The organism is Kitasatospora sp. NPDC057015, from assembly GCF_042673745.1.
Classification (GTDB): Bacteria; Actinomycetota; Actinomycetes; order Streptomycetales; family Streptomycetaceae; genus Kitasatospora.
Genome location: NZ_JBHUSG010000022.1, coordinates 49,458 through 134,516, shown reverse-complemented (window position 1 = coordinate 134,516; position 85,059 = coordinate 49,458). Strand labels below are relative to the sequence as shown.

Annotated in this window: 66 protein-coding genes and 2 riboswitches; of the genes, 32 read left to right on the top strand and 34 right to left on the bottom strand. The window is 74.4% G+C overall.

Translation table 11 applies throughout. The features are described from left to right. The 4 genes from ACFTWP_RS21750 to ACFTWP_RS21735 form a co-directional block, all read right to left on the bottom strand. Positions 1 to 1,016 (bottom strand): protease (locus ACFTWP_RS21750; protein ID WP_380266287.1); only part of this gene is annotated, 1,016 nt, incomplete at its 3' end. A gap of 321 nt (positions 1,017 to 1,337) precedes the next feature. Further along, positions 1,338 to 2,096 (bottom strand): 3-oxoacyl-ACP reductase FabG, encoded by a 759-nt coding sequence (gene fabG, locus ACFTWP_RS21745; RefSeq protein ID WP_380266286.1) that lies wholly within the window; start codon positions 2,094 to 2,096, stop codon positions 1,338 to 1,340. 14 nt (positions 2,097 to 2,110) lie between these two features. After that, complete coding sequence (locus ACFTWP_RS21740; RefSeq protein WP_380266285.1) at positions 2,111 to 3,298, bottom strand: thiolase family protein; 1,188 nt, start codon at positions 3,296 to 3,298, stop codon at positions 2,111 to 2,113. 88 nt (positions 3,299 to 3,386) lie between these two features. Then, complete coding sequence (locus tag ACFTWP_RS21735) at positions 3,387 to 4,550, bottom strand: acyl-CoA dehydrogenase family protein (RefSeq protein ID WP_380266293.1); 1,164 nt, start codon at positions 4,548 to 4,550, stop codon at positions 3,387 to 3,389. Positions 4,551 to 4,682: 132 nt separating this feature from the next. On the opposite strand from ACFTWP_RS21735, the gene ACFTWP_RS21730 reads away from it, so the two are divergent. After that, a complete protein-coding gene (locus ACFTWP_RS21730; protein WP_380266284.1) occupies positions 4,683 to 5,399 on the top strand; it encodes a TetR/AcrR family transcriptional regulator in 717 nt (238 codons plus the stop codon). Positions 5,400 to 5,451: 52 nt separating this feature from the next. Here the strand turns inward: ACFTWP_RS21730 and ACFTWP_RS21725 are convergent, their stop codons facing one another. The 8 genes from ACFTWP_RS21725 to ACFTWP_RS21690 all read right to left on the bottom strand — a co-directional run bounded on the left by ACFTWP_RS21725 (position 5,452) and on the right by ACFTWP_RS21690 (position 15,578). Next, positions 5,452 to 6,537: a nitric oxide synthase oxygenase gene (locus tag ACFTWP_RS21725; RefSeq protein WP_380266292.1), complete on the bottom strand. Its 1,086-nt coding sequence runs from the start codon at positions 6,535 to 6,537 to the stop codon at positions 5,452 to 5,454. 495 nt (positions 6,538 to 7,032) lie between these two features. Next, on the bottom strand, positions 7,033 to 8,472 hold the full coding sequence (locus ACFTWP_RS21720; RefSeq protein WP_380266283.1) for a sugar porter family MFS transporter: 1,440 nt from the start codon (positions 8,470 to 8,472) through the stop codon (positions 7,033 to 7,035). 165 nt (positions 8,473 to 8,637) lie between these two features. Next, positions 8,638 to 9,609: an L-histidine N(alpha)-methyltransferase gene (gene egtD, locus ACFTWP_RS21715; protein ID WP_380266281.1), complete on the bottom strand. Its 972-nt coding sequence runs from the start codon at positions 9,607 to 9,609 to the stop codon at positions 8,638 to 8,640. Between the two features lie 89 nt (positions 9,610 to 9,698). Beyond that, entirely contained in the window at positions 9,699 to 10,436 is a 738-nt protein-coding gene (egtC, locus tag ACFTWP_RS21710; RefSeq protein ID WP_380266280.1) for an ergothioneine biosynthesis protein EgtC, read from the bottom strand. Between the two features lie 130 nt (positions 10,437 to 10,566). Next, complete coding sequence (gene egtB / locus ACFTWP_RS21705) at positions 10,567 to 11,889, bottom strand: ergothioneine biosynthesis protein EgtB (protein ID WP_380266279.1); 1,323 nt, start codon at positions 11,887 to 11,889, stop codon at positions 10,567 to 10,569. A gap of 128 nt (positions 11,890 to 12,017) precedes the next feature. Then, complete coding sequence (gene egtA, locus ACFTWP_RS21700) at positions 12,018 to 13,439, bottom strand: ergothioneine biosynthesis glutamate--cysteine ligase EgtA (protein ID WP_380266278.1); 1,422 nt, start codon at positions 13,437 to 13,439, stop codon at positions 12,018 to 12,020. Positions 13,440 to 13,550: 111 nt separating this feature from the next. Continuing rightward, complete coding sequence (locus tag ACFTWP_RS21695) at positions 13,551 to 14,771, bottom strand: MalY/PatB family protein (RefSeq protein ID WP_380266276.1); 1,221 nt, start codon at positions 14,769 to 14,771, stop codon at positions 13,551 to 13,553. Between the two features lie 351 nt (positions 14,772 to 15,122). After that, positions 15,123 to 15,578, bottom strand: a complete 456-nt coding sequence (locus ACFTWP_RS21690; protein ID WP_380266275.1) for an SRPBCC family protein — start codon at positions 15,576 to 15,578, stop codon at positions 15,123 to 15,125. Positions 15,579 to 16,340: 762 nt separating this feature from the next. Here ACFTWP_RS21690 and ACFTWP_RS21685 point away from each other — a divergent pair. Next, positions 16,341 to 18,518, top strand: a complete 2,178-nt coding sequence (locus ACFTWP_RS21685) for a glycoside hydrolase family 6 protein (protein WP_380266291.1) — start codon at positions 16,341 to 16,343, stop codon at positions 18,516 to 18,518. A 180-nt stretch (positions 18,519 to 18,698) separates the two neighbouring features. On the opposite strand, the gene ACFTWP_RS21680 is transcribed toward ACFTWP_RS21685, so the two are convergent. After that, positions 18,699 to 20,573, bottom strand: a complete 1,875-nt coding sequence (locus ACFTWP_RS21680; RefSeq protein ID WP_380266274.1) for a glycoside hydrolase family 15 protein — start codon at positions 20,571 to 20,573, stop codon at positions 18,699 to 18,701. A gap of 141 nt (positions 20,574 to 20,714) precedes the next feature. On the opposite strand from ACFTWP_RS21680, the gene ACFTWP_RS21675 reads away from it, so the two are divergent. The 11 genes from ACFTWP_RS21675 (at position 20,715) to ACFTWP_RS21625 (ending at position 35,553) form a co-directional block, all read left to right on the top strand. Further along, positions 20,715 to 21,521, top strand: a complete 807-nt coding sequence (locus ACFTWP_RS21675) for an SAM-dependent methyltransferase (protein WP_380266273.1) — start codon at positions 20,715 to 20,717, stop codon at positions 21,519 to 21,521. Continuing rightward, positions 21,518 to 23,620 carry a putative bifunctional diguanylate cyclase/phosphodiesterase gene (locus ACFTWP_RS21670; protein ID WP_380266272.1) on the top strand — a complete coding sequence of 701 codons (2,103 nt, stop codon included), beginning with the start codon at positions 21,518 to 21,520 and terminating at the stop codon, positions 23,618 to 23,620. The genes ACFTWP_RS21675 and ACFTWP_RS21670 overlap by 4 nt, the downstream gene beginning before the upstream one ends. 545 nt (positions 23,621 to 24,165) lie before the next feature. Further along, on the top strand, positions 24,166 to 25,035 hold the full coding sequence (locus ACFTWP_RS21665) for a glycosyltransferase family 2 protein (RefSeq protein ID WP_380266271.1): 870 nt from the start codon (positions 24,166 to 24,168) through the stop codon (positions 25,033 to 25,035). After that, the gene (locus ACFTWP_RS21660; protein ID WP_380266270.1) at positions 25,032 to 26,420 is read left to right on the top strand and encodes a glycosyltransferase; all 1,389 of its coding nucleotides are present in this window, start codon (positions 25,032 to 25,034) and stop codon (positions 26,418 to 26,420) included. The genes ACFTWP_RS21665 and ACFTWP_RS21660 overlap by 4 nt, the downstream gene beginning before the upstream one ends. Further along, positions 26,420 to 27,685 carry a glycosyltransferase gene (locus ACFTWP_RS21655; protein ID WP_380266269.1) on the top strand — a complete coding sequence of 422 codons (1,266 nt, stop codon included), beginning with the start codon at positions 26,420 to 26,422 and terminating at the stop codon, positions 27,683 to 27,685. Before ACFTWP_RS21660 ends, ACFTWP_RS21655 begins: the two co-directional genes overlap by 1 nt. Beyond that, a complete protein-coding gene (locus ACFTWP_RS21650; protein WP_380266268.1) occupies positions 27,685 to 29,058 on the top strand; it encodes a lipopolysaccharide biosynthesis protein in 1,374 nt (457 codons plus the stop codon). The genes ACFTWP_RS21655 and ACFTWP_RS21650 overlap by 1 nt, the downstream gene beginning before the upstream one ends. Continuing rightward, positions 29,055 to 30,029 (top strand): glycosyltransferase family 2 protein, encoded by a 975-nt coding sequence (locus tag ACFTWP_RS21645; RefSeq protein ID WP_380266267.1) that lies wholly within the window; start codon positions 29,055 to 29,057, stop codon positions 30,027 to 30,029. The genes ACFTWP_RS21650 and ACFTWP_RS21645 overlap by 4 nt, the downstream gene beginning before the upstream one ends. 13 nt (positions 30,030 to 30,042) lie before the next feature. Further along, entirely contained in the window at positions 30,043 to 30,855 is an 813-nt protein-coding gene (locus tag ACFTWP_RS21640) for a polysaccharide deacetylase family protein (protein ID WP_380266266.1), read from the top strand. Positions 30,856 to 30,910: 55 nt separating this feature from the next. Further along, a complete protein-coding gene (locus ACFTWP_RS21635) occupies positions 30,911 to 32,818 on the top strand; it encodes a glycosyltransferase (protein ID WP_380266264.1) in 1,908 nt (635 codons plus the stop codon). Positions 32,819 to 32,828: 10 nt separating this feature from the next. Then, complete coding sequence (locus ACFTWP_RS21630) at positions 32,829 to 34,187, top strand: family 16 glycosylhydrolase (protein ID WP_380266263.1); 1,359 nt, start codon at positions 32,829 to 32,831, stop codon at positions 34,185 to 34,187. Positions 34,188 to 34,227: 40 nt separating this feature from the next. Beyond that, positions 34,228 to 35,553, top strand: a complete 1,326-nt coding sequence (locus ACFTWP_RS21625; protein ID WP_380266262.1) for an ATP-grasp domain-containing protein — start codon at positions 34,228 to 34,230, stop codon at positions 35,551 to 35,553. Positions 35,554 to 35,628: 75 nt separating this feature from the next. Here ACFTWP_RS21625 and ACFTWP_RS21620 read toward each other — a convergent pair whose 3' ends face one another. Together ACFTWP_RS21620 and ribA are read right to left on the bottom strand one after the other, a co-directional pair. Beyond that, entirely contained in the window at positions 35,629 to 36,840 is a 1,212-nt protein-coding gene (locus ACFTWP_RS21620) for an NAD(P)-binding domain-containing protein (protein WP_380266261.1), read from the bottom strand. Between the two features lie 181 nt (positions 36,841 to 37,021). Continuing rightward, positions 37,022 to 37,645, bottom strand: coding sequence for a GTP cyclohydrolase II (gene ribA / locus ACFTWP_RS21615; RefSeq protein WP_380266260.1), 624 nt, complete (start codon positions 37,643 to 37,645; stop codon positions 37,022 to 37,024). Positions 37,646 to 37,945: 300 nt separating this feature from the next. Here ribA and ACFTWP_RS21610 point away from each other — a divergent pair, with 300 nt between their 5' ends. After that, positions 37,946 to 38,710: a VOC family protein gene (locus ACFTWP_RS21610; protein WP_380266259.1), complete on the top strand. Its 765-nt coding sequence runs from the start codon at positions 37,946 to 37,948 to the stop codon at positions 38,708 to 38,710. Here the strand turns inward: ACFTWP_RS21610 and lnt are convergent. The 5 genes from lnt to cobN all read right to left on the bottom strand — a co-directional run bounded on the left by lnt (position 38,686) and on the right by cobN (position 45,970). After that, complete coding sequence (gene lnt, locus ACFTWP_RS21605; protein ID WP_380266258.1) at positions 38,686 to 40,251, bottom strand: apolipoprotein N-acyltransferase; 1,566 nt, start codon at positions 40,249 to 40,251, stop codon at positions 38,686 to 38,688. The two genes, ACFTWP_RS21610 and lnt, sit on opposite strands and share 25 nt — an antisense overlap. A 141-nt stretch (positions 40,252 to 40,392) precedes the next feature. Further along, on the bottom strand, positions 40,393 to 41,388 hold the full coding sequence (locus ACFTWP_RS21600) for an NAD(P)-dependent alcohol dehydrogenase (RefSeq protein WP_380266257.1): 996 nt from the start codon (positions 41,386 to 41,388) through the stop codon (positions 40,393 to 40,395). Continuing rightward, entirely contained in the window at positions 41,385 to 41,678 is a 294-nt protein-coding gene (locus ACFTWP_RS21595) for a helix-turn-helix transcriptional regulator (protein WP_380266256.1), read from the bottom strand. The genes ACFTWP_RS21600 and ACFTWP_RS21595 overlap by 4 nt, the downstream gene beginning before the upstream one ends. Next, positions 41,672 to 42,100, bottom strand: coding sequence for a hypothetical protein (locus ACFTWP_RS21590; protein ID WP_380266255.1), 429 nt, complete (start codon positions 42,098 to 42,100; stop codon positions 41,672 to 41,674). The genes ACFTWP_RS21595 and ACFTWP_RS21590 overlap by 7 nt, the downstream gene beginning before the upstream one ends. 204 nt (positions 42,101 to 42,304) lie before the next feature. Further along, a complete protein-coding gene (gene cobN / locus ACFTWP_RS21585) occupies positions 42,305 to 45,970 on the bottom strand; it encodes a cobaltochelatase subunit CobN (RefSeq protein ID WP_380266254.1) in 3,666 nt (1,221 codons plus the stop codon). A 190-nt stretch (positions 45,971 to 46,160) separates the two neighbouring features. Beyond that, positions 46,161 to 46,286, bottom strand: a riboswitch (cobalamin riboswitch). Positions 46,287 to 46,375: 89 nt separating this feature from the next. Between cobN and cobG the strand changes: the two genes are divergently transcribed. From cobG to ACFTWP_RS21570, 3 genes are read left to right on the top strand one after another with little or no spacing between them, the layout of a single operon-like run. Beyond that, entirely contained in the window at positions 46,376 to 47,656 is a 1,281-nt protein-coding gene (cobG, locus tag ACFTWP_RS21580) for a precorrin-3B synthase (RefSeq protein WP_380266253.1), read from the top strand. After that, a complete protein-coding gene (locus ACFTWP_RS21575; RefSeq protein ID WP_380266252.1) occupies positions 47,653 to 48,279 on the top strand; it encodes a precorrin-8X methylmutase in 627 nt (208 codons plus the stop codon). The genes cobG and ACFTWP_RS21575 overlap by 4 nt, the downstream gene beginning before the upstream one ends. Next, a complete protein-coding gene (locus tag ACFTWP_RS21570; RefSeq protein ID WP_380266251.1) occupies positions 48,276 to 49,796 on the top strand; it encodes a precorrin-2 C(20)-methyltransferase in 1,521 nt (506 codons plus the stop codon). The genes ACFTWP_RS21575 and ACFTWP_RS21570 overlap by 4 nt, the downstream gene beginning before the upstream one ends. Before the next feature lie 260 nt (positions 49,797 to 50,056). Here ACFTWP_RS21570 and ACFTWP_RS21565 read toward each other — a convergent pair whose 3' ends face one another. Then, positions 50,057 to 51,199: an LLM class flavin-dependent oxidoreductase gene (locus tag ACFTWP_RS21565; protein ID WP_380266250.1), complete on the bottom strand. Its 1,143-nt coding sequence runs from the start codon at positions 51,197 to 51,199 to the stop codon at positions 50,057 to 50,059. A gap of 417 nt (positions 51,200 to 51,616) precedes the next feature. Here ACFTWP_RS21565 and ACFTWP_RS21560 point away from each other — a divergent pair, with 417 nt between their 5' ends. Continuing rightward, positions 51,617 to 52,747 (top strand): cobalt-precorrin-5B (C(1))-methyltransferase, encoded by a 1,131-nt coding sequence (locus ACFTWP_RS21560; RefSeq protein WP_380266249.1) that lies wholly within the window; start codon positions 51,617 to 51,619, stop codon positions 52,745 to 52,747. On the opposite strand, the gene ACFTWP_RS21555 is transcribed toward ACFTWP_RS21560, so the two are convergent. After that, entirely contained in the window at positions 52,701 to 53,519 is an 819-nt protein-coding gene (locus ACFTWP_RS21555; protein ID WP_380266248.1) for an ATP-binding protein, read from the bottom strand. The two genes, ACFTWP_RS21560 and ACFTWP_RS21555, sit on opposite strands and share 47 nt — an antisense overlap. Before the next feature lie 271 nt (positions 53,520 to 53,790). Between ACFTWP_RS21555 and ACFTWP_RS21550 the strand changes: the two genes are divergently transcribed. Beyond that, on the top strand, positions 53,791 to 54,549 hold the full coding sequence (locus tag ACFTWP_RS21550; protein ID WP_380266247.1) for a GntR family transcriptional regulator: 759 nt from the start codon (positions 53,791 to 53,793) through the stop codon (positions 54,547 to 54,549). A 224-nt stretch (positions 54,550 to 54,773) separates the two neighbouring features. Here the strand turns inward: ACFTWP_RS21550 and ACFTWP_RS21545 are convergent, their stop codons facing one another. From ACFTWP_RS21545 to cbiE, 4 genes are all read right to left on the bottom strand, one after another. After that, the gene (locus tag ACFTWP_RS21545; RefSeq protein ID WP_380266246.1) at positions 54,774 to 56,993 is read right to left on the bottom strand and encodes an NADP-dependent isocitrate dehydrogenase; all 2,220 of its coding nucleotides are present in this window, start codon (positions 56,991 to 56,993) and stop codon (positions 54,774 to 54,776) included. A gap of 236 nt (positions 56,994 to 57,229) precedes the next feature. Continuing rightward, complete coding sequence (locus ACFTWP_RS21540) at positions 57,230 to 58,045, bottom strand: cobalt-precorrin-6A reductase (protein WP_380266245.1); 816 nt, start codon at positions 58,043 to 58,045, stop codon at positions 57,230 to 57,232. Continuing rightward, on the bottom strand, positions 58,045 to 58,806 hold the full coding sequence (gene cobM, locus ACFTWP_RS21535) for a precorrin-4 C(11)-methyltransferase (RefSeq protein WP_380266244.1): 762 nt from the start codon (positions 58,804 to 58,806) through the stop codon (positions 58,045 to 58,047). Before cobM ends, ACFTWP_RS21540 begins: the two co-directional genes overlap by 1 nt. 10 nt (positions 58,807 to 58,816) lie before the next feature. Further along, entirely contained in the window at positions 58,817 to 60,160 is a 1,344-nt protein-coding gene (cbiE, locus tag ACFTWP_RS21530) for a precorrin-6y C5,15-methyltransferase (decarboxylating) subunit CbiE (RefSeq protein ID WP_380266242.1), read from the bottom strand. Positions 60,161 to 60,378: 218 nt separating this feature from the next. On the opposite strand from cbiE, the gene ACFTWP_RS21525 reads away from it, so the two are divergent. Next, positions 60,379 to 61,839, top strand: coding sequence for a catalase (locus tag ACFTWP_RS21525; protein WP_380266241.1), 1,461 nt, complete (start codon positions 60,379 to 60,381; stop codon positions 61,837 to 61,839). A gap of 54 nt (positions 61,840 to 61,893) precedes the next feature. Here ACFTWP_RS21525 and ACFTWP_RS21520 read toward each other — a convergent pair whose 3' ends face one another. After that, complete coding sequence (locus ACFTWP_RS21520; RefSeq protein WP_380266240.1) at positions 61,894 to 62,310, bottom strand: gamma-glutamylcyclotransferase family protein; 417 nt, start codon at positions 62,308 to 62,310, stop codon at positions 61,894 to 61,896. Between the two features lie 151 nt (positions 62,311 to 62,461). Between ACFTWP_RS21520 and ACFTWP_RS21515 the strand changes: the two genes are divergently transcribed. After that, on the top strand, positions 62,462 to 63,520 hold the full coding sequence (locus ACFTWP_RS21515; RefSeq protein WP_380266239.1) for an EamA family transporter: 1,059 nt from the start codon (positions 62,462 to 62,464) through the stop codon (positions 63,518 to 63,520). A 127-nt stretch (positions 63,521 to 63,647) separates the two neighbouring features. On the opposite strand, the gene ACFTWP_RS21510 is transcribed toward ACFTWP_RS21515, so the two are convergent. Both ACFTWP_RS21510 and ACFTWP_RS21505 read right to left on the bottom strand, forming a co-directional pair. Further along, positions 63,648 to 64,607, bottom strand: coding sequence for a diiron oxygenase (locus ACFTWP_RS21510; RefSeq protein WP_380266238.1), 960 nt, complete (start codon positions 64,605 to 64,607; stop codon positions 63,648 to 63,650). Next, positions 64,600 to 65,316, bottom strand: a complete 717-nt coding sequence (locus ACFTWP_RS21505; protein WP_380266237.1) for a TetR/AcrR family transcriptional regulator — start codon at positions 65,314 to 65,316, stop codon at positions 64,600 to 64,602. Before ACFTWP_RS21505 ends, ACFTWP_RS21510 begins: the two co-directional genes overlap by 8 nt. 241 nt (positions 65,317 to 65,557) lie before the next feature. Then, positions 65,558 to 65,649, top strand: a riboswitch (ZMP/ZTP riboswitch). 19 nt (positions 65,650 to 65,668) lie between these two features. Between ACFTWP_RS21505 and ACFTWP_RS21500 the strand changes: the two genes are divergently transcribed. Next, positions 65,669 to 67,129 carry a glycine hydroxymethyltransferase gene (locus tag ACFTWP_RS21500; protein ID WP_380266236.1) on the top strand — a complete coding sequence of 487 codons (1,461 nt, stop codon included), beginning with the start codon at positions 65,669 to 65,671 and terminating at the stop codon, positions 67,127 to 67,129. 99 nt (positions 67,130 to 67,228) lie between these two features. Here the strand turns inward: ACFTWP_RS21500 and ACFTWP_RS21495 are convergent, their stop codons facing one another. The 4 genes from ACFTWP_RS21495 to ACFTWP_RS21480 form a co-directional block, all read right to left on the bottom strand. After that, the gene (locus ACFTWP_RS21495; RefSeq protein WP_380266235.1) at positions 67,229 to 67,474 is read right to left on the bottom strand and encodes a hypothetical protein; all 246 of its coding nucleotides are present in this window, start codon (positions 67,472 to 67,474) and stop codon (positions 67,229 to 67,231) included. Between the two features lie 197 nt (positions 67,475 to 67,671). Beyond that, positions 67,672 to 68,754, bottom strand: a complete 1,083-nt coding sequence (locus tag ACFTWP_RS21490) for a Zn-dependent alcohol dehydrogenase (protein WP_380266234.1) — start codon at positions 68,752 to 68,754, stop codon at positions 67,672 to 67,674. Between the two features lie 200 nt (positions 68,755 to 68,954). Continuing rightward, on the bottom strand, positions 68,955 to 70,373 hold the full coding sequence (locus ACFTWP_RS21485) for an aldehyde dehydrogenase family protein (protein WP_380266233.1): 1,419 nt from the start codon (positions 70,371 to 70,373) through the stop codon (positions 68,955 to 68,957). Between the two features lie 212 nt (positions 70,374 to 70,585). Continuing rightward, positions 70,586 to 71,443 (bottom strand): GntR family transcriptional regulator, encoded by an 858-nt coding sequence (locus ACFTWP_RS21480; protein ID WP_380266232.1) that lies wholly within the window; start codon positions 71,441 to 71,443, stop codon positions 70,586 to 70,588. A 311-nt stretch (positions 71,444 to 71,754) separates the two neighbouring features. Between ACFTWP_RS21480 and ACFTWP_RS21475 the strand changes: the two genes are divergently transcribed. The 5 genes from ACFTWP_RS21475 to ACFTWP_RS21455 all read left to right on the top strand — a co-directional run bounded on the left by ACFTWP_RS21475 (position 71,755) and on the right by ACFTWP_RS21455 (position 78,011). Further along, positions 71,755 to 73,056, top strand: a complete 1,302-nt coding sequence (locus ACFTWP_RS21475; RefSeq protein ID WP_380266231.1) for an extracellular solute-binding protein — start codon at positions 71,755 to 71,757, stop codon at positions 73,054 to 73,056. Between the two features lie 13 nt (positions 73,057 to 73,069). Then, positions 73,070 to 74,044 (top strand): carbohydrate ABC transporter permease, encoded by a 975-nt coding sequence (locus ACFTWP_RS21470; protein ID WP_380266230.1) that lies wholly within the window; start codon positions 73,070 to 73,072, stop codon positions 74,042 to 74,044. Further along, positions 74,041 to 74,907: a carbohydrate ABC transporter permease gene (locus ACFTWP_RS21465; protein ID WP_380266229.1), complete on the top strand. Its 867-nt coding sequence runs from the start codon at positions 74,041 to 74,043 to the stop codon at positions 74,905 to 74,907. Before ACFTWP_RS21470 ends, ACFTWP_RS21465 begins: the two co-directional genes overlap by 4 nt. Before the next feature lie 42 nt (positions 74,908 to 74,949). Next, the gene (locus ACFTWP_RS21460; protein ID WP_380266228.1) at positions 74,950 to 76,485 is read left to right on the top strand and encodes a beta-N-acetylhexosaminidase; all 1,536 of its coding nucleotides are present in this window, start codon (positions 74,950 to 74,952) and stop codon (positions 76,483 to 76,485) included. Between the two features lie 119 nt (positions 76,486 to 76,604). Continuing rightward, the gene (locus ACFTWP_RS21455; RefSeq protein ID WP_380266290.1) at positions 76,605 to 78,011 is read left to right on the top strand and encodes a cellulose binding domain-containing protein; all 1,407 of its coding nucleotides are present in this window, start codon (positions 76,605 to 76,607) and stop codon (positions 78,009 to 78,011) included. A gap of 76 nt (positions 78,012 to 78,087) precedes the next feature. Here ACFTWP_RS21455 and ACFTWP_RS21450 read toward each other — a convergent pair whose 3' ends face one another. Next, positions 78,088 to 79,509 carry a multicopper oxidase domain-containing protein gene (locus ACFTWP_RS21450; RefSeq protein WP_380266227.1) on the bottom strand — a complete coding sequence of 474 codons (1,422 nt, stop codon included), beginning with the start codon at positions 79,507 to 79,509 and terminating at the stop codon, positions 78,088 to 78,090. Between the two features lie 422 nt (positions 79,510 to 79,931). Here ACFTWP_RS21450 and ACFTWP_RS21445 point away from each other — a divergent pair, with 422 nt between their 5' ends. The 5 genes from ACFTWP_RS21445 to ACFTWP_RS21425 all read left to right on the top strand — a co-directional run bounded on the left by ACFTWP_RS21445 (position 79,932) and on the right by ACFTWP_RS21425 (position 84,940). After that, positions 79,932 to 81,059 (top strand): radical SAM protein, encoded by a 1,128-nt coding sequence (locus ACFTWP_RS21445; protein WP_380266226.1) that lies wholly within the window; start codon positions 79,932 to 79,934, stop codon positions 81,057 to 81,059. After that, positions 81,047 to 82,039, top strand: coding sequence for a radical SAM protein (locus ACFTWP_RS21440; RefSeq protein WP_380266225.1), 993 nt, complete (start codon positions 81,047 to 81,049; stop codon positions 82,037 to 82,039). Before ACFTWP_RS21445 ends, ACFTWP_RS21440 begins: the two co-directional genes overlap by 13 nt. Further along, positions 82,036 to 82,896, top strand: a complete 861-nt coding sequence (locus ACFTWP_RS21435) for an iron-containing redox enzyme family protein (protein WP_380266224.1) — start codon at positions 82,036 to 82,038, stop codon at positions 82,894 to 82,896. The genes ACFTWP_RS21440 and ACFTWP_RS21435 overlap by 4 nt, the downstream gene beginning before the upstream one ends. 16 nt (positions 82,897 to 82,912) lie before the next feature. After that, positions 82,913 to 84,592: an MFS transporter gene (locus ACFTWP_RS21430; protein ID WP_380266223.1), complete on the top strand. Its 1,680-nt coding sequence runs from the start codon at positions 82,913 to 82,915 to the stop codon at positions 84,590 to 84,592. A 153-nt stretch (positions 84,593 to 84,745) separates the two neighbouring features. Further along, the gene (locus ACFTWP_RS21425; RefSeq protein WP_380266222.1) at positions 84,746 to 84,940 is read left to right on the top strand and encodes an aroma-sacti cluster domain-containing protein; all 195 of its coding nucleotides are present in this window, start codon (positions 84,746 to 84,748) and stop codon (positions 84,938 to 84,940) included. The last annotated feature ends 119 nt before the right edge of the window (positions 84,941 to 85,059 follow it).

Sequence of the window (85,059 nt, the reverse complement as noted above, 5' to 3'; positions counted from 1 at the left end):
GCCCTGGCCACGCCGGTCTGGTACCAGGGGCGGGAGAAGACCCCGGAGACGCCGCCGCCGGCCGCGCCGTAGTCGTCGTGCCAGACCTTGTCGGGCGCGGTGCGCTTCCCGGTGTCGTCCAGGGTCAGCTCGGTGCCGCCGACCGAGGTGACCAGCGGGTCGGAGGAGGGCCAGGAGTTGACCTTGTACGGGTAGAGGTCCTCGCCGTTGGTCTGGTAGTCGGTGGCGCCGGCGTCGCCGGAGGCCGCCAGGACGGTGACGTCGTGCGCGGCGGCGTACTGGAAGGCGTACCGCAGGTCGGTGAGGGACTTGAAGTCGCCCTTGTCGTAGCCGGGGAAGGTGTTCTCGGTGGCCCCGAAGCTCTGCGAGATGACGTCGGCCTTGCCCGCCTTGATCAGCGCCTTCTCGGCGTCCATCATCTCGGGCAGGCCGGTGACGCCCTCGGTCTCGGCGACGCCGGTCTCGACCAGGACGATGTGGGCGTCCGGGGCGACGGCGTGGGCGTACTCGACGTCCAGGGTGCTCTCGCCGGCCCAGCCGGTGTGGTCGGCGTTGGTCGGGTCGAAGGGCGGGACGTCGCCCCACTTGACCACCTCGACCTGGGTGTCCGGGATGCCCCACTGCTTGTCGAAGACCTCCAGGTCGTGCTGGATGGTCGGCGAGCCGAAGGAGTCCACGATCACGATCGTCCGGCCCTTGCCGGTGATGCCCTGCCGGTACAGCGGGTCGAGGTTGTACGCGGTGCGGTACTGCAGCGGCGAGTAGCAGTGGATGCCGATCTCCGCGACGCACTGCGAGGTCGGCAGCGGCGTGCCCCGGCCGGCGGCGCTGATGTGCCCGTGGGAGGCGGGGCGTACGTGGACGGCCGGCTGCCGGTGCCCGTGGTCCGGGCCGGCGGCGAGGCCGGTGGCTCCGACGCTGCCGGTGCTGAGGGCGGTTGCCCCGACGGCGAGCAGCGCGAGGGTGCGTACGGCGGCGGAGCGGCGGGTGCCCGCGGTGGCGGGGGAGGTGCCCATGGAACTCCTTGGGACGGAGGGTCCGGCCTGCTGGGGTCGGTCCGGCCATCCCATCGATCAGAACATGATCATGCCATAGTCATTTGGTACTCCTGGTATGACCGCTCCAGGCCACCGGACAAGGTAAAGGCTGGCCCCGGGTTCGGTCATGGACCACCGGGACCAGCCATTTGTGTGACGGTCGGACAGACCGCGGACTACGACCGCGAGCCGGCGGTCCGACCCCGGCCGGGCCCCGGCCGGGCCCACGGGCGGCCCGAGCGGTCCGCCCGTCGACTCACCGGTCGGCCTTCGCGCCGTCGGAGCGGTCGGCGATCGCGGTCAGCGCGCCCCGCCGTTGACGTACAGGGTCTGCCCGCTGACGTACGAGGCGTCCTCGCTCGCCAGGAACGCGACCACCGCGGCGATCTCCTCCGGCTGCCCGACCCGGCGCAGCGGGGTGCGGGCCGACACCTCGGCCTGGTGGTCCTCGGGGGTGGAGCCGACCCGCTCGGCGGTGGCGGCCGTCATCGAGGTCGCGATGTAGCCGGGCGCCACCGCGTTGACGTTGACGTTGTACGGGCCCAGCTCGATCGCCAGGGTGGCGGTCAGGCCCTGGATGCCGGCCTTGGCCGCGGCGTAGTTCGCCTGGCCGCGGGCACCGAGGGCGGAGCGCGAGCTGAGCGAGACGATCTTGCCGTACTGCTGCCGGACCATGTACGCCTGCGCGGCCTGCGCGCAGTTGAACGCACTGGTCAGGTTGACCGACAACACGGCGTCCCAGTCCGCCTTCGGCATCCGGAAGAAGAGGTTGTCACGGGTGATCCCGGCGTTGTTCACCAGGATGTGCAGCCCGCCCAGCTCCTCCACCACCCGCGCGAAGACCGCCTCCACCGCCTCGTGGTCCGCCACGTCGCAGCCGTACGCCCGCGCGGTGCCGCCCTTGGCGGTGATCGCGTCCACCGTGGCCTGCGCCCGCTCGGCCGTCAGGTCGACCACGGCGACCGCCGCGCCCTCCTCGGCGAGCCGCAGGGCGGTGGCCGCGCCGATGCCCTGGGCCGCACCGGTGACGACGGCGACCCTGTCTGAGAACCTGCTCATGCTGTGATGCTCCTTCAGGCTGATTCGACGAGTACGGCGGTGCCCTGACCGACACCCACACACATGGTGGCCAGGCCGCGCCGGGCTCCGGTGCGACGCATGCGGTGCAACAGGGTGGTGAGGATGCGGGCGCCGGAGCCGCCCAGCGGGTGGCCGAGGGCGATCGCCCCGCCGGAGGGGTTGACCAGCTCGGGGTCGAAGCCCAGCTCGTCCACGCAGGCCAGTGCCTGGGCGGCGAAGGCCTCGTTGAACTCGGCCTCCTCGACGTCCTCGACGCTCCACCCGAGCCGCCCGAGCACCTTGCGGGTGGCCGGCACCGGACCGATGCCCATCACGTCCGGGTGGACCCCGGCCGAGGCCCCGGCGGCGTACCGGCCGAGCGGCTCCAGGCCCAGCTCGTTCAGCGCCTCCTCGCTGACCAGCAGCAGGGCGGCCGCGCCGTCGTTCATCGGGGAGGCGTTGCCGGCCGTGACCGTCCCGCCCTCCCGGAAGACCGGCTTCAGCTTGGCGAGCCGCTCCAGGGAGGAGTCCTCCCGGATGCTCTCGTCCTGGTCGACCGTCACACCGTCCGCGCGCAGGACGGGCAGCAGCTCCGCGTCGAAGTGGCCGTCCTTGCGCGCGGCGGCGGCCCGCCGGTGGCTGCGCAGGGCGAAGGCGTCCTGCCGTTCGCGGCTGATCCCGTACCGGGCGGCCACCTCCTCGGCGGTCTCGCCCATGCTGAGCACGCCGTGCAGCTCGTGCATCCGGGGGTTGGTGATGCGCCAGCCGAGCCGGGTGTCGAAGGTCTCCAGCTTGTGCGGCAGCGCCTCGTCCGGGCGGGGCAGCACGAAGGGCGCGCGGCTCATCGACTCGCAGCCGCCGGCGACCACGATGTCCGCCTCACCGGAGCCGATCGCCCGGGCCGCCGTGGTCACGGCCTCCAGGCCGGAGGCGCAGAGCCGGTTGACCGTCGCGCCCGGGACGGATTCGGGCAGCCCGGCCAGCAGTACGGCCATCCGGGCGGCGTTGCGGTTGTCCTCCCCGGCCTGGTTGGCGGCGCCCCAGTAGACGTCGTCGATCCGGGCCGGATCGAGACCGGGCGCGTCGGCGAGCAGCCCGCGCAGCACGGCGGCGGACAGGTCGTCGGGGCGGACGCCGGACAGCGCGCCGCGGAGCCGCCCGATGGGGGTGCGGCGGGCGGCGGCGAAGTAGACGGGACGCACTTCGTCGGGCTCCTCTACGTCGGAGGGAGGGAGGGAGGGAGGGAGGAAGGAAGGGGAACGGCGGGCAGCGGCGGCCGGTGACCTGGCGTCAGAACGCGTTGACGCCCGTCAGGGCGCGTCCGATCAGCAGCTTGTGGATCTGGCTGGTGCCCTCGTACAGGGTCATCACCCGGGCGTCCCGGAGGTACTTGCCGACCGGGTACTCGTCGATGAACCCGTAGCCGCCGAAGACCTGCAGCGCGTTGTTCGCGGCCCGGACGGCGGCCTCGCTCGCGAAAAGCTTCGCGACCGAGGACTCGGTGGCGAAGGGCAGTCCGCGCTCGATCCGGTCGGCCACCCGCCAGGTGAGCAGTCGAGCCGCCTCCAGGTCCACCGCGATGTCGGAGAGCAGTTCCTGCACCAGCTGGCGCGAGGCGATCGGGCGGCCGAACTGCTCGCGCTCGCCGGCGTGGCGCACGGCCGCGTCCAGGCACGCCTGGGCGATTCCCACGCAGCCGGCCGCGACCGACATCCTCCCCTTGGCCAGCGCCGCCATCGCCACCGTGAAGCCCTTGCCCTCGTCGCCGAGTCGGGCGCCGTCCGGCACCCGGACGTCGTCGAAGACGAGCTCCGCGGTGGCCTGGCCGCGCAGTCCGAGCTTGCCGTGGATCTCGGTACGGGTGAGGCCGGGCAGGTCGGTCGGCACCAGGAAGGCGGTGATGCCCCGGTGTCCGGCGCGCTCCGGGGCGTCGCCGCCGGTCCGGGCGAAGACCAGGGCCACGTCGGCCCAGGTCCCGTTGGTGATGAACATCTTGGAGCCGCTGATCAGCCAGTGGTCGCCGTCGCGGACGGCCCGGGTGGTGAGGTTCGCCGCGTCCGAGCCGGTGCCGGGCTCGGTGAGGGCGAAGCAGCCGAGCGAGCGGCCGGAGGTCAGCCCGGGCAGCCACTGCCGCTTCTGCTCCTCGGTGCCGTACGCGTTGACGGACTTGGCGACCAGCCCGAGCGAGACCGAGACGATCCCGCGCACGGCGGAGTCACCGCGGCCGAGCTCCTCCAGGACGAGGCAGTACGCCAGGTGGTCGCCGCCGCTGCCGCCGTACTCCTCGGGGATGGTCAGCCCCAGGAAGCCCACCGCCGCCAGCTTGCCGATGATCGCGCGGTCGACCGACTCGGCGCGGTCCCAGGCGGCGGCGTACGGCACGATCTCGCGGTCCGTGAAGCCGGCGGCGAGTTCGCGGACGGCGGTCTGCTCCTCGGAGAGCTCCAGGTTCATGGGGGCGTCCATCCGTTAAACTAGCGGTGCAAGTTTTTTCGGACTCTAACCCGCCCCGACCGATCTGGGAAGAGCCGCCTGCGAGAATGACCGCCCGGAGCGCCCGCGCCCACCCGACCGGAGGAACCGACGATGGCCCGCCCGCGCACGCCACTGCTCAGCCGCGACCGCATCGTCGCGGCAGCTCTCGCGCTCGCCGACGCGGAGGGCCTGGACGCGCTGTCGACCCGCCGGCTGGCCACCGAGCTCTCGGTCAGCGGCCCGTCGCTCTACAACCACTTCGCCACCAAGGACGAGCTGCTCGACGCGGTGGTGGACACCGTGATGGGGGAGGTGGACCTCTCCATGTTCGCCGCGGCCGGCGAACCGGGGGGACGGCGCAGCGGCGCCGGCGGCCCGGGCGGGCCGGAGCACCGCGACTGGCGCGTGCCGCTGCGTGACTGGGCCCGCTCCTACCGTGCGGCCCTGGCCGCGCACCCCAACATCGTCCCCGTCCTCGCCCAGGGCCCGGGCCGCCGGCCGAACGCCCTCCGGTTGGCCGACGCAGTCTTCGGCTGCCTGGTCGACGCGGGCTGGCCGCGCGGCCAGGCCACCCGGATCGGCGCCCTGATGCGCTACTTCGTCACCGGCTCGGCCCTCGCCTCCTTCGCCGCGGGATTCCCCGAGGACGCCGACCTGTACGCCGCCGAGTACCCGCACCTGGGCGAGGCCCACCTGCTCGCCGAACACCGCCGCTCGATCGACGAGGGCGCCTTCGAGACCGGCCTGGAGGCCCTGCTCGACGGCCTGGAACTGCGCTACCGGCGCACCGTCAGCCCCGGTTCCGCCCCGGGGCGGCGGGAGGGTTGATCACCACGGCTGATCACCACGGCTGATCACCATGGCTGATCACCATGGCTGATCACCACGGCTCGCGCGCGAGGAAGGCCGGGCGCAGGGACGGGTCGACCGGGTCGTAGTACCGGTGGTACACCGGTGTCAGCCCGCCCGAGACCGGCGGGACGATCCAGCTCCAGTCCGCCGGAGTGGGCCGCCCGAGCCGCTTCTCCTGCGCGATGTGCTTGAGGAACCGCTCCGACTCGGTGTGGTGGTCGGCCATCGTCACCCCGGCCTCCTGGAACGAGTGCAGCACCGCCACGTTCAGCTCCACCAGCGTCCGGTCGCGCCAGAGCGTCCGCTCGCTGGAGGTGTCCAGCCCGAGCCGTCCGGCGACCTCCGCCAGCAGGTTGTAGCGGTCCGCGTCCGCCAGGTTCCGGGCCCCGATCTCGGTGCCCATGTACCAGCCGTTGAACGGCGCCGTCGGGTAGCGCACGCCGCCGATCTCCAGCGTCATGTCGCTGATCGCCGGCACCGCGTACCAGCGCAGACCCAGCTCGGCGAACCACTCGTGGTCCGGATGCGTCAGCCGTACCTCCAGCGCGGCGTCGTCCGGCACCTCGTACCACTCGGGGCGGGCACCCGCACGCTCCTGCACCAGGAGCGGCAGCACCTCGAACGACCCCTCGCCGCACTTCCACCCGAGGTCGCGCGCCCTGGCCGCCAGCTGCGCCCCCGCCGGATCGCCCGTCCAGCCGCCGCCCGGCGCCGGGTGTCCCGCGTACCGGACCAACTGCTGGTTGAGGATCCGGGGCGCCGGGCGGCCCGGCCGGTCCGGCGCGAAGACCGAGACGACCGGCCGGATCCGGCCGCCGTTGGTGGCCAGCCGCAGATGCTCGAAGCACTCGTCGGCGATGTCGTCGGCGGAGGAGAGGTGGCGCAGGTCGCGCACCACCAGGCTGCGCCAGTACAACCGCCCGATGCAGCGTGCCGCGTTGCGCCAGGCCAGCCGCGCGCCGAAGGCCAGCTCCTCGGCGGTGTGCTCGTACGTCCCGGTGCGGTCGATCTCGTCCAGCACCTGGCGCAGCCTCGCCGCCGGGCCGCTGCCGTCCGGCCGCTCCCGGTGGAACTGCCGGACGAAGGCCGCGGCCTGCTGCGGGTCGGTGAACACGGAGGCCGGTGCGCCGTGGCCGGACGCGGGCGCGGCGGAGGCTGCCGGGGGGAACGGACCGTCGGTCGTCGGTGCCTGCGGTGCCTGCGGCGCGGACGGCGCGTGCGGTGACGACGCGGCGGGCGCGGGCGGTGCGGTGTGGCCGTACGGACAGGCGCCCGTCGCCACGGCGGGTCTGCGGGTGCGGAGCCGGTTGAAGATCAAGAATCATCCCTCCCAGACGTCCAGGAGTACCGGATGCGTACACCCGGCCGCAGAGAGTGAACGAATCGGCTCCTGCGCACCGGCGATTACCGCTATGGTGCTGTGCTTTCGCCTGCCCGCCTGCCCGCCTGCCTCCGGCGCGCCCCGGCCCGGGCCCGGTGCGTGCCGACGACGCCGGACGCGTCGGGCGGACGGCAGCGCGCCCCGGGGTTCGTCCCGGGGCGCGCTGCGGCAGGCTGTGGTGCGGGGCAGGCTGTGGTGCGGGTGGCCCGTACCGCGGGGTGGGGCGGGTCAGCCCATGTCCTCCAGGCGGACGCCCTTGGTCTCCTTCATGAACTTCGCCACGAAGAGGACCGACCCGGCCGCGAAGAGCGCGTACGCGAGGTACGTGGCCGAGAGGTTCCAGCGCGCCATCGACGGGAAGGACACGGTGATCGCCCAGTTGGCGATCCACTGCGCCGAGGCGGCCACCGAGAGGGCGGCGGCCCGGATCCGGTTGGGGAACATCTCGCCGAGCATCACCCAGACGACCACGCCCCACGACATCGCGAAGAAGAGCACGAAGGCGTTGGCGGAGATCAGGGCGACGGTGCCCTGGAGGTCGGGCAGGGCGACGTCGTCACCGCTCCCGGTGGCCGAGGAGAACGCCCAGGCGCAGGCGCCCAGCGAGAGGGCCATGCCGGCCGAGCCGGTCAGGGCCAGCGGCTTGCGGCCGATCCGGTCGACCAGCAGGATCGCGATCACGGTGCCGACGATGTTGATGATGGAGCTGGAGAAGCTGATCAGCAGCGAGTTGCTCTGGTCGACCCCGACCGACTGCCAGAGGATCGACGAGTAGTAGAAGATCACGTTGATGCCGACCAGCTGCTGGAAGACCGAGAGGCCGATGCCGGTCCAGACGATCGGCAGCAGGCCGAAGCGCCCGCCCAGCAGGTCCTTGAAGCGCGGCTGGTGGTCGGAGGCGATCAGCCCCTGGATCTCGGTGATCCGCGCGTCGGTGTCGGCGGCCGGTCCCTCGACCTCCTTGAGCACCTCGCGGGCCTCGTCGAGCCGGCCGGCCGAGATCAGGAAGCGCGGGGACTCCGGGATCGTCGAGGACAGCACGAAGTAGACGACGGCGGGCACGACGCAGACGCCGAGCATCCACTGCCAGGCCTCCAGGCCGAGCAGCTGGCCGCGGGTGTCGCCGCCCGCGGACTCGGTGAGCACCCAGTTGACCAGCTGCGAGATGGCGATGCCGAGGACGATCGCGGCCTGCTGGAAGGACGCGAGCCGACCGCGGTAGCGGGTCGGGGCGACCTCGGCGATGTAGGTCGGCGCGATCACCGAGGCGATGCCGATCGCCGCGCCTCCGAGCACCCGCCACAGGGCGAGGTCCCAGGCCGCGAACGGCAGCATCGAACCGACGGCGCTGATGCCGAAGAGGACCGCGCCGACCTTCATCACCTTGATCCGCCCGTAGCGGTCGGCGAACCGGCCGGCCAGGGCGGCGCCCAGCGCGGAGCCGAGCAGTGCGGACGAGACGATCAGACCGGTCACGCCGTCGCCGACGCCGAATCTGTCCTGGATGCCGGAGACGGCGCCGTTGATCACGGAGCTGTCGTAGCCGAACAGGAACCCGCCGAGGGCGGCCGCGGCGGTGATGAAGACGACGAAGCCGAGCCGGTCGGGCGTCGGGGCCGAAGCCCCGGACGCCTGGCCGGGCAGGGCTGACGACTGGGTGGCGGTCACGGAATCTCTCTCCCGGTGCTCAACAGTGAGCCTGCATAGCATGAACGCTTTGCGGCCGGGTTGCCGCAACGCGCGTTCAAGATATGTTCGTATGAATCGATACGGCAAGCTCAAACAGGGATGGGCCCGGCAGTCTTCTGTTCATGTCTTGAACATAAGGGCCGGCTACACCGGCTCGGCCAGTGAAAGCCCGAACCTGCCCGCCTCGTCTGTCCACCATTGCGAGAGCCGAAACCCGGCCGCCGCGAGCTCCTTCGCCACCCGCTCGCGGCGGAACTTCGCCGACACCTCGGTGCGCAGCTCCTCGCCCGCCTCGAAGTGCACCGGCAGGTCCAGCGCCGGGATCTTCACGGTCTGCGTCCGCAGCGAGCGCAGCCGCATCTCGATCCACTCCTGCTCGGGATCCCAGAGCGCGACGTGCTCGAACGCCTCCGGGTCGAAGTCCGCCGCCAGCTCCCGGTTGAGCACGTTGAGGACGTTCTTGTTGAACTCCGCGGTCACCCCGGCCGAGTCGTCGTACGCGGCGACCAGGACGGCCGGATCCTTCACCAGGTCGGTGCCCAGCAACAGGAAGTCGCCCCGGTCCACCATGCCGCGCAGGGTGGTCAGGAACTCCGCCCGCTCGGGCGGCAGGAAGTTCCCGAGCGTGCCGCCGAGGAAGGCGACCAACCGGGGCCCGCCGTCCGGCGGCAGCCCCGGCCCGGCGGTGAAGTCCGACAGCACCGCGCGCACCGCGAGCTCCGGGTACTCGTCGGCCAGCGCCTGCCCGGCGGCGGTCAGCGCGCTCTCGCTGACGTCCACCGGCACGTACGTCTCCAGCGTGCCGAGCTCGTGCAGGGCGTCCAGCAGCAGCCGGGTCTTCTCCGAGGAGCCGGAGCCCAGTTCGACCAGCGTCCGGGCCTTCGAGGCCTCCGCGATCTCGCCGGCCCGCGCGGCGAGGATGGCCCGCTCGGCCCTGGTCGGGTAGTACTCGGGCAGCCGGGTGATCTCCTCGAAGAGGTCGCTGCCCCTGGCGTCGTAGAACCACTTCGGGGGCAGCCACTTGGGATCCGAGGTCAGGCCGTGCTGCACGTCGTGGCGCAGGGCCCGGGTGAAGTGGTCGGCGGGCAGCAGGCGGGTGAGATCGAAGGGGCGCACGGTGGGTCGTCCTCTCGGGTGGTGTCCGCGGGCGGGATTCGCCCGCGGGCGGGATGGGAGGGTGTGGCCGCGGACGGTGTCGCGGGGGATCACAGCGGGCGTACGGTGACGCCCTCGGTGGTGGCCAGGACGAGGGAGCGGTCCGGGACGGGGGCCCAGTCGGGTCCGTCGTCGGCGGGCTCCGAGGCGACCAGGACGCTGTGGCCCGGACGGCTGCGGTGGAACAGTGTGTCGCCGTAGGTGGTGGCGGCGATCGTGCTGCCGTCCGTGAGCAACAGGTTCAACCGGGCGTCGGTGCAGGCGGCGATGTCCGCGACGGCGGCGCCGAGCGCGTCACCGAGGCCGGAGCCGGATCTCAGCCGGTGCAGCACCAGGGCCCAGACCAGGGCGGAGTCGCTGCGCGCCTCCAGGGACAGCAACTCGGCGGGCGGCAGCAGCGCGGCGACCGAGTCGAGCTTGTCGGGCCAGCCCTGGACGGCGCCGTTGTGGCTGAACAGCCAGCCGCCGGCCCCGAAGGGGGCGGCCGCCGCCTCGCCCGGCGCGCAACCCTCGGTGGCCGAGCGGACCGCGGCGAGCACGGCCCGGCTGCGCACCACCCGGGCGAGGTCGGTGAACGACGGATCGGCCCAGATCGGCCCGGCCCGGCGGTAGCGGGCCGGCACCGGGTCGCCGTCCGCGTACCACCCCACGCCGAACCCGTCGGCGTTCAGCGTGCCGTACCGCTGCATCCTGGGGGCCCAGGACTGCCGGTACAGCCCGAACGGCGGCTCGACGACCAGGTCCCGCAGGGTCACGGGCGGGCCGAGGTAAGCAAGGTGACGGCACATCAGATCAGCTCCCCGGGTCGCCCCGACGGCTGCGGCAGTCGCGGGTGGGAGGGTCGGTGCGGTGCCCGCGGGGGCGCCCCGGGGGCTGTCCGGGACGCCCTCCGGCACCTCGTCCGGTCGGGTGCGGGCATCAGCGGTGCTCCGGGTCGCGCGCGGTGCGGAACCCGGCGAAGATCTGCCGCCGGATCGGGTAGTCCCAGTTCCGGAAGGTCCCCCGGCAGGCGACCGGGGCGACCGCGAAGCATCCGCCGCGCAGGACCTTGTACTCCGGCCCGAAGAACACCTCGGAGTACTCCCGGTACGGCCAGGCGCGGAAGCCCGGGTAGGGGCGGAGGTCGCTGGCCGTCCACTCCCAGACGTCACCCATCAACTGCCGTACCCCGTGCGGTGATGCGCCGGCCGGGTAGCTGCCCACCGGAGCCGGGCGCAGATGCCGCTGGCCGAGGTTGGCGTGCTCGGGGCCGGGGGCCTGGTCGCCCCAGGGGTACCGGCGGGAGCGGCCGGTGGCCGGGTCGTGCCGGGCCGCCTTCTCCCACTCGGCCTCGGTCGGCAGCCGCCGTCCGGCCCAGCGGGCGTACGCGTCGGCCTCGTACCAGCTGACGTGCAGGACCGGCTCGTCCCCGGGGACGGGTTCGAGGACGCCGAAGCGGCGGCGCAGCCACTGGCCGCCGTCCAGGCTCCAGAACAGCGGCGCGCTCAGCTCGGCCCGGTTGCGGTGCTCCCAGCCCTCGGGCGTCCACCAGCGGGGTTCGCGGTAGCCGCCGTCGGAGATGAACCGCTGGTACGCCGCGTTGGAGACCGGCGTGGTGTCCAGCAGAAAGTCGTCCAACTCGATCTCGTGGGAGGGGCGTTCGTTGTCCAGGGCCCAGATCTCGGTGTCGGTGCCCATCCGGAACGGGCCGCCCGGGATGAGCACCTCGGCGGGCAGTGCGGCGGCGTCGGCCGGAGCCGGCGGGGGCGCCGGGGCGGCCAGGGCGGGCGGGCCCTGGCGGAGCTGATGGGTGATCAGCATGGTCTCGTCGTGCTGCTGTTCGTGCTGGGCGATCATGCCGAAGGCGAAGCCGCCGGCCAGCAGCGGCGGGCCCTCCAGCGGGCTGGCGGCCAGCAGGTCGAGCACCCGGCCGCGCACCTCGTGGGCGTACGCCCGGGCTTCGTGCGGCGGTAGCAGCGGCAGGCTCGGCCGCTCGGCCCTGGGGTGTTCGAAGGCGTCGTAGAGCGGGTCGATCTCCGGGCGCATCGGGTCACGGCCGCCGATGTTGCGCAGCAGCCACATCTCCTCCTGGTTGCCGATGTGGGCGAGGTCCCAGACCAGCGGCGACATCAACGGCGAGTGCTGGGCGGTGAGATCGGGATCCTCGACGCAGTCGGTGAGGGCGGCGGTGCGTGCCCGGGCCGCGATCAGCTCGGTGGCGATCAGCTCGCGCAGGGCCTCGGCGCCCGGCGCGTCCGCCACCGGTCCGTCGGTGCCCGGCCGGGCGGGCACCGCGGGAGCGGGGGCGGAAACAGGAGACGGGGCGGAAGCCGGGTCGAGGCCGGGCGTCCGGGGGCGGGCGGTTGCGGTACCGGGGTCAGTGTCGTGGTTCAGCACGGTGCGGCCTCCGGGGGTGAGAGTCGGGTGCCGGAGCGCAGGGCGTCCAGCTGGTCGTCCGCCGGGCAGCGGCCACGGGCCGGGTAGCGATCGGCGAACTCGGCGACGGCACTGCGGAGATGACCCGCGCCGTCCAGTCTGGCCAGGGCCGCGTCGGCGGCGGCGAAGCAGGCCAGCGCGGCGCGGCGCAACTGCGGGTCGCCGACCGCCTGGGTGGCCGCGCGCTGCCAGACGGCGCTGCGCGGTGGGCGCGCGCCGTTGGCGGCGGCGAGGGGTTCGAGGGCGGCGAGCGCCGCGTCGGCGGCCACCGGGTCGTCGAACAGCGCACCGGTCAGCGCGGCGGGTACCACCCAGCCGTCGCCGGGCTGCGCGTCGATCATCCGCAACTCCAGGTGTCCGCGCGGTCGGACCGGCGGGAACAGCGTGGTGCGGTGGTACTCCAGGTCGGCCCAGGTCGGCGGGCGGTCGCCGGCGCCGCGCAGCCAGTTCCGGAAGGTCAGGCCGGCCGGCGCCGTCCAGGGCTGCCCGTCCGGCCGGCGGATGCAGAGCACCTCGGCGTCCAGTACGTAGGCGGCCCAGGCGGCGCGGGGGTCGCCGCCGTCCATCCCGGGGGCGAGGGTGCGGCTGGGGTCCATCCGGGACCACACGGTCTGCCGCGTGGACCGGTGGCCGGTCGGTTTTCCGTCCAGCAGCGGTGAGTTGGCGAACGCCGCGACCAGGACCGGGCCGAGCAGGTGTGCCAGCCGCCAGCGGTCGGCGAGCGCGTGCGGGCCCAGTTCGGAGCCGGCGTCCACACAGACCTGGACCGAGGCGGTACCGGTCATCATGATCCGGCCCCACGGGCCCGACCGACCGAAGAACCGTTCCATCGCGAGATAGCGGGGGTGGTCCAGGACCATCCGGCGGTCGCGGTCCAGCGGATCGGTGCCGGTGCCGGTGAGACGCAGGCCCTGCGCGGCGAACGCGGACCGGAGGACACCGAGATCGCGTCGGGTGGCCTCGACGCACGAGCTGAGGCTGTCCGCGGGCGGGGAGCTGAGCTCGACCTGCCCGCCGGGTTCGAGGGTGATGAGCGACCCTGCGGGTAGTACCTGGCCGTCGGGGTGCGGCGGCAGCGAATCCAGGGCCGCGGCCACCCGCTCGGGCGGGACGGTGGACTCGGGACATCGCTCGTCATGGACGAACCACTCGACCTCCACTCCGACCAGTCGGGGCGGGCCGATCTTGAAGCAGACGCCGGCCATGTGGCTCTCGGCCGTCGACTCCGTCAGCGGGGTGATCGCCTGCGGGGCCTGGGCGCGCTCCGCGGTCCGCGGCGGCTGTCCGGCCGCCGGTGCCTGTCCGGCCGGCGGGCCCGCTGCCTTGGGCTCGGCGCCCTGCTGGGCTGGTGTGCGATTCGGGCGAACGGGTATCACCGGACTCACCATCCTCGGGGTTCACGATTGCGGCCCGGTCTTCCTGCCCAGTCTGCTACGGAGCATGCCGATCCGCCGTACACAGTTCCGATGGACGGGTGTTCATCCAGGTCAGAGGGTGTGTAGTCGGTCGATTACGGTGTCCAGGAGGGGCGTCGGGAGAGCGTAGTTGAGACGTAGCCGGCCCTGCCCGGCAGGTCCGAATCCGGTGCCCTCGGACAGCTCCAGCCCGCACCGCTCCAGCAGGGCGGCGCGGGCACCCCGGGCGGGCAGGCCGAGGGCCGCGGCGTCCAGCCAGAGCAGGTACGAGGCGTGCGGACGGGAGACCACCGCGCTGCCGAGCACGTCGGTCAGCCGGGTCCGGGCGACGACCAGATGGCGCAGCAGTGCGTCCAGCCACGGGCCGCCGTCCGCCAGCGCGGCCCGCTGGACGGTCTGCTCCAGCAGGCCGCCCTCCCAGAGCCCGAAACCCGCCATCAGCCCGGTCAGTCGGGTGCGCAGGGCCGGGTCCGGGACGAGGGCGAAGCAACTGGGGACGCCCGAGGTGTTGAACGTCTTCCCCACCGAGTTGAGCGTGACCGTGTGCCGTGCGAGGTCACCCGCCGCGACCGCCGCCACGGGGTGCCGGAGGCCGTGGTCCGGGTGCAGGAGGTCGCCGTGCACCTCGTCGGAGAGGAGGATCCCGCCCGGTCCGGCCCCGCCGTCGGCCACGGCCTCGGCGAGGGCCCGGATCTCGGCGTGGGTCCAGACCCGGCCGGAGGGGTTGTTCGGGTTGCTCAGGACGATCGCCCCGGGCCGGCGGCGGGCGAATTCCTCGGTCGGCAGCCGGTAGCCGTCGCCCTCGACGGACAGCGCGACCTCCTCGTACGGCAGCCCGGCGGCCGCACAGATCTCGGTGAAGCCGGCCCACTCGGGGGTGGGGACCAGCACCGGGCGGGCCGGTGCGATCGCCTCCAGGAGCAGCCGCAGCGCGGTGCGCGGACTGAACGGCAGCAGCAGTACCCAGTCGGGGTCGACCGCCACCGCGTGCCGGTCCCGGTACCACCGCGCGACGAGTTCGCGTCCGCCCGGGTCGCACTGCGTGTAGCCGTACGCGCGGTGCGCCGCCCGGGTGGCCAGCGCCTCCGCGACGGCCGGCGGTCCGGGGAGATCCATGTCCGCCAGGCCCATCGAGATCACCCCGCCCGGGGTCGCGCCCGCTCGGGCCCACTTGATGCTGCCGGTGCCGGTGCGGTCGAAGGGCCGGTCGAACTCCGCCCCGGGATTGGGTCCCGGCCCGGTGCGCGGTGACCCGGCGGGGGAGGACGCCGGTGCGGCGGCTGGCTCGGACACGTCCAACTCGGACCTCCGGGGCTGCGGGGCGGGGCGGGTGGCTCGCTGTCACGCTAACGCGGGGTGGGGGCGGGTGGGGTGACTTGCGGGGGAGTGGGAGTGGGAGTGGGGGATGGGCAGGGGTGCAGGGTGTGCAGGGGGCGGCGCGCGGGGCAGGTGATGTCGTCCGTTGGTGGTCAGCGCATTGTCGTCAGCTGGTATCTGAAATCTGTCATCTGTCAGCTGTCAGCCGAGATTCGTCAGCAGTCAGCAGCCATCCGTCAGCGGGCGGTCGTCAGCGGCTGGACGTTCGAAGGACCCTCGTCGGGCGCCGCGTCCTCGCCGCACCCGCTTCGGGCCCGTCGTGGCCGGTCAGGGGCCGGATGCGGCGGCCAGATGACCGCGTAGTCCGCGTTCGCCCCCGCGCATCATGGCCGCGTGGTTGGTCAGGAAGACCGGCCGGGCCGGGGCCGAGAGCAGGCGCAGCAGCGGCTTGCCCAGGCGGGCCTCCTCCTCGAACAGGACGCGGGCGCCGCCAGGTCGAGCGGTGACCGTCCAGCGTGACCAGCCGACCAGATCGCCCGTCATCCGTGCCTCCAGGACACCGGCGGCCTCGTCCTGCCGGGTGGCCCGGACGGCGAAGACCAGCCGGTAGGGGAGCACGGACCGGACGACGAGTTCGCCGGCGTCGCTCGCGGTCCGTCTGACCTCGCGGACCTGCGGCCACCAGCGGGGATACCCGGCGACGTCCGCCAGTGCGGCCAGCACCGGGCCGGGGGAGACGCCGAACTGCCAGGTGCTGCTGAGGTGGTAGGTACTGAAACCCATCGGGAAACCCCCTGATTCGTGCCCCGGTCCGGACCCGCGTGACGTGGCCCGGAGGACGCGCGCGACCCGAACTCCCGGACGGTGCGAGCTCCCTGACGGCCCGAGCGCCCGGACGGCCCGAACACCCGTCCCGCCCGGGCCACCCCGTCCGCGGGCCGCCGCCGCGACGGGCTGCCCCGCCCGTCGGTGGCCGCGTCCCGTCGAAGCTACCCGCCCGGCCGCCGGGGCACCCCGACCCGCGCGCGAAAGTCGGTCGGGCCGCGGTCCGTTGCCGTCCTGCTCCCCTCCCCGCAGCCCTTTCCCGATCGCCCGCACCCCCTCCGCACCCCCTCCGCACCCCCTCCGCGACCCCTCCCCGGCCCCTCCGGGCCCCCTCCCCGGCGCCGATTTTTCAGCCCCTGTCGGGTCTCCTCGCGGGCCTGCGCCCGGGCCCTCGTCGCGCTGCTCCGGTGCTGCTGCCGCGCTGCTCGTGGGCCCAATGCCCGGGAGCGCTCCCACGATTGACACTCCAATGTCAGCCTCTGGGGCGGGTGTCGTCGAATCGTCGAAATCAGTCCTAGACCTTGACGGAGCAGTTGCCCCATGGCTTTATATGCCGTGAGGAACGGGATGCCCTCCGACTTCGCCCCCCGATAGTGGGAGCGCTCCCACTCATTTCCCCCTGGATCCCCCCCACCCGAAAGGATCCAAGAAGTGTCATCACAGGTCCTCCGCCGGCTCAGAACTGCCGCCGCCGCCGTGGCGCTCAGCGCCACCGCGATCATGCCGATCGCCTTCGCGAACCAGGCCCAGGCCGCCACCAAGGTCGACAACCCCTATGTGGGTGCCGGGGTTTACGTGAACCCGGAGTGGTCCGCCCTCGCCGCCGCCGAGCCCGGTGGCAGCGCGGTCTCCAACCAGCCGACCGCGGTCTGGCTGGACCGGATCGCCGCGATCAACGGCTCCAGCACCTCCATGGGCCTGCGCGCCCACCTGAACGCCGCCGTGGCCCAGGCCGCCGGCAAGCCGTACGTCGTGCAGCTCGTGGTCTACGACCTGCCCGGCCGTGACTGTGCGGCCCTTGCCTCCAACGGTGAGCTCGGCCCGACCGACCTGCCGCGTTACAAGAGCGAGTTCATCGACCCGATCGCCGCGATCCTGGCCGACCCGGCCTACGCGAACCTGCGCATCGTGACGACGATCGAGATCGACTCGCTGCCGAACCTGATCACGAACGCGGGCGGCACCGCCACCGCGACCGCCAACTGCGACGTGATGAAGGCCAACGGCAACTACGTCAACGGTGTCGGCTACGCGCTGAACAAGCTCGGCGCGATCTCCAACGTCTACAACTACATCGACGCCGGTCACCACGGCTGGCTCGGTTGGGACTCCAACCTCCAGCCGACGATCGACCTGCTGAAGACGGCGGCCACCTCCTCCGGCAGCACCGTCGCCAACGTGCACGGCTTCATCGTCAACACCGCCAACTACTCGGCGCTGAAGGAGCCCTACTTCACGATCGACGACGTCGTCGGCGGCCAGTCGATCCGCGCCACCTCGAAGTGGGTCGACTGGAACCGCTACGTCGACGAGCAGTCCTACGCCGTCGCGTTCCGCCAGAAGGCCGCCGCGTCCGGCTTCGACAGCAACATCGGCATGCTGATCGACACCTCGCGCAACGGCTGGGGCGGCGCCAACCGTCCGACCGGCCCCGGCCCGACGACCAGTGGTGACGCCTACGTCAACGGTGGCCGCATCGACCGCCGCTTCCAGGCCGGCAACTGGTGCAACCAGTCCGGTGCGGGTCTCGGCGAGCGTCCGACGGCGGCTCCGACCGCCGGCATCGACGCCTACGTCTGGGTGAAGCCTCCGGGCGAGTCCGACGGTGCGTCCAAGGTCATCGCGAATGACCAGGGCAAGGGCTTCGACCGCATGTGTGACCCGACCTACACGGGTAACGCCCGCAACGGCAACCAGATGTCCGGCGCCCTGCCGGACGCGCCGCTGGCCGGCGCCTGGTTCTCCGCGCAGTTCCAGGAGCTCCTGAAGAACGCCTACCCGCCGGTCACCGGTGGCACCGGCGACACCGTCGCCCCGACCGCCCCGTCGGCGCTGGTCTCGACCGGCACCACCTCGGCGAGCGTCTCGCTCTCCTGGACGGCCTCGACCGACAACGTCGGTGTCACCGGCTACGACATCTACCGCGGCGCCACCAAGGTGGGCTCCTCGACCTCCACCAGCTACACCGACAGCGGCCTGACCGCCTCGACGGCGTACAGCTACACGGTGAAGGCGAAGGACGCGGCGGGCAACGTCTCGGCCGCCTCCAACAGCGTGACCGCCACCACCACCGCGGTGACCGGCGACACCGTCGCCCCCACGGCGCCCTCGGCGCTGGTCTCGACCGGTAACACCTCGGCGAGCGTCTCGCTCTCCTGGGGTGCCTCGACCGACAACGTCGGCGTGACGGGTTACGACGTCTACCGCGGCGCCACCAAGGTGGGCTCCTCGACCTCCACCAGCTACACCGACAGCGGCCTGACCGCCTCGACGGCGTACAGCTACACGGTGAAGGCGAAGGACGCGGCGGGCAACGTCTCGGCCGCCTCCAACAGCGTCTCGGTCACCACCGCCTCGACTGGTGGCACGGGCAACGTGGGCTGCACCGCGACGTACACCGTCAGCAGCGACTGGGGCGCGGGCTTCAACGCCGACGTCACGGTCAAGAACACCGGCACCACCGCCAGCAGCCACTGGAAGGTCACCTGGAACTTCGGTGGCAACCAGCAGATCACCAACCTGTGGAACGGCAACAAGACCCAGACCGGTAACGCCGTCAGCGTGACCGACGCGGGTTACAACGCGGCCCTCGCCGTCGGTGCCAGCGCCGGCTTCGGCTTCGGTGCCAGCTACTCCGGCGCCAACGCGGTCCCGACGCTCACCTGCACCGCGAGCTGACGCACCACCCCGGCGGACCTCCGCCGGTCGGCACGACGAACAACCGGTGAAACCTCCGGCCGGCCCCGCAGTTCGGGGCCGGCCGGAGGCGCGTTCGGCTCCGGCCGGGAGTGGTGCCGACCGGACCCGCACCCGCCACCGATCCCCGCCCCCCGACCCCCACCCCCTGACCACCGGCGCTCAGGGGTCCGGCTCGGCCAATGTGAAGGCCGTGTTGACGAGCGCGACATGGGTGAACGCCTGCGGCATGTTGCCCAGTTGGCGGTTCTCCACCGGGTCCCACTCCTCGGCGAGCAGGCCCAGGTCGTTGGCGAGCGCCACCACCCGGGTGAACAACTCCCGCGCCTCGGGGCGCCGTCCGGTGGCGACGAGGGCGTCGGCCAGCCAGAACGAGCAGGCCAGGAAGGCGCCTTCACCTCCCGGCAGTCCGTCCGGCCCGGGCCGGCCGCCCGCCGAGCCGCCCGGGCCCCGCCGCCCGCCACCGCTGTGTCCTTCACCACCCGGCCCGTCGGCGTGCCGCCCGTCACCGCCCGGGCCGTCGCCCCGGCCGTCATAGCGCCGGACGAAGCCGCCGTGGTCGAGCCCGGCCCGTACCGCGTCCACCGTGCGCACCACCCGGGGGTCGTCCGGCGGCAGGAATCCGCTCTTCACCACGAAGAGCGTCGCCGCGTCCAACTCGCTCCCGCCGTAGTGCTGGACGAACACCCCGCGGCGCCGGTCGTACCCGTTGGCGCAGACGTCCGCGTGCACGGCGTCCCGCATCGCACGCCAGCGCTCGACCGGCGCGGGCAGCCCGGTGGCCTCGGCCAGCCGGACGGCGCGGTCGGCGGCGACCCAGGACATCACCTTGGAGTGCACGAAGTGGCGGCGGGAGCTGCGGATCTCCCACAGTCCCTCGTCCGGCTCCCGCCAGTGCTGCTCCAGGTAACCCATCAGCGCGCGCAGCAGGCTCCAGACGTGCCGCTCCATCGGGATGCCGGCCAGCAGGGCCAGGTGGAGGGTGTCCACCACCTCCCCGTAGACGTCCAGTTGGAGCTGCTGGACGGCGGCGTTGCCGAACCGCACCGGCCGGGAGTCCTCGTACCCGGGCAGCCAGGCGGCCTCCGTCTCGATGACCACCCGTTCGCCCGCGACGCCGTACATCGTCTGCAGGTCGCTGGGGTCGCCGGCGATCGCCCGCAGCAGCCACTTGCGCCAGGCCGCCGCCTCCTCCCGGAACCCGCCGCGCAGCAGGGCGGAGAGCGTCATGCTGGAGTCGCGCAGCCAGCAGAACCGGTAGTCCCAGTTGCGGGTCCCGCCGATGAGTTCGGGCAGCGCGGCCGTGGGCGCGGCGACGATGCCGCCGGTCGGCGCGTACGCGAGGGCCTTGAGGGTGATCAGGGAGCGCAGGACGGGGTCGCGCCACTCGCCGCGGTAGCGGAAGTTGCCGGCCCAGTCGCGCCACCGGCCGAGGGTGGCGCGGAGCGCCTGGTCGGGGTCGGCCAGCGGGGTGCTGTGCAGGTGGGAGGGCTGCCAGGTGAGGAGGAAGGCGACCTTGCGTCCGGCGGTCACGGTGAAGTCGGAGACGGTGCTGCCGTCCGAGCCGTAGGTGTGGACCCCGGGGGGTACGCGCAACCAGGCCGAGTCGGGGCCGGCGACGGCCACCCGGTGGTGGCCGGTGCGCCGTACCCAGGGGTCGATGCGGCCGTAGTTGAAGCTCAGCCGCAGCTCACCGCGCATCTCGACGCTGCCGCTCAGGCATTCGACGATCCGCACCAGCCGCGGTACGCGGTCCCGGTGCGGCATGAAGTCGGTGACCCGGACGGTGCCGGTGGCCGTCCGCCACTCGGACTCCAGGACGAGGCTGTCCTCGCGGTACGAGCGGGTGGTGCACGGACCGGCGCCGGCGGGCGCGAGCCGCCAGCTGCCGTGGCTGCGGTCGCCGATCAGGGCGGCGAAGCAACTGGGGGAGTCGAACCGGGGCAGGCAGAGCCAGTCGACCGATCCGTCCCGTCCGACCAGGGCGGCGGTCTGCAGGTCGCCGATCAGGGCGTAGTCCTCAATCCGTCCACTCATCGATGCTAGTATCCGGCCCTCCGGCGACCCCGGCAGGCCGGGGAGTCTCCGGTTGCACCCGCTCGGCGTGCGGAGGATGATCTTCTGTGCCTGTTGTCTCCTGCGAGCCGGATTGAGCCGGGAATCTGAAGGGGTACCGCCATGCGGCGACCGGACTGGGTACCGGCTGGAACCGATCTGGACAAGCCGAACGCGGCCCGGGTCTACGACTACTACCTGGGCGGTTCGCACAACTTCGAGGTCGACCGGGAGATGGCACGCAAGGCCATGGCGCTCTGGCCGGACCTGCCGATGATCATGCGGGCGAACCGGGCGTTCCTGCGGCGCGCCGTGCAGTTCGTGGCGGAGGCCGGCATCTCGCGGTTCCTCGACGTCGGTTCCGGCATTCCGACCTTCGGCGCGGTGCACGAGGTGGCCCGGGCGATCAGACCCGACGCCGAGGTGGTCTACGTGGACCGCGACGCGGTCGCGGTCGCGCACAGCCGGCTGATGCTGGAGCACGACCCGCTCAGCCACGCCGTCCAGGCCGATCTGCGCGACCCGCAGGACATCCTGTCCCGCCCCGAGGTGCGGGCGCTGCTCGCTCCGGGCGAGCCGGTCGCGGTGCTGCTGGTCGCGGTGCTGCACTTCGTCACGGACGAGGAGGACCCGTGGCGGTCGGTGGCGGCGCTGCGCGACGCGCTGCCGCCCGGCAGCGCGCTGGTGCTCTCGCACGCCTCGCTGGAGGGCCGGCCCGACCAGGCGGAGGACCACCAGGCGCTGTACCGGATGACGCCGACTCCGCTGACGATGCGCACCCAGGAGCAGATCGTCTCGCTGTTCGAGGGCTTCGAGCTGGTCGAGCCGGGCGTGGTCTACCTGCCGCAGTGGCACCCGGAGAGCCCCGACGCGGTCGGCGAGCACCCGGAGCGGATGACCGGCATGGCGGGTGTGGGGCTCCGGCCGTGAGCGCCGAGCCGGCGGAGGTGGACGCGGCCCGCTTCCGCGAGGACTGGGCCCTGCTGCTGGCGGCCGGGCACGGCGCGGCCGTGCACCCCGGCATCCTGCACCGCCTGGTGTCCCGCACCGTCGGCCTGCTGCACCGGGCCCAGCGGGACGAGCCCTTCGACGCGGCCTTCGCCGAGGAGGCGGGCGCCCTGCTGGTGGACGCGCACTTCACGGACCCCTCGGTGCTGGCCAGGGCGGTCGGCCTGCTGCACCGCCAGCCCGACGAGGACGGCCGCGGCCCGGCCGTCTGCGGGGCGTTCGCGGCCGGCTGGGCCGCCGCCCTGCGCGAGCGCACGCTGCGTGAGCAGGAGGCGATCCGGACGGCCGCGGACAGTGCCCGCAAGGACGCCGAGAAGGCGCTGCGGGCCTCCGAGGCACGGTTCCGGGCACTGTTCGAGAGCGCGGCGATCGGTATCGGCATCGGTGACACCGAGGGCAACATCCTGGCCGTCAACAAGGCGCTCCAGGACATCTTCGGCGCCCGCCCGGAGGACCTCCAGGGCCACAAGGTCAACGAACTGGTGCACCCCGAGGACACCCCCGGCGTCTGGGAGGCGTACGAGGACCTCGTCTCGGGCAAGCGGGAGTACCTCCAGTTCGACAAGCCGTACTACCGCCGGGACGGCGAGGTGGTCTGGACGCAGCTGACCGTCTCGCTGATCCGGGACGACGAGGGCGTGCCGCAGTACCAGGTGGCGATGCTGGAGGACATCACCGACCGCTACCGCCTGCAGGAGCGGCTGCGCCACCAGGCGACCCACGACTCGCTCACCGGGCTGCCGAACCGGGCGGCGTTCTTCGAGCGGCTGGAGAAGATCTTCGAGGACCCGGAGCCGGGCGCGCGCTTCGGCCTCTGCTACGTCGACCTCGACGGCTTCAAGGTGGTCAACGACAGTCTCGGCCACGAGACCGGTGACCAGCTGCTGACGGCGGTCGCGGACCGGCTGAAGGCCGCGCTGAGCCCGCTCGGGCACCTGGTGGCCCGGCTCGGCGGCGACGAGTTCGTGGTGCTGCTGGAGAACTGCCGGGGCGAGCAGGAGGCGGTGGCCGCCGCGAAGACGGTGCTGAACGCGCTGGACGGGCCGGTGCACATCGGCGACCACCGGCTGGCCGTCGGCGCCAGCGTCGGCGTGCTGGAGCGCCGGGTCGCCACCACCACCCCGGGGGCGGCCGTCCGGGCGGCCGATCTGACGCTGTACCGGGCGAAGGAGGCGGGCCGCGGGCGCTGGACGCTGTTCGACCCGAAGGAGACCGCGCGGGCGGTGAGCCGCTACGCGGTGTCGGTGCGGATGCCGGCCGCCCTGGACCGGGGCGAGTTCTTCATCGACTACCAGCCGTTGCACGCGCTGGCGGACGGCTCGCTCGCGGCGGTCGAGGCCCTGGTGCGGTGGCGCCACCCGCAGTTGGGCGTACTCGGCCCGGACGAGTTCGTGGCGACGGCCGAGGAGACCGGCCTGATCATGCCGCTGGGCCGCTGGGTGCTGGAGCAGGCCTGCGGTCAGGCGGCCGACTGGGAGCGGCGGTTCGGCGCGGCGGCTCCGCAGATGAACGTGAACCTGGCGGTCCGCCAGGCCCGTAACGCCGGACTGGTGGGCGACGTCGGGCGGATCCTGCAGACCACCGGCCTGGACCCGAGCCGGCTGCAGCTGGAGATCACCGAGAGCACCGTGGTGGGCCCCGAGGACGAGGCCCTGAAGACCCTGCACAAGCTCGTCGACATGGGTGTCTCGCTGGCCATCGACGACTTCGGCACCGGCTGGTCCAACCTCGCCTACCTGCGCGACCTGCCGGTCTCCGGACTCAAGATCGCCGGGTCCTTCGTGGGGGACCTGCACGATCCCCGCAAGGACGAGCCCACCGGGTGGCGGATCGTCAGCGGCCTGGTGTCCCTCGCGCACACCCTCGGCCTGACGGTGACGGCGGAGGGGGTGGAGACCCGTGGCGACGCGGAGCGGCTGCGGCAGATCGGCTGCGACTGGGCGCAGGGGTGGCACTTCGGGCGGCCGGTGCGCCCGGCCGAGATCGCCCGCCGGATCGCCGAGGGCGGGCTCGCCCGGTAGTACGCGGCGGGCCCGGCCCGGACGAGCGGCGCGGCCCGGACGAGCGGCCCGGCCCGGACGAGCGGTCCGGGCGGTCGGGCGCCGCCCGGGCGGGTGCGGAGCGCGACAGGGCGGCGATCCGGAGAAATGCGGACAAACCACTCCAAACCCCTTGACTTGTCGCGAGGTTCCTGCGCACGATGGGGCCCTGGCACCGCACCCCGTGCGGAGAGCACATTGGCCAGTTCGAGCAGTACCGGCGCTTCGGCGCCCACGCAGTACCGGCGCCCCCGGCGTCGAGGCGGACCGGCAATCCGCGATTCGCGCGCAGCGCACACCACGTGGTCGGCAGACCCGTCCTGTGCCGCAGACCGCGCACCCCCGTCCCGAGCGGCACGGCCGCGGCCAGCGACCCGCCCCTCCTGACCGGATCGCGCACCGCCGTCCCGTCCGGGGGACTTCACCAGGGCCGCGCCCCGCAGGCAACCACGGCGGGCGCCCGCTCCGTCACGACCGGCACGTCAGGGACACCCGCGTGCCCGTCGCCTCCCGAGAGGCAGCCTTCGATGAGTACCACCCTGCCCCCTGACGCCCCTCCGTACCCGCAGGGCGACGGCCGGCCGATGCGCCGCGCGAGCGACCGCGTCAGTGCCCGCCGCCCGCTGCGCCGGGCGAGCGACCCCGTCAGCAGCCGGCGGCCGATGCGCCGCTCCGGTGACGCCGTCGCCACCACGCACACCGTGAGCCTGGTGATCCCGGCCCGCGACGAAGCCCGCAACATCCCCTGGGTGTTCGAGCAGATCCCGCGCTGCGTCGACGAGGTCCTGCTGGTCGACGGCGCCTCGCAGGACGCCACCGTGAAGGTGGCCAGGCAGTGCCTGCCGACCGTGCGCAGCGTCAAGCAGAGCGCCCCCGGCAAGGGCAACGCCCTGCGCTCCGGCTTCGCCGCCGCCACCGGCGAGTACATCGTGATGATGGACGCCGACGGCTCCATGTGGCCCGGCGAGATCCCGCACTACCTGCACTTCCTCGACAACGGCTACGACTTCGTCAAGGGCTCGCGCTGCATCGCCGGCGGCGGCTCACTGGACCTGACCCGGATCCGCTCGCTCGGCAACCGGGCGCTGCTCACGGTCGTCAACCGGCTGTACGACTGCATGCTGACCGACCTGTGCTACGGCTACTGCGCCTTCCGCCGTGACTTCCTGGACGAGCTCGACCTGCGCTCCTCGGGCTTCGAGATCGAGGCCGAGATGATCGCGCACGCGCTGCGCTCCGGCCTGCGGATCGCCGAAGTGCCGAGCCTCGAACTTCCCCGCCGCAGTGGTCGCTCACACCTGCACGCCGTCTCCGACGGCCGAAGGGTACTGCGGACCCTGCTCGCCGAGCGCCCCGGCGCCCGGTCCGCGGCGCCCCTTGCCGTGGGGGAGGGATGATGAATGGCTCCGACCGGCGCACCGCAGTGGCCTGCCCCTGCCCAGCCGCCCGCGACTCGCTCTACACCCCCGTTCGGATCGTCGAACTGGACCTGGACGAACCGAGCGGGCTGCGCCCGCCGGGGGGCTCCGGCGCCGTCGACCCGGAAGGCCGCGTGTTGGCGTTGGTGCGACTGCACGGACACCCGCTCGGATTGGTGAACGCCACCGGCGCGCCCGGCGACCTCGCCGGGCTGCGCCGGGCGCTGGTCGACGCCGCCCATCGCGAGCTGCGGGTCCCCGCGCGCTCCGACCGCACTCCGGCCGCGATGACCCCGGCGCCGTTCACCACACCCTCGGGGCCGGTGAGTCCGGCCCGACGAGCCACCGCGACACCCGCGGCCCGACCGGGTCGGGCCGGCCGTGCCCGGGTGCCGGCGGAACCGCCCCTGATCAGCGTCATCGTGGCCACCCACAATCGGGAGGGCATGCTGCGGCAGTGTCTCGACTCCCTGCTGCGGAACGGCTATCCGCGGGCCGAGATCATCGTCGTGGACAACGCCCCCGCGAACGACGCCGCGCGGACGCTGGTCCAGGGGCGGTACGCGGGCCGGGTCGGCTACCTGCGCGAGCCGGTGGCGGGCCTGGCCCGCGCCCACAACACCGGCCTGGCCGCCGCCCACGGCGAGCTGTGCGCCTTCACCGACGACGACACCCTCGCCGACCCGGCCTGGCTCACCTCGCTCGCCGCCGCGTTCGCCGGCGACCCCCGGATCGGCTGCGTGACCGGCCTGATCCTGCCGGCCGAGCTGGAGACCGAGGCCCAGGCCGCACTGGAGAACCACGGCGGCTTCGGCAAGGGCTTCGCCGCCCGTACCTGGTCGCTCACCGACCGCCGCCACGACCCGCTCTTCCCGTTCGCCGCGGGTCAGTTCGGCTCCGGCGCCAACATGGCCTTCCGGACCGCCGAACTGCGCGGGATCGGCGGCTTCGACCCCGCCACCGGCACCGGGACACCCGCGCACGGCGGCGACGACCTGCTCGCCTTCTTCCGGATGCTGGTCGCCGGCCACACCCTCGCCTACGCGCCCGACGCCCTCATCTGGCACCGCCACCGGCGGACCATGGACGCGCTGCCCGCCCAGGCCTTCGGCTACGGCGCGGGCTTCGGCGCCTACCTCGCCGCCGCCCTCACCCACGAGCCGGCCATGCTGCCCGCCCTGCTGCGCCGGCTGCCCAGGGGCCTCGGCCTCGCGGCCGGCCGCGTCCGCAGCCGGCCCGCCGCCCGGGGCAAGCCCTCGCTGCGGCTCGCCCGGCTGGAGATCCAGGGCCTGGTGTACGGGCCGGTCGGCTACCTGCGCAGCGTACGGCGCCAACGCGGCGCCCGAACCGGGAGTTGTCTGTGATGTCCGAATCCACTGCCGTCCCGGCCACCCTGGCCCGGATCGTCGAACTGGACCTCGACGAACCGGCCGGCCTGCGCCCGCCCGGCGGCCCCGGCACGGTCGAGCCGGACGGTCCGGTGCTGGCCCTGGTCCGCGCCGCCGGCCACCCGATCGGCCTGGTGACGGCCACCGGCACGCCCGGCGACCCCGACGGACTGCGCCGGGCGCTGGTCGAGGCGGCGCACCGCGAACTGCGCGTCCCGGCGCTGCCCGGCCGGGCCGAGGCCCCCGTGGCCGCCGGGCCCGCCCGTCCGCAGCCGCTGGTCAGCGTGATCGTCTGCACCCGAGACCGGACCGCGATGCTCCGCCGGAGCCTCGACTCCGTGGTCCGCACCCGCTACCCGCGGGCCGAGATCATCGTGGTGGACAACGCGCCGACGAGCGACGCCACCGAGCGACTGGTCCGCTCCGAGTACGGCGACCGGATCCGCTACCTGCGCGAACCGGTCCCCGGACTGTCCTGGGCCCGCAACGCGGGGCTGGCGGCGGCCCGCGGCGAGATCTGCGCCTTCACCGACGACGACGCCATCGTCGACGCCGGCTGGGTGGACGCCGTGGTGAAGGCCTTCCAGGCCGACGCCGCCGTCGGCTGCGTGACCGGGCTCGTCCTGGCGGCCGAGCTGGAGACCGAGGCCCAGGTCGTCCTGGAGCAGTACGGCAGCTCCTCGCGCGGCTACGCCCCGCAGAGCTGGTCCCTGCGCGACCTCCGGGACGACCCGCTGATCCAGTTCTCCGTCGGACGCTTCGGCTGCGGCGCCAACATGGCCTTCCGCACCGACGTGGTCCGCGGGTTCGGCGGCTTCGACACGGCGACCGGGGCGGGCACCCCCGCCCGCGGCGGCGAGGACCTGCTCGCCTTCATGCGGGTGCTGAACGGCGGCCGCACCGTGACCTACCAGCCGGACGCCATCGTCTGGCACCGTCACCGGCGCACCATGGAGGCCCTGACCACCCAGGTGTTCAACTTCGGGGTCGGCTTCGGCGCCTTCCTCGCCGCGGCCGTCTCCCGCGAGCCCGGCCTGCTGGTCTCGCTGGTGCGCCGGCTGCCCCGGGGCGTCTGGAAGTGGCAGGTCGCGCGGCGCGACCACGTGCAGTCGGCGCCGACCGGCCGCAGCGTCCAGCGCCGGCTCGGGCACCTGGAGTTCCAGGGCCTGCTGTGCGGCCCGTTCTGCTACGCGTTCAGCCTCTGGCGCCAGCGCGGGCTGCAGCCGGGGGAGTGGCCGTGATGTCCGTCCTCGCCGCCCGCCGCACCGCCGCCACGCGGCCCTGCTCCTGCCCGCAGCCGCTGCCCTGCGAGTGCTCGTACCTCACCCTGCTCCGCGCCCGCGCCCGGGCGGCCAGGACGGCCGCCCGCGGTGAGCCGCTGCTGCGCAACGGCCACATCCTGGCGGCGAGTTCCCTGCTGGCGGCGGGGCTCGGATCGATGTTCTGGATCCTCGCCACCCGCTCGTACAGCGCCGAGACCGTCGGGCGCAGCTACGCCGCTCTCGCGGCCGCGTCCTTCCTGTCCACGCTGGGCAGCTTCAACCTCGGGGACGTGCTGGTGCGGTTCGTGCCGACCGCGGGGCGGCACACCCGGCGGCTGGTCCTGCGCTGCTACACCGCGAGCGCGGTGTTCAGCGCCCTGGCGGCCGGCGGCTTCCTGCTGCTGATCCCGCTGATCGCCCCGGGGCTCGGCTACCTGCGGGAGCCGGTGGTGGCCGTGGCGTTCATGGCCGCGACGGCCGGCTACGCACTGTTCGTCCTGCAGGACGGCGCGCTCACCGGACTGCGCCGCACCGGCTGGGTGCTCGGTGAGAACGCCCTGTTCGCGGTGGCGAAGTCCGCCCTGCTGGCGCTCTGCGCGATCCTGGCCGTGGGCACCGGCATCCTGGTCTCCTGGTCGGTGGCGCTGGTGCTGTCGATCGTCCTCACCAACCTGGTGCTCTTCGGCCGGGCGATGCCCGCCGGGCAGTCGGCCGACGCCTCCGACACGACTCCTCCGCAGCGCGTCGCGCGGTACGCCACCGCGGACTACGTCGGCAACCTGTGCAGCGTCGCCACCTACTCGGTGGTGCCGCTGCTGGTCCTCAACCACCTCGGCGCCGGCCAGAGCGCCTACTACTCACTGGCCTTCATCATCGCCGACACCCTCTACGTGGCCGCCTTCAGCATGGGCCACTCGCTGATCGTCGAGGGCGCCGACGCCCCCGAGCGGCTGGTGGAGCTGGCCCGGCACATGCTGCGCCACTCCGCGCTGCTGCTGGCCGGCGCGGTCGCCGTGGTGGTGGCCGCCGCCCCCTGGATCCTCCAGCTGTTCGGCCCCGACTACGCCTCGCACGGCACCACGGTGCTCCGGCTGATGGTGCTCGCCGCGGTGCCCAACGCGGTGCTCAGCGTGGGCATCCAGGTGGCCCGGGTGCGCCGGTCGGCGACCTGGATGATCGGACTGCGACTGGCCTTCGCCGTCGTGGTCATCGGCCTGACCGCGGGGCTGCTGCCCGTGCTCGGCCTCACCGGCGTCGGCCTCGCCTGGCTGGCCGCCGAATGCGTGCTCGCCCTGCCGCTGCTGCTGACCCTGCAGCGCTGGCTGCCCACAGCGAACGGGAGGCCGACATGACCACCGCAGCCACCCCCACCCTGTCCGTCGTCGTCTGCGCCTACACCCAGGACCGATGGGACGACCTGTGCGCCGCGGTCGCCTCGGTGCGCGCCCAGCACCCGCCACCCGCCGAACTGCTGCTGGTGATCGACCACTGCCCAGCGCTGGAGCGCCGGGCGGCCGGCGGACTACCGGCCACCGTCATCGCCAACGCCGGCCCGAAGGGCCTCTCCGGGGCACGGAACACCGGCATGGCCGCCGCCGCGGGCGAGGTCGTCGCCTTCCTCGACGACGACGCCGTCGCCGCCCCCGGCTGGACGGCCCGCCTGCTGGCCGGCTACCGCGACCCCGCGGTGCTCGGCGTGGGCGGACTGGTCGAGGCCTGGTGGGAGACCGGCCGCCCCGGCTGGTTCCCGCCCGAGTTCGACTGGGTGGTCGGCTGCTCGTACCGCGGCCTCCCGGAACACGGCTGCGAGGTGCGCAACTTCATCGGCGCCAACATGTCCTTCCGGCGAGCCGACGCGGTCGCCGCCGGCGGGTTCCGCACCGAGCTCGGCCGGGTCGGGACCAAGCCGCTGGGCTGCGAGGAGACCGAACTCTGCCTGCGGATCGCCGCCCGCAACCCCGGCGCGCTGCTGCGCCACGAACCCGGCGCCGTGGTGCGCCACCACGTCCCGCGGGCACGGACCAGCTGGGCGTACTTCCGGGCCCGCTGCTACGCCGAGGGCCGCTCCAAGGCCCAGGTGGCCCGCCTGGCGGGCGCCCGACCGGCGCTCTCCAGCGAACGCCGCTACCTGCTGCACACGCTGCCCGCCGCCGTCGCCCGCGGCCTGGGCCGGGGGGAGCTGCGCACCGTCGCCGCCTCGCTGGCGGGCGTCGGGACGACCGCCTTCGGGTACGCCCTCGGCCGCCTCGCCCGGCCCGCCCGGGTGCCCGCCCCGGCGGGGGAGCCCGCACGCGTCGCCGCGGCCGGGCCCCGGAGCGAGTGAGGAGTGGTTGATCATGTTGGCCGTGCCGGTCTTCCTCTACCACTCGGTGTCGGACGACCCGCCGTCGTGGATCGCGCCGTTCACCGTGACCCCGCGCACCTTCCGCGAGCAGCTCGACCGGATCACGGACAGCGGCCTGTCGGTGGTACCGCTGCGCCGCCTGGTCTCCGCCCTCCACGGCGGACCGCCGCTGCCGCCCGGGTCGGCGGTGCTGACCTTCGACGACGGATTCGCCGACTTCTACTGGACGGTCGCGCCGATCCTCGCCGACCTCGGCATGCCCGCCACGCTCTACGTCACGGTCGGGGCCGTCCACCGGCCCGGCGGGCAGCCCACCGGCAGCCTGCTGCCGCCCGCCCCGATGCTCAACTGGCGCCAGGTCACCATGCTGGACACCGTCGGCATCGAGATCGGCGGCCACTCCCAGACCCACGCCCAGCTGGACACCGTGTACGCCCGGCAGTGCGCCGACGAGGTCGTCGGCAGCAAGCGCCGGCTGGAGGACGCCCTCGGCCACGAGGTCACGGCCTTCGCCTACCCGCACGGCTACTCCAGCCCCGCCCTGCGCCGCAAGGTCCGCCAGGCCGGCTGGACCTCCGCCGCCGCGGTGGGCGACCGGTTCAGCTCGGCCACCGACGACCCGATGCGGATCTCCCGCCTGATGGTCCGGGCCGACACCCCGGCCGCGCGGTTCCAGGACTGGACCCTCGGCCGCGGCGCGGGCCTGGCACCGGCTCCCGAACGCCTCGCGACCAAGGGCTGGCGCGCCTACCGCCGGCTGCGGGCCGCGGTGGGCCGCCCGGTCGGTGGACCGGAGCAGCCGTGATGGACACCGATCGTGACCCGACCCTCCGGGGCGGCCGTTTCGAGGAGGCAGCCGGATGACCGCACCGCAGATTACCGACCCCCCGCTCCCGCCCGAGCGCCGGGGCGGGCCGCCCGGCCCGGCGGTCCGGCCCGTCCGGCCGCTGCGGAGCCGCCTCGCCCGGCTCGGCACCGTCGGGTGGGCAGGCTGGGCGGTCCGCGCCCCGCTGCCGCTCGCCCTGGCCCTGTGGCTGGTCGCGCTGCCCCGCACCCGGCTCGACAAGATGGGCGACCTGGGCCTGCTCCAGGCGCTTCCGGCGCCGTACTGGCTGGGCCTGGTCGTGATCACCGTGGGCTTCGCCGCGGCGCTGCGTGACAAGCGGCTGCCGCAGCGCTGGCTGGCGGGCTACGTGCTGGGCCTGATCGCGATGGTCCACGCCACGCCCAGCCTGCTCTACCCGACCCTGCGCTACGCCTGGGCCTGGAAGCACATCGCGATCGTCGACGCCGTGCTGCGGCACAACGGCAGCGTCCCCAACGCCCACGAGCTGGACATCTACAACCAGTGGCCCGGATTCTTCCAGCTCAACGCCCTGCTGCTGCGGGCGACCGGCCTGCACTCGGCCCTCGGCTACGCGTCCTGGTACCCGGTGCTGGCCAACGTGCTGCTGATCGGCCCGCTGCTGCTGATCTACCGGTCCCTCACCAGGGACCGCCGACTGGTCTGGGGCGGCGTGTGGATCTACTTCGCCACCTCCTGGGTCGGGCAGGACTACTTCGCCCCGCAGGCCTTCGCCTACCTGCTGTTCCTCACCGTGATCGGGATGGTGCTCCGGCAGCTGGCGAACCGCCGGTCGGCCGGGCCCGCCCCCTCCGGCGCCCCGCCGGGGGCCCGGGCGCTCTCGCTGTTCACCGACGCCCCGGCGCGCGGCGGCTGGCGGCCGGCCCCGCTCGCGCTGCTGCTGGTGCTGACGGCGGCCATCGTCACCTCGCACCCGCTGACCCCGCTGATGCTGATCAGCTTCCTGCTGCTGCTGTCGCTGCCCCGGGCCAACCGTGCGGTGGTGCTGCCGGTGCTGGCCGGCGCGGTGGCCATGACGCTGCTCTGGGACGCCACCGTCGCGCGCCCGTACATCGCCTCCAACCTGAGCGACGTGGTGGGCGCGCTGGCCGCGCCGGACAAGAACGCCGTCTCCGGCCTCGCCGGGCTCGGGCAGGCGGTGCCGGGCCAGGTGCTCGCGGCCTGGGTGGACCGGGGGCTGACGGCCACCGTGCTGCTGCTGGCCGTGGCGGCACTGCTGCGCCGCCGGTGGCGCCGGACACCGCTGCCGCTGCTCCTGGTGGCGCCGTTCCCGCTGCTGCTGGCCAACCCGTACGGCGGCGAGATGATCTTCCGGGCGTACCTCTTCGCGCTGCCGGCCGCCGCCTTCCTGATCGGCACCCTGATCGCCCGGTCACCCCGGTTCCCGCGGAGCGGGACGGCGGTGCGCGCGGTGGTGCTGCTCGCGCTGCTCGCCGGGACGGTCTGCGGCTACTACAGCAAGGAGGACATGAACTACTTCACCCCGCAGGAGGCCGCCGCGGGCCGCTACCTCGCCGAGAACGCGCCGCCGGGCTCGCAGATCGTGGTGCTCACCGCCGACGTCCCCGGCTTCGAGCTGCGCTACGACGAGCGGGTGCGCACGGTGCTGGCCCAGCGAGCGGTGGCCGATCGGCGTGAACTGCTGGCCGATCCGGCGTCCGTCCTGGAGAGCACCATGTCCGATCCCCGGGTCATCGGGCCGTCCTTCCTGGTCCTGACCCGGGCGCAGGTGGCCGAGTGCCGGCTGACCGGGGTGTTCCCGCAGGACACGCTGGGGCAGGTGCGGCAGGCCGCGTCGACGATGCCCACCCTGCGGCCGGTCTTCGCCAACCGCGACGCCGTGGTCTACCGCCACGTGACGTCGGTGGTCGGCCAGGGCCCGTTCGCCCGGACGACGGGATGAGGTGGGTGCCGTGCTGAGCGTGCCGCGGTGGCCGACCCCCGGCCGGGTGCCGGCTCCCCGGCTGCTGCTGGCGCTGTCCGGATGGGCGGCCCTGGCGGCCACCGCGCTGCCCGCGGCGTCCCCGCCCCGGGTGGTGCTGACGGCCGGCTTCCTGCTGGCCTGCCCGGGGCTCGCCCTGCTGCTGCTGGCCCGGCCCGCGCCCGCGCCGCTGTCCGCCTGGCCCGGCCGGGTGGCCGCGGCCGTGCTGGTGCCGACGCTCAGCGCGTCGGTGTCACTGCTGGTCGCCGAGGCGCTCTTCCTCGGCGGCGTGTTCACCGTGACCCGCGCACTGGCCGTGCTCGCCGCACTGACGACGGCGCTGGCCCTCGTCCCGCGCCGCCACCGGACCAGGCCCGAGCGGCTAGGGCCGCCGTCGGCCCCGGGCCCGCGGCCGACCGAGGCCCAGGCCCCACGGTCGACCGCGCCCGACCGCCGGGCGGCGCGGCGCCGGGCCGGCTACCTCGTGGTGGCGGCCCTGCTGCTGTTCACGGCGGCCTGCGGCAGCGCCGCGGGCAGTGCGGTGCTGCCGCTGACCGCCGACCCGCAGGCGTCCGCCGCCACCGGGCCGGCGGCGCAGCCGGTCCTCCCGCAGGAGCCCGTCGCCCCGGGGCCGTGGCACCAGGTGTTCCGGGACGACTTCGAGGGGTCGACGCTGAACCCCGCCGACTGGGTGACCTGCTACGACTGGGTCCTGAACGGTGGCTGCACCAACGCGGGCAACGGCGAGGAGGAGTGGTACCAGCCGGGCCAGGTCGAGGTGGGGAACGGGGCCCTCACCCTCAACGCCGACCGCGGCAAGCAGCACGGCAGCGACGGCCGGACGTACCCCTGGTCCTCCGGCATGGTCAGCACCGGCCGCGACTCCTACGAGGGCGCGCCGCGCCACACCTTCACCTACGGCTACTTCGCGGCGGCCATCAACGTCCCCGCCGAGCCGGCGGGCTTCTTCCCGGCGTTCTGGCTGATCCCGGCCGAGACCCGCGGCACCCCGCCGGAGCTGGACATCGCCGAGTTCCCGAACACCGACACGCACGTCAACATGAACCTGCACTGGCGCACCCCGGACGGCAACGACGCGCACATCGGCCGGCTGTTCGGCCCGGCGGACTTCTCCGCCGGCTACCACGTGTTCGCCCTGGACTGGGAGCCGAATGCGGTGACCTGGTACGTGGACGGGGTACAACGGTTCCAGGTGACCGATCCGTCGCAGGTTCCGACGGTCGCGATGGAGCTGGTGATCAATCTCGCGGTGGGCTACCTGCAGTCCCCGCCGCCCACGGTCGACTCCGCCCAGCTGCACGTGCAGTGGGTCGGGGTCTGGCAGCACTGACACCTCCGAGGAGGTGACTCCCCCGATGGAGCGCAGCCGCATGGACCGCAGCCGTACCGACCTCACCCGCCCGGACCGCAGCCGTACCGACTTCACCCGCCCGGACCGAAGCCGTACCGACCTCACCCGTTCGGCGCACGGCGGACCGGAGCTGGACCGCGAGGTCCCCGTGCTCCTGGTCAAGGTCGGACACTATCCGCAGACGCCCAGCCACCTCGGCGCGGTGCGCTCCTTCGGCCGGCTCGGCGTGCCGGTCTACGCCATGGTCGAGGACCGGCTCACCCCGACCGCCGTCTCCCGCTACCTGACCGGGGCCTTCGTACGGCCCAGCACCGGGCGCGAGCCTCCCGGGCAGCTGCTCGCCGCCATCCTGGCGGCGGGCCGGCGGATCGGCCGGCCCAGCGTGGCGGTGGCCACCGACGACGAGTCCGCCGTCCTGCTCGCCGAGCACCGGGCGGAACTGGCCCGCTGGTTCCTGCTGCCGCCGGTGCCCGCGGAGCTGCCCCGGCGCCTGGCCAGCAAGGCCGGCCTGCACGCGATCTGCCGGGAGGCCGACGTCCCCACCCCGCGGGCCTGCGCCCCCGGCAGCCGGGCGGAGCTGGTCGACGCGGGCCGCCGCTGGGGCTACCCGCTGGTGCTGAAGAACCTGGAACCGTTCACCCGGCTCCGCCACCCGGCGGTCGGCCACACCACGGTGGTGCGGAGCGAGGAGGAGCTGCTCGCCACCCTCGCGCGCGGCGGACCGGACGGTGGGGCGCCCTCCGTGCTGGCCCAGGAGTACCTGCCGCCGGAGCGGTCCGAGGACTGGATCACCCATCTCTGCTGCGGCCCGGACGGCGAGCCGCTGGCCCTCTTCACCGGCCGCAAGGTGCGCTCCTGGCCGCCCGGGCGAGGGGTCACCGCGCGGGCCCGCGCCTGCCCCAATCCGGAGCTGGCCGCGCTGGCCGCCCGGCTCTGCCGGCGGATCGGCTACCGCGGGGTCGCGGATCTGGACTGGCGCCTGGACCTGCGGGACGGCCGGTACAAGCTGGTCGACTTCAACCCCAGGACGGGCGCCCAGTTCCGCCTCTTCGAGACGGTCGACGGGGTGGACGTGGTGCGCGCCCTGCACCTCACGCTGACCGGCCGCCCGGTGCCGTCCGGCGCGCAGCTCTCGCGCAGCTTCGGGGTGGGCCAGATCGACCTGCTGTCCATGCTGGCGACGTCCTGGGGGGAGCGCCGCGCGCCGCGGGACGTCTGGCCGCGCCGCTCCACCGAGCGGGCCTGGCTCTGCCGGGACGACCTGGCACCCACGGTCGCCGAGGCGGCCCGGTTCGGCTGCTCCGCCGTGCGGGTGCTCGCGGGGAGCGTGCGGAACCGGGGGTGAGGGTCGGTCCGGGGCGCGGGCCCCGGGCATGACGCCGTCCCCGGCGAGCCGGCCGGGGACGGCGGTGCGCGCGGGTCAGCGCGGGGTGGTGGCGACGGCGCGGCTGACGCGGCGGGCGGCGAAGCCGGTGCCGCAGACGAAGCGCAGGACGGGCCCGAAGGTGTCGGCCGCCGCGAGTCCGGTGAAGTAGAGGCCGGGGACGGAGGATTCGAGGCCGGCGGAGAGCCGCGGGGCGCCGCCGTTGGCGCGTCGGACGGCCCGCCGGAGGGCGGGGTCGAGCAGGTCGAGCCGGTCGACGTCCACCCGGTAGCCGGTGGCGGCCAGCACGTGGTCGGCCTCCAGGGTGTCGGTGCTGCCGTTCGGCCCGCGCAACCGCAGGCGGATCTGCCCGCCGGCGTGCTCGGCGTGGTGGACGGTGTACCCGGCGAGCAGCGGGATCCGCCCCCGGACGCGGTCGCGCAGCCACCAGGCGCCGGAGGGGCCGAGGACGGCGCGCACCAGGTGGGCCCGGGTGCCGTCGGGGAGGTGGCGGAAGGCCTGCGGGGTGCGGCTGAAGGCCACGTGGGACCAGCCGGGGCCGAGCGTGGAGCCGGGTTTGACCAGGCGTGCGGGCAGCGGCCGGTCGCCGTTGAGGTCGGTCGGCGGCGGGGTGCCGAAGAGCACCTGCTCGTTCCTGGAGACCAGGGTGGGGACGGCGCCCGCCTCGCTGAGCAGGGCGGCGCCCTCCAGGGCGGACTGCCCGGCGCCGATCACCGCGACGCGCTGCCCCGCGAACACGGACATGTCGGTGTGCTCGCAGGTGTGGGAGGCCAGTGCGAGGTCGGCGAGCGGCGCGAGCGCGGTCGGCATCCTGGCGTAGGGGGCGAGGCCGGTGGCGACCACCACGGCGCGGGTGCCGAACACCGCGCCGTCGTCGAGGGTGACGCGGAACCCGTCGCGCAGGTACTCGACGGCGGTCACGGTGCTGCGCTCCACCTCGGGGACGCAGCGCCGCTGGTACCAGTCGCCGTACTCGACGAACTCGGCGAGCGGGACGGGGTAGAGGTCGCCGACGGGCGGCCGGCCGCGGGCGGCCCGGAAGTCGCTGAGGCGATGGCCGTCGGCGGGTGCCGAGATGTTCGAGGCGCGCGGGGTGGACTTGAGGAACATCCCGGCCGGCATCCGGGTGCGCCAGCCGTCCATCGGCTCGCCCAGGATCCGCAGTGGAACCCGGTGGGCCTTGAGGTGGGCGGCGGTGGCGAGGCCGTACGGTCCGGCGCCGATGACGGTGACCGGGACGCGGGACACGGAGGGGGAGGGGATCGTCATCACGGCCGCCGGGGGTGCTGTCGCCGGTGTGGTGACCGGTCCGGATGGTGCACCGTCACGAGGTGTCCTCCCTCCGCGCGACCCCCTCCTCCCAGGGTGCACCGGCCGGGCCCGCGCCGCACCCAGGGCCTGGCGCGGCGCGGGCCCGGCCGGAGCGGGGTCAGCCCACCAGGCTCGGCAGCGCGATCGAGTGGCCGGTGTGCTCCACCTTGGCCCGCAGGTAGCGGACGTTGCTGTCGGACAGGTGGACGCCGGTGGGCACCCGCAGCCCGACCTCGACGCCGAGCGCCGCCAGCTGGTCCGCCTTGTCGGGGTTGTTGCTCAGCAGGTCGATCGCGGGGGCGCCGAGCGCGTGCAGCATCTGCGCGGCCGCGGTGTAGTCGCGGCCGTCCTCGGGCAGGCCGAGCGCGGTGTTGGCCTCGTAGGTGTCGAGGCCGGCGTCCTGCAGGGCGTACGCGTCGAGCTTGTTGTAGAGGCCGATGCCGCGGCCCTCCTGACGGAGGTAGAGCAGGTAGCCGCCGGCCTCGCTGATCCGCTCGACCGACTCGCGCAGCTGCGGGCCGCAGTCGCAGCGGTCGGATCCGAACACGTCGCCGGTGAGGCACTCCGAGTGCAGCCGCACCAGCGGGGTGCCGCGGACCTCGCCGAGGGCGAGGGCCAGGTGTTCGGCCCCGTCGGCCAGGCCGTGGAAGGTGAGGACCTCGGCGTCGGCGCGGTAGCCGTCGGGGAAGGTCAGCGGGATGCGCACGCGAGAGCGCACGGTGGCGGTGCCGTGCTGCGGCATGCCGGGCCTCCGATGCTGCGGTGGGTGGTCCGGACGACGGGCTGGGTCGGATTCGAACCGGTGGACGAGGACCGACCGTACCTCGTAGTTCCAATTTGAACAACTCCCTTCCGTGCCGGGCGCCCCTTCCGGCCCATCGGGCACGGCCCGTCCGCGCGCCCGGCCGCCCGCCGCGCCCCATGCTGTGGAGGGGGCGCGCGACCGCGCGCCGCGGCGCACCGTCGTCGGGCCGGACCGGCCCCGGGGCGGACACGCCGGAGCGGGCGGAGCCGACCGAGGAAACCCGAGAGGAACGGACAGATGAAGCAGACCGAAGTGACCATCGGGGCGCCCAGCTGGGCCGAGATCGCCACCTCCGACCCGGCCGCCGCCAAGGCCTTCTACGGCGAGCTGTTCGGCTGGCGCGCCGAGACCGACCCGCGCCCGGAGGCCGGCGGCTACACGGTCATGCACCTGGGCGAGGCCCCGGCCGCCGGCCTCAGCCCGCTGTACGGCCCCGAGCAGCGCACCGCGTGGTCGGTCTCGTTCGCCGTCCGGGACGCCGACGCCACCGCGGCCGAGGTCGTCGCCGCGGGCGGACGGGTGCTGATGGAGCCGATGGAGGTGCTGGACATCGGCCGGTTCGCGGTGGTCGCCGACCCCTCCGGCGCCGTCTTCGCCCTCTGGCAGGCCCGTACCTTCGCCGGCGCCGGGGTGTTCAACGACCCGGGCGCCCTCGGCTGGGCCGAACTGCTCACCCGCGACCCCGAGCGGGCCGTCGCCTTCTACCCCGAGGTCTTCGGCTGGTCGGTGAACGAGGGCGAGTCGTACACCCAGTGGGGCCTGGCGGGGGAGGACTTCGGCGGTCTGCTCGCGATGGGCGACCAGTTCCCGCCCGACCTCCCGCCGCACTGGCTGCCGTACTTCGCGGTGGCGGACGTCGACGTCACCGCGAGCAGGGCCGCCGGGCTCGGCGGGGAGGTCCTGATGCCGGCCACAACGGTGCCGGCCGGCCCGCGGATCGCCGTCCTGCGGGATCCGCAGGGGGCCGCCTTCGGCGTCTACCTGGCCGGCACCGTGGACTGATCGGCCCCGGCGACGGGGGTGGTGGGCCCCGTCCCCGCGGCCGGCCGCCGCCGGGGCCGGCGCAGCGCCAGCGCCCCGGCGAGGGCCGTCACGGCCACCGCCGTCACCGGCACCACGTCGCCGATCCGGTCGTAGACCGTCCGGGCCGAGGGAGCGACCAGCGCCAGGCGCACGGTCAGCGTGCCGCTGCGGTCGGTGCCCAGACGGGCGAGTTCGCGGCCCTGGGCGTCGAAGGCCGCCGAGACTCCGGTGAGCGAGGCCTGGACGACCGGACGCCCGGTCTCGGCGGCCCGCAGCGCTCCCAGCGAGACGTGCTGCTCTGGCGCCCAGGTGTGCTGGAAGGTGGACGTCGAGGACTGGTAGACCAGCACCCGGGCGCCCTCGTCGACGGCCGCCCGGGACATGTCCGGGAACGCCGACTCGAAGCAGATCAGCGCGCCGACGGGCAGCGGCGCACCGGACCGGTCGGTGGCCGGCAGGACGTGGAAGGCACTGCCCGGGGCCCGGTTCTCACCGGCCGCGCGGCTGACGCCGGCGATCCAGCCGAGCGCCGGCCGCAGCGGGATGTACTCGCCGAACGGCACCAGGCGGATCTTGCGGTAGCGGTCCTCGATGCCCTCCGGCCCGATCAGCACGGTGTCCTTGGAGATCCGCCCGTCGGCCTTGCGGGCGTCCTCGCCGGCCAGCAGCCGGGCGCCGGTCGCGGCGGACAGCCCGCGCAGGGTGGCCAGCGTGGCCCGGTCGCGGTCCAGGTCTGCGGTGGTGCTGCTCTCGCCCCAGACCACCAGGTCCAGCGGTTGCCCGGCCAGCGCGGCCGTGGCCCGGACACCGGCGTCCAGCCGGTCCCCGGCGTCCGCCACCACCCCCGGCTGCACCAGGGCCACGGTGGCGAACCGGTCCGGGCTCGGCTGGGTGCGCAGGGCGAACAGCAGCGGCCCGGCCAGCAGGACGGCCACGACGGCGCACGCCGCCAGCGCGCGGACCGGCCGGCGCCGGGCGCACAGCAGCACCGTGACCGCTGTGTTGGCGGCCACCACCGCGGCGCTGACCAGCCAGATCCCGCCGACCGAGGCCAGCGCGAGCACCGCCGGATGCTGCCACTGGGTCGCGCCGAGCAGCGCCCACGGGCCGCCCAGCGCGTGCCAGGACCTCGCGAACTCGGTGGTCACCCAGACCGCCGGCACCACCACCAGCGCGGCCAGCGCCCGGCGGGCGGTCAGCGGCGGGCGCAGCAGGACCCACACCGCCAGGCCCACCGCGGCCTGCAGCGCGCCGAAGAGCACGGCGAGGGGCAGCAGCCCCGGGCCGATCGAGGGCACCAGCCAGTACATCGCGGTGAGGATGAAGCCGGCTCCGAACCACCAGCCGCGCACCGCCGCCTCCCGCGCGCCCGGGGCCCGCTGCATCAGCAGCAGGCCCGGCACCAGGCAGACCCAGGCCAGCGCGCCGAGGCCGGCGGAGGGGAAGCAGAGCACCGGTACCGCGCCCGCGACCAGTGCGGCGTAGCGAGCTGGCCGGGTCAGGGCGGATCCGAGTGACATCCTCCGATTGTCCGCTTCGGTGCGTAATGTCACCAGGCCACGCGGCCGGTGACGGTCGAGAAGTTCCACTCCTCGCGTCTGCCCGCGTTCCGCCGGGGCATGCCCGGCCCCGCCGGGGCCCCGGCGGGCGGGGCGGCGGGCTCAGTACGCGGGGTGGTCGTCCGGGCCGGCCACGGTGATCGTGACCTTGCCGCGGGCGTGGCCCTCGGCGAGGTACCGGACGGCCCGGGGCACCTCGTCCAGCGGGAAGGCCCGGTCGAGCAGCGGGGTGACCCGGCCCGCCTCGATCAGCCCGGCCAGCACCGCGAGGTCGCCCCGGCCCGGTGTCGCGAGCAGGCCGCGCAGCCGCTGCCGGACGAAGGGCGACAGCAGCAGCGCCCGGAGCGCCCGGTCGGTGCCGCCCAGCCACCGGCCGTCGTGCTCCCCGCCGACGATCACCAGCGTCCCCCGCGGGGCCAGGGCGCGCCGCAGGTGGGACAGCGGCCGGCCGCCCGCCGTGTCGACGATCAGGTCGTAGCGCCGCGGCCCGTCGGTGACGTCCTCCCGGGTGTAGTCGCTGACGTGGTCGGCGCCGAGCGAGCGGACCAGCTCCGCCTTCGCGGGGCCGCACACCCCGGTGACCTCCGCGCCGAAGGCCTTGGCCAGCTGCGTCGCGAACGACCCCACCCCGCCGGCCGCGCCGATCACCAGGACGTGCTGTCCGGGCCGTACCCGCCCCGCGTCGCGCAGCGCCTGGAGGGCGGTGACCGCGGACACCGGGACGGCGGCCGCCTGCTCGAAGGTCAGGTTCGCCGGCTTCGGCGCGCACCGGTCCCGCCGGACCACGGCGTACTCGGCGAAGGAGCCCGCGCAGGTGCCGAACACCTCGTCGCCGACCCGGACGTCGGTCACCTCGGGGCCGATCGCCGTCACCTGCCCGCAGACGTCCATGCCCCGGGTCCGGACCCGGGGCGCCCGGAGCCCGACGCCGAGCCGCACCAGGTAGGGCAGTCCGGTCGTGAGGTGCCTGACGCCGGGGTCGAGGCCGGCCGCACGCACCCGCACCAGCACTTCGCCGGGGCCGGGCACCGGCCTGTCCACCTCCCGCACCTCCAGCACCTCGGGCGGGCCGTACCTGTCCTGGACGACGGCCTTCACGGTCGGTCTCCTTCGCTAGCCGGCCCGCCGGCCGGCTGGTTGTCCGGTTGGCTGTCCGGCTGGTCGTCCGGTTGGTCGTCCGGGTACTGGAAGACGTCGTCGAGCGGGACGGCGAAGGCCCGGGCGATCTGGAACGCCAGCTCCAGCGAGGGGGAGTAGCGGCCCTGCTCGATGGCGATCACGGTCTGACGGGTGACGCCGATCCGGACCGCCAGGTCCGCCTGGGTCATCCCGCCGTGGGTGAACCGCAGGGCGCGGATCACGTTGGTGACCCGGGTCGGCTTCACCATGCGGGGAGCCCCCGGCGGTAGGCGACGATCTTGGCGGTGGAGCCGAGCAGGGCGGACAGGACGAACGCCAGGTAGGTCGCGTTGGCGATCCAGAACGGGTCGAGCCGGGCCAGCGCCATCCCGAGTGCCGTCACCCCGCCGAGCACCACGAAGGCCTGCCCGATCCGCTCGCCGAAGCGGTGGATCTCGCGGTCCCGCTGGTCCTTGCGGCCGCAGTCCTCGCGGGTGGTGAGCGCCGCCGCGATGTCGAGCACGATCGTCGCGACCACCGCGGCGAGGACGCTCCACAGCAGTGCGGCCGTGTAGGGCAGGTGGCTGAGCGGTGTGCCGCCGGCCCCGCCGAGCACGGCGGCCAGGTACGCGGCGTACGCCACGACGGTGACCACGCCCATGATCCATACGCGCTTCTCTTCGAGTGGCATGGCATCAATGTAAAGAAAAGCAGACTCCATGTCCAGAATCTTTGACATCCAAGGGCCGGTGGAGACCAGGGCGGCAAGGCGAGGGGGAGAACGCGAGGAGGGAAGCGCGAGGAGGGAAACGCAAGGGGAAAAAGGTGCTGCCCCGACCGTGCGGGTCGGGGCAGCCGGGTTCGGCCGGTCAGGGCCGGGGCGGTCGGACGGGGCTCAGCCCTCGTCCTCCAGGTCGCCCTCGGTCTCCAGGAACGCCGCCTGCAGCTGCTCGATCAGCTCCGGGTCCGGCTCGGCCCACAGGCCCCGGCTCGCCGCCTCCAGCAGGCGCTCGCTGATCCCGTGCAGGGCCCACGGGTTGGCCCCCGCGAGGAACTCCCGGTTGGTCGGGTCGAGCACGTACTCCTGGGTGAGCTTCTCGTACATCCAGTCGGCGACCACGCCGGTGGTGGCGTCGTAGCCGAACAGGTAGTCGACGGTCGCCGCCATCTCGAACGCGCCCTTGTAGCCGTGCCGGCGCATCGCCTCGATCCAGCGCGGGTTGACCACCCGGGCGCGGAAGACCCGGGCCGCCTCCTCGGTGAGGGTGCGGGTCCGGACGGTCTCCGGGCGGGTCGAGTCGCCGATGTACGCGGTCGGGGCCCTGCCGGTGAGCGCCCGGACGGTGGCCACCATGCCGCCGTGGTACTGGAAGTAGTCGTCCGAGTCGGCGATGTCGTGCTCACGGGTGTCGGTGTTCTTCGCCGCCACCGTGATCCGCTTGTACGCCGTCTCCATCTCCTCGCGGGCCGGGCGGCCACCGAGGTCGCGGCCGTAGGCGTAGCCGCCCCAGACCGTGTAGACCTCGGCCAGGTCGGCGTCGGTGCGCCAGTCCCGGCTGTCGATCAGCTGGAGCAGGCCGGCGCCGTAGGTGCCCGGGCGGGAGCCGAACACCCGGACGGTGGCCTTGCGCTCGTCGCCGTGCACGGCCAGGTCGGCCTGCACGTGGGCGCGGACGAAGTTCTCCTCGTCCGTCTCCTCCTGGCGGGCGGCCAGTCGCACCGCGTCGTCCAGCAGGTTGACCACGTGCGGGAACGCGTCGCGGAAGAAGCCGGAGATGCGCAGCGTCACGTCGATCCGCGGGCGGCCGAGCTCGGCCGGGCTGATCGCCTCCAGGCCGTTCACCCGGCGCGACGCGTCGTCCCAGACCGGGCGGACGCCGAGCAGCGCGAAGGCCTCGGCGATGTCGTCGCCGGCGGTGCGCATCGCGCTGGTGCCCCAGAGCGAGAGGCCCACCGACGACGGGTAGGCGCCGTCGTTGTCGGCCCGGTAGCGCTCCACCAGCGAGTCGGCCAGCGCCTGGCCGGTCTCCCAGGCGAGCCGGCTGGGCACCGCCTTCGGGTCCACCGAGTAGAAGTTGCGGCCGGTGGGCAGCACGTTGACCAGTCCGCGCAGCGGCGAGCCGGACGGGCCGGCCTTGACGAAGCCGCCGCCGAGCGCGTGCAGCACGGCGTCCAACTCGTCGGTGGTGGCGGCGAGCCGCGGCACCAGCTGGCGGGCGCCGAAGTCCAGCACCTCGGCCACGGCCGGCGGCAGACCGGCCGCGACCTTCTCGACCGCCTCCGGAGCCCAGTCCTCGGCCTCCATCGCCTCGACCAGCTCGCGGGCCTTCGCCTCGGCGGCGTCGGCCGCGCCGAGCGTGGGCGCGGACTCGTCCAGGCCGAGCGCCTCGCGCAGGCCGGGCAGCGCGGCCACGCCGCCCCAGATCTGCCGGGCCCGCAGGATGGCGAGCACGATGTTGACCCGGTCGACGCCGACCGGGGCCTGGCCCAGCACGTGCAGGCCGTCCCGGATCTGGGCGTCCTTCACCTCGCAGAGCCAGCCGTCCACGTGCAGCAGGAAGTCGTCGAAGCCGTCGTCCTCCGGCCGCTCGGCGAGCCCGAGGTCGTGGTCGAGGCGGGCGGCCTGGATCAGCGTCCAGATCTGGGCCCGGACGGCCGGCAGCTTCGCCGGGTCCATCGCGGCGATGTTGGCGTGCTCGTCGAGCAGCTGCTCCAGCCGCGCGATGTCGCCGTAGCTCTCGGCCCGGGCCATCGGCGGCACCAGGTGGTCGACCAGGGTGGCGTGCGCCCGGCGCTTGGCCTGGGTGCCCTCGCCCGGGTCGTTCACCAGGAAGGGGTAGACCAGCGGCAGGTCGCCGAGCGCCGCGTCCGGTCCGCACTCCGCGGACAGCGCGGCGGTCTTGCCGGGCAGCCACTCCAGGTTGCCGTGCTTGCCGAGGTGGACGACCGCGTCGGCGCCGAAGCCGCCGTCCTCCTGGGCGGCCGCGATCCAGCGGTAGGCGGCCAGGTAGTGGTGCGAGGGCGGCAGGTCGGGGTCGTGGTAGATCGCCACCGGGTTCTCGCCGAAGCCGCGCGGCGGCTGGATCAGCACCAGCAGGTTCCCGGCCCGCAGGGCGGCGAGCACGATGTCGCCGTCCGGGTTGACGCTGCGGTCCACGTACAGCTCGCCGGGCGCCGGCCCCCAGTGCCGCTCGACCTCCTCGCGCAGGCCCGCGGGCAGCTCGGCGTACCAGCGGCGGTAGTCGGCGGCCGGGATCCGCACCGGGTTGCGGGCGAGCTGGTCCTCGGTCAGCCAGTCCTGGTCGTAGCCGCCGGCCGCGATCAGGGCGTGGATCAGCGCGTCGCCCTCGTGGGTGTCGTTCAGCGCAGATCGCCCGCCCGCCTCCGGGCCGTCGGGCCGGGGCGCCAGGCCCGGCAGCGCGTCCGGCCCGTCCAGCGGCCCGAGGTCCATGCCCTCCGCACGCAGCCGGGTCAGCAGGCGCACCGCGCTGGCCGGGGTGTCCAGGCCGACGGCGTTGCCCACCCGGGCGTGCTTGGTCGGGTACGCGGAGAGCACCAGGGCGAGCCGCCGCTCGGCGGCCGGGATGTACCGCAGCCGGGCGTGCCGTACCGCGATGCCGGCGACCCGGGCGGCCCGCTCGGGGTCGGCCGCGTAGACGGTCAGGCCGTCCTCGTCCAGCTCCTTGAAGGAGAACGGGACGGTGATCAGGCGGCCGTCGAACTCGGGGACGGCGACCTGGGTGGCGGTGTCCAGCGGGGAGAGGCCGTCGTCGCTGGCCTCCCAGGCGGCGCGCGACCAGGTCAGGCAGAGCGCCTGGAGGATCGGGCGGTCGAGGGCGGCCAGCGCGCCCGCGTCCCAGGCCTCCTCGTCGCCGCCGGCGGAGGCGTCGGCGGGGCGGGTGCCGCCGGCCGCGAGGACGGTGGTGATGATCGCGTCGGCCTGCGCCAGCTCGGCCAGCAGCTCGGGCTCGGCGCCGCGCAGCGAGGAGCAGTACAGCGGGCGCGGGCGGGCGCCCTTGTCCTCGATCGCCCGGCAGAGCGTCTCGACGAAGGCGGTGTTGCCGCTCATGTGGTGGGCGCGGTAGTAGAGCACCGCGATCACCGGGCCGTCGGCGTTCTCCGCCGTCGCGGTGCGCTCCAGCGGGCCCCACTCGGGCGCGGAGGCGGGGGCGGCGAAGCCGTGGCCGGTCAGCAGCACGGTGTCGGAGAGGAAGGCGCCGAGCTCGGCGAGGTTCGCCGGGCCGCCGTGCGCGAGGTAGGCGTGCGCCTCGGCGGCGATGCCGGCGGGAACGGTGGACAGCTCCATCAGCTGGGCGTCGGGGGCCTGCTCGCCGGTCAGCACGATCACCGGGCGGGGGCCGGCCAGCAGCGCGTCCAGGCCCTCCTGCCAGGCCCGGCGCCCGCCGAGCAGCCGGACGACCACCAGGTCGGTGCCCTCCACCAGCGCCGGGAGGTCCTCGGCGGTGAGGCGGGCCGGGTTGCCGAGGCGGTACCCGACCGGGCCCTCGCTCGCCCGGGCACTCAGCAGGTCGGTGTCGGAGGTCGACAGAAGCAGGATCATGCGAAGGCCCTCCCGGCCTCGATGGCGGGCAGGGGCATGAGCGTGGGCGTCAGCGCGGGCGTGCGCCCGGACGACGGCACGGGCGGGGGCACGGCGTCCGGCGCGGGCGTGAGCCCGGGCGCAGGCATGCGGCAGCGCATAGGTCGAGCCTTCCTCGGGGTCCGCGCCCCGTGGGGGACCCCCGGCCGGAGCGCGGGGGAATCGGGACGGCAGGAGTTCCTGGCTCCCACGGCCGATGAACCGTGGTCACAGTGGCGGGACCGCACCGGGTTTGCACCGGTTTCCTCCCCTTTGCGCCGTCTCTGGCGTGAGCGGACCCCGAAGGATCCGCCCGCGAGCATAGTAGGCGCTGAGGGTGATCCACGGGACAGAGTCCCCGGCCGGATCCTGGGTATGCTCGCCGCCATGTCACCCACACCCGACCCCGTCGCCCCGGGCCCCGGCGTGCCCGACCGGGCACGCGAGGACGCGTGCCCGGGGGCCCTTCGTCTACATACGGCCGACGACGGCGCGCTCGCCCGAGTCAGGCTGCCCGGCGGCCTGCTGACGAGCCGTCAGGTGCTCGCGCTGGCCGCCGCCGCCGAGGAGCTCGGGGACGGGCACCTGGAGACCACCTCGCGGGGGAACGTCCAACTGCGGGGCCTGCCCGAGGGCTGCGGGGCCGAGCTCGGCGGCCGGCTGCGCGCCGCCGGCCTGCTGCCCTCCGACCGGCACGAGCGGATACGCAACATCGTGGCCTCACCGCTCGCCGGGATCGACGGCAACGGGCATGCGGACGTGACCACTTGGGCCCGCGAGCTGGACGCCGCACTGTGCGCCGCCGAGTGGTCCACCGCCCTCTCCGGCCGGTTCCTGTTCGCCCTCGACGACGGCCGGGGCGACGTCGCCGGCCTCGACGCCGATGTGACATTGATCGCAACCCCCGCCGACCGGGCACTCCTGCGCCTCGGGCGTGCCACCACCGCCCTGCGCGTACCGGCGGTGCGCGCCGTCGCCGAGGCACTGCGCGCGGCTCAGGACTTCCTCACCCTGCTGCGGGAGACCGGCGCCCAGGCCTGGCGGATCCGCGAGGCCGACCCGGACGGCGCCCGGCTCACCCCGCCCGGCTCGCCCGCCGTCGCCCTGCCCGTCCTGTCCGGCGCGCTGCCGCAGGCGGGCCCGGTGGCCGGCCCGGACGGCCGCCACGGGCTCTCGGCGGGCCTGCCCTTCGGCCGCGCCGGCGTCGCGCAGTGGCGGCTGCTGGCGGAGGCCGCCGCCGACGGCGCAGGCGAACTGCGGGTGACCCCCTGGCGCGGTGCCGTCGTCCCGGGCCTCACCCCGGAGCTGGCGCGGACGTGGACCGGCCGGCTGACGGCCGCCGGCCTCGGCCTCGACCCGCACTCCCCGTGGGAACTCGCCATGGCCTGCACCGGGACCCCCGGCTGCGCCAAGTCCCTGGCGGACGTCCGCGGCGACGCGGCCCGCGCGCTGGCCGGCGCCGACCCGGCCGCCGGGCGGCTGCTGCCCGTGCACTGGTCGGGCTGCGAGCGGCGGTGCGGGCACCCGGCCGGCACGTGGGTGGACGCCCTCGCCACACCGGACGGGTACCGGGTGGCCGTCCGCCGCCCCGACGCCGCACCCACCTACCAAGCAACGACAACGCAACAGATGGCCGACGCAGTGGCCCGGGCCCGGAGGACCAAGTGATCGAGTACGAGAAGGACGGGGCGGCGATCTACCGCGAGTCCTTTGCCACCATCCGGGCCGAGGCCGACCTGGCGGGCCTGCCCGCCGACGTCTCGCAGGTCGCGGTGCGCATGATCCACGCCTGCGGCATGACCGACCTGGTCGAGGACCTGCTCTGGTCGCCCGGCGTGGTGGCCGACGCCCGCCGGGCGCTGCGCGCCGGCGCACCGATCCTCTGCGACGTGTCGATGGTCGCCAGCGGGGTGACCCGCAAGCGGCTGCCGGCCGACAACGAGGTGATCTGCACCCTCTCCGACCCGTCGGTGCCCGAGCTGGCGAGGAAGATGGGCAACACCCGCAGCGCCGCCGCCATGGAGCTGTGGCTGCCGCGGCTGGACGGCGCGGTGGTCGCCGTCGGCAACGCGCCGACCTCGCTCTTCCGGCTGCTGGAGCTGATCGAGGCGGGGGCGCCCCGCCCGGCCGCCGTGATCGGCGTGCCGGTCGGCTTCATCGGCGCCGCCGAGTCCAAGCAGGCCCTGGCCGAGCACCCCTCCCGGCTGGAGCACCTGGTGGTCCGCGGCCGGCGCGGCGGCAGTGCGATGGCCGCCGCCGCCGTCAACGCGATTGCGAGTGAGGAAGAATGACGGACGATCAGTCGACCACGGGTGGTCCCGGCCGGCTCTACGGCGTCGGGCTGGGGCCCGGCGACCCCTCGCTGGTCACCGTCCGCGCCGCCGAACTCATCGGCAAGGCCGACGTGGTGGCGTACCACAGCGCCCGGCACGGCCGCTCGATCGCCCGCTCCATCGCCGAGCAGTACCTGACGGAAGGTCAGATCGAGGAGAAGCTGGTCTACCCGCTGACCGTGGAGACCACCGACCACCCCGGCGGCTACCGCGGCGCGATCGACGAGTTCTACGAGGAGGCCGCCGCCCGGCTGGCCGCCCACCTGGACGCCGGCCGCGACGTGGTGGTGCTCGCCGAGGGCGACCCGCTCTTCTACGGCTCCTACCAGCACATGCACAAGCGCCTGGCGCACCGCTACCCGACCGAGGTGGTGCCCGGCGTGACCTCGGTCAGTGCCGCCGCCGCCCGGCTCGGACGCCCGCTGGTGGAGGCCGAGGAGGTGCTGACCATCCTGCCCGGCACCCTGCCGGAGGAGGAGCTGGCGGCCCGGCTGGCGTCCACCGACTCGGCCGTGATCATGAAGCTCGGCCGGACCTTCCCCACCGTGCGCCGCGCGCTGGAACGGGCCGGCCGGCTGGACGACGCCCAGTACGTCGAGCGCGCCACCATGGCCGCCGAGCGGACGGCCCCGCTCGCCGAGGTCGACCCGGACACCGTCCCGTACTTCTCGGTGGCCGTGCTGCCGAGCCGGATCGACCGGCCCGTCCCCGCGCCCGTGCCCGGCGAGGGGGAGGTGGTGGTGGTCGGCACCGGCCCCGCCGGGCCGCTCTGGCTCACCCCGGAGGCCCGCGGCGCCCTCGCCGCCGCCACCGACCTGGTCGGCTACACCACCTACCTGGACCGCGTGCCGGTCCGGGCCGGCCAGCAGCGGCACGGCTCCGACAACAAGGTGGAGGCCGAGCGGGCCGAGTTCGCCCTCGACCTGGCCCGGCGCGGCCACAAGGTGGCCGTGGTCTCCTCCGGCGACCCCGGCGTCTTCGCGATGGCCACCGCCGTCCTGGAGGCCGCCGGCGCCGACCCGTACCGCTCGGTGCCCGTCCGGGTGCTGCCCGGCATGACCGCCGCGCACGCCGCCGCCTCCCGGGTCGGCGCGCCGCTCGGGCACGACTACGCGGTGGTCTCGCTCTCCGACCGGCTCAAGCCCTGGGCGGCCATCGCCCGCCGGCTGCGGGCCGCCGCCGAGGCGGACCTGGTGCTGGCGCTCTACAACCCCGGCTCGAAGAGCCGCACCACGCAGGTCGGCCTGGCCCGCGACCTGCTGCTCGAACACCGCGACCCGCAGACCCCGGTGGTCATGGCCCGGGACGTGGGCGGCCCCACCGAGCGGGTGCGCGTCGTCCGGCTGGCCGACCTGGACCCGGCCGAGGTCGACATGCGGACCCTGCTGCTGATCGGCTCCTCGCAGACCCGGATCGTCGAACGCGACAACGGCACCGAGGTCGTCTGGACCCCGCGCCGCTACCCGGAGGACTGACCGCGACGGCGCGCACCGGCCCCCCGCGTCGCCCCCGGGGGCCGGGGCGCGCCGCGTGCAGGCGAGCGATCAGAGCGTGCAGCCGCCGGTGGTACCGCCGGCGGGCGGCTGGGGCACCGTCCGGTCGGAGGGCGGGGCCGTACCGCGCTCCGTCCACGCCACCAGATCAGCAGCCCCCCTGCCCGGCCGCCCGGCGCCCGCCCGACGGGCCTCTCGACGCGCCGGGCGGGGCCCATGTCACCGCGGGTGCGGGCCGGCCGTCACCGCGGGTCCGGACCGTCGACCGCGGGCAGGCCCAGGTGGCCGCGCAGGGTCTGCGCCGTGTACGCGGTGCGGAACAGCCCGCGCCGCCGGAGCTCGGGGATCAGGCCGTCCACCACCGCGTCCAGGTCCTCGGCGAGTACGGCGGGCCGCAGGCGGAACCCGTCGGCGCCGCCGTCCCGGAACCACTCCTCCAGGTGGTCCGCCAGGCCGACCGGGGTGCCGGCGAAGACGGCGGCGTCGCTGCTGAACGGCTCGCCGTCGAGGGCGTCGAGGTCGGCCAGCCGCTCCCGGGCGGCCGCCTCGGTGTCGGCCAGCACCACGTTGAGGTCGGCGAACAGCCGGTAGGGCTGCTCGGAGCGGCCGAACTCCTTGCGCAGTCGCTCCACTTCACCGCGAATGGCCAGCAGCCCGGCGGTGTCGAACGGGGTGATGAAGGCCACCTCGGCGTGCCGGGCCAGCAGCCGGTAGGGCACCGTGTCGTGGCCGAGGATCGCGGTCACCGGCCGGCCCTGCGGAGGGCGGGGGACGGCGGCGCTGCCGCTGGCCGGGACCCGTGTTCCGGTGAAGTCCACCGGCCGGATCAACTCCTGGTCGACGAAGCGCCCGTCGGCCCGGTCGGCCAGCAGCGCGCCGGGTGCCCAGCTGTCCCAGAAGGCCAGCACCGCGCGGGTGAACTCCTCGGCCTCCGCGAAGCGTTCGACGAGCAGCGGCCCGCCGTCGGGGGCCAGCGCCAGCCGCTGCTGCTCCGGCGTGGTGTCGACCCGGGGCCGCCAGCCCGCCCGGCCGCCGCTCAGGTGGTCCAGGGTCGCTATCCGGTCGGCCAGTTCACCCACCGGACGGCTGGTCAGGCCGGTCGGCACCAGCCCGATCCGGTCGGTCGCCGCGGCCACCACCGCCAGGACCAGCGCGGCGTCCAGCCGCCCGCGCGCCCGGCCGTCGCGGTCGGCGTGGATCGGGCGCGAGTCGTCCAGGGTGACGAAGTCGAGCAGCCCCTCTTCGGCCCGCCGGGCGGCGTCGAGGTGCAGGTCGGCGGAGCCGAAGGCCGACTCCGGGGCGCGCGCGGTGCGCCGCCAGGCGGCCGGATGGGCGCCGAACCCGTCCAGGGACACGGCGAGATGCAGTTGGCGTCCGACGGTCATGGTCACTCCCGGGTGCTTCGCGGTGACGGACCGTCCGTCCCCGCCCCCAGCCTGGCGGCGCCGTGCGAACGCCGTGCTGCGGCGGTGTGAAGCGTCCGGCCGGGCGGCCGCCGCAGGACCACCGGCGGGCCGTGATCGTCGGCGACCCGCCGGGCCGGGGCCGGTCGGTCGCCGGGTGCCCCCGCCGGCGCCGGTGGGGGCACCGACCGGGACCCAGCTGGGACGATGCGGGCCGGACAGGGGACGATGGAGACGCGCGGCCGCTCCGGCCGGGCGCGGACGGCGGGCAGCCGAAGGGACGGGTGGCGGCGATGGGTGCGTGCACGGGCGGCGGGCCGGGCGGGCCGGACCGCGTGAGCGGGCGGCCGCGGGCGGCCGGTGCCGGCCGCGGGACCGCAGGCCCGGCGGGAGGCGTCCGTGGCTGAGATCGGCGGGCGCGCCGCGCAGCTGAGGAGCAGCGGCCTGCGGCACGGCTGGACCACCGGCGCCTGCGCCACGGCGGCGACCAAGGCCGCCTACACGGCCCTGCTCACCGGCGGCTTCCCGGATCCGGTGACGATCACGCTGCCGAAGGGGCAGCAGCCGGCCTTCGCCCTGGCCGTCGAGGAGTTGGCCGACGACCGGGCGATGGCGGGCGTGGTGAAGGACGCCGGGGACGACCCCGACGTCACCCACGGTGCGCTGATCCGCTCGACCGTCCGGCGCGGTGAGCCCGGCAGCGGTGTGGTGTTCCGGGCCGGCCCCGGGGTGGGGACGGTCACCAAGGCCGGGCTGCCGCTGGCGGTGGGGGAGCCAGCGGTGAACCCGGTGCCCCGGCAGATGATGCGGGACGCCGTCGCGGAGGTGGCGGCGGTCCACGGCGACGGCGGCGACGTGGTCGTGGAGTTGTCGGTCGACCACGGCGAGGAGATCGCCCGCTCCACCTGGAACCCCCGGCTGGGCATCCTGGGCGGGTTGTCGATCCTGGGCACCACCGGCATCGTCGTCCCGTACTCCTGCTCGGCGTGGATCGACAGCATCCGGCGCGGGGTGGACGTGGCCCGCGCGGCCGGGCGCACGCACGTCGCCGGCTGCACCGGCTCGACCTCGGAGAAGGTCGCCGTCGCCGTGCACGGGCTGCCCGAGGACGCGCTGCTGGACATGGGCGACTTCGCGGGCGCGGTGCTGAAGTACCTCAAGCGCCACCCGGTGGCGCGGCTCACCATCGCGGGCGGGTTCGCCAAGCTCTCCAAGCTCGCCGCCGGGCACCTGGACCTGCACTCGGCCCGCTCCCAGGTGGACAAGGGCTACCTGGCCGGCCTCGCCCGCAGCGGCGGCGCCGGGCCGGAGCTGGTGCGGGCCGTCGCGGAGGCGAACACCGCGCTGGAGGCGATCCAGCTCTGCCGGGCGGCGGGCGTCCCGCTCGGCGACCTGGTCGCCCGGGCGGCCCGGGCCACCGCGCTGGACGTCCTGGTCGGCTCGCCGGTGGCGGTGGACGTGATCTGCATCGACCGGGCGGGCGTCATCGTCGGACGGGCGGAGCCGCTGGGGCCGGCTGCGCGACCGTAGGCGTCGGCGGCGTCACCGCCCGGGGCGGGTACGTCACCGCTCCGGGCGCCGCCGCTCCGCCGCGCAGCGCCGTTCGGCCTCGGGCGGGCTCCCGCCGGCCCGCCGCGGGAGCGGTGCCGCGCCGCAACGGCGGTGCGGTGCGGGCCCGGTGGGCGGCGTCGGCGGTGTGCCGGCCGCCGGCCCGTAGGCTGCCGGGCTCGCTCGGGGGCGCCACCGGCCAGGGCCGGGGCAGTGCGTCCCGGGCCCGGACCAGGCAGGCGCGGGTGCGTGCCACGCGCCGGCTGAACCCGCTCGGCCCGGGGTCGGCGCGCGGGGGCGAGGCCGGGCGCCGACCGGTGAGGCGGGCCGGGAGCGTACCGCCGGTCGGCACCGCGAGGTGCGCCCAGGCGGCCTTGTGGTGCTGGAACTCCAGGAACCCCCAGCGCAGGGCGAGCGCGTCGACGATGTGCAGGCCCCGGCCCGACTCCTGTTCGTCGCCGACCGACGGCGGCCCGTCGGGGTGTGCCCGGGAGCGGTCGTGGACCTCGACGACCAGGATCCCGGGCCGGTGGAGCCGCAGGTGGATGTGGACCTCGGGCCCCTCGCCGTGCCGGATCGCGTTCGTCACCAGCTCGGTGACGACGAGTTCGAGATCGGAGCTGTCCTCCAGCGGGATGCCGAGGGAGCGGACCTCTGCCACGGCCCGGATCCGGACGCCGGCGACTTCGCTCGGGGCGGAGGGGATCGCCCAGGTGGCTCGGGAGAGGAAGGAGATGTCTGCTGAATCGGACATGGCGATCCTTCGTACGGCAAGCGCGCGGCTGGTGCTCCGCTGGTCCGACGTGTGCCGGGCGGGCCGGTGGCCTCGGGTCAGGCCTCGGGGATACTTCCAGTGAAGCCATGATCTCTAGAGAAGTCAATAAGCTCTCTAGAGAAATGGCGCGCCGGCGGTCGGTGAGCGCTCCCCTGCCGCGCCGGACGGGCCACGGGATGTGTGCGGCACCGATAGCAGGCGCGGCGGTGCCGTCCTAGGATGTCTAGAGAGGAAGCGAGGAATCGAACCCATGGCCAACTCGGACAACCGCCGGCAGCCGAAGTACCAGCAGATCGCCGATGCCCTCAAGGAGGCCATCCGGAGCGGTGAGTACGCGCCGGGCGACCGCCTCCCCGGCGAGAACGACCTCATGGCCAGCTACGGCGTGGCGAGGATGACGGCCCGTCAGGCCCTGGGTGTGCTGCAGAGCGAGGGGATCGCCGAGGCCCGCAAGGGCGTGGGCGTGTTCGTGCGGGTCTTCCAGCCGCTGCGGCGCCAGGGCATCCAGCGGCTCTCCGCGGGGCAGTGGGGCGCGGGCCGCTCGATCTGGTCCGCGGACATAGCCGAGCGCGTCCTGGTGGTGGACCAGGTGAAGGTGGCGGAGGCGGTGGCGCCGGCGCGGGTGGCCGAGGTGCTCGGCGTCGACCCGGCCCGCCCGGTCTGCGTCCGCAGCCGGCGGTTCGTGCTCGACGGCAAGCCGGTGCTGCTGTCCGAGTCCTACCTCCCGGCCGACCTGGTGGCCAGCTCGGCGATAACCCGGCAGGACACCGGACCGGGCGGCACCTACGCCCGGCTCGCCGAACTCGGCCACAAGCCGGTGCACTTCCGCGAGGAGATCCGCTCCCGGATGCCCTCGCAGGACGAGGCCGAGCGGCTGCGGCTCTCGGCCGGCACCCCGGTGATGCTGATCTGCCGCACGGCCTTCGCCGAGGACGGCCGGGCCGTCGAGGTGAACGAGATGACCCTCGACTCGGCCTCGTACGTCCTGGAGTACGACTTCGACGCCTGAGCGGCCGCGCGCCCGCCCCTTGCCGGCCGCTCGCCGCTCGCCGCGCGCGCCCGTTCCTAGTCGCCGCTCACCGCCCGCCCGCCCGTCGGCCGCCGTGACGCCCGTACGTCCCGACAAAGGCCCCGCGGGCCGTCGCGGGGACGGTCCGCGGGGCCTCGGAGGTCCCACCGGGCGGCCGGTCCCGCGGGCCGGGGCCCACGGGACCGACCGGGATCGGCGCGGGCTCAGCCCAGGGTCGCGACGGCCTCGTTGAAGGTCGCCGACGGACGCATGACCGCCGCCGCCTTGGCGGGGTCGGGCTGGTAGTAGCCGCCGATGTCGGCGGGCGAGCCCTGGACCGCGATCAGCTCGGCGACGATGGTCTGCTCCTGCTCGGTGAGCGTCTTGGCGAGCGCCGCGAACGCCTCCGCGAGCTGGGCGTCGTCGCTCTGCTTGGCCAGCTCCTGGGCCCAGTAGAGCGCCAGGTAGAAGTGGCTGCCGCGGTTGTCGATGCCACCGAGGCGGCGGCTCGGCGACTTGTCCTCCTCCAGGAAGCTGCCGGTCGCCCGGTCGAGCGTGTCGGCGAGGACCTGGGCGCGCGCGTTGCCCGTGGTCTGCGCGAGGTGCTCGAAGCTGACGGCCAGCGCGAGGAACTCGCCGAGGCTGTCCCAGCGGAGGTAGTTCTCCTTGAGCAGCTGCTGGACGTGCTTCGGGGCGGAGCCGCCGGCGCCGGTCTCGAACAGGCCGCCGCCGTTGATCAGCGGGACGACCGAGAGCATCTTGGCGCTGGTGCCCAGCTCCAGGATCGGGAACAGGTCGGTGAGGTAGTCACGCAGCACGTTGCCGGTCACCGAGATGGTGTCCTCGCCGCGGCGGATGCGCTCCAGCGAGAAGGCGGTGGCCTTCGCGGGCGACAGGATCTCGATCTGCAGCCCGTCGGTGTCGTGCTCCGGCAGGTACGCCTTGACCTTGGCGATCAGGTTGGCGTCGTGCGCGCGGCTCTCGTCCAGCCAGAAGACCGTCGGGTTGCCGGTGGCGCGGGCGCGGTTGACGGCGAGCTTGACCCAGTCGCGGATCGGCACGTCCTTGGTCTGGCACATGCGGAACACGTCGCCGGCCTCGACCGGCTGCTCCAGCACGACCGCACCGGCGGCGTCGAGGACCCGAACGGTGCCGGCGGCGGCGATCTCGAAGGTCTTGTCGTGGCTGCCGTACTCCTCGGCCGCCTGCGCCATCAGGCCGACGTTGGGCACCGAGCCCATGGTGGCCGGGTCGAAGGCGCCGTTCGCGCGGCAGTCGTCGATGACGACCTGGTAGATGCCGGCGTAGCTGCTGTCGGGGATGACGGCGAGGGTGTCGGCCTCCTTGCCGTCCGGGCCCCACATGTGGCCGGAGGTGCGGATCATGGCCGGCATCGACGCGTCGACGATGACGTCGCTCGGGACGTGCAGGTTGGTGATGCCGCGGTCGGAGTCGACCATCGCGAGCGCCGGGCCCTCGGCGAGCTCGGCGTCGAAGGAGGCCTTGATCGCGGCGCCCTCGGCCAGCGAGTCCAGGCCCTTCAGGATGCCGCCGAGGCCGTCGTTCGGGCTCAGGCCGGCCGCGGCGAGCACCTCGCCGTACTGGGCGAAGGTCTTCGGGAAGAAGGCCCGCACCACGTGGCCGAAGATGATCGGGTCGGAGACCTTCATCATGGTGGCCTTGAGGTGCACCGAGAACAGCACGTCCTCGGCCTTGGCCCGGGCGACCTGGGCGGCGAAGAACTCGCGCAGGGCGGCGACGTGCATGACGGAGGCGTCCACGACCTCACCGGCGAGCACGGGTACCGACTCGCGCAGCACGGTGGTGGCGCCGTCGGCGGCGGCCAGCTCGATGCGCAGCGTGCCGGCCTCGGCGATCACGGCGGACTTCTCGGTGGAGCGGAAGTCGTCGGCGCTCATGTGGGCGACGTTCGTCTTCGACTCGGGCGTCCAGGCACCCATGCGGTGCGGGTGCGCCTTGGCGTAGTTCTTCACCGAGGCGGGCGCGCGGCGGTCCGAGTTGCCCTCGCGCAGCACCGGGTTGACGGCGCTGCCCTTGACCTTGTCGTACCGGGCGCGGGCGTCGCGGTCCGCGTCGGTCTTCGGGTCGTCCGGGTAGTCCGGCAACGCGTAGCCCTGCGCCTGCAGCTCCGCGATCGCGGCCTTGAGCTGCGGGACGGAGGCCGAGATGTTCGGCAGCTTGATGATGTTGGCCGCAGGCGTCTTCGCGAGCTCGCCGAGCTCGGCGAGCGCGTTGTCGATGCGCTGGCCCTCCTCCAGGAGCTCCGGGAAGCTGGCGATGATGCGCCCGGCCAGGGAGATGTCGCGCGTCTCCACGCTGACGCCCGCCGTCGAGGCGTAGGCCTGGACCACCGGCAGGAACGAATACGTTGCCAGGGCCGGGGCCTCGTCGGTGTGCGTATAGATGATGGTCGAGTCAGTCACCGTTACTCCGCTTCACGTCTACAACGTCTTGATATCAAGATATCTCGTTGGTGCCCCTCTCCGACACCCAACCCCCGAGTCGAGCCGCGTCGGACCGGTCGCCGGGGCGATCGGTGCCGGCCGGGGCGACTCCCACCACCAGGGTGACCCGGTACGGGCCGGTCCGCCGCTCCGGCGCGCACGGTGCCGGTCGGCCGGGAGCCGGCCCGGTGTTCACCGGCCGGGCGCGCCGGCCCTCAGCCGCCGGCCGTGGCCAGCCAGGCGACCGCGGCGGCCACGTCCTCGGCCACCGGTACGCCGCCCGGCGGCTCGGGGCGGCGGACGATCACGACCGGGACGCCGAGCTCGCGGGCGGCGGTCAGCTTGGCCGCCGTGGCGGCGCCACCGCTGTCCTTGGTGACCAGGACGTCGATCCGGTGCTCGCGCAGCACCGCGCGTTCCTCGTCCAGGGTGAACGGGCCCCGGGCCAGCAGGACGTCGGTGTGCGCGGGCATCGGCGGCGCGGGCGGGTCGACCGAGCGGGCCAGGAAGTGCAGCGCGTCCAGGCCGGCGAAGGCGGCCATGCCCTGGCGGCCCGTGGTGAGGAAGATCCGGCGGCCGAGCCCCGGCAGCAGGGCCGCGGCCTCGGCCAGGGAGGCCACCTCGTACCAGCGGTCGCCGGCGGCCGGGGTCCAGCCGGGGCGCCGCAGGGCGAGCAGCGGCACACCGGTGGCGGCGGCCGCCTCGGCGGCGTTGCGGGACATCACCTCGGCGAACGGGTGGGTGGCGTCCACCAGCGCGTCCACCCGCTCGGCGCGCAGCCAGTCGGCCAACCCGGCCGCGCCGCCGAAACCGCCGATCCGTACCCGCCCGGCCGGCAGCCGGGGCTCGGCCACCCGCCCCGCGAGCGAGCTGGTCACCAGCCGGGCCGGGTCGGCGCCCGGGCCGGTGACCAGCGCGGCGGCCAGCCGGCGGGCCTCGGTGGTGCCACCGAGGATCAGCACGTGGCCCGCCCGGCCGGCCCCGGGCCGGGCGCCCTCGGGCGGCGGTCCGGCGGTGTCGGCGGCGGGCATCAGGCGTCGCAGGGCTCGTGCGGGCGCTCGCGCCCGGCCGAGTACAGGTGGCTGTCGCGGAACTGCTCGGCGCCCAGCGTGCGGCCGACCAGGATGACCGCGGTGCGCACCACTCCGGCGGCCTTCACCTGGCCGGCGATGTCGGCGAGGGTGCCGCGCAGCACGAGTTCGTCGGGCCGGCTGGCCATCGCGACCACGGCGGCCGGGCAGTCGGCGCCGTAGTGCGGCAGCAGCTCCTCGACCACCTCGTCCACGTACCCGGTGGCCAGGTGCAGCACCAGCAGGGCGCGGCTGCGGCCCAGCGTCGCCAGGTCCTCGCCCTCGGGCATCGGGGTGGCACGCCTGGCGATCCGGGTGAGGACGACGGTCTGGCCGACGGTCGGCACGGTGAGCTCGCGCTTGAGGGCCGCCGCCGCGGCGGCGAAGGCCGGTACGCCGGGGACGACCTCGTACGGGATGCCGACCGCGTCCAGGCGTCGCATCTGCTCGGCGACGGCGCTGAACACGGAGGGGTCGCCGGAGTGCAGGCGGGCGACGTCCTGGCCGGCCTCGTGGGCGGCGGTGATCTCGGCGATGATCTGGTCGAGGTCGAGCTGCGCGGTGTCGACCAGCCGGGCGCCCGGCGGGCACTCGGCGAGCAGCTCGCGCGGGACCAGGCTGCCGGCGTACAGGCAGACCCCGCAGCGTGCGAGGGTCCGCGCCCCGCGCACGGTGATCAGATCGGCGGCGCCGGGGCCGGCCCCGATGAAGTGGACGGTCATGTGGGGGCTCCTAAGCGGCGGGCGGCTGCGCCGGGGCGGACGGGAGGCTTCCCGTCGGCCCGGGCGCGGGCGTCGGCGGGTGGGTGGTGGCAGCCCGCTCCGGCGGGCCGGCCGGCGGGTGCGGCGGCTTGACGGCGGACCACTGGGTGACGGGCATCGCCTGGCGCCACCCGGTGAACCCGCCCACGGGGACGGCGTGCGCGACGGCGAGCCGCAGCAGGTCCCCGCCCCAGCGCCGGTACCACTCGGTGAGCAGTGCCTCGGACTCCAGCGTGACGGTGTTGGCGACCAGCCGGCCGCCCGGCGCCAGCGCGGCCCAGCAGGCCTCCAGCAGGCCGGGGGCGGTGAGTCCGCCGCCGACGAACACGGCGTCGGGGGTGGGCAGCCCGGCGAGCGCGGCCGGCGCCGGACCGGTGACCACGCGCAGGCCGGGCACCCCGAGGGCGGCGGCGTTGCGGGTGATCCGCCCGGCCCTGACCGGATCGCGTTCGATGCTGACGGCGCGGCAGTCGCGGTGCGCGCGCAGCCACTCGACGGCGATCGAGCCGGAGCCGCCGCCGACGTCCCAGAGCAGCTCGCCGGGGGCGGGGGCGAGGGTGGCGAGGGTCGCCGCGCGGACGTGCCGCTTGGTCAGCTGCCCGTCGCTCTCGTACGCGTCGTCCGGCAGGCCGGGCACCAGCGAGGTGCGGACGCCGGCGCCCGAGCACTCCACCGCGATCAGGTTCAGCGGGTCGCCGGCCGGGTGCGTCCACTGCTCGGCGGTGCCGTCCAGCTGCCGCTCCCCGGGGCCGCCGAGCTGCTCCAGCACCCGCAGCCGGCTGGCGCCGAAGCCGCGCGAGGTCAGCAGGGCGGCGACGGCGGCCGGGGTGTGCGCGTCGGCGCTGAGGACGAGCAGCCGGCGGCCGTGGTGCAGGGCCGGGGTGAGGCCGTCCAGCGGGCGGCCGACCAGGCTGACGGTCTCGGTGGTGTCCAGCGGCCAGCCCAGCCGGGCACAGGCGTGGCTGACCGAGGAGGGGTGCGGCAGGACGCGCAGCCGTTCGGCGCCGACCGTCTCGGCCAGGGTGCGGCCGATGCCGAAGAACATCGGGTCGCCGCTGGCGAGCACGGCGACCCGGCGGTCCTCGTGCGCGGCGAGCAGGCCGGCCACGGCCGGGCGCAGCGGGGACGGCCAGCCGACGCGCTCGGCGGCCAGTTCGGCGGGCAGCAGCGCCAGCTGCCGGGGGCCGCCGATCACCACCTCGGCCTCGCGCAGCGCCTGCCGGGAGGGGTCGGCCAGTCCCGGCCAGCCGTCGGCGCCGATCCCGACGACGGTGATCGGGCGGCCTGCCGGCGCCGGGGCAGGATCGGTGGCCAACGGGTACTCCTCGCAGGTCCGGAAGGGGGCAGCGGCAGCCTACCTGGCGGTACCCGGCCCGCTCGCGGGGCCCGGCGGCCCGGCCCCGGCGGGAACGCCCAGGTGGGGAGCGTGGAGGCGCGGTGGGCGGGGCCCGGCCGGGCCCGCGGCGAGATGCAGGTCACCTACGGCGGGGTTAGGTTCGCGAGGGGGTGCCCCAGCGCGCAACGGAGGACACGATGTCCGACTCAGCGGTTCCGCACACGACGAACAACGCCGGTGTCCCGGTGCCGAGCGACGAGAACTCGCTGACGGTGGGGCGGGACGGCCCGATCCTGCTGCACGACCACTACCTGATCGAGAAGATGGCCCAGTTCAACCGGGAGCGGGTGCCCGAGCGGGTGGTGCACGCCAAGGGCTCCGGGGCGTACGGCTCCTTCGAGGTGACGGACGACGTCAGCCGGTACACCAGGGCGAAGCTCTTCCAGCCGGGCCGGCGCACCGAGATGCTGGCCCGCTTCTCGACCGTCGCCGGCGAGCAGGGCAGCCCGGACACCTGGCGCGACCCGCGCGGGTTCGCGCTGAAGTTCTACACCGAGGACGGCAACTACGACCTGGTGGGCAACAACACGCCGGTCTTCTTCGTCCGCGACACGATCAAGTTCCAGGACTTCATCCGCTCGCAGAAGCGCCGCCCGGACAACGGCCTGCGCGACCACGACATGCAGTGGGACTTCTGGACGCTGTCGCCCGAGTCGGCGCACCAGGTCACCTGGCTGATGGGCGACCGCGGGATCCCGAAGTCGTACCGGCACATGAACGGGTACGGCTCGCACACCTACATGTGGATCAACGCGGACGGCGAGCGGTTCTGGGTCAAGTACCACTTCAAGACCGACCAGGGCGTCGACTTCCTCACCCAGGAGGAGGCCGACCGGCTGGCCGGCAGCGACCCCGACCTGCACCGCCAGGACCTCTTCGAGGCGATCGAGCGCGGTGACCACCCGTCCTGGACGCTGTACGTGCAGGTGATGCCGTTCGAGGCCGCCGCCGACTACCGGTTCAACCCCTTCGACCTGACCAAGGTGTGGCCGCACGGCGACCACCCGCTGATCAGGGTCGGCCGGATGACCCTCAACCGCAATCCCGACGACTACTTCGTCCACATCGAGCAGTCCGCGTTCGAACCGTCCAACCTGGTGCCCGGCATCAGCGTCTCGCCGGACAAGATGCTGCTCGGCCGGATCTTCTCCTACCCCGACACCCACCGCTACCGGATCGGCCCCAACTACGCCCAGCTGCCGCCGAACCGGCCGCACGTGCCGGTCCACTCGTACGCCAAGGACGGGCCGATGCGCTTCGACCCGAGCCGGGCGGCGGCGCCGTACGCCCCGAACTCCTACGGCGGCCCGGCCGCGGCGGCGGACCGCTTCGACGACCCGTCGGCGGGCTGGCGGACCGAGGGCGAGATGGTCCGGGAGGCCTACGGCCTGCACGCCGAGGACGACGACTGGGGTCAGGCCGGCACCATGGTCCGCGAGGTGCTGGACGACGCCGCGCGCGACCGGCTGGTCTCCAACATCACCGGGCACCTGCTCGCCGGCGTGAGCGCGCCGGTGCTGGAGCGGGCCGTGCGGTACTGGCGCAACGTCGACGAGGACCTCGGCGACCGGGTCGCGGCCGGAGTCCGCGGGGGCTGAGTGGCGGCCCGCCCGGGCCGGGTGACCGGCCCGGCGGGTGCTCCCGCCCGCCCGTCAGCCGCGCGTCCAGTCGCCCGACTCGACGGGCGCGGCGACCGCCCGCAGCCGGGCCGCGGTGCGCGGGCCGGCCAGGTAGACCCAGGCCTCGGTCTCGCCGTCCTCGGTCAGCACCGCCCGGCGCAGCCGGACGTACTCGCCGGAGCCGTCCGGCCGGCAGTCCTCCAGCCGGTCGAGGTCGGCCAGCACGGACGGGTAGCCGGCCGGGAACACCGTCACCAGCTCGCCGACCACCCGGCGGTCGGGGTCCGGGACGGCGTACGGGAAGCCCGGGCCCTCGTACAGGGCGGCGCCGGGCAGTACGGCGGGGCGGACGGCGGCGCAGCGTCCGTCCAGGTGCGCGGCGTGGTTGCGGCCGCCCGTTCGGAGTGTGCCGTACACGAAGAACGGAAGCTGGGCGGGGTCGGCGGGCACGGTTCGGGCCTCCTGGGGGCGGGCGTGGGGCGGTCGCAGGGAGGGGCCCACGGTAGCCCCGGCGGAGCCGGGCCGGATACCGGGTGGCGCCGGAGGCCGCTGGTGCGGTGTCATGGCGGGGTTCGTACAGCAGCGTCCCAGGGAGACACCCATGACAGCTCCGGCCCCGCAGAGTCCCTCGGACGCCTCGGGAGGGCCGGGATCCCCCGGCCCGCAGGACGCCGCCACCCTGCTGGACGCCCCCGGCCCACCGGGGGATCCGCACCCCGCGGGCGCGGTCCGGGCCGGGGCGGCAGCCACCGCGCCGACCGCCGACCGGGTCCGGATCAGCGGTGCGGTCTGGGGCGCGCTGGCCATCGTCTACGTGCTCTGGGGATCGACCTACCTGGCGATCCGGATCACCATCGAGACCATGCCGACCTTCCTCTCGGCCGGCTCGCGGGCCCTGGTCGCCGGACTGGTGCTGCTGGCCCTGGTGGCCTGGCGCCGGGGCCCGGCCGCCGTGCGGGTGAGCCGCCGGCAACTCGGCTCCGCCGCCCTGGTCGGCGTGCTGCTGCTCACCGGGGGCAACGGCCTGGTCGTCCTCGGCGAGCACTCCATCCCGTCCGGGCTCGCCGCCCTGCTGGTCGCGATCGTCCCGCTCTGGATGGTGCTGCTGCCCGTCGCCTTCGGCGGTGCGCGCCCGCGCCCGGCCGCCCTCGGCGGCGTGCTGCTCGGCCTCGCCGGCCTCGCCGTGCTCTCCTCGCCCGCGTTCGGCGGCGACATCGCGCCCGCCGGGGTGATCGCGGTGGTGGCCGCGACCCTGACCTGGGCGGCCGGCTCCTTCGCCGCGCGGCGGATCAGCATGCCGTCCGACGCCTTCGCCGCCAGCGCCTACCAGATGATCGCGGGCGGCGTCGCGAGCCTGCTGGTGGCCCTGGGCCGCGGCGAGCAGCACGGCTTCGACCCCGCGCAGGTGTCCGGCCGGTCCTGGCTGGCCCTGGCCTACCTGGTGGTGTTCGGCTCGCTGGTGGCCTTCACCGCGTACGCCTGGCTGCTGCAGTCCGCACCGCTCACGCTGGTCGCCACCTACGCGTACGTCAACCCGGTGGTCGCGGTGCTGCTCGGGTGGCTGGTGTTCGCCGAGCCGCTGACCGGGCCGATCCTCTGCGGCGGGGGGATCGTGGTGGCGGCGGTCTGTCTGGTGGTCAGTACCGAACGACGGCGCTGAGCCGGCCGGTGGGAGCGCGCGGGCGGTCGCCTGGGGCCGCCCGCGCGCGGGGCCGTCGCATCGTCGGCCCGTCGCGTCGTCAGCCCGGTTCGTCGTCGGCCTGTCGCGTCGTCAGCCCGGTTCGTCGTCAGCCCGGTGCACCCGGCAGCAGCGAGGCCCGGCGCCAGCGGTACTCCGAGCGGCGGTCGATGATCCCGAGCTCGGTGAAGAACAGCACCGCCTTGCGGGCCCAGTCGGCCTTCGAGCGCTGCCAGTGCGGGTTGGCGGCGGCCGCCCGTCGGGCCGTCGCCGGGTCGAGACCGGCCAGCGCGTAGACCCGCGGGTGGATCACCTCGGCGACCGACTGCTGGGCCAGCAGCGCCAGCCCCTGCCGGAACAGGGCCCGTCGCGGGGCGCTCATCGCGGCCCATCGGCGCTCCAACTCCGGTTTGGCGTAGCCGATGTGGCGCGCCTCCTCGATCACGTGGATCCGGGCCACCGCGCGGGCCAGCGGCTGCAGGCTGTCGTCCCTGATCATCTCGCGCTGCAGGGCGTCGGTGTACTCCTCCACGAAGATCGCCCCGGCGAAGGTCATGGTGGTGTCGTTGAGCAGGAAGTGCAGCCGGCCCAGCCGCTGGGCCCGGCGGGTCGGGCGGGCCGACGGGTACCCGGTCGTGGTCAGGTAGCGCGCGAACATGGTCGAGTGCCGGCACTCGTCGGCCACCTCGGTCAGGGCGTACTGGGCGTGCTTGGTGGTCAGGTCGCTCTCGTAGACGTGCCGGACCAGGCCCTCCATCAGGACCAGCTCGAACCAGATGCCCGCCGAGATGGTGCTGGCCAGCTCGTACCCGCTCAGCCGGGCCTGCTGACGGTGCGTCATGGAGTCCCAGAGCGGGGTGCCGTAGAGCGAGACGCGGTGCGGCGGGATGGCGAACCGGTCGGGGTCCTGCGGGGCGTCCCAGTCGATCTCGGTGAGGGGGTCGTGGGAGTGCCGGGCGGAGACGCGCAGCAGGCGCTCGGCGTTCAGCTCACGTTCGGCGGCGGGGCCGGCGCTGGGGCCGGCGGTGGCGGTGGTGCCGTTGGTGGTGCCGTTGGTGCGTTCACTCATCGGTCGGCTCCGGTGGGAGTGGCGGTGGGGGAGCGGTGGAGGTGGTGGCGGCGGTGGTGCCGGGAGCGGCGGAGGCCGGCCCGACGGGAGGGGGAGCGGCGGCGACCGGGGGCATCGGGTGGCCGAGGGCGCGCAGTGCGAACACCGACAGGGCGGGGACGAGCTGCTCCGCCGGGCCGCCGTCGGCGAGCGGCCCGACCAGGGCCTCGCCGACCGCGCCCACCAGGGCGGCCGCGGTGAGCTGCGGATCCTGCGGGGGCAGCCGGCCGGCCGCCACCCCCTCGGCGATCAGACCGGCGATCAAGTCCCGGAAGGCCAGCCGGAAGACCAGCCGCTCGGCGTCGACCTCGGGATCGACCGGCTCGGCGAGCAGCGCGAACGCCAGGCGGGGTGCCCGGAGCGCCCGGCCCGCGAAGGTGCCGATCACCGAGGCCACCTGGGCCGCCAGATCGCCCTCGAAGGCGGCCGCCGCGCGCACCGCCGCCACCTCGCGGCCGACCACCTCGCGGAAGAGCTCGGCCACCAGCTCGGCCTTGGTGGGGAACGACCGGTAGACGCTGCCGGTGGCGATGCCCGCGCGCTGCGCGACCGCCGCCACCGAGCAGGCCGCGTAACCGTGTTCGGAGAGGAGTGCGGTGGCGGCGGCCAGTACGGCGGCACGCTGGGCGTCGAGCCGGGCCTGGACGGCCGGGGTCCTGCGATAGACCATGGCAAGAAGTGAAGCAGTGATTCAGTGCCTCATCAATACCCTTGCCCGGTCTGGTCGGTGGGCCGCGCGGCCGCGGCGGTCCGGTGGCCGGGCCCGTTCGCCGCCACGTGCGCCGGGCGCCGTCGCCGGGCCGGTCGACAGTCGCCACCCCGCTCGTCGCCGGCCGTCGCCGGGCGCGTCGCCGGCAGCCCGTCCCGGATGGTGAACCCTCCGGTGCGGCTCCCGGCGCACTGTTACGATCCCGGTGAGCCGCGACTGGCGCGACAGGGTGGAATCAACCATCGGGAAGCGGCTCCGTGTCTCACGTTGTCGCCGTGCGCCTGGGCCGTCCGTATCGAGCGAGGAGACCCCCTTGCCTGCCCAGGCCCCGCACACCGACGCGTCACCCGCCGCCAACACCGCCTTCCGCAGCGCCCTGGACGTCGTCCGCCAGGTCGAGCCGCGCATCGCCGACGCCATCGGCGCCGAGGTCGAGGACCAGCGCGCCTCCCTCAAGCTGATCGCCAGCGAGAACTACGCCTCCCCGGCCGTGCTGCTCGCGATGGGCAACTGGTTCAGCGACAAGTACGCCGAGGGCACCGTCGGCCGCCGCTTCTACGCCGGCTGCCGCAACGTCGACACCGTCGAGGCACTGGCCGCCGAGCACGCCCGCGAGCTCTTCGGCGCCCAGCACGCCTACGTCCAGCCGCACTCGGGCATCGACGCCAACCTGGTCGCCTTCTGGGCGGTGCTCTCCCAGCGGGTGGAGAGCCCGGCGCTGGCCCGCGCCCGGGCCCGGCACGTCAACGACCTCACCGAGGAGGACTGGGCCCAGCTGCGCCAGGAGCTCGGCAACCAGCGGATGCTGGGCATGTCGCTCGACACCGGCGGCCACCTGACCCACGGCTTCCGGCCCAACATCTCCGGCAAGATGTTCGAGCAGCGCAGCTACGGCACCGACCCGGCCACCGGCCTGATCGACTACGACGCGCTGCGCGCCACCGCCCGCGAGTTCCGCCCGCTGATCCTGGTGGCCGGCTACTCCGCGTACCCCCGGCTGGTGAACTTCCGGCTGATGCGCGAGATCGCGGACGAGGTCGGCGCCACCCTGATGGTCGACATGGCGCACTTCGCCGGTCTGGTCGCGGGCAAGGTGCTGACCGGCGACTTCGACCCGGTGCCGCACGCGCAGATCGTCACCACCACGACCCACAAGTCGCTGCGCGGCCCGCGCGGCGGCATGGTGCTCTGCGAGTCGGAGCTGGCCGAGCACGTCGACCGGGGCTGCCCGATGGTGCTCGGCGGCCCGCTCTCGCACGTGATGGCCGCCAAGGCGGTGGCGTTCGCGGAGGCCCGCCGCCCCGAGTTCCAGGACTACGCCCGCCGGGTGGTCGAGAACGCCTCCGCGCTCGCCGAGGGCCTGCTGCGGCGCGGCGGCAAGCTGGTCACCGGCGGCACCGACAACCACCTGGTGCTCGCCGACGTCTCCGGCTACGGCCTGACTGGCCGGCAGGCCGAGGCGGCGCTGCTCGACGCGGGCATCGTCACCAACCGCAACGCCGTCCCGCAGGACCCGAACGGTGCCTGGTACACCTCCGGCGTCCGGCTCGGCACGCCGGCCCTGACCACCCGCGGCCTGGGCGTCGCGGAGATGGACGAGATCGCCAGCCTGATCGACACCGTGCTGCGCGGCACCACCCCGGTCACCGCCGCCTCCGGCGCGCCGTCCAAGGCCCAGTACGCGCTGGACGAGGCGCTGCGCGACGGTGTGGCCAAGCGCTCCGCCGACCTGCTGGCCGGCTTCCCGCTGTACCCGGGCATCGACCTGGCCTGACCCGGCGGCGTGGCGCGGCCGGTGCCGGCCGCGCCACGGGCCGCGACGCCCGGGCCGGGTCCGTCCAGCCCCGACGGACCGGTCCGGCCGGCGGTCCGGCTAGCGGGCCGGCCGCGGCTCGGGGCTCCCGTACGCGGGGACGAGGGAGAGCGGAAGACTGTCGTCCAGCACCGGGCCGTAGGCGAACCAGCCCATCAGCGCGGCCTGTTCGAGGGTCTCGGAGCTCCGGTCGGCGAACGCGGCGGGGGCGGTGGCCCCCAGGGCGAGGGTCGCCGTGCCGAGCACGGTCAGCAGGCCGCGCAGCCCTGCGCGGACGGCGGCGGGCAGTCGAACGGGCAGTCGCATGGGGGTACTTCCTCACACCCGGGCGGCGGAGCCCTGGCGCGGCTCCCGGTGCGGCCATGCTGTCAACAACCCCCGGCCCGGACGCCGCGCGCCGCCCGGGGTGTCACCCGGACGGCGCGGCGGATCACCACGGTGGGCCAGCGCGAGCCCCCGGCCCGGGGGCGTACGTCACCGCACGGCCGCCCCCGCGGCGGTGCTCAGGGGAACACCACCAGCGAGCGGCCGCCGCGGCCCGCCGCCATCCGGTCGAAGGCGGCGGGGATGTCGTCCAGCGTGATCCGGTCGGTGATCAGCGAGTCCAGGTCGAGGCGGCCCGTCCGGACGTGCTCCGCGAGGACGGGCAGGTCCGCGACCGGGTCGCTGTTGCCGAAGACGCAGGCGCTGAGCGTGCGGGCGAAGTGGAACACCTCCAGGGCGGAGAAGGAGACCAGGTCCTCCTTCCCGCCGATGCCGACCACCGTGGTGCGCCCGCCGCGCCGGGTGCTGGACCAGGCGGTGCGGATGATGCTGGCCCGGCCCGCGCACTCGAAGGCGTGGTCGGCCCCGTGACCGCCGGTCAGCTGCCGGACGGCCTTGGCGGTCCGGTCGTCGGAGAGCAGGAACTCGGTCGCCCCGTGGCGGCGGGCGAGCTCCTCCTTCTCCGGGGTGACGTCCACCGCGATGATCGGGCCGGCGCCGGCGATCCGGGCCGCCTGCAGGACGGCGAGCCCCACCCCGCCGAGGCCGAGCACCACCACCGACTCCCCGGCCCGCACCCGGGCCGCGTTGTGCACCGCGCCGTAGCCGGTGAGCACGGCGCAGCCGAGCAGCGCGGCGGAGGCCAGCGGCACGCCGTCCGGCAGCGGGATCAGGGCGCGCTCGGCGACCAGCGTCTCCTCGGCGAAGGCCGCGACGCCCAGGCCGGGGTACACGGCGGTGCCGTCGGCGAGCGCCGCGTAGGGCCGGCCGGACGCGCCGCCGGAGTTCTCGCACAGCCACGGCTCGCCCAGCGAGCAGAGGTGGCAGGTGCCGCAGGCCGGAGCCCAGTTCAGGACGACGGCGTCGCCTGGCCGGACCGAGTCGACGCCCTCGCCCACGGCCGTCACGGTGCCCGAACCCTCGTGGCCGAGCACCACCGGGGTCGCCGCGCGGAGCAGGCCGGTGGCCAGCGAGAGATCCGAGTGGCAGACGCCGGCCGCGGCCAGCCGCACCCGGACCTGGCCGGGGCCGGGGGCGGGCAGGTCGATCTCGACCAGCTCCAGCGGGCTGCCGGGGGCGGTGAGCAGGGCGGCGCGGACCATGGGTCTTCCTCGGTTTCGTCGGGCCCGGGCTTCGCCGGGGCGGGGGAGTCGATGAGCGGCGGGAGTGGAGGGCGGCGGGTGTGGAGGGCGGCGGGTGTGGAGGGCGGCGGGTGTGGACGGGCGGCCGGAGGGGAGGAGCAGCCCGAGCGGACCGGCGGGCCCCGGTTTCCCGGGCCGGCGCCCGTGCCGCGTCGGGCGGGTCAGAACTGCAGCGACTTCGGCTGGAGGAACTCCTCCAGGCCGTGCCGTCCCAGCTCCCGGCCGAGGCCCGACCCCTTGTAGCCGCCGAAGGGGGCGAGCGGGTTGAACCGCCCGCCGTTGATGTCGACCTGGCCGGTGTCCATCCGCCGGGCGAAGGCGACGGCGGTCTCCCGGTCGGCGGCCCAGACGGCGCCGGCCAGGCCGTAGTCGGTGCCGTTGGCGATCTCCAGGGCGTGCTCCTCGTCGCGGTAGCCGAGGATCGAGAGTACCGGGCCGAAGATCTCCTCCCGGGCCACGGCCATCCCGGGATCGACGTCCGCCAGCACGGTCGGGCGCACGTAGTAGCCGGTCTCCAGACCCTCGGGGGCCTCGGGGCCGCCGGCCACCAGCCGGGCGCCCGCCGCCAGGGCGCCGGTGATGTAGCCGCGGACCCGCTCGCGCTGTCCGGCGCTGACCACCGGGCCGAGCCGGGTGCCCTCCGCCGTGGGGTCGCCCGGGACGTACTTCCCGGCGGCCTCGGCGGCGAGCGCGACCGCCTCCTCGTAGTGGTCCCGGTGGACCAGCAGCCTGGTCCAGGCACTGCAGGTCTGGCCGGAGTTGGCGAAGACGTTGCCGAGGTTGACGTTCACCGCGCGGGCCAGGTCGGCGCCGGGCAGCACGACGTTGGCGGACTTGCCGCCGAGCTCCAGGGTGACGCGCTTGATGCCGCGTCCGGCGCTCTCGGCGATGCCGCGGCCGACGGCGGTGGAGCCGGTGAAGGAGACCAGGTCCACGTCCGGGTGCCCGGCGAGGGCGGCGCCGGCGACCTGGCCGAGGCCGGTGACGAGGTTGAAGACCCCGGCCGGGAATTCGGCCTCGTGCACGATCCGGGCGAACAGCCGGGCCACCAGGGGGGTGTCCTCGGCCGGCTTGAGGACGACGGTGCAGCCGGCCGCGAGGGCGGGGACGACCTTGGCGACGATCTGGTGCAGCGGGTAGTTCCACGGCGTGATCGCGGCGACCACGCCGACGGGCTCCGCGTACACCGTCGAGTTGCCGGTCCGCTCCTCGAACGCGTACCCGGCCAGGATGTCGAGGTAGGAGTCCGTGACCGTGAGCGGCAGCCCGGCCTGGACGGCGGTGGCGAAGCCGATCGGGCAGCCGAGTTCGGCGACGACGGTCTCGGCGATCTCCCGCTGGGCGGCGGCCAGGCCGTCCCGCAGCCGGGTCAGCGGCTCCAGCCGCTGCTCGCGGGTGGTGGCGCCCCAGGCGCGGGCGGCGGCGCGGGCCGCGCCGACGGCGGCGTCGACGTCGGCGGCGCCGCCGGCCGGGACGAGGGCGAGGGCCTGCTCGGTGGCCGGGTTGAGCACCGTCAGGGTCTCGGCGGTGAGGGCGGGGCGCCAGGCGCCGCCGATGTACTGGTCGGTGTGCTGCTGCACGGGGACGGGTCCTCTCCTGGGCCGGCCCGGCCGGTGCCGCACCGGGGCAATAACTAGCGATGCTAGTTAACGCTGCGCGGCGCCGGCCGCGCAAGGGTGGCCGCGACCGCGGGGGCGATCCGTCACCCGGCGGCGGCCCCGGTGCCCGCCCGCACGGGGTGCCCGCGCCGGTCGCCGGACCGCCGGTCGGGTCCGGCTCCGGAGCGGCCCGCTCAGGCCGTCGGCTGGACGTCCCCGACGGTGACCGTCCGGCCGGCCGCCGCACTGGTCAGGTCGCCCGGCGGGATGCCGGGGTGGTGGCGCGAGGTGTCCTGGCCGGTGGCGGGTGCGGCCGGGCCCGGGTCGGCGAGGGAGATCCGGGAGACGATCCGGTAGCGGTCCCCGCGGTAGAGCGAGTGGACGTACTCGACCGGCCGGCCGGTCCCGTCGGTGGTCAGCCGCTCGAAGAGCAGGGCGGGGGAGAGCACGGGGACGCTGAGCAGCCGGGCCTCGCGCTCGCTGGTGACGGTGGGCTCGATGGACTGCACGGCCTGGTGGACCCGGATGCCGTGCTGCTCCCCGAGCAGTTCGTAGAAGTCCCCGGATTCCATGTCGGCCGGGGTGAGTCCCGGCACCAGGGACGCCGGTACGTGCAGGTGCTCGATCGCCATCGGTTCGCCGTCGACCAGCCGCAGCCGGGCGATGTAGACGATGTCGGCGGCCGGCGAGATGTGCAGTTTCCGGCCCACCCGGGCGCCGGCCTGGATGACGGAGAACTCCAGTACCCGGCTGGACCAGCTGCCCGCGGCCCGCGGCAGCACGAAGGCGCTGTCCTCCCCGGCCATCGCCAGTTCCTGGGTGATCTTCGCCGGCGCCACGAACATGCCGCGGCCGTGTTCGCGCACGATCAGCCCGGTGGTGACGAGCTCGTCGACCGCCGCCCGCAGGGTCGGGCGGGACACCCCGAGTTGTTCGCACAGGGTGCGCTCGGAGGGGATCGGGTCGCCGGCGGCCTGCGATTCGACGAGATTCCTCAGGTAGTCGCGGACTCGCGTGCGCTTGAGAACGGGACCGGAGTCCTCGGCGCCCATGGACGGATCTCCTTTTTTCTACGGCTGGTTATGACCAGCTGAGACTAGCCAGATGTTGACCAGTTTGCCAGCCGAAAGCGAGCTCCGGGAGCCCGAATTCCCTGCCTGTGACGGGTAGGTCCTGGGCGGAGCACCGATCACGCTGCCCTGACCAGGTGCTGACCAGTGGGCTGGGTTACGCCGGCGTGTCCGGGAGGTTCGGTTCATCCGAAGGTCTTGACGTGCCCAGTGGTCCATGCCACCTTCTCTTACCAGTACCGCTCCAGTCGGTAACTGGTAAGTTCCCAGCTCCCTTCGAGGTGACGTCCTCCATGAGACCCCCCGCGCCCTCCCGCACCCGTGCCCGCTCCGCCGCAGCCCTCGTCGCAGCCGCCGCGCTGGCCCTGACCGGCCTCACCGCCTGCTCCTCCTCGTCCTCCTCCGACGACGGGGCCCAGGCCGGCCCGCCGCCGAAGCTGACGGTCTGGATCATGCGGGACAGCGTCTCCGACGGCTTCCTCCAGCGCTTCAAGGCCGACTACGAGAGCACCCACGCGGGCACCGCCCTGGACATCCAGATCCAGGAGTGGGACGGCATCGGGCAGAAGATCACCAGCGCCCTGGCCAGCAAGGACGCCCCCGACGTCGTCGAGGTCGGCAACACCCAGGTCGCCCAGTACGCGGCCAGCGGGGGAGTGCAGGACCTCTCCGGCAAGGTCGGCGACCTCCAGGGCGCCGACTGGATCCCCGGCCTCGCCGAACCCGGGAAGATCGACGGCAAGCAGTACGGGATCCCCTGGTACGCGGCCAACCGGGTCGTCATCTACCACAAGGACCTCTTCGCGCAGGCCGGGATCACCACCCCGCCGAAGACCCGCGAGGAGTGGCTCGCCGACACCGCGAAGCTCAACACCGGTGGCAACGACGGGATCTACCTCACCGGCCAGACCTGGTACGCGCTGGCCGGCTTCATCTGGGACGAGGGCGGCGACCTGGCGGCCAAGGGCTCCGACGGCACCTGGAAGGGCGCCCTGGACACCCCGCAGGCCAAGGCCGGCATGGAGTTCTACCAGAAGCTCCAGGCCCTCGGCAGCGGCCCCAAGGACTCGGACGAGGCGAAGCCGCTGCAGGCCGAGGTCTTCGCCAAGGGCAAGAGCGCCCAGGTGATCTCCACCCCCGGCGGCGCGGCCGCGATCCTCAAGGCCAACCCCGCGCTGAAGGACAAGCTGGGCTTCTTCCCGATCCCCGGCAAGACCGCCGCCAAGCCCGGCGCGGTGTTCACCGGCGGCTCCGACCTGGTCATCCCCGAGTCCTCCAAGCACCAGGCCGCCGCGTACGAGGTGGTCAAGGCGCTGGCCGGCGAGAAGTGGCAGACCGAGATGGCGAAGGAGATGAGCTACGTCCCCAACCGGACCTCGCTGGCCGGCGTGCTGTCCGGCAACGAGGGCGCCTCGGCGATGGCCGCCGGCGCGGTCAACGGACACGCCACGCCCAACTCCCCCAACTGGGCGGCGGTCGAGGCGAACAACCCGATCAAGCAGTACATGACGCAGGTGCTCACCGGCGCCGACCCGCAGTCCGCGGGCAAGACCGCCACCGAGTCCATCACCAAGGCCCTCAACAGCACCTCCTGACGGGAGTCACGCCGTGCTCACCGCACCCCAGGCCGACACCCGGCCGACCGCCCCGGCGGCGCCGCCGCCCCCGGCCCGGCGCCCGGCCGGCCCCGGCCTGCTGGCCGCCGCCCGGCCGTACCTGCTGATCGCCCCGACGCTCGTGGGCACGGCGTTCCTGCTGCTCTACCCCGTCGCCCGCAACCTGCTGATGTCCGTCCAGCACTTCCGGATGGCCGAACTCATCCGCGGTGACGCCGCGTTCGTGGGGCTGGCCAACTACACCCGGGTGCTCACCGACCCCGACTTCTGGACGGTGGTCGGCCGCACGCTCCGCTGGACCGCCCTCAACACCGCCCTGATCATGCTCATCGGCACGCTGACCGCCCTGATGCTCAAGGCCCTCGGCCGACGGATGCGCCTGGCGGTGATGAGCGCCCTGGTCCTGACCTGGGCCACCCCGGTGATCGCCGCCACCACCATCTTCCAGTGGCTCTTCCAGTCCCGCTTCGGCGTGGTCAACTGGGCCCTGAACGCCCTCGGGTTCAGCTCCTTCCGCGACTACGCCTGGTTCGCCCACGGCGGCCCGACCTTCCTCATCCTGGTCGCGCTGGTGGTCTGGCAGTCCGTCCCGTTCGCCGCCCTCACGCTCTACGGCGGACTCACCACGATCCCGGCCGAGCTGTACGAGGCGGCCCGGCTCGACGGCGCCGGCGCCTGGCAGACCTTCCGCCTGGTCACCTTCCCCGTGCTGCGACCGCTGTTCGCCCTCGTCACCTCGCTGGAGGTGATCTGGACCTTCAAGTGCTTCGCCCAGATCTGGGTGGTCAGCCAGGGCGGCCCGGGCGACGCCACCACCACCCTGCCGGTCTACGCGTTCCAGATCGCGCAGTCCCTGCACAAGTACGACCTGGGCTCGGCCGTCTCCACCCTGACCGTGCTGATCCTCGCCGCGGCCCTGGTCTTCAACCTGCGCCGGATGTTCCGCCAGGAAGGAGAGGCCCTGTGAGCAGCACCGCCACCGCCGGGCCGCCGGCGGCCGCCCGCCGCGCCCTGCGCCGCGTCCCCCTGAACGCCGCCGCGCTGGTCGTCCTCGCCGTCTCGGTCTTCCCGGTGTACTGGATGGCCGTCACCGCGCTCAAGCCCACCGCCGAGATCCAGGCCGACACCCCCTCCTTCCTCCCGCTGCACCCGACCCTCGACCACTTCCGGACCGCCGTCCACGCCGCCGGCTTCGCCACGTTCTGGCGCAACAGCCTGCTGGTCACCGCCGGCGCGGTGCTGCTCTCGCTGCTGGTCGCCCTGCTCGCGGCGTACGCCGTCGGCAGGCTGCGCTGGCGCGGACGCCGGGCGTTCGTGCTGATGGTGTTCATCGCCCAGATGGCGCCCTGGGAGGCGCTGCTGATCCCGATGTACGTGATCGCCCGGGACACCGACATGCTGGACAGCCTGACCATGCTGACCCTGGTCTACTTCATGACCACGCTGCCGTTCACCATCGTGACCCTGCGCGGGTTCCTGGCCGCCGTCCCGGTGGAGCTGGAGGAGTCCGCCCAGGTCGACGGCTGCAGCCGGGCCGGCGCGTTCCGCCGGATCACCCTGCCGCTGCTCGCCCCCGGCCTGCTCTCCACCTCGCTCTTCGGGTTCATCACCGCCTGGAACGAGTTCGCCTTCGCCAACACGCTGATCATCAAGAACCAGGACGCCCGGACGCTGCCGGTCTGGCTCTCCTCCTTCGCCAACGTCTTCGGGACGGACTGGGGCGCCACCATGGCCGCCTCCTCGCTGTTCATGCTCCCCGTACTGCTGGTCTTCCTCGTCCTGCAGAACAAGGTGACCTCCGGAATGACCGCCGGCGCCGTCAAGGGCTGACCGCGCCCCCGTCCCGTCCCCTCCTGGAGCCTGGAGCCCACTGTGATCATTCCGAAGCCCGGCCTGCTCGCGGCCACCTCCGGGGCCTTCCTCCTCGGACCGGACAGCACCCTGCACGCCGACGGCGAGGCCCGCGCCGCCGCCGACCTACTGCGCACCCTGCTCGCCCCCGCCACCGGCCTGCCGCTGGCCCCGGCCGCCGGCACCGCCGCCGGACCGGGCGGCGTCCATCTGACGCTGGACGCGCCGGAGCACGACCTCGGCGCGGAGGGCTACCGCCTCACCGTCACCCCCGACGCCGTCCGACTGGACGCCGCCCGTCCCGCCGGACTGCTGCACGGCGTCCAGACCCTGCGCCAACTGCTGCCCCCGCAGGCGCTCTCCGACCGGCCGGTGCCCGGCGTGCCCTGGCAGCTCCCCGGGGTGGAGATCACCGACCGCCCGCGGTACGCCTGGCGCGGGATGATGGTGGACGTCGCCCGGCACTTCCAGCCGCTGTCCTTCCTGCTGCGCACCGTCGACCTGCTGGCCTTCCACAAGCTGAACGTCCTGCACCTGCACCTGACCGACGACCAGGGCTGGCGGATGCCGATCGAGGCCTACCCCCTGCTCACCGAGGTCGGCGGGACCAGGGCCCGCTCGATGCTCGGCCGGGCGGGCAGCACCGACTACGACGACCGTCCGCACGGCGGCTCGTACACCGTCGAGGAACTGCGCGAACTCGTGCGGTACGCGGCCCGGCTCGGCGTCACCGTGGTGCCCGAGATCGAGATGCCCGGCCACGCCCGGGCCGCGCTGGCCGCCTACCCGCACCTGGGCAACGTGCCCGGGCGCCGGCTGGACGTCTGGACCGACTGGGGGGTGTGCGAGAACGTCCTCGGGGTCCACGACGAGGTGCTGGAGTTCTGCCGGACCGTCCTCGGCGAGGTGCTCGACGTCTTCCCCTCCCCGTACATCCACGTCGGCGGCGACGAGTGCCCGACCACCGAGTGGGAGCAGAGCCCCGACGCCCGCCGCCGGGCCGCCGAACTCGGCCTGGCGGCGCCGAAGGAACTGCACGGCTGGTTCCTCGGCCGGATCGGCGAGTACCTGCTCTCCCAGGGCCGCCGCCCGCTGTGCTGGGCGGAGGACAGCTCCGGCACGCTGCCGCCGGAGTTCACCGTGATGCCCTGGCGGGACGCCGACCACGGGCTGGCCGCGGCCCGCCGCGGCCACGACGTGGTGATGGCCCCGCACCGCTCCACCTACCTCGACTACCCGCAGTCCGACGCGCCGACCGAGCCGCTCGGGCAGGCCGGCGCGATCGTCGACCTGCGGGCCGTCCACGACAACGAGCCGGCCCCCGCGCACTGGGAGCCCGCCGCCACGGCCCGGGTGCTGGGCACCCAGGCGCAGCTGTGGAGCGAGTTCGTCACCACCGCTGAGCAGGCCGACTACCTGGCCTTCCCCCGGCTCTGCGCGCTGGCCGACCGCGCGTGGAACCCGTCCAGCGACTGGACCACCGACTTCCTGCCCGCCCTGCGCGACCACGGGCCCCGCCTGACCGCGCTGGGGATCAACCGCACCACCCCGCGGTGACCGGCACCGGTACCGGTCACACCGTTGTGCACCACCCCGCAGTAATCCCGTACAGCCCCCACTCTGAAGGGATCACCGTGTCAGCACGACTCCGCATACCCGCCCGAGCCCGGACGGCGATGGCCGTCTGCACGGCCGCGGGCCTGGCCTGCGCCGCGCTCGTGACCGTGCCGGCCTCGGCCGCCACGGACTCGCTCTCCGCGCAGTACCGCACCAGCGCCAGCGGCGCCACCGCCGACCAGTCCGAACCGTGGCTGGAGATCACCAACACCGGTACCACCAACGTCTCGCTCGCCGGCGTGACGCTGCGGTACTACTTCAAGTCCGACGGCCCGAACATCACCTACCGCTACGCCTGCTCCTGGGCGGTCAAGGGCTGCGCCAACATCACCGGGACCTTCGGCACGCTGGCCAATCCCACGGCCACGGCCGACCGTTACCTGGAGATCGGCTTCACCGCCGGCGCCGGCTCGCTGGCCCCGGGGCAGAACACCGGCGACATGCAGCTGCGCTTCTACCGCTCGGACTGGCAGACGCTCACCCAATCCGACGACTACTCGTTCAACGGTGCGCAGACGAGCTACGCGAACGCGCCCAAGGTCACCCTGCAGCGCGCCGGCGCGCTGCTCTGGGGCACCGCCCCGGCCGGGAACAACCCCACCACGCCGCCCACCAACCCGCCCACCACGCCCCCCACCACCCCGCCGGTCGACCCGAACGCCCCGGCCCTGTTCGACGACTTCAACTACGCCACCAGCGGCGACGCGGCCGTCCAGCAGCACGGCTGGACGGTCAAGTCCGGCCAGGGCGGCCCCGGCGTGCCGGGAGCCACCTGGTCCCCGCAGGACATCACGTTCCAGTCCTCCGGCGGCAACAGCATCATGAACCTCCGGCTGACCACCAACGGCACCGCCGCCGGTACCAAGGAGACCGAACTCCAGACCACCGCGCGCAAGTTCAAGAACGGCACCTACGCGGCCCGGGTCAAGTTCAACGACGCCCCGAACTCCGGTCCGGACGGCGACCACGTCAACCAGACCTTCTTCACCTTCACCCCGCTCAACGCGCCGATGGACCCGAACTACAGCGAGCAGGACTTCGAGTACCTGCCCAACGGCGGCTGGGGCGAGCAGAGCAACATCATGTACAGCACGTCCTGGGAGACCTACAACCCGGACCCGTGGAACGCCGTCAACGCCCACGTCGAGAGCCGGCAGTCCTACAACGGCTGGCACGACCTGCAGTTGACCGTCGACAACACCAGCATCACCTACTACATCGACGGCCAGGTCTTCGGCACCCACGGTGAGCCGTACCTGCCCGAGACGCCGCAGTGGATCGACTTCAACCACTGGCTGATCGACCTCAACGGCCAGACCAGCAGCACCCCGCGCTCGTACGACGAGCAGGTCGACTACGTCTACTTCATCAAGGACCAGGTGCTCACCCCGGCCCAGGTGAACTCGAAGGTCGCCGGCTACCGTTCGGCCGGCACGACCTTCACGGACACCGTTCCCGGCAGCTGACCGCACACCCACGACGTCCCGCCCCCGCCGTCCGGACGGCGGGGGCGGGACGTCCGCGCGCGGGCTGCCGCGCGGCCTACGGGGTCACGCGGTAGCGGCCCACCATGCCGCCGGTCATGTGGTGGGTGACGTGGCAGTGGTAGATCCAGTCGCCGGGGTTGTCCTCGGTGTACTCGATGGTGAGGGTGGTGGACGGCCCGATGATCTGGGAGTCCACCCAGCCCTGGTAGCCCTGCCGGCTGCGCCAGCGGTGCCCGTGGATGTGGAAGACGTGGAACTCCTCGCCCAGGCAGGCGATCCGCCAGCGCACCCGCTCACCGACCCTGGCCGTGCAGGTGGGGGTGTTGTCGACGAACGCGCGGCCGTTGAACATGTTGAGGCCCTGCCCGAGCGAGCGGGCGGTCCGCGGGTTCAGGTCGTGCAGGAAGAGCACGAACTCGCGGTCCACCGGCGGCGTCTGCTGGTCCGTCACGACGAGCACGCCGAACAGGCCGAGCTCCGCGCCGATCTCCATCACCATGCTGCCGTGGCCGCCGGCCTGGTTGTCGTCCTGGCCGCCGCCGTGCCCGGGTTGCTGGTCGCCGTCGCCCTGGTCGCCGCCGTGCCCGGGCTGCTGGTCGCCGCCGTGCCCGCCCCCGGTGCCCTGCCCGCCCCCGGTGCCCTGGCCGTCGTCGGCCGCGTCCCCGCCGCCGTGCCCGGGTTGCTGGTCGCCGCCGCCCTGGCCGGGGTGCTGCCCGCCGTCGTGCCCGTCGTGCCCGCCGCCCGGGTGCCGGGCCGCCCCGGCCGCCGCGTCGCCTCCCGGGCCACCGGCCGCGCCGCCGGGCGAGGCGTCCGGCCCCCGGGCCGGCCCGGCCGGCGGAGTCTGCGGCAGCGAGTGGTCGTGGTAGGGCCAGGTGCCCACCGAACTCGGGTGGCAGAACCAGGTGTACGTGTAACTCTCGCCGTACGCCACGGCGGTACCCGCCCGCTGCGGGTCCTCGGCCAGCCAGCCGCCGTCGTTGTCGCGGTCGTAGACCACGCCGTGCGGGTGCATGCTGTGCGGCCAGCGGTAGTGCTCGTCGTTGTTGCGGAAGTGCACCCGGATCACGTCGCCGGCCTCGGCGCGCAGCACCGGGCCGGGGATGCCGGAGTTGGCGCCGATCCCGTCCGGGCCGAGGTCCGCCTCCAGCGGACTCTGCCAGTCGGCGGAGTAGGCCCGGTAGCCCAGCGCCCAGAAGGTGGTCTGCTCGGCGGTGAAGGGCCGCCCCATCATGGCGTCGGTGCCGTTGGGCACGGCGTTGTGCTCGAAGGACTCCGCCTGGATCCAGAACTCCCGCACCCTGCCGCTGGGTTCGAATCTGGGGAGCGCGAAGGGGTCACCGCCCGGGGCGGCCGCCGAGTCCGCCCGGGCCGGCGGCGGCAGCAGGACCGCCGGGCCCGCGAGGGCGGCGACGGTACCGCCGCCGACCAGTCCGCGGATCATGCTCCGGCGGCCGGGGTCGCGGTTCTCTTCTCGCATGGGGTCCTTTCGACGGGCAGGCGCCCATGGCGGAACGTTCCTGCTGCCGGCCCGGGAGAGCGGCGATCGCCCTCCCGGAGATGTGCCTGTCCCGGAGAGTAGGCATACCCGGGCCGCCGAATCCGGCAGCCGCCGTCGAAGGGTCCCCCGGTCGGCGGAGCCGGATTGCGCCGGCCGGGAGACCCGACCGCGCCGCGCGCCGCCGGCTGAGCCGTTCGGCGGGCGTGCGGTCCGGTCCCGGGGGGCTCCCGGCCCGGAGCGGGGGCGCGCGGAGCCGCGGTTCCCGCTCCCCGCGGCACGAACGGCCTGGTACGGGCCGGGACCAATCCGTTCTCAAACCGCTTTCAAACCGGAGGCGAACCGGGAGGGTCGAGGATCGGTCCTGTAGCCGGCCCGGCTGCGCCTCGAAGGGAGCGATTCGCGTGCATCTGCAGGAGATCCTGAGGTACAGGCCGGTCCCGGCCGCTGCGGTCTACTTCGGGCTCACCCGGCGGTGCCCGCTGCACTGCCGCCACTGCTCGACCGAGTCGCTGATGGACAGCGAGCAGTTCCCGGCCAAGATGTTCCTGCGCTTCGCGGAGACCTTCACCCGGCAGAACCGGCCCGAGCTCACCCTGATGTCCGGCGGCGAGGCGCTGCTGCGCCCCGGGCTGGTGCGCGACATCGCGGACCGGGCGCGAGCGGTCGGCTCGCGCAGCTACGTCCTGTCGGGGCTGTACTTCGCGCAGAAGCCGCGGATCCCCAAGCCGGTGCGGGCCGCGATCGAGGCGGTCGACCACTTCTCCGCGAGCACCGACCGGTTCCACGAGGAGGAGGTCCCCCGGGCGGCGGTCTTCCGGGTCCTGCACGAGCTGCTGGACGACGGCAAGGACGTCAGCCTGCAGATCACCGGGGAGGGGGCGGACGACCCGTACCTGGCGGACATCACCGCAGCCGTCCGGCGCGAGTTCGACGACCGGGTGCCGATGCTGGTGGTGCCGCTCTCCCCGGTGGGCCGCGCCCGCGAGTGGATGGAGACGAGCCCGCAGGCGGCCTACCCCGCCACCGCGGCGCCCTGCTCGCTCGCCTGCTGGCCCGTCATCGGCTTCAACGGCCAGGTGACCTCCTGCGGCAACCAGGACGTGATGGACGGCAAGGTCCCGCTGCCCGCCCACCTGTTCCTGGGCCACATCGCGCGCGACGACTGGGACACCATCAAGCGCAAGGCCCTGGAGTCGCCGATGGTCGGGGCGATCCGGACGTACGGCCCCGAGTACCTGGCGGAGCGCTTCGGCGGGCAGGAGAGCTGCGACGGCTACTGCCAGACCTGCTGGAAGCTCTCCACCACGCCCGGCGTCAAGGAGGGCGTGCAGGCGCTGACCCTGCTGCCGTCCACCATCGCCGTCCGGGACGCGGTGGAGAAGGTCTCGGTGGACGCCGGCCCGCTCGGCTTCGCCCGCCGCTTCGGAGTGCCCGGCTACGCGGACCTGATCACCCTCGGCGACACCCCGCCGCAGGGCGAGCCGGGTCGCCGCGACGCCTCCCGGCAGGACCTCGCATGGACCGGCTGACGCACGCGGAGATCAACCGCATCCGGCAGACCCGCGGCGCCAGCGCCCTGCTCTTCATCACCGACCGCTGCCCGGTCGGCTGCGGCCACTGCTCGGTGGACTCCCGGCCGGACAGCCCCCGGATCACCGACTTCGACCTCTTCGAGCAGATCGTCGACCGGCTCGCCGCCGACCCGCGGCGCACCATGATCGGCGTCTCCGGCGGTGAGCCCTTCGTCGAGCGGCGCGGGCTCTCGTACGCCGCCCGGCGGATCACCGAGGCCGGCAAGGACCTGGTGGTGTACACCAGCGGTGTCTGGGGCCGGGCCGCCGACCCGCCGCGCTGGATCCACGAGGTGCTCGACCGCTGCCGCGCCGTCTACCTGAGCACCGACGCCTACCACGAGGCCGGCACCGGGCCGGAGCGCTTCACCGGCGCCGCCCGGACCATCGCCGCCCACGACCTGCCGATCGTGGTGCAGGTGGTCGACCAGGGCGACGCCCTGGGGCGGGCCGAGGAGCTGCTGGCGCGGGCCTTCGGCGCCGACTGGCCGCAGTACGCCGAGCTGGTCGCCACCCAGGGGCTCCCGCACGGCCGCGGCGAGGCGATCTTCGAGCGCACCCAGCGGGTGCCCGGACGGACCCTCGGCGTCTGCGAGCTGGTGATCTCGCCGGTGATCCGCTACGACGGCCGGGTCACCGCCTGCTGCAACGAGTCCGTGCTGATGGGCGGCGGGCCGGCCGCCCTGCGGCGGGACTGCGCCAGCGGCGAGGAGGTCGGCCGGGCGGTCGAGGAGCTCCAGCAGATCCCGCTCTACCGCGCGATGGGCACGGCCGGCGGCGGAGCGCTCACCGCGCACCCGCGCTTCACCGATCTGGCGGACCGCCAGTTCTCCGACATCTGCGGGCTCTGCTGGGCGATGACCCGGCGGGTCGTACCCGAGCAGGACGACGCGCTGCTGAGCGCGATCGACCTGCTGGGAAGGGGAGTGCACGCATGAGCACCGTCACGCCGCCCGCCCGGCCGGCCGGGCCCGCCACACCCGCCGGCTCGCCCGGCCGGGCCGGTTCGCCCGCCGGGGCGCCGGCCGCGGCCCGGAGCAACAGCGAGCTGGTCCGGGCCAAGATCGGGCTGCTGATGCCCGGGTTCTCCGCCCTCACCTCGCGGCTGTGGACCTCCCCGGCGGTGGCCGAGCTGTACCCCCGCTACCTGCGCCTGCTGCACACCGCCATCCGGGCCACCGTGCCGCTGATGGACCTGGCACTGGAGCGCTCCGAGGCCCTGGCCCCCACCGACCCGGTGGCGGCCGGCCTGGTCGGCTACCTGACCCGGCACCGGCGCGAGGAGCGCGGGCACGACGACTGGGTGCGCGAGGACCTCGCCGCCATCGGCCACGACCCGGACACCCTGCTGAGCGCGATGCCGGGCACCGCCGTGGCGAACCTGGTCGGCGCCCAGTACTACTGGATCCGCCACCACCACCCGGTCTGCCTGCTCGGCCACATCGCCGTACTGGAGGGCTACCCGCCGTCCCCGGCGCTCACCGGCTACCTGCGGGAGCGCACCGGGTACCCGGCCGAGGGGTTCCGGACCCTGCACCGGCACGCCACGCTCGACGTCCGGCACCGGGACGAACTCCTGCGCGTCCTGGACGACCTGCCGCTGGCGGCGGAGCACCACACCGCGATCGGGGTGAGCGCCCTGCACACCCTCCAGACCACCACCGTCCTCTTCGAGGAACTGCTCGCCACCGCGCCCACCGAAGCCACGGCGCCCACCGAAGTCGTCGCAGCCACCGTGACGGAGCCCGGCAACGCGCCAGTCGCGAGCCCCGGCCCCGCCGCCCGGCCGGTCTGACGAGGAGGCGGCCGCCGTGCCCGGAACCGGATTCCTGTCCGCGCTGAACCACCGCCAGTACCGGCTGCTGTTCGGCGGTCAACTGCTCTCCAGCTTCGGCGACTGGATCGACTTCGTCGCGCTGATCTCCCTGGTGGCGTACCAGTGGCACGCCGGCGCGGGCGGACTCGCCGTGGTCTCGGCGGCCGCCGCCGTGCCGTGGATGGTGCTGGCCCCCTTCGCCGGCGTCTGGGCGGACCGGCTGCCGCAGAAGCCGGTGATGATCGGCTGCGACCTGGCCCGGGCCGTCCTGGTGCTCGGCTACCTGCTGGCGCCCAACCTCCCGGTGCTGGTGGTGCTGGTGGTCGCCAAGGTCGCCGTCAGCACGCTCTTCGTACCGGCCCAGCAGTCCACCCTGACGCTGGTCGTCCCCAAGTCCTCGCTGCTGGCGGCCAACTCGCTGAGCGGCTTCGTCACCCAGGTCAGCAAGATCGCCGGACCGGCGCTGGGCGGCGTCCTGCTCACCGTGACCAGCCCGCAGGGCGCCTTCCTGGTGGACGCCGCGACCTTCCTGGCCTCCGCGCTGATCCTCTCCCGACTGCGACTGCCGGCCCGTACGCCGACCGTTCGCGCGGCCGCCGACGGCTCGGACGGTTCCGACGGCTCGGACGGCTCCGAGAGCACCGAGGGCTCCGGGCGCGGGCGCTTCGGCCGGGAGCTGCGCGAGGGCATCGCCTTCGTGCTCGGCAACCGGGTCCTGCTGATCGCGATCGGCAGCCTCTCCGCCACCATCTTCCTGGTCCTGGCCTTCGACACCCTCTCCCCACTCGTCCTGGTGGAGCTCGGGATCGCGAAGTCCCTGTACGGACCGGCCATCGCGGCGGTGGCCGTCGGCGCGGTGACCGGGACGGTCCTGGTCGGCCAGTGGGGGCAGCGCTGGAACGCCTTCACCCTGCTGGCCACCTCGCAGGCCGCCACCGGAGTACTGATCGCCCTGGTCGGGGCCGCGGCGCTGACCGGCTACCGGATGGCTCCGGCGCTCTGGCTGCCGGTGGCGGTCGGCATCGGACTCTGCTCGACCGGGATCCTGGTGGTCTTCCTGTACCTCGTGCAACGGGCGACCCCGCAGGCGCTGATGGGGCGGGTCAGCACGGTGGTGAACATCGTGCCGACCGTGCTGCAGATCTCCGCGCCGGTGGTCGGGGCCGCGCTGGCGGTCTGGCTCGGACTGGGCTGGGTGCTGGCCGGCGCCGGCCTCGGACTCGCCCTCCTGGGCGGGCTGTTCCTCTGGCTGCGCCCGGCGGACGAGCCGCCGGACCCCGCCGAGCCGCCCGAGCCGCCCGAACCCGCGGAGCTCCCCGAACCCGGCGCCGCCGCACCCGGGGCGCCCACCGAGGCCGGCAGCGCGCCGGCCGGTACCGCCGATACGCCCGCGACCGCGGGCCCCCCAGACGACGCGAGGCCGGGCCGACCGGTCGGGCCGGGGCGTCAGTACGGAACACGGAAGAAGGTAGACATGGCGAACGAGTCGGTCGAGGCTCTGGCGGCGAACGGCCACAGCTTCGAGGGGGCGAGCGAGGAGCAGCTGGCGGTGATCGCCAACCTGTCCCCGGAGGAGGTCGAGGTCATCAACTCGATCAAGTCCCGCCTGGACGGCGAGGTTGCGGCCCACTCGGTGGCGCCGCCGAGCGACACCGTCGGTGGCCTCGTCTGGTAGTGACCGTCGGGGGTCGCGGCTCCGAGGCGGTGGTGCGGCAGGGGGTCTGCCGCACCACCGTCCGGCCCCGGCCACTCCCGGTGTACCGCGCACCACGGTAGGACATCCCACGTCAGTCATGGCATCACGGACATCGTGAAGAGGAGAACCGACATGGCATACGACTCGATTGCGGCGCTCGCCGCGAGCGGCCACACCTTCGAGGGGGCGAGCGAGGAGCAGCTGGCGGTGATCGCCCACCTGTCCCCGGAGGAGGTCGAGGTCATCAACTCGATCAAGTCGCGGCTGGACGGCGACGTGGCCGCCCACAGCCAGGACTCCAACACCACCGGCGGCGTGGTCTGGTAACCGTCCCGTCGGCGAAGCGTCGTGGGGGGGCGGGGGGGGGGGGCCCCCCCCCCCCCCCCCCCCCCGGCGGGGGGGGGGGGGGGGCGGCGCGCGCGGAGGGGCACCCCCCCCCGGCCGCC

Excerpts from the sequence above, each read along its gene's own strand:
- fabG (WP_380266286.1), bottom strand. The coding sequence starts at position 2,096 with ATGAGCAGGTTCTCAGACAGGGTCGCCGTCGTCACCGGTGCGGCCCAG.
- cobG (WP_380266253.1), top strand. The coding sequence starts at position 46,376 with ATGTCACCCACACCCGACCCCGTCGCCCCGGGCCCCGGCGTGCCCGAC.
- ACFTWP_RS21730 (WP_380266284.1), top strand. The coding sequence starts at position 4,683 with ATGGCCCGCCCGCGCACGCCACTGCTCAGCCGCGACCGCATCGTCGCG.
- ribA (WP_380266260.1), bottom strand. The coding sequence starts at position 37,645 with ATGCCGCAGCACGGCACCGCCACCGTGCGCTCTCGCGTGCGCATCCCG.
- ACFTWP_RS21625 (WP_380266262.1), top strand. The coding sequence starts at position 34,228 with ATGGACCGCAGCCGTACCGACCTCACCCGCCCGGACCGCAGCCGTACC.
- ACFTWP_RS21495 (WP_380266235.1), bottom strand. The coding sequence starts at position 67,474 with ATGCGACTGCCCGTTCGACTGCCCGCCGCCGTCCGCGCAGGGCTGCGC.
- ACFTWP_RS21440 (WP_380266225.1), top strand. The coding sequence starts at position 81,047 with ATGGACCGGCTGACGCACGCGGAGATCAACCGCATCCGGCAGACCCGC.
- cobN (WP_380266254.1), bottom strand. The coding sequence starts at position 45,970 with ATGATCCTGCTTCTGTCGACCTCCGACACCGACCTGCTGAGTGCCCGG.
- ACFTWP_RS21655 (WP_380266269.1), top strand. The coding sequence starts at position 26,420 with ATGTCCGAATCCACTGCCGTCCCGGCCACCCTGGCCCGGATCGTCGAA.
- ACFTWP_RS21665 (WP_380266271.1), top strand. The coding sequence starts at position 24,166 with ATGAGTACCACCCTGCCCCCTGACGCCCCTCCGTACCCGCAGGGCGAC.
- lnt (WP_380266258.1), bottom strand. The coding sequence starts at position 40,251 with ATGTCACTCGGATCCGCCCTGACCCGGCCAGCTCGCTACGCCGCACTG.
- ACFTWP_RS21660 (WP_380266270.1), top strand. The coding sequence starts at position 25,032 with ATGATGAATGGCTCCGACCGGCGCACCGCAGTGGCCTGCCCCTGCCCA.
- ACFTWP_RS21685 (WP_380266291.1), top strand. The coding sequence starts at position 16,341 with ATGCCGATCGCCTTCGCGAACCAGGCCCAGGCCGCCACCAAGGTCGAC.
- ACFTWP_RS21610 (WP_380266259.1), top strand. The coding sequence starts at position 37,946 with ATGAAGCAGACCGAAGTGACCATCGGGGCGCCCAGCTGGGCCGAGATC.
- ACFTWP_RS21570 (WP_380266251.1), top strand. The coding sequence starts at position 48,276 with ATGACGGACGATCAGTCGACCACGGGTGGTCCCGGCCGGCTCTACGGC.
- ACFTWP_RS21550 (WP_380266247.1), top strand. The coding sequence starts at position 53,791 with ATGGCCAACTCGGACAACCGCCGGCAGCCGAAGTACCAGCAGATCGCC.
- ACFTWP_RS21680 (WP_380266274.1), bottom strand. The coding sequence starts at position 20,573 with ATGAGTGGACGGATTGAGGACTACGCCCTGATCGGCGACCTGCAGACC.
- ACFTWP_RS21490 (WP_380266234.1), bottom strand. The coding sequence starts at position 68,754 with ATGGTCCGCGCCGCCCTGCTCACCGCCCCCGGCAGCCCGCTGGAGCTG.
- ACFTWP_RS21475 (WP_380266231.1), top strand. The coding sequence starts at position 71,755 with ATGAGACCCCCCGCGCCCTCCCGCACCCGTGCCCGCTCCGCCGCAGCC.
- ACFTWP_RS21635 (WP_380266264.1), top strand. The coding sequence starts at position 30,911 with ATGACCGCACCGCAGATTACCGACCCCCCGCTCCCGCCCGAGCGCCGG.
- ACFTWP_RS21675 (WP_380266273.1), top strand. The coding sequence starts at position 20,715 with ATGCGGCGACCGGACTGGGTACCGGCTGGAACCGATCTGGACAAGCCG.
- ACFTWP_RS21435 (WP_380266224.1), top strand. The coding sequence starts at position 82,036 with ATGAGCACCGTCACGCCGCCCGCCCGGCCGGCCGGGCCCGCCACACCC.
- ACFTWP_RS21525 (WP_380266241.1), top strand. The coding sequence starts at position 60,379 with ATGTCCGACTCAGCGGTTCCGCACACGACGAACAACGCCGGTGTCCCG.
- ACFTWP_RS21480 (WP_380266232.1), bottom strand. The coding sequence starts at position 71,443 with ATGGGCGCCGAGGACTCCGGTCCCGTTCTCAAGCGCACGCGAGTCCGC.
- ACFTWP_RS21450 (WP_380266227.1), bottom strand. The coding sequence starts at position 79,509 with ATGCGAGAAGAGAACCGCGACCCCGGCCGCCGGAGCATGATCCGCGGA.
- ACFTWP_RS21590 (WP_380266255.1), bottom strand. The coding sequence starts at position 42,100 with ATGCCACTCGAAGAGAAGCGCGTATGGATCATGGGCGTGGTCACCGTC.
- ACFTWP_RS21555 (WP_380266248.1), bottom strand. The coding sequence starts at position 53,519 with ATGTCCGATTCAGCAGACATCTCCTTCCTCTCCCGAGCCACCTGGGCG.
- ACFTWP_RS21540 (WP_380266245.1), bottom strand. The coding sequence starts at position 58,045 with ATGCCCGCCGCCGACACCGCCGGACCGCCGCCCGAGGGCGCCCGGCCC.
- ACFTWP_RS21650 (WP_380266268.1), top strand. The coding sequence starts at position 27,685 with ATGTCCGTCCTCGCCGCCCGCCGCACCGCCGCCACGCGGCCCTGCTCC.
- ACFTWP_RS21735 (WP_380266293.1), bottom strand. The coding sequence starts at position 4,550 with ATGAACCTGGAGCTCTCCGAGGAGCAGACCGCCGTCCGCGAACTCGCC.
- ACFTWP_RS21645 (WP_380266267.1), top strand. The coding sequence starts at position 29,055 with ATGACCACCGCAGCCACCCCCACCCTGTCCGTCGTCGTCTGCGCCTAC.
- ACFTWP_RS21425 (WP_380266222.1), top strand. The coding sequence starts at position 84,746 with ATGGCATACGACTCGATTGCGGCGCTCGCCGCGAGCGGCCACACCTTC.
- egtC (WP_380266280.1), bottom strand. The coding sequence starts at position 10,436 with ATGTGCCGTCACCTTGCTTACCTCGGCCCGCCCGTGACCCTGCGGGAC.
- ACFTWP_RS21515 (WP_380266239.1), top strand. The coding sequence starts at position 62,462 with ATGACAGCTCCGGCCCCGCAGAGTCCCTCGGACGCCTCGGGAGGGCCG.
- ACFTWP_RS21510 (WP_380266238.1), bottom strand. The coding sequence starts at position 64,607 with ATGAGTGAACGCACCAACGGCACCACCAACGGCACCACCGCCACCGCC.
- ACFTWP_RS21690 (WP_380266275.1), bottom strand. The coding sequence starts at position 15,578 with ATGGGTTTCAGTACCTACCACCTCAGCAGCACCTGGCAGTTCGGCGTC.
- ACFTWP_RS21565 (WP_380266250.1), bottom strand. The coding sequence starts at position 51,199 with ATGACCGTCGGACGCCAACTGCATCTCGCCGTGTCCCTGGACGGGTTC.
- ACFTWP_RS21455 (WP_380266290.1), top strand. The coding sequence starts at position 76,605 with ATGGCCGTCTGCACGGCCGCGGGCCTGGCCTGCGCCGCGCTCGTGACC.
- ACFTWP_RS21505 (WP_380266237.1), bottom strand. The coding sequence starts at position 65,316 with ATGGTCTATCGCAGGACCCCGGCCGTCCAGGCCCGGCTCGACGCCCAG.
- cobM (WP_380266244.1), bottom strand. The coding sequence starts at position 58,806 with ATGACCGTCCACTTCATCGGGGCCGGCCCCGGCGCCGCCGATCTGATC.
- ACFTWP_RS21640 (WP_380266266.1), top strand. The coding sequence starts at position 30,043 with ATGTTGGCCGTGCCGGTCTTCCTCTACCACTCGGTGTCGGACGACCCG.
- ACFTWP_RS21595 (WP_380266256.1), bottom strand. The coding sequence starts at position 41,678 with ATGGTGAAGCCGACCCGGGTCACCAACGTGATCCGCGCCCTGCGGTTC.